The following is a 109539-nucleotide window of genomic DNA, read 5'->3' on the forward strand; positions in this document are numbered from 1 at the left end:
GGTTCCTTCACCGGCCTCCGCACAGCCTGCGGCATCGTGCAGGGCCTCTCTTTCGGCCTGGCCATGCCGGTCGTGCCGGTGGTAACGCTTGAGGCGATGGCTGAAGCATGCCGTTTTCAAACCGGCGCAAGCGATGTGCTGGCCTTGCTGGACGCCCGCATGCATGAAGTTTACTGGGCACAGTACCGGTATGAAAACGGAGAATGGACAACCGTTACCGAACCGCGTCTTACGGCAGCGTCCGGAGTGGCTCCAAAAGGAAATCCCGTTTTCTGCGGAAATGGCCTGGCGGCCTATGCCGGCGAACTGGAGGCGGTTGCCGGCAAATCGCGGCAATACCCGGCCATTTACCCGCATGCCGAAGCGGTGGCAAGGCTGGCCAAAGCGCGCTTTGCGCGTGGGGAAACGGTCAGCGCCTCGCAAATCCAGCCGCTTTACCTGCGCAACAAGGTCGCCCTGAAAACGGCGGAACGTCTGGCCCTGAAGGAAAAAACGGCATGAGCGCGGCAGAACGGACAGAAACAGGCCCTGTTTTCTCCGGCGAAGAGAGCGATGTCGAAATCTTCACCTTCGAGCCGATGCTCTTTAAGGATCTGCACGAAGTCTATTACATCGAGCAAAGCGTTTTTTCCTATCACTGGACTTATCCCAACTTCCAGAGTTCCGTTGCCGCAAACGATCAGGGCTGGGTACTGCGCAACGAGGCCGGAAAAATGCTCGGTTATTTCATCGCCATGGAAGCGGTCGATGAAATGCACCTGCTGAAAATCGCCGTGGCCGAAGCGTGGCAGGGGCAGGGATATGGCCGCATGCTGATGGAAAAAGCCATCGAAATCGCCCGCGAACAGGACATGCAATCCATGATTCTGGAAGTCCGTCCCACCAATGAACCGGCCGTCGCCCTGTACAAAAACACCGGGTTCAAAACCATCGGCGTCCGAAAAGGGTATTATGTCGATACCAAAGAAGACGCTCTTGTCATGAGGCTGGACTTATGAGCGAACTGGATGAAAAAACCCGCGAACGCTATCTGAAAGAGATGGGCATCACCATCTGGACATTGCGCGACGCCGCGCCTGCGGCCGACACCCTGTCCGTCACGCCGGATACGGCTATTGATACCCGTGCGCTTATGCCGCCGGAAGCGGAACCGGCGCGGAAACCGTCCCGGCCGGAAAAAACGCCGGCATCCGGCCCCGGCCTTCCGGAAGATTTCCCGGCCATGTTGCCGCCCGAAGCATTCGGGGACGATTTTCCGCCTCCGCCGGCATCCGGCACCGGTTTTCCCGCTTTCGACGTGGCGGATGCCGCCACCGCATCTGCGCTTTCTGCCGAAACGGCTGCCGGCCCCGACAGCTGGGAAAAACTGCTCGGTGAGATCGGCCATTGCGAACGTTGCCACCTCTGCAAGACCCGCAACAAGGTCGTGCCGGGTATAGGCGACCGGGAAGCGGACTGGCTTTTTATCGGGGAAGGCCCCGGTTTTCACGAAGACCGGCAGGGCGAACCGTTTGTGGGCCGTTCCGGCAAACTGCTGGATGCCATGATGGCCGCCATGCGGATGAAACGGGGAGAAAACGTCTATATCGCCAACATCGTCAAATGCCGCGCCAGCAACGAATCCGGCAAGGACCGCCAGCCGACGGAAGAAGAAGCCGCCATCTGCATGCCGTATCTGGAACGCCAGATCGACCTGATCCGGCCGAAAATCATGGTGGCGCTCGGCAAAACGGCAGCTGTCGCGCTGTTAAACACCGGAAGGGACGTTTCGCTGGGCTCGCTCAGAAACCGGGAACACTTTTTCCGGACGGGCGGCCGGAAAATCCCGCTTGTCGTCACCTACCATCCTTCTTATCTGCTGCGCACGCCCGGCGGAAAAAAACAGGCCTGGCAAGACCTGTGCCGGGCGCTGGACATTTACGATGAGGAAAAGAAAAGGGAAGAATAGGGGCGTTCAGTCCGCAGGCTGCGTGACGAATGCCAGCTTTTCAATACCGGCCTGCCGTACTGCCGCCATCACCCTGACGATGCGTTCGTAAGCGACCTGCCTGTCGCCGTAGAGCCGGATTTCCGGCTGCGGATCGGCTGCCGCCGCTTCCGCCAGCACCTTTTCCAGTTCCGTTTCGTCGATCCGGTTCCCGTTCCAGTAAAGCATCCCGTCTTCCGGGACGGAGAGGGCGACCGTTTCCGGGCGCGTGACGGTATCGGCCATCTGTGTCCGCGGCAGATCGACCCGCACCGACTGCGTCAGTACCGGCACCGTCAGAATGAAGATAACCAGCAGCACCAGCATGACGTCCACCAGCGGCGTCACGTTGATCTCGCTCATGACGTCTTCCTGATCGTTCAGTCCGCCCCCGAATGCCATGTCAGTCTCCTGTCATCCCGTCCATGCCGGAACCGGGAAACGATCCTGTCAGAAACCAGCCGTAAAGCTGCCGCGCGAAACGGTTCAACTGCCCGGCAAAGCGCCGGTTGATCCGGGTCAGGGCGTTATATCCCAAAACGGCGGGAATGGCGACCGCCAGACCCAGCGCCGTCATAATCAGCGATTCGCCGACCGGCCCGGCGATTTTGTCGATGGATGCCTGCCCGGAAACACCGATAGAAACAAGCGCATGATAAATGCCCCAGACCGTGCCGAAAAGCCCGATAAACGGGGCGGTTGCCCCGATGGAAGCCAGAGCGGACAGACCGTGCTGCATTTTCGCCATGCTCTCGTCGATGGATCCGCGCAGGTTTTCCGTCAGCCATTCGGCCATGCCCATCCGTTCACGCAGTTTTTCCGGGCCCTCGGTATAGTGTTTTGCCGCTATCAGACCGTCTCTGGCGAGCGCATGAAAAGGATTGTCTTCCGGCGCGGTCTCCAGCATTTCAAGCCCGGCAGAAAAGGTGGTGGCTTTCCAGAAAACCGCCATCCGTTTCGACAGGCCGTACAATTTCCAGGCGCGCCAGACGCGTGCGGCAATGATCGTCCAGGAAACGACGGACATGGCCAAAAGCAAAAGCGCCACACATCTGATCACCCAACCGCCCTGATTCCACAGGGCCAGTACGCCATAGGGATTGTTGTCCATTTACAAAACCTTGTTCATTTCATTCATCGTTCAGAGAAAACCGGATCGGTTGCACATACCGGAAAGCAACCGGCCGGCCGTCCTTTTTCGCCGGAACATAACGCCAGTGGCGAACGGTCTTCAATGCCGACTCGTCCAGCCGGGAAAAACCGCTGGAACGTTTCACTTTCACATCCGCGACATGGCCGTCCGCCCGAATGTAAACCGACAAAAGCACCAGGCCTTCCTCACCCATGCGCCGCGAAACAGCCGGGTAAGGCGGCTTCGGATTGCTGAAAAAACCGGCATCGGCATACGGCATTGCCGTTCCGCCTGAACCGTCAGCGTTTCCACTGCCGCCTCCCCTTTGTCCGCCTCCGTTTTCCACGGTTTTGCCGGCATTCCCCTTTACAGGCGAATGGCCAGCCGAACCCGGTTCAACGCGCTTTTCCCGGCCGTCATTGCCGGCACGGCCAAAAAGAGCTTTCTCCGTCCGTACCGCGCCGGAGGATTCTTCCGCCGGAACGGCAATGCCATCTGCCGAAGTGGCGCGGTCCTCACTGTCTGGCCGGATTTTCCTGCCCTCGCGCTTTCCCGAAACATCCTTTTTCATCCCGGACGGAAACGCCCCGGACGCGACGGCCGCTCCTTCCGGTCTCCTTATTTCCGGCCGCGTTCCTTCCCGTTTTTTTCCGTTTCCCGGCCGGTTACCGGCGCGTCCGCCCGACTCCCCATCGCCGGAAACGAGCACCCCCATGACAGGCGCGGCTATCGCCGGTTTTTCATCGCCTCCCGTCCACCCGATCCAGCCGATAAAAAACAGGTGGACAGCCAGCGCCAGCACGAGACAAATGCCGCTCTCCCGCGAGACCCGGAGCGTCGCCCATGGAGAAACGAACGGCTTGTCGGCTTTGTTCATGAAAAGGCAAAATCCTGTCGAAAAAGAAGCTTTCCAATAAGACACAGCGGCTATTGTAGCCGCGAACTTCCGCCAATCCTACCCATCCGGAAACCCGGCCGCCCGTTTGGATACCGGAGTTGTCGCCAAAACCGTTCCACAAAACAGGACAAGCGGGTGCGAACGCGACTTCCGGGCCTTGCCAGAGCAAGGCATGACAGAGTATAAAGACATTCTTTTTCTTTTTTCGACGACAGCAATGGCAAGCGAACGGAACACGACTGCCGCAAAAATGAATTCCCGGCTTTTTTTGCTGATCACCATGGGCATGATGTCGGCATTCGGGCCATTCGTCACCGACTTTTACCTTCCCGGACTGCCTGCGCTGGCCAGCTATTTCGGCACAACCACCTCATGGGTCCAGTTAAGTCTGACGTCCAGCATGCTGGGACTGGCGGGCGGCCAGTTGCTGATCGGCCCGGCCAGCGACAAATACGGACGAAAAGGGCCACTGCTCCTGTCGATGGCGCTCTTCATCGTCTCGACTGTCGCCTGTCTCTTTTCCTGGAATATCGAATCTTTCGTTTTTTTCCGGGTATTTCAGGGCATCGCCGGAGCGGGCGGCGTTGTCATTTCCAAATCCGTCGCCGCCGATCTCTATCAGGGCAAGGAACTGAACGACTTTTTTTCACTTCTGATGGTCATCAACGGACTGGCTCCGATCATCGCGCCCATCGTCGGCGGCTTTGTGATGAAATATACCGACTGGGAAGGCATTTTCCTTATCCTGCTTCTGGTCGGGATTGTCCTTTTTGCCGTCAGCTTCCGCTTTCGCGAATCCCTTCCGGCAGAGCGGCGGATTCCCGGCAGCGTGTTCAACTCTTTCGGAAAATTCGTCCCCATTCTCGGAAACGGCCGCTTCATGCATTACGTCTTTATCCAGACGTTTTCGATGGGCGTCTTTTTCACATATATCGCCTCGTCGCCCTTTCTGATTCAGGATCATTTTCATCTCGACGCCTTCGCCTACAGCCTCTGCTTTGCCGTCAACGCTTCCGGCATGATCGTGGGCAGCCGGATCACGCCAGGTTTTTCCAGCGTGTTTTCCGCGCTGAAAACCGGCGTTTTCGGACTGGGGCTGTCCAGTCTCGCTTTCGTGTCCGTTCTGGTAACCGACGGGGGATTTTACCTGCTGGAAGCGCTGCTCTTTGCGATGATGACGTTTCTCGGGATGATCCTGCCGACTTCCACCTCGCTGGCGCTAACGCTTGAACGGAAAAACGCCGGCGGCGCATCGGCCATCATCGGATTTTTCCTGTTTATCTTCGGCGCCATCGTCTCGCCAATGACCGGCTTCGGGTCCATGATCTTTTCCATCAGCGTCATGACGCTGGCGTGCTGTCTGCTGGCCTTGCTGTTTTTGTTCATTGCCGGGAAAAACCCCCGTCCGCCTGCCTGAAAAAACCGGAAATTTTCCAGTCCGTCCATAAGGGCCGATGCCCGTTTGGCCCGTCACGCCCGATCCCTTGCCGGCCGTTCAGTCCGGCGGCTGCTTTCTCTGTCCGGAATAATGCTGCAGTACCTGAAAGAGATGCGGCACGTCGATCGGTTTGGCCAGATAGGCATTCATGCCGGCTTCCAGCGATTTCTCGATATCTTCCTCGAAAGCGTTGGCCGACAGGCCGATAACCGGCACCGTTTTGGCGTCCGCTCTGGGCGAATGCCGGATAATCCGGGTCGCTTCCAGTCCGTTCATAACCGGCATTTGCACATCCATCAGAATGGCCAGATAACTGCCCGGCATGGCCAGCAGGAATTTCTCCACCGCTTCCTGGCCGTTTCCGGCCGTATCCACTTTCAGACGACGCGCCTGAAGCAGCGTCTGCGCGATCTCCCGGTTAATGTCGTTGTCTTCCACCAGCAACACCCGCCGGCCTGCCAGGGCGGCTTCCGGATCGGGAGTTGTTTCGGAAGCGCCCGTGTCGGTTACCGACAGCAGAAATTCATAGACCGTCGAGGGAAAAAGGGGTTTTTGCAGGAAATGGACAATACCGGCTTTTTGCGCTTCGGCACGGATTCCGCGGACATGGTAAGTCACCATTCCGACAGAGAGGCTGTCCGAATAACGGTTCCGCACGGTTTTCACCAGATCCGTCACTTTCCGGACAGGGGATTTCCAGCTCAACAGCAAGAGATCGAAGGCCTTGCCGTTCCGTCTGGCTTCTTCCAGCGCATCAAGCGCCGCCTCATCCGAAAAAACCGTTTCCGTTTCCACACCGAACCGCGCAAGCGCTTCGGCGGTATGGCCGTTTTCACCGGAGCGCTCATCGACCAGCAGGGCGCGATACCCGGCAAACCGGTCTTTCAGATCCGGCTGTTCCGGCAATGCCTCAACCGGATCGAGCCAGACCTGTGCGACAAAACGGCTGCCTTTCCCCGGTTCGCTTTCCACATCGACACGTCCGTTCATCAGCTGGACGTAACTGTGGACAATCGCCAGGCCAAGCCCGGAACCGCCCCGGTTTTCCCGGTGCCGCACGTCCTGCTCGAAAGGCAGAAATACCCTCTCGATCACATCCGGCTCCATGCCGATCCCGTTATCGCTTACCGTAAAGACGAGTTCGCATGTCCTCTTAATCCGCTGGCCTTCCTCGACTTGCAGTTCAACCCGTCCTCCGCTATCGGTAAACTTGATGGCGTTGGAGAGCAAATTGGAAACGATCTGTTTCAGTTTCAGGGCATCCCCGCTGTACAGTTCCCTGACGTTCTCCGCGATTTCCACGTGAAAACCGATACGTTTTTTTTGGGCCTGCGCATAAACCGCGCTGACAATATCGTCGATGAAAGCGACAAAACTGAATTCCCGTTTTTTGAGTTCCATCCTGCCGCTTTCGATCTTCGACATGTCCAGTATGTCATTAATAAGCGAGAGCAGGGAACCGGAAGAAAACTCGAGCTTGTTCAAACACTCCCTTATTTTCACGGGATCGTTCACGCAATCCCTGGCAATCGAGATCAGCCCGGTAATGGCATTCATCGGCGTGCGGATATCGTGGGACATGCGCGCCAGAAAATCGGATTTGACCTGATTGGCGCGCTCGGCCATTTCCAGCGCGTTGCGCAACATGGCTGTCCGTTCTTCCAGCTTTTTCTGCAAATCCCGCAATTCGGTAACGTCCGTGATATCGAGATAGATCACCAGATAGACCGGGTCATCCGCTATCCGGTCGATGCATTCCGCATTGAGCTGAAGCCAGGCGTCCTCTCCCTGCCGGTTTTTCTCCCGTATCACGAAACGGACCGGCTCGCCTTTCTGCATGAGCGGCATGTTCTCCGCGAAAGCTTCGCGGTTTTCAGGAATGTCCAGACGGTAAAGCGGGCAGGGCGAACCCTGTTCCGGGCGTTTCCCGAAAAACGCCACAAACCGTTCATTCGCCCCGATAAATTCAGGCATCCCGTTTTTCCTCATCCGGAACCGGGCAACAAACCCCGGCAGACTGTCGAAGGCGACCGTTCTTTCCTGTTGCGCCCTGACCAGATCGGTGATATCGGCAAAAACGCAGTAAATAACCTGTTTTCCCCCGACAAATTCATCGGTAAAGGTGCCGATGATCTTGATCCAGATATAAGCGCCGTCTTTCTGCGGCATCCGGCAGACGACCTCGTAGCGTTTTTCTCCCGCATCCCGCGCCGCCAGAATCCTGTCGCCGATCTGGCGCAACATTCCGGGATCGTCCCGGTAATGTTCGCTGACGCGATTGTGAAAACGGGTTTCGTACTCTTCCCGTGTGTAGCCCGTCCGCGAATAATAGTAATCGTTGCCCCAGAGAACGGTAAAATGCTCGTCCAGCAAATGCTTCGACACACTGACGTGCATGGCGCTCATCAGGGTGTTGTACTCGTAATCCAGTCTGTCGTACTGTTGCTTTAAAGGGGCTACAGACATGTGACACCTCGCTAAATCAAACGGGAAGACACCTTTCCTTCACCGCTTCCCGCTGGAGGAAATCGCCAGAACGGGAATCGGCTTCATCTGCATCGGCAGTTTTTATTAAAACAGGAAATCTTTCCTTCATGCAAGTCAATACCGGTATAAACCGGGCTGTCTCCGGTTTTTAATCCCGCTATTCACCCTGTTCGTTGTTTTTGGCAGAGACGCCGGATTTTCAGAAAAAACGGCCGAAACGCCTCCGGCCTGAAAAAATGCCCCTGTCCCGCCGCCCGGCTCGCCCTATAAAACCGGACAACACGCCGTTTTGCTGTCCGCCGGCATTCCGGCAGGCAGTCAGGCTGCCGTCGCGAAACCGGCACAGCGATCCTTTCCGTTGCAAGCGAAAAGCTGCTGCCGCCGGACAGAACAGACGGCATTTCCCGTTTTTTCCCGGAAAACGGCTTTCCGGATGGTTTAATGGCGTTTTTCTTCGCCGATCAGCGAAAGGGAATCCTTGATTTTCTGGTTACGCGCATGCCAGTGCATCACCAAAAGCATCATGCCCGACACGAAACTGCCGAAAATGACGATCACGGCATCGACCGAGAGATCGAATGAAACCAGCAGCGAATAAATGCCGAGCATCGACAGAATGGACAGATTCTCGTTGAAATTCTGCACGGCAATCGAATGGCCTGCCGAGAGGAGGACATGACCGCGATGCTGCAATAGGGCATTCATCGGCACAACGAAGAAACCGGCCAGCGCGCCCACCAGAACCAATAGCGGATAAGCCAGATAAACGGAATGAACCAGCGTCATGATCATGACGACAAGCCCCATCGCCACGCCCAGCGGCATGACCTTCAGGGACTGTTTGAGCTTCACGAATTTGGCGGCGGACACCGCGCCGATGGCGATTCCGACCGCGACAATCCCCTGAAGGAAAGCGGCCTTGTCCAGCGTCAGGCCCAGCGAATGCTGTGCCCACTTCAGCACGATAAACTGAAGCGTTGCGCCCGCTCCCCAGAAAAGGGTCGTGACCGCCAGGGAAATCTGGCCCAGCTTGTCGTGCCAGAGCGTCGTGAAACTGCGGTAGAAATTCCTGACCAGCAAGACCGGATTTTTGGGCTGTCTGGCATAACGCGCTCCCGTATCGGGAATGCGGAGATTGAAAAGCGCCGCCAGAATGTAAACCCCCATAATGACCACCAGCGCCGCCACGGCAGGCGAACCGGCAAAAGGCATATGATCCAGCAAAAAGGCGGAAACGTGTTTATTGATCAGCGCGCCGCCCAACACGGTGCCGAGAACGATCGAACTGACCGTCAGTCCCTCGATCCAGCCATTGGCGATCACGAGTTTTTCAGCCGGCAGCAATTCCGTCAGAATGCCGTATTTGGCCGGGGAATAGGCGGCGGCGCCCAGCCCGACGACCGCGTAGGCCAGCAAGGGGTGCACCCCGACGAAAATGAGGCTGCAACCGCAGAATTTGATCGTATTTGTGATGAACATGACCTTGCCTTTGGGCAGGGCGTCGGCAAAAGCGCCGACAAACGCGGCCAGCCCGACATACGACATCACGAAAAAAAGTCTCAGAAGAGGCGTCATCCACGGCGCGGCGTTCATTTGCGCCAGGAGGGCAATGGCAACGATCAGCAGGGCATTGTCGGCCAGCGAAGAAAAGAATTCCGCGGCCATGACGGAATAAAAGCCTCGATTCATGAGTGATATATCCGGTCAAACGTCGAAAGGGAAAAGTTTACTCCATCGAACCCCCTCCGGTCATTTTTTTTTGCTCCCGGCAAGGCTTTCCGGAAAGCGCCTGCCCCGTTTGCCGCCCGGCCGATTTCCCGGATGCGATTGCTTCGGGGCAGGCAAGGGAGGTAAGATGTATGCTTGTTATCGCCTTTTCCGGGCAACGGCCCGCAAAGACGGTTTTCCGCGCCAACCGCGGGTTTTCCTGACCCGATTTATCTCATGACCAGACCTTTAGTTGCCAGTATCGACATCGCTGCCATGCAGCACAACCTTTCCCTTGTCCGTTCCACGGTTCCCCGGGCGAAAATATGGGCCGTCGTCAAGGCCAACGCCTACGGACACGGACTCGAACGGTCCGTCCGGGCGTTTTCCGACGCCGACGGATTCGCCCTGATCGAAATCGAGGCAGCCATCCATCTTCGCGAAATCGGCTGGAAAAAACCGATATTGCTGCTCGAAGGGTTTTTCTATCCCCATGAACTGCCGACTCTGGCCCGTTACAATATCGCGTTTGCCGTGCATTGCGACGAACAGATCGACATGCTGGAAAAATCCCGTCTGGACATGCCGGTTGACGTTCATCTGAAAATGAACACCGGCATGAACCGGCTCGGTTTTTTGCCGTCGGAATACGGCAAGGCCCTTGAACGGTTGAAAAAAATCCCGAACGTCCGCGACATTTCCTACATGACGCATTTTGCGAATTCGGAAGCGAAAAAACATCCCCTGCTTTCAGTAAAAGAGCAGTTGCGGCGTTTCGACTCGGCCACGCAAGGCCTGAAAGGCGACCGCAACCTGTCCAATTCCGGCGCCATTTTGCTGCATCCGGAAATCCGTACCGACTGGGTACGCCCCGGCATCATGCTATACGGCGGCACGCCGGGAGGAAAAACGGCGGCGGAATACGGACTCGAACCCGCCATGACCCTAAGCAGCGAAATCATCCAGATCCAGCATATCAGGGAAGGCGACTCCATCGGATACGGCAGCATTTTCACGGCGAAAGGCCCGATGAAAACCGGCGTCGTCGCCTGCGGCTACGCGGACGGCTATCCCCGTATGGCTCCGGAAGGCACGCCGATCATGGTCGATGGCGTCAAAACCCGTCTGGTCGGACGCGTTTCGATGGACATGATCACTGTCGATCTGACCCCGGTTCCTGACGCGCATGTCGGCAGCAAGGTAACGCTCTGGGGAAAAGAGCTGCCTATCGACGAAGTCGCCGAAGCGGCGGGAACCGTCGGATACGAACTCATGTGCGCCCTGTCCCTGCGGCCGAGAATCGTGGAATGCTGGTAATCCTGTCCTGAGGAACAAACCTGTGGCGAAAGCGAAAATCCAGTACACCTGTACCGAATGCGGCGGCATCAGCAGCAAATGGGCCGGAAAATGTCCGGCCTGCGGCCAGTGGAACACACTGGTCGAGACACTTGTCGAATCCGCCCCGGCCAACCGTTTTTCCGGCAACCGGCAGGGCCTTGCCCAGACTGCGCCCGTCCTGTCGCTCTCGGACATTGACGCGATCGACGTTCCCCGTTTTCATTCGGGCATCGGCGAATTCGACCGGGTCCTGGGAGGAGGGCTCGTTCCCGGCGGCGTCGTGCTGATCGGCGGCGACCCGGGCATCGGCAAATCGACCTTGCTCCTGCAAGCCCTCGTCAATCTCGCCAGCTCGAAAAACGTGCTGTACGTCAGCGGCGAGGAATCCGGTTCGCAAGTCGCCCTGCGGGCGAAACGGCTTGGCCTCACGGCCGCAAATCTCCAGCTTCAGGCTGAAATCCAGCTCGAAAAAATTCTGGGCACGCTCTCGGAACACAAACCCGAAGTCGCCGTCATCGACTCTATCCAGACCCTGTATTCCGACGCCTTAACTTCCGCGCCGGGTTCCGTCGCGCAAGTCAGGGAATGCGCCGCCCAGCTGACCCGCTTTGCCAAGCAGTCGGGAACGACCATCATCATGGTCGGGCACGTGACCAAGGAAGGGGCGTTGGCCGGCCCGCGCGTGCTGGAACATATCGTCGATACCGTGCTTTACTTCGAGGGAGACACCCACTCCAGTTTCCGGCTGATCCGCGCCTTCAAGAACCGGTTCGGCGCGGTCAATGAACTGGGCGTTTTCGCGATGACGGAAAAAGGCCTGAAAGGCGTTTCCAACCCGTCGGCCCTGTTTTTGTCCCAGCATGAACGGCAAATCGCCGGTTCATGCGTCATGGCAACGCTGGAAGGCATGCGGCCGCTTCTGGTCGAAATACAGGCGCTGGTCGATACTTCGCCGACGCCCAATGCCCGCCGCCTTTCCGTCGGACTGGAACAGAACCGTCTCGCCATGCTATTGGCGGTCATGCACCGGCACGCCAATATCGCCGCCTACGATCAGGACGTTTTCATCAATGCCGTCGGCGGCGTCCGGATCAGCGAACCGGCCGCCGATCTGGCCGTGCTGTTGGCCATCCATTCCTCGCTGCGCAACAAGCCGCTGCCGCGCGGGCTGGTCGTCTTCGGCGAAGTCGGGCTGGCAGGAGAAATCCGGCCCGCGCCCAGAGGACAGGACCGTTTGCGCGAAGCCGTCAAACTGGGCTTTTCGATCGCCCTTATCCCGAAATCCAACGCTCCCAAACAGCCTTTCGAGGGCCTGACCGTGATCGGCGTCGAACGGATTGACGAAGCCTTCGACCGGATCCGGGAGCTGTAGGAAACGCGTACCCGGAAAATCCGGCCTTTCCGTAATTTGTTCGCGAAACGGCTATCGGCTTCCCGGAAACAGACCGGACAAGGGAAAGCCATTCCTCATCCGGCACGGGAAAAAGGCGGATTCAGGCAGGATTTTCAGGCTGGCCACGCAAAACCGCACGCGTCAAAAACGCCCGCTGGTGAAAATGGGCAGGGAATCAGGCCGGAAGATGCCGGGCGATGCGGCACAGGCTGTTTTCCCTTGCCTTGACCGGACTCCCGTCAGATCGCGGCGGCCCTGACATCGGCATAAAGATAACGGCTGACCAGAAGATAAGCTCCCCAGACCAGAATGCCTGTTACCACCCACGAGACCGGATAGACGACAAGCAGGGCGCTGAAAGAAGGGTAGAGCGGACAAACCAGATAAATCCACAAAAGACGCAGCAGACAGGTGCCGAATACCGTCAGAATCGTCGGCAATGTCGAACGGCCAAGCCCGCGCAGTGCCGAACCCGGAATTTCAAACGTGGCGGTAATGAACTGGAGCATCAAAAGCAGTTCCATCCGTTCGCTGGCAAACGCGGCCACCACCGGATCGGACGTAAAAAGCGAGATGAAAAACGCCTGTTGCCAGACAAAGAGGCACCCCATGACAGCCAGCGCCAGCGCCGACATGCCGAGCGTGAGCCGGAAAACACGGCGGCACCGTTCCATCTGGCGCGCCCCGTAGTTCTGTCCGATAAAGGTCACGGTCGCATTGCTGAAAGCCAGCACCACAAAATAGCTGTAGATTTCGAAATTCAGGGCAATGGCCGAACCGGCAACCGCGTCCGAACCGAACCGGTTGATCGCGGCCTGAATGAACAGGTTGGCGACCGAAAAAACCACGCCCTGCACGCCTGCCGGGACACCGATTCGCAAAATACGGGCCAGTTCCGGCCGGTGAATGCGCGCGTGCTTCAGATGCATCCGGTACGGATCGGCTTCGCGCCTCAGAATAAAGAGTATCATGGCGGCACTGACCACGAATGAAACAGCCGTGGCAATGGCCACTCCCGCCACACTCATATCGAAACCGATGACGAGAATCAGGTTCAGCACTGTATTGACGATACCGGAGACAATCAGGCAATACAGGGGCCGTTTGGTGTCGCCCATGCTGCGCAGAATGGCTGACCCGAAGTTATAGAAAATCATGAAAGGCATGCCCAGAAAAAATATCCGCAGATAGAGGACGGCCATGTCGAGAATGTTTTCCGGCGTATCGAGCAGAATCAGGACAGGCCGTGCGATGAGCATGCCCGCGATCAGGATCGCCAGACCGCAGACGATGGAGAGCACGCCAACGGTACTGATGGCGTCGCGAATGCCTTGCCGGTTTTTTTGGCCGATATAGTTGGCAATCAGCACATTGGCGCCAATGGAAATGCCGATAAACAGGTTGATCATCAGCCCGATAACCGGCCCGTTGGCGCCCACGGCGGCCAGCGCTTCGCTGCTGGAAAATTTGCCGACAACCGCGACGTCGATGGAATTGCACAGCTGCTGGAGCACGCTGCTCAAGGCCAGCGGCAAGGCAAAGAACAGGATCTTGTCGAACAGACTCCCTTCCAGCGGGTTGAGATGCCCGCCTTTTTTTCGGGATGGGTCAGTCTGTGTAGTCGTTTCTGTCATGGAGGGGATAACCCGGGCAAGTAAGCGCCGATGAATGGCGCGCACGCTATTCTAGATGAGCCGTGACCAATTGGACAGCGCACGGCAACAAACTGTTACCATTTCAGGGGTTGCCATTCATGGCAGTTTGGCTCGCCTGCCCGGCCGCGAGACAGGCCTGCCGCGTTCGCCTGACAGGATGGAATGCTTCAGACATCGGAACGCTTTCGTTGAAACAGAAAGGCTACCGGGGAGACAGGCAACAGGAAAATGTCCAGACAGACGCCGCTTTCCGGCAGGGAAAACCTTACCTCAACTCCCTGTCAAAGTGGCGATTTTGCCAAAATCCTGACGGCTTTCACGCCGCTGGAAACGGCCGATTCCAGCGTTCCCGGATACTCGCCGCTGACATAATCGCCTGCCAGAAGAAGACCGCGTTCGTCCAGAAGCGTACCCGGCCTGGCCAGACCGGCAAGACATTTGAACGTGGCTCTCTTTTCGGTAATCACACGCGACCAGAGGGGTGTTTCCAGTTCGGGGCGTCCGAAACTTTCCGCCAGCTGGCTTCCGATCCCGGCTGCCAGATCTTCTGTTCCGGTTTCGCCCACGGCGGACGAAACGCTGACCACGACAGCGAAAAGGCCGTCCTGCCCGTCGATAAAATGCCCCCGGTCGAAGACATACTGTCCCCATTGCCGCTTTTCCGGATAATCCAGCAAGGCGTAAAACGGCTGTTCGAGCCGGATAAAAGGGGGATATTGCAAATAGCAGGTCGTGACCGGTTCGAAGTCAAGCGCATCCAGCGCCGCCGTATCCGCCAGTCCGGACAACAGGGCGCCGGCAACGGGCGCGGAAGTCGCGACAATCACGGCGTCGTACCGTTTATCCGCCTTGCCGTCCAGTATCCAGTTTTTTCCGTCGAAAGCGATCTGGCGCACCGTCTGGCCCAGACGGATTTCACCGCCCTGCGCCGCGCAGTATTCAAGCGCTTTTTCGGGAAAAAGGGCGGAAAGATCGGTTTTCGGAATCAGCATGTCCGATGCAGCCCGCTTTTTTCCGAGACTGTCGCGCAAAACGGCCATGAACACGTTTGCGGAAGCTTCTTCAGGAGACGTATTCAGGGCGGCCAGACAAAGCGGACGCCAGAGCAGGGCATACAGTTTGGGCGTTTGCCGGAACTGTTCCAGCAGGCGAATCACCGGCCGGTCTTCCCCGATATCCCACCTGATCGCCCGGCACCTGGTGAAAAACCGGGCCAGCGCCAGCCGGTCTTCCGCGTCGAGTCCCGACGCTTTCAAAAGCCCTCCCGCCAGATGGAGGGGAGCGGGCCAGCGCGGCGTCACGAAGTCCATCGCTTTCGAGCAGGGCGGATAACGCATTTGCAGGGGCAGATTCAGAAAGACGGTACCGGGGTCGATTCCTATTTGACGCATCAGCCTCAGGGTTTCCCGGTAAGCGCCGAGAAGCATGTGCTGGCCGTTATCGGCCGCCATCCCTTCCAGAACCGTTTTCCGGGCACGGCCGCCGGGAATACGCGAGGCCTCGAAAAGGGTGACCCCGTAACCGGCCGATACGGCTTCCACCGCGGCGGCGCATCCTGCCCATCCCGCACCGATAACGGCAATTTCCTTATCCATTGAGCCAGGTTTTCCAGGCCAGCCAAAGCTTCCGGGATTTCGTCAGCGACACCCTTTCCGTCAGGACGGGGAAATCGCACCGTTCGATTTCACCCAGCAATTCCCGGTAAATCGTCGCCATCATGACGCCGGGCTTTTGCGCTTCCCGATCCGCTTCCGGCAACAGTGAAAACGCCTCCTCGTAAAGCCCTTGCGCCCGCGCTGCCTGAAATTGCATCAGTTTCCGGAAAGCCCCGGTATAACGCCGCTTGAAGAGATCGTCTTCCGTAACGCCGAACCGTTCCAGTTCGTCCTGCGGCAAATAGATTCTTCCCATACCGATATCTTCACCCACATCGCGGATGATATTCGTCAGCTGGAAAGCCAGTCCGAGTTTTTCCGCGTATTCCAGCGTATCCGCCTGGGTCACGCCGAAAATTTTCGCGGCTAAAATGCCGACAACGCCGGCTACATGCCAGCAATATTTTTCCAGTTCACCAAAACTCGCATAGCGTTTCCGGTCGAGATCCATCTCCATACCATCGACAATGGCACCCAGCTGGCTTTCCTCGATGGAAAACGCCTGAAGATGAGGCATCAGGGCCTGCGTAATCAGATGGTCAGGGTGGCCGGCATACATGTCGGCGATTTCCCGGCGCCAGCCGGCCAGTTTTCTCCGCGCCGATTCCGTATCCAGCGAACGGTCATCGACAATATCGTCCACCTCACGGCAAAAAGCGTACAGGGCCGTGATGGCTTTGCGGCGGACGGGCGGGAGGAACCGGAAACTGCCATAAAAACTGGAACCGCTTCCCGCCGCCTTGTGCTGGCAATACTGGTCTGGCAACATAAGTGCGGAATTGAAAAAGCAGAAACGCCATTATCCCGCAAAATGTCCGTCCGTCAAAACGGTTCCGGAAAACGGCCAGACGCTGTTCAATCCGTTTTCGGGCGCAAGACAGGCAAATCGCCCCCGTGCGTCCGCGGGACATGCGTGCAGTCCGCCCCCTTTTCGTGAGCCGCGCCGGACACCGGACAGGAAAGTGCATTCAAAATGCCGCAACTGGCGACGTCGCTGGCCTCGCGACAACTGCCCCGCAGCGTCCTGAGCTGTTTTTCCAGCTTTTTCAGATCCCGGATCCGCTCGGCGACGTGCCCGATATGCTCGTCCAGAAGCGCGTTGACCCTGTCGCAACTTTCTTCCGGCCTGTCCTTGAAATGCAGGAGAACGCGGATTTCATCCAGCGTCATGTCCAGCGAACGGCAGTGGCGGATGAAAAGCAGGCGTTCCACATGCACTTCCGTGTAAACCCGGTAATTGCTGCCCGTTCTTCCGATTTTCGGCAACAGTCCCGCTTTTTCGTAATAACGGATCGTCTCGACCGGCATGCCCGTCTTTTGCGCCAGTTCACCGATTTTCATGTCATGGCTCCTTTCCCCTGGCGTGACCGGAATTCCGGCCATTCCCAAATTATCCCGAAAAGTATTATATCCGCACTTGACTCTAAAGCGGCTACAGGGTTTTCAATAGAGGAAAACGGGAGAAAAACCATGACACACGACTCTTTCGACAAACGGGAACACCCTCATGCCGATGAGGGCGCCTCTCATGAACCGGCCGGCGAACGACACGCGCACGTTCACGCGTCTCATGCGCATTCCCATCACGATCACGGGCATGCCCATCATCGCCATTCCGATGGGAAAGAGGAGCACGACCATTCCCATACTCTTTCCCACACCCATGCGCATGGCGGATGCGGCGCCTCGTGCCCTCCCGGCTTTTTCGGAGCGGATATCCAGACGGCGCACCCGAAAGGACAGGCCGTTTTCTATATCGGCAGCATGGATTGCTCGGTCGAGGAAAACGATATCCGGAACATCCTGTCGAAAATAAAAGGCATCCGGAGCCTGAACTTCCAGCTTGCTTCCCGCACCCTGTCCATTGACGCCGACAGCGAAACGGTGGAAAAAAGCGTCGCCGCCATCAAAAAGGCCGGGTACCGGCCCGAACGCATCGTGACCGACGGCCCGGAAATCAGCGTTCCCAAAAAGGAAGAGCGGGTCTGGCATCTCTGGCTGGCCTTGACGATCGCCGGCTTCGTCGAAGTCCTGCATTTTTTCGCCGGCGACATTACCATCGTCAAAATCGGGGGAATGGCCCTGTCCGCCGTCGCCATCTGGCTGGCGGGCTTTTCCACTTACCGCAAGGGGCTGGCCGCGCTTCTGGAAAGGCGGCTCAACATCAATGCCCTGATGACGGTGGCTGTCACAGGCGCTTTCCTGATCGGCCAGTGGCCCGAGGCCGCGATGGTCATGGCGCTTTACGCGATCGCCGAAATGATCGAGGCCCGGTCAGTCGATCGCGCCCGAAACGCCATCCGCAACCTGCTTGACCTGACGCCGCCGACCGCCGAAATCCGGAATGAAAACGGGATATGGACGGCCATACCGGTCAAAAACGTCACGCTAAACACCCTTGTCAGAATCCGCCCCGGCGACCGCATTCCGCTGGACGGCGTCGTTTCCGGCGGGAGCGGGACAGTCGATCAGTCTCCCGTGACAGGCGAGAGCATTCCGGTTGACAAGAAACCCGGGGATTCCGTTTTTGCCGGCACGATCAACCAAACCGGCATACTCGAATTCCGGGTGACGGCGCTTTCCGGCGACACGGTCGTCGCCCGCATCATCAAGGCCGTTGAAGAAGCGCAGGAAACCAGCGCGCCGACCCAGCGTTTCGTGGACAAGTTCGCCGCCATCTATACACCACTGGTCTTTCTGTTTGCGCTTGGCGTGGCGCTTGTCACGCCATTCCTCTTTGGCTGGACATGGCTTGAAGCGCTCTACAAGGCGCTGGTGATGCTGGTTATCGCCTGTCCCTGCGCGCTGGTGATCGCCACACCGGTCACCGTCGTCAGCGGACTGGCGGCGGCGGCACGCCGCGGCATCCTGATGAAAGGAGGCGTCTATCTGGAAGAGGCGCGCACCCTCAAAGTCGTGGCGCTGGACAAGACCGGCACGGTCACCGAAGGCAAACCGCGACTTCTGGACGTACAAATCGTCGCATCCGGCTTGCCGGAAAACGACATACTCGACTGGGCGGCCAGTCTTGCCGACAGTTCCGGCCATCCCGTCTCAAAAGCGATTGCCGCCGGACTGCACCGCACGGCACGAGCTGTTGCCCATTTCACCGATCTGCCGGGCAGGGGAGTGAAAGGGACCGTCGAAGGCCAGGCGCTCGTCATGGGCAACCATCGCCTGATCGAGGAAAAGGGCCTGTGCCGGCCTGCCATTCATGCATTGCTGCTCGAACACGAAAGACAGGGCCATACCGTGACGGTACTCGCGTCCGACACTGAAGCGCTCGCCGTTTTCGCGGTCGCCGACACCATCAGGGAAACGTCCCGCGAAGCGCTGGCCGCGCTGAAAAAGAAAGGAATCGTCACCGTCATGCTGACCGGCGACAATGAAACGACCGCAAAAACGATTGCGGCCGAAGCGGGCATTGAAAACGTCCGCGGCAACCTCTTGCCCTCGGAAAAACTGGACGCCGTTCGCGAACTGCAAAGACGGTTCGGTGACACCGCCATGATCGGGGATGGCATCAATGACGCGCCCGCGCTGGCCCATGCCGATATCGGCATCGCCATGGGCGAGGCCGGCACCGACATTGCCGTGGAAGCGGCCGATGTGGTCATCATGAACGACGATCTGCGCCGGATTCCCCAGATGATCGAGTTGTCGGCCGGCACCTATTCGATTCTCTGGCAGAACATTGTGATCGCGCTGGGCATCAAGCTCGTTTTCTTCGCGCTGGCCCTGTTCGGATCGGCAACGATGTGGATGGCGGTTTTCGCCGACATGGGCGCCAGCCTGCTGGTGCTGCTAAACGGCTTGCGCGCCCTCAAAAAATAAGAATGCGGGACAGTCAAACCGGGTAAAATAGCGCGGGACGGCAGGGGAGCCAACGACTTTCAGTCCTGCCGGAAAACGCTATCCGGAACGAGTCCATGAATGAAACGCTTTTATATCTCCTGATCTTTCTCGCCACTGCCTGTCTTATCCTTTTGCTGATCCAGCTTTTCCGGCAGGCGCGGCAACCGGCTTCTTCCGTTTCGCTGGATGGGTGGCGGCAACAGCTGGAACAGGCCATGCAAGCCGTCGGCGAACGGACGGAACGGCAATTGCGCGAACAGGTGCTGATGAGCGCGCAGGGAACCCGGCAGGAGCTGACCGCGTCACTTGCCCAGTTCCAGCAAGGCGTCACCCAGCAGATGACAAACGTTTCAACCCTCCAGAACGGCCAGATACGCGCCTTTTCCGAACAGCTTGCCCGCTTGACGGCGGGAAACGCCGAACAGCTTGAAAAAATGCGGGAAAACATCGCCGCACAAGCCCTTTTCACCCGTCAGGAACAGTCGGACGCCATGAAACGCTTCGGCGACACGCTGCACCAGACCCTCACATCGCTGACGGAATCGAATGCGAAACGCATGACCGAAGTCCGGGCCGTTCTGGAAGAAAAAATACGCGAACTGCAAACCGACAATGCGGCAAAGCTGGAAGAGATGCGCAAAACGGTCGATGAAAAACTGCATGCCACGCTGGAACAGCGGCTGGGCGAATCGTTCCGGCTCGTTTCCGAACGGCTGGAAAAAGTGCATCAGGGACTGGGCGAAATGCACCAGCTGGCCATGGGAGTGGGCGACCTGAAAAGGGTGCTGACCAATGTGAAAACCCGCGGCACCTGGGGAGAAGTCCAGCTGGAAATGCTGCTCGAACAGCTCATGACGCCGAACCAGTACGCCAAAAACGTGGAAACGGTTCCGGGTTCCGGCGCGTTCGTCGAGTTCGCCATCAGGCTGCCCGGCAAACACGATGAATCCGCTCCCGTCTGGCTGCCGGTCGATGCCAAATTCCCGAAAGAACAGTACGAGCGTCTGATGGAAGCCTCCGAAGCCGCTGACGCCGACGGGGTAGCGCAGGCGGGGAGGGAACTGGAACGGGCTATCCGGCTTCAGGCCAAAACGATTGCCGACAAATACCTTTCGCCGCCGCATACGACCGATTTCGCCCTGCTGTTTTTACCGACAGAAGGGCTTTACGCCGAAGTCATGCGCCGTCCCGGCCTCTCCGACGAATTGCAGCGCACCTGCCGGATCAGCATCGCCGGGCCATCCACCCTGTCAGCGCTTTTGAACAGCCTGCAAATGGGATTCCGGACACTGGCGCTGGAAAAAAGATCGTCCGAAGTCTGGGAAATACTGGGCGCCGTCAAAACCGAATTCGCCAAGTTCGGATCGGTACTGGACGCGACCAAAAAAGTACTGGAACGCGCCGCGAAAAACATCGACGACGCCCAGATCCGGACCCGCCAGATGTCGCGCAAACTGAAGACTGTCGAAGCGCTGCCGGAAAACAGGGCGGAAGAATTGCTGGGCATCGAAGGACTTCCCGGCGACAGCAAACAGGCCGGCGAGCCAAGAGTCAAACCGGCCGAAGGACTGCCGTTGTCGCAATAAAAGAACAATTCCTGGAAACGGCCTCAAAAAAATCGTTTAAGCTCATGATTTTTATTTATTTTATCTGACACATTCGTCAGCATAAAAGAAATTGCCGTTTAGCAAAAAATAACAATACGTGAGATAATCTTTCCTGAAAGTAATTAAACGACCGTCTATAAGCTGCCGATTTCAAACGTACCGCACTTTTAATAATGACCCAGTTCAAGCAATGGATGCAGGACGCCCCGGTACGACCGGTACGGATTACCCTGATTTATTTCATTTTCGGTCTGTTGTGGATGCTGGCCTGCTGTTTCATCGGCATTAACACCGACTGGAAAAACGATGAATTGCTTTTTGTTCTTTTTGCGAACCGCTTTTTATACGCCGTTCTCTCGTCGCTGTTCCTTTACGTCTTGTTGCGGAAGATAAAAACCTTTCCCGCTATCGGAAAATGGAATTTGTCACCGAAAAAACTGGTCGTCGCCAATTTTCTTTTCTGTCTGTTCTGGATCGCTTTCATCCGTCTGTTCACTTATCTGGCGCTGGACGATTTCACGCTCCGTGCCCAGTTCATCTATGTTTCCGGCCTGCTTTTGATCGGCTGCTCTTCCGTTTTCCTGTTTCTGCTTTTAAGTTCGATCCAGAACCGGGCCGATGCGAACCGTCAGGACACGCCTTTCGTACTGCCCCGCAACGCTTACCGGATCATGCTGGCATTCGTGTGTCTTGCCCTGTCCATCCCCCTTATCAGCTTTCTTTTCATCGAACTTTTGACGCCAAAGATCGAAAAAAACGCTTTTTCGGAACTGGAAATGTCATCCGGCATCCGGGCAAAGCAACTGGAAGGCTGGCTTGACGAACGCGAGCATTCCACTTTCCTGACGCTGACCAGTCCCGGCTTCATTGACGATGTCAGAAAACTGCAAACCACCCGAAGTCCGGCAGCGAAAACCGCTATCCTCGCCAGGCTCGAATCCCTGAAAACAGCCCAGCAATACGACTCCCTGATCCTTTTCGATGCGCAACGCCATCCGCTCTTTTCAGTCGGCAAACCGGTCAACAGGTCTTATCTGAACAGGCAGATCGACAACGCGGCCGGCAAAACTTATGAAGAGCTGAACAAAAAAGACAAGAACCGGCGCGATTTCATCGTGCCACTCTATTTCATCAGCACCAGCGTTCCGCTTGGCTGGGTCTATGTCAAACTGGACGAACAGGCCTATCTGTCCGCCTACCTCGATCACTGGGCGAGAGATATCGCGAACAAGCGCATCCTTCTGATCGACCGGGAAGGGAACGATTTCATGCTTTACCGGACGGAACAGGACGAGTCCGGCAAGGTCGTTGTCAGATCGTACAACGCAACCGGCAATGTTCTGCCGCAGGCCATTGCAGCAGGCGAACGCCGCGTCAAGGGGCCGACACTGTATAAGGAGATCGCCCTGGCGGCCTGGCATCCGGTTGAGGGAATGGACTGGTATGCCGTTGTCAAGATCGACCGGAAAAACCTGATGGCCCCGGTGCGCAGTCTCGCGCTCTGGTTCAATCTGGCTTTCATCACCATCCTGATCATTTTCGGGATTGTCCTGCTGTTTATCTGGCATATGGTCCAGCGTTCCCAGCTCATCGCCTCCGATCTCCGGGAAAAACAGCTGCTGAACAATTTTTACACACTGCCCTTTATCGGAATGGGGATCCTTTCGGTTTCCCTGGACAAATGGATCCACTTCAACGACAAGCTGTGTGAAATTTTCGGTTACACACCGGAAGAATTCGGGAAAAAAGGATGGAACGAACTGTGCGACACGCCCTGTGCCGAAGAAAACCGGGGCATCGAATCGCTGAAACGGGGAGACATCGACGAATTCCGGGAGGAAAAAGCGTTCCGGCGCAAAAACGGCAGAAACGCCATCGCGGAAGTCCATTTCAGATGTGTCGCGAAAGACGACGGAGCCCCCGACTATCTGGTCGTGACTGTCGAAGACATCACCGAACGCAAGAAAGCGCAAACGGAAATCTATCGCCTAAGCCAGCTGTACGCGACGCTTTCCCACTGCAATCAGGCCATCGTCCATTCCAAAACGGAAAAGGAACTCTTCCAACAGATTTGTTACGGTATCGTGCACTACAGCGGGCGACGTTTCACCATGGCCTGGGTAGGGCTGATCGACGAAAACGCCGAAAAGGTCGATATGACTGTTTCATACGGCATACCGGAAGAACTTGCCGAACCTTTCCGCACCATGAGTATCGTTTCGCGATTCGACAACATCCGTGAAAACAGTCCGGCAGGTATTGCCATCCGTGAAAAACGAACCGTCTGGATACAGGACGTCTGGAAAGATCCGTTTCTGGCAAACTGGATCGAACTGTTCAATAAAATGGAAATCCGCTCCCTGGCCGCGTTTCCCCTGTATCAGGACGGAAAAACCATCGGCGTGCTGAAAGTGTATTCGCCGGAACCGGAATCCTACGACGCCCAGTCCAAAAACCTTCTGACGGAAATGACCAGCGACATCAATTTCGCGCTTGACAATTTCTTTCACGAAGCCCTCCGGAAACAGACGCAAAAAGAACTGGAAGAAAGCGAAAACAACTACCGGCGGCTTTATACCGAACGCATGCAGGCCGAAGAAGAAGTGCAGCGCCTGAACCGGCTGTATGCCGCGCTTTCCCAGTGCAACCAGTCCATCATACGCTGCAAAAACGAACGGGAACTGTTTACGCAAATCTGCGAGGACATTGTCGAATACGGCCAGATGAATCTGGTCTGGGTCGGGCTTGTCGATAAAAAGACACAGGATATCGTTCCGGTGGCGTCTGCCGGCGAACACCAGGATTACCTGAAAGGGCTCTATATCAATGTATTGCCCGATCACCCGGCCGGACAGGGACCGGCCGGTCAGGTCGTCCGTGAAAACAAGCCGATCTGGATGCAGGATTTCCTGCATGAACCGGCCATGAAGCACTGGCAGAAACACATCGAGCACTTCAAATGGCGTTCGTCAGCCATCCTGCCATTGCACAGAAACGGCAACGTCATCGGCGTCATGTTCTTTTATTCAAACGTTCTGAATGCCTTTACCGAGTCGTCGCAACGGCTTTTGCTCGAACTGGTGGAAGACATCGATTTCGCGCTGGAACACTTCGAAAAGGAAGAGCAGCTCCAGCTCTCGGCGCAGATATTCGCCCAGAGCAGCGAAGGAATCATGCTTCTTGACCCCAATTGCCATATCGTCATGGTCAACAGCGCCTTCACCCACATTACCGGTTACAGCGAGGAAGAAACACTGGGCCGCAATCCCAAAATGCTGGCTTCCGGCCAGCACGACCGGAACTTTTACGCCACGATGTGGGAAGCGATTGAAACGGAAGGGCGCTGGCAGGGCGAAGTGTGGAACCGGCGCAAGGACGGAAGCCTTTATCCGGAATGGTTGCTGATCCAGACCATGCGCGACTCCCGGGGCACTCTGACGCACTACATCGGAACCTTCACCGATCTGACCGAACGGAAGGAAACGGAAGAACGCGTCCAGTGGCTTGCCCATTTCGATCCCCTGACCGGCTTGCCCAACCGGACGCTTCTGCATATCCGGAGCAATCTGGCCATCAGTCTGGCACAACGCCGTCATGAACCGCTTGCCCTGATGTTCCTCGATCTGGACAACTTCAAAAACGTCAACGATTCGCTGGGCCACGGTGTAGGCGACGAACTGTTGAAACAGTTTTCGCAGCGGCTGGTGAACGCGGTCCGGGAACAGGACACGATTTCCCGGCTCGGCGGCGACGAATTCGTTCTGGTATTGCCCGGCACCGATACGGACGGAGCGGCCTATCTGGCAGAACGGCTTTTGAATATCGCGGCCCGGCAATACAACATCGAACGGCATGAAATCAACCTGACTGTTTCAATCGGTATCGCGATGTACCCCACAGACGGCACCGACTTCGATACCCTCTGGCGCAGCGCCGACGCCGCCATGTACCGCGCCAAACAGAGCGGCCGGAACGACTACTGCTTTTTCACCACTGAAATGCAGGCGCGTTCCGCCAGAACGCTTCAGATCGACAATGCGCTGAGAAGAGCGCTCGAACGAAATCAGTTCAGCCTTGTCTATCAGCCCCAACTCTCCTTAAACACCAACCGGATCGTCGGCTTCGAGGCGCTTATCCGGTGGACACATCCCCAGTTCGGCAACACGCCGCCGGACGAGTTCATCCCGATCGCCGAATCGAACGGCCAGATCATTCCGATCGGGGAATGGGTATTGAAAACCGCTGTCCGGCAATTGCGCCTCTGGCAGGACAACGGCCTGAAAGACGTGACGATATCCGTCAATCTCTCCGCCGTCCAGTTCCGCCATCCGCGCTTGCCCGAGCTTGTCATGGCCATTCTGGAAGAAGCGGGCGTTTCGCCGGAATGTCTCCAGCTCGAACTGACCGAAGGGGTAGCCATGGAAAATCCCCTGGCGGCCATTACCGTCATCGACGAACTGCGCAAGAAAGGCATCCGTATCTCGATCGACGACTTCGGAACGGGCTATTCCTCGCTGACCTACCTGAAACGGTTCAACGTTTACAGTCTCAAAATCGATCGCTCATTCGTTCAGGATTTGCCGAACGATACCGAAGACATGGCGATCGTCTCAGCCGTGATCTCACTGGCCGACAGTCTGGGCATGATAACGGTGGCCGAAGGTGTCGAAACGAAAGAGCAGCTCGAATTCCTGCGCTCCAGAGGCTGCACCGAAATCCAGGGGTATTATTTGTCCCGTCCGCTTCAGGCCGATGCTGTTTTTTCCTTTATTGAAGATGATCATATGAAAACGATTTCCTGATTTCCTATCGTTTTACTACGAAATGTCGCAGGAGAGCCACGAAACGTGGCTCTTTTTTTATGCAAATTTTTTATTTTTCCTTTTAAAAACATGCATTTATTTTGAATTTAAACTATTTTGCAAAAAAGTTTCCAACTGATGTGCAAAATTATAAATACATGTAATAATGTTTCCCCGTGGAAATATTGCCATTCTTTAAACAACATGCCGATCAGTTAACCAGAAAAATCCAGGGTTAGAAATGACAGACAAGATATTGAACACTTTACGGCTTGCAGAACAGTTCCGGCGGGGAAAACCGATGAGCATTGGCAAAACGGCACTGTTCTTTGCGGTCGGCACTTCCTTTTACATCCTGTGTACGATTTATTTTCTGTCTCTTCTTTCAGAAGAAATCCTGCTGAAATTCCATTTGTTCGGCATTGTCGGATTTGTTTTTGTGATTTTCAGCACGCTTTTACTTCACTTTCTGCTGGCAAAAAGCGAACTGGCCGGTTTCCTGTCCCATCGCCGGGCCATCGTTTTCACCTATCTGTTCCTGACATCGCTTTACTTTCTGGTAGCCGATATTTTCGTTTACCACAATCCCGAAAATTCCGGAACCCTGCTTGAATTCACCCTGAAGACAAACCTGGCGCTAGCCGGCATTTCAAGCTGTTTTCTCTATCTGTTTCTCTGGCATTTCGACGAATCCCGCTCTTTGAAAGCCGAAAAACCGAATTTGTGGCGCAAAACCGGCGATTACCGTCTCGCCGCGATTTTTCTGGGACTGCTGCTTATTATTCCCCTTATCAGTTTCGGGCTTCCCAAGCTGTACAGTTCGCATCTGGAAAAGGAAACGCTCGCCAATTTGCAGGCGAAAGTCCAGGCAAAAGCCCAACATATCGAAAGCTGGCTGAAGGAACAGCGGGAAATCGGGTCGGTTGTCCTAAGCAGTGCCTTTTTCCGGCAAAGTTTTGAAAAATGGCGTTTCGATAACAGTCTGATCGCAAAAATGGATGTGGTCGATTTTTTGAAAACCCTTAAGAACGCCCAGCAATACAAGAGCATCAAAATCATTGACCCGAAAGGAAACGAACTGCTTTCGCTCGGTGAAAACCTGAGGCTGGAAGAGGATAACCGGCTGGCCTTGCTGGAACTGATGAACCGCCCTCATGTCCGGAAGATCCGGCACAACATCTATTCGCAGGGCAAGTCGGGCTTTGAAATGGTCATCCCCTACATACTGACAGACCGGACGCAGGAAGCGATGGGCGCCGTACTGATCGCTTACGATCCCGAGGATTATTTTTCACAGCATTTCGACAGCTGGATTGCTTCCCATCCGGGAAGGGAAGTGGTTTTGCGCCGGCAAGTGGGCGACAAGGCCATCATGCTGACGATCAAATCTTCCGAAAACGGAAACAGTGCCGTTCACACCACCTTAAAAAACCATGAAATCGTCTCTCCGTTACCGGCCGGTTCCGATACAGGACACGGTATCGGCAACGACTACAATCAGACCAAGGTATTTGCGGCATGGAATAACATCGACGATACTGACTGGAAGCTCATCTTCAAATACGATTACAACAAGGCCATCCGTTCCATGCAGAATTCGGCTTTCGGGGTTGCCATCATTACCTTTTTTGCGGTTCTGGTCATCGGTCTTGCCCTGCTTCTGATATGGAAGATGCATCAGAAAACCCAAAATCTCGCCCGCAAGATCAGGAAAGACAAACTGCAGGACAATTTCTACACCATGCCGTTTATCGGCATGGCGATCCTGTCACCCCGGATGGATTGCTGGCTTCAATGCAACGACAAAATCTGCGACATTCTCGGCTACACAAAAGAAGAAATGACGCTCAAAAGCTGGCAGGACATTTGCTTCCGTCCCGATACGGAAGAAGAACGATCCCAGCTGATCGCCCTGAAAGAAGGCGTGTCGGAAGAAATCCACACCGAACGGGAACTCATCTGCAAAAACGGCGACGTCGTTCTTGTCGATATGCACGCCCGTTGCGTCAGGAACCGGGACAAGTCCCCGGACTATTTCGTTGTCACGTTCGAAGACATCACCCGGCAAAGGCAATCCGAACGGCAAGTGTCGAGACTGTCCCAGCTAAATACGATCCGGAGCCATTGCTCCTACGCGATAGCCCGCAGCAAAACCGAAATCGAACTGTTCGAAAACATCTGCCGGATCGTGGTACATCACAGCAATGTCAAAATGGCATGGATCGGCCTGATCGACGAACCGACAGGCATGGTCAAGACCGGCGCAAAATACGGCGATGGGGTGGCCTTTCTGGAAGAAATCGTCATTTCCGTCGATGAAAACCATCCAAATGGCCATGGAACCGTCGGAAGGGCGGTGCGTTCCGGAAAACCCTGCTGGAATCAGGATTTCCAGCAGGATCCGCTGTGCGCGCCCTGGCACAAGCGTTCCATCCGGAACCATGTCCAGTCTGTCGCTTCGCTGCCCTTGCACAAAAACGGGAAAATCACCGGTGTTTTCCTGCTCGCTTCGGAGCGTACCGATGCGTTCGATCCGTCTGTGCAGAATCTGTTGGTGGAAATCGCAAACGATATCGACTTTTCACTTGAGAACTTTCATCGGGAACACATCAGGAGCAAGGCGGAAAACGAATTGCGCAATCTGTATGTGGAAAGCAAAGTGGCCGAAGCAGAAATCCGGCGTTTGAACCAGCTCTACGCTATTCTGGGCTACTGCAATCAGGCCGTTGCCAGATGCTCGACGCAGGATGAACTGTTCCGGCAGATCTGCCGGATCGTCACGCAATACGGCGCCATGAAGGTAGCCTGGATCGGGCTGGTCAACGAAGAAAACAAGGTTTACCCTGTCGCATCCGAAGGCGCTTCTCCCGCTGCGATCATTCAGGCAATGGACGTGATCAGCCGTACCGACCTGACCATGACGCAGGGTATCATCCGAAAGGCGCTCAAGGAAGACAAGCCGGTCTGGGTGCAGGATTTCGACAGCGATCCGATCTGCGATATCCTTCGCAATTCCACCATCTGGAAAGACGTCACCAAAGAAAACCAGATTCATGCCATCGCCTGTCTGCCGCTTCACAAGAACGGAAAAACCATTGGCGTATTGAGCCTGAATGCCGCTGAAACCTACGCTTTCGACATCGCCGCCCAGAAATTGCTGAAAGAACTCGTCACCAGTATCGATTTCGCTCTGGACAATTTCGACAGAAAACAGCAGCTTCAGCTTTCCGCACAGATTTTCACGCAAAGTAACGAAGGCTTGATGCTGCTGGACAGTGCCTGCCACATCGTGATGGTGAACAAGGCGTTTACCACGATTACCGGTTACAGCGACACCGAGGCGCTGGGACACAATCCGCGCATTCTGTCCTCGGGACGACACGACCGGGATTTTTACGAAAACATGTGGAACCGGATCGACAAGCACGGTTCATGGCAGGGCGAAATCTGGAACAGACGCAAGGATGGCACTTTCTATCCCGAATGGCTGTCGATCCAGACCATGCGGGATTCATTCGGCAAGCTGACCCATTACATCGGACTTTTCGCCGACATGACCGAACGCAAAAAAACGGAAGAAAAAGTGCAGTGGCTTGCCCACTTCGATGCCCTGACAGGGCTGCCGAACCGCACATTGCTGCGAGACCGGAGCAATCTGGCGATCAGTCTGGCCCAGCGCCGCCACGAACCGCTCGCCCTGATGTTTCTCGATCTGGACGGCTTTAAAAACGTCAACGATTCACTGGGTCACAATACTGGCGACGAATTGCTGAAACAGTTTGCCTCCAGACTGAAGAGCGTCGTGCGCGAACAGGACACCGTCTCACGGCAGGGAGGCGATGAATTCGTTCTGGTTCTCCCGAATACCGATACCGGCGGCGCAACCAGCATTGCGGAAAAACTGCTGGCCATTGCGGCGGAACCCTATCACATCGAACCGCACGAACTGAACCTGACCGCTTCCATCGGCATCGCCATGTACCCCGCAGACGGAATTGATTTCGACACCCTCTCGTGCAGTGCCGACACGGCCATGTACCGGACAAAACAGGGCGGGCGGAACAATTACTGTTTTTTCACCACGGAAATGCAGGCCAGATCGGCACGCATGCTGGAACTCGACAGCGCCCTTCGCCGTGCCCTGGAACGTGAACAGTTCACCTTGCATTACCAGCCGATCATGTCGTTAAAACATCACATCATCGTCGGTTTCGAAGCGCTCTTGCGCTGGGAACATCCGCAACTGGGCCCCGTTTCTCCCGAAGAATTCATTCCTGTTGCCGAATCGAACGGCCAGATTATCCCGATCGGCGAATGGATTTTAAGATCGGTTATCAGCCAGCTGAGAAAATGGATCGATGCCGGGCACGAAGAAATCATGGTTTCGGTCAATCTCTCCGCTATCCAGTTCCGCGACAGAAGGCTATCCGATATGGTATCCACCCTCCTGAAAGAAGCGCAGGTCAGTCCGGACAGGCTGGTTCTGGAATTGACGGAAGGCGTTGCCATGGAAAAACCGGACGCCGCCATCGTGGTCGTGGACAGTCTCAAGGAACGCGGCGTCAAGGTTTCCGTTGACGATTTCGGAACGGGGTATTCTTCTTTGGCCTATCTCAAACGATTTTCCGCGCACAGTCTTAAAATCGACGGTTCGTTCATCCGGAACATTCCGGACGATACCGAAAACATGGCCATTGTCAGCGCAATCGTCTCGCTGGCCAAAAATCTCGGCATCAAAACGATTGCAGAAGGCGTCGAAACGGAGGAACATATCGCTTTCCTGACAGAAATCGGCTGCACGGCCATTCAGGGACATTATCTTTCCAGACCGATGACCGCCGACGCGGCCAGTGATTTCCTGAACGCCGCCCTGGCAAACCGGACAATGAAGTTTTCCTGAACGTGAGAGTGATGAGAAGGGTGGGGTATTGCTACGGCAATACCTTGCCCGGATTCATCAGATTGTCCGGATCGAACGCTTCCCTGATTTTCCGCATCATCCGGATTTCCACATCGCTTTTATACTCCGCATTCCGCTCGTGTTTCAGCGCGCCCAGACCGTGTTCGGCCGAAATGGCGCCCTGCATGCGGTCGACGCTGTCATAAACGATCCGGTTGACTTCATCCTGACGCATCAGAAAGGCATCGTCGGAAACGCCTTTTGGCGCCGCCACGTTGTAATGCAGGCTGCCGTCGCCCAGATGGCCGAACGTCACCGTGCGGCACCCCGGAAAATACTGCTGAAGCTGCCGGTCGGTCGTTTCGATAAACTCGGCGAACAGGGAAGTGGGGACGGCGATATCGTGCTTGATGTTCTTGCCTTCCTTTGCCTGCGCGGCAGAAATGTTTTCGCGCAGTGCCCACATCGAACGGGACTGGGAAACCGTTTGCGAGAGCGCCGCGTCGCAGATAACACCTTCCTCAATGGCATACTGGAGCAGCTTTTCAAACCGTTCTCCAAGCTGTCCTTCCGGTTCGGTGCCGGACAGTTCCAACAGCACATAATAGGGCCGCTCCAGCGGCAGGGGTGGCAAAAGATGCGGAAAATGCCGGACGACCAGTTCGAGGCTGTATCCGGACATCAGTTCAAACGTCGTCAGCGAACTGTCGGCGACCTTTTGCGCAATCGCCAGAAGCTGCAATGCATCGGCGGGCGAAGACAGGGCGACGAAAGCGGTCTGCCGTGTCGTTGGCCGCGGGAAAAGCTTCAGGACGGCAGCCGTGATAATGCCCAGCGTGCCTTCCGAACCGATGAACAGATCGCGCAAATCGTATCCGGTATTGTTTTTGCGGAGTTTGTAGAGCCCGTCCCAGACAGCGCCGTCAGCCATGACCACTTCCAGTCCCAGGCACAAGTCTCTGGCTGTCCCGTAACGCAACACCGCCGTTCCGCCGGCATTGGCCGCCAGATTGCCGCCGATAGTGCATGAACCCGAAGACGCCAGCGACAGCGGAAACATCCGGTCGGCTTCCAGCGCCGCGGAATGCACGTCGTCAAGAATGCATCCCGCCTCAACGGTCATGGTATTGTTTTTCACATCGATTTCGCGTATCCGTTTCATGCGCGCCAGTGACAAAACGACCGCTTTTCCCGAGGTATCCGGAACGCTTCCCAGGACGAGTCCGGTATTGCCCCCTTGTGGAACGACCGGAACCCTGTACTGTTTGCACAGCCTGACAAGATCGGCGACTTCCCGCGTATTGCCCGGCAAAACAACAGCAAGCGCTTTTCCCGCATACCGTTTCCGGTAATCGGTGACGTAGGAAGCCATTTTTTCAGGAACGCTGATAACATGGGCGTTTCCGACCCGTTTCCTGCAAAGTTCGATAAAAGAAGACTGTGCCATAAAAAGGATAATGAAATAGGTTTTCCGTCCGGCGCTGTTTTTCCGGGAAAAACAGCCGTTCCCGGCCACCGGCAGCCCTGTCGCGAAACCGGGTTTATCGCTCAAAATCAATATCGGACTGTCCGGCACATGATAAAACAATTTTTCCCGACTGCCTTCCCGGCCACGGTTTCATTTTAAAATGTTTTTATGGACAAACCGGACTTTATGTCAAACAGAGCCGAAACGGCCTCAAATCCGGCCGGCCTTTCCCGGAAAGACCGCGCGAAAGCCATTTTGCGCTATTGCGGCGAAAGACTGAAAGAAAACAATCTGACCGATGTTGCCGGCAACATCAGTTTTACCGTCATTTTGAGTCTGGTGCCGATGCTGGCCATCGTGCTGGCGGTTTTCACGACCTTTCCCGAATTCGGCACCTTGCAGGATACGCTGGAAACCTATTTTGCGCAGGGAATGATTCCCGACAACATCGCGCGCACCATTCTGAATTATCTGGGCGAATTCGCTTCCAATGCCGCCAATGTTTCCATTGTCGGCGGTCTGGCCCTGCTCTTTACGACCTTATCGACTATTTCCACGATCGAAAGCGCTTTCGACCGGATCTGGCACATCATGAATCCCAGACCGCTCTGGAAACGCGTTATCCTTTATATCGCCATCGCCGTACTGGCCCCCGTCTTGCTGGGAATATCCATTTACCTCACTTCGCATCTGGTTCTCTCCGAACACGGACTGATCGGCTGGCTTCCTTTCTTGAATGGCGTCTCGGCTCCCCTGATCGCCATTATCTGGACAGCCATTGCCTTCACCTTGCTGTACCGCATCCTGCCGAACCGGCTGGTTTTGTGGAAAGACGCGGCCGCCGGCGGCCTGTTTTCAGCCGTTTCCTTTGAAATCGCCATCCGGCTCTTCGCCTTTTTCATCGTCAATTTCAGTTCTTATGAACGGATTTATGGAGCGCTTGCGGCTTTTCCCATTTTCATGATGTGGCTCTACATCAGCTCGCTTATCATGTTATTGGGCGCCATGGTGGCCGCCTTGCTTCCGGAAATCCGGAACGGCCGCTGGAACGCGCCGCCTTCGCTTGGCAACCGTTTTTCGGATGCCATGAAAATCATCGGCGTGCTTTGCCGCCCCGGCGAAAACGGCAGCCGGACCGTCTCCCGTACTGATCTCGAATCGCAAACCCGTCTGAGCCTCGGTGAGGTGGAGTACTGCCTGACGACACTGCAAAGGCTGGGCTGGGCCACCACGCTAAAGCGTTCCCTGATCAGTACCGTTTCACTCCGAAAACGCGCTCCCCGTGAATGGAAATGGCTGGCAGACGCCACCAAAATCACGGTCGGCGACGTCTTCCGGCAATTCGTTTTCACGGGCGACAGCAACGATCCGCCCACCCTTGACGTGGACAAGGTGATCAGAGAAGGCCTGAACATGACGCTGGCGGACTATTTCGCCCCCTCCGGACCCGCATCGCCCGACACCCCTTGAAGGGACGAAAAGGACAATTGAACCGCTTCCGCATTTTTCCCGTTCAGAAAGAAAAACAGGGACGCCTTCCACAAGACAGGCCACCGGCGACCTAGCAGGCCGGACATTTTCCGGAGGCAAGCGTTTCTTTTTTGAAAAATGAACAGAAAAACGGATTCAGGAGTGATATCGTTATACTCCTGAAAACCGGTTCCGCAATGAAAAGAGAGTACTGGCGAAATCATGAGGACAGGAGAAAAAACCGAAAAGGCCGCAGAACAGATCGGCGCGTGGACGCCATTGCGCCATCCTGTCTTCCGCATGCTCTGGATTGCCATTCTCTTCGTCAATATCGCTTCCTGGATGCAGGATGTCGGGGCAGGGTGGCTGATGACCTCGCTTGCGCCGACTCCGGTCATGGTATCGCTCGTTCAGGCGGCGACCAGCACGCCGTTTTTCCTGCTCGCCATTCCGGCAGGCGCCATGGCCGATATCGTGGATCGCCGCCGTTATCTGATCGGAACGCAAGTCTGGATGGTTGCCTGCGCCGGGACGCTGGGCATCCTGACGCTTTCGGGCATGACCGGCTCTGTCCTGCTTTTGCTCTTCACCTTCTTTCTCGGCGTCGGCATTGCCATGATGATGCCGGCCTGGGGAGCGATCATTCCCGAACTGGTGCCGCGTGAAGAATTGCAATCCGCCGTCGCCCTAAACAGCATCGCCATCAACATCGCCCGTTCGGTAGGGCCTGCCATTGCCGGCATCATCGTGGCCTCTGCCGGTTCCGGAGCCGTTTTCATGGCCAACGCCTGCCTTTATTCCATCGTCCTGTTTCTGATCGCCCGCTGGAAACGGAATGTCCCGCAAAGCGCCTTGCCTTCCGAACACCTGTTCAGTGCCGTCAAAACCGGGCTGCGTTTCGCGCGGCATTCGCAGGCGCTTCGTGCCGTCATGGTGCGGGGATGCTGCTTCTTCATCTTTGCCAGCGCTTCCTGGGCGCTGATGCCGCTGATCGTCCGGCAGGAACTGAAAAGCGGGCCGGGCACCTATGGACTGCTATTGGCCTGTATCGGTATCGGAGCGATTACCGGCGCCACCCTGATGCCGCGTCTTATCCGCCGCGTTACCCGCGACACCATTATCCGGGGCGCCTCGGCATTGTACGGCATCGCCATGCTGGCGCTGGCGGCTTCCGACATTGTCGCGGCTGCCTGCGCCGCCATGCTCGTTATCGGCCTTTCCTGGATGATGACGGCGTCAGCGCTGATGACCGCCGCCCAGATTTCGCTTCCCGGCTGGGTAAGGGCGCGGGGACTGGCTTTTTTCTGGATCGTTTTCACCGGCGGCATGGCAGGCGGCAGCGTGATCTGGGGACAGGTTGCCGGTCTGCTCACCATTTCATGGGCACTGGCAATCGCCGCCATCTGTCTTTTCATCGGCATTGCCGTCTCATGGCGTTTTTACGTGGGCTTGCAGGACAAGGCCGACCTGACGCCGCTCTCTCCGGACTGGGCCGGCCCCGTTCCCCGCCATATCGGCATGGAAGAAGGGCCCATCATGGTGATCATCGAATACCGGATCCGCCCGGAAGATACCGATGCCTTTATCGAAGCCATGACCCGGCTCCGGGATATCCGGCAACGCAACGGGGCCACGCTATGGCATCTTTACAATGACATGACGCGTCCGGGAATCATGGTGGAATCCTTTACGATCGAAACCATGCTGGAAATGCTGCGCCAGCGGGAACGCATGACCGTCGCCGACCGCGAGGTGCGGGATCGGGCCCGCGCTTTTCACCGGGATGGCGCCCCGCCCAAAGTGACCCGGCTGCTCTCCGCCATCGGACACAAAAGGATTTTCGACTAGACCGGGAACCCGGCTCACCGGCCGGCGAGGGCATATCCGAAGATCAGCTCGTAGGTAACGGGCAAGCCGTTTTCATCACGCAGGGATTCGTAGCGTTCCTGCACCTTTTTCCAGGCCTGCCTGCCCATCAGGGCCCGGCGCTTTCGGGCAGCCTGCCCGGCGCCGATACCCCGGATCGATTCCAGTGCCGACCGTACGTCGGGATAATACATGACACGCCTTTCGGCAAGCAGGCGGATTCCGCCGAAACCGGCCTGATGCAGGCATTTTTCCAGCTCATCGGCCGGATGAAATTCGAGAACGCGTTTCGACTCGTCAATCCCGGAAAAGGCAAAACCGATTTCCGGCAGGGTTCCGGGAGCGAGTGTCGAAAAATACAGGACGCCGCCTTTTCGCAAAACCCGGTGCAATTCAGGAAAAACGGTTCCGGGGTCGCACCATTGCAGGGCCAGGCTGCTCCAGACGAAATCGAAGCAGTTGCTGGAAAAAGGCAGGTTCTCCAGATCGCCTGGTACGGCGTCAAACCCTTTTTGCCGCATGCGCCCGACCATGGCATCGGAGAGATCGCATCCGGTTAGGGAAGCGTCCGGCCAGAGGCACCTCAGGCACTCCGCGCCGAAACCGGTTCCGCAACCGCCATCCAGCAAGCTTTCCGGCACAAATCCGGCCGGCAGCCACTCCGGCAAAAGACACAGCATCTTCTCGCACACCTGCCGCTGGAAAACCGCCAGTGTGTCATAACAGGGAGCGGCCCGTCCGAAAGCCTCGCCGATTTTCGTTTTTTCCATCATCAGCCGTTTAGGAACTTTCCGATCAGTTGCGAACACTGCCGGGGATCCGACAAAAAAGGCGCATGGGCCACACCGGGCAACAGATGCAGCCTGGCGTCCGGCAAGGCCTTTGCCAGCCAGCCAGCCGCTCCGGACGGCATTAAGGGATCGGTTGCGCCGTGAACCAGCAGGGTTTTCTGCCGGATTTCCGGCACAATCGCCCGGAAATCGGCCGCGGCCAGAAAATCGAGACCGGCTTCCAGTACGACAGCAGGCGGGATTTCCAGCGAAGCCAGCTGCCGCACAATGGCGCGGGCATTCCTGTCCGGCCGGTTGAAAAGCGTGACGAACCGGCGCAGGGTCGTATCGGGCCCGGTTTGCACGCCTTTGCGGAACGCGTCTTCCGACAGGGACGACACGCATTGGTCCCAGTCCGGCCGTTCGGCAAAACAGGGGGTCGCGCCGAAAAGAACCAGCGCGGCAACCTTTTCCGGATAACGATGGGCGGCAGACAGGGCCATGATCGCGCCCATCGACCAGCCGCACAAAACAACAGGGCCGGAAACGTTTTCCATCATGGCATCGACCCAGACGGAAACGGGCTCGCCTTCCGGCAAAGGGGTTCCGGCATACCCCGGCAAGGGCATCGCGTCATAGCGCGTATCACCGGGCAACCGGCTTTTCAGTTCCCCGATCAGATCCGTCCATACCGCGGGCGACATGCCCCATCCATGCCAGAAAACCAGTTTCGTCATGGCATTTCCCTTAATGCGTCGATCAGTTTGGCAACCTGTTCCCCTGTATGGGAAGCCGACAGGGAAACGCGCAGACGTGCGCTGCCTTTCGGCACCGTCGGCGGCCGGATGGCCGGTACCCAGATGCCGCGCCTTTGCAGTTCGCCGGATACCTTCAGGACAGCCTCATTTTCCCCGACGATTACCGGCTGGATGGCGGTAAAGGAAGGCAGCAGTTTCCAGCGTGTATCCTTCAGGCCATCCTGCAATTGCGCGATCAGTTCCTGCAAATGACGCCTCCTGTCCTCGCCATTTCTGACCAGTTCAAGCGAGGCCAGAAGGGCGGACGCCACAACCGGACTGGTCGCTGTCGTAAAGATATACGAGCGGGAACGCTGCATCAGCCATTCGATCACGGTATCCTCCCCGGCAACGAACGCGCCTGACACGCCGGCCGCCTTTCCCAGCGTTCCGATATAGACCAGACGCGGATGAAAGGGGATTCCGCAATAATCGAGCGAACCGCGCCCTTCCTGCCCCAGTACACCGAAACCATGTGCATCATCCACGACCAGCCAGGCGTCGTACTGTTCCGCCAGTGAAAACAGCGTTTTCAGGGGTGCCAGATCGCCATCCATGCTGAATACGGCATCTGTTAAAATCAGCTTGCGCCTTGCCCCGCTTTGCGAGAGCATTTTTTCCAGCTGGGCCATATCGTTGTGCGCATAACGGCGATGATCTGCCCGCGACAGCTGCACGGCGTCGATTAGTGACGCGTGATTCAAGCGATCGGCGAAAACGGCATCGCCGCGTCCGACCAGCGTCGGCACCACGCCGATATTGGCCATATAGCCGGTACTGTAAAAAAGCGCCCGTTTGGCCCCGACAAAACCGGCCAGCGCCTTTTCCAGCGCGTCATGAGGCCCCATGTGGCCGTTGACCACATGCGAGCCTCCCGAACCGGTTCCCCACAGGCGCGCCGATTCACAGATTGCCTCCCTCAGGGCCGGATGGGACGCCAGTCCCAGATAGTCATTGCTGCAAAACGCCAGCACCCGTTTGCCGCCGATGACCGCATGCGTGCCACAGGCGGATTCAAGCGTTTTCCGCTGGCGCAAAAGATTGTCTTCCGACAGCGATTCAAGCTGCCGTGTCAGTTCTTCCCAGATCATTTCCGTTTTCCCGGTTCCCGTCCTGTTGCCGTTGTCCGGTCAGCGAATCACGCGTTCATGCAGGACAGGTGGCCCGTCATTATACAATTCAACGAGCGTCGATGCGCGGGTTCCGTAATCGGGCGACTCGATACAGACGGCCGAGAGCAATTTTTCCCATTCATGGGAAACGCCGGTACGGGGCAAAAGCCGGTCCGGCGCTTTCGTCGTGTCCGACAGCATTTCAAAGTACGCCTCTTCAGGGGCATTGATGCCCAGAAGGCAGGCGAACTGCGCGCGGGTACGGACGACCTTGGGCCAGGGATCGTTCAAAAGGGCATTGGAAAGGCCGTAAATGCCGGGCTTCAAGGGCAGGCCGTTTTGGGGATTCATCATGCCGAAGTTCGAATACCAGATGAGCGTCTCACTGTCTCCGACCAGCAGATTGAAACCGTTATAGTGATAGGATTCCCGTCTGATTTCGCGGATATATTCTTCAGGCGTCAGACTGGAGGCCAGATAGTCGCTGACCAGAAGACCGCGCGTCGGGGCGTTTTCTTTCATCAGATGCGGCATGCGCACATTGGTCAGGGCGGCAAAACGGCTGCCTTTCCTGCCTGCTTCATGCGCCACCCCCAGCCAGGTACCGCCGCCTTCCAGATCACGGCCGGCATAAATTTCCGGATGATCTTCCCAGTGATGGGCCGGCAGGGCAGGGCGGGCATAGAATTCGTCGCGGTTGGACGCGGCGATCAAGGGCGCACTCGGCATCACCTGCCATGCAAACACGATCAGACACATAGAAAAGAAAATCTCCCGGAAAAGCGGCCGACAAAAAAATTTCAGCCAGACGCTGAATTGCCGTCTATTTTAAAACAAAACGGAAATTCCGGTTTTGCCGGAGCCGGTTTTCCGGCGCCCTCATCCTTTCATCATTCCGTTTCCTGCCTCTGCGGGGTTTTCGAGTCGGCCAGATCGACCCAGCCTCCACCCAGCGACTTGTACACGTTCACGACCGAGGTCAGGGACGAGGCTTTCAATTGCGCCAGCGTCAGCTGGCGCGGAAACAGCGACTGGTCGGCCTGCAAAACGACGGAGTACGCCGAATACCCTTCGTCATACTGGAGTTTGGCGAGCCGTGAATAATCGCTTAACTGATTGACCAGCCGGATTTCGCGGTCAAGCTGTTCATTGACCCGCATGCGCATCGAAAGAGCGTTGTCCACGTCCGCGAAAGCCGACTGCACGGTCCCTTCGTACCGGGCCAGTGCCGCCCGCTGTTCGGCTTCCGCCTGTTTGACCTGCGAATAAATCGAGCCGCCCTGAAAGACCGGCATGGAAACCACCCCGGCAAAGCTCCAGGTTTTGGCATCGCCTTTCCAGAGATTCTTCAGCGATTCACTCGACGACCCGAACGCGCCCGTCAGGGAGATCGTCGGAAAATACATGGCCCGTGTCGCGCCGATCATCGCATTGGCCGAAACCAGATCCTGTTCGGCTTCAAGCACATCGGGGCGGCGCAAAAGCAGATTCGACGGCAGATCGGCAGGCACGACAGGCGGCTTCAACCGGTTCAGCGAAAGGCCGCGCATGACCGGGCCGGGATTTTTGCCCATGAGAATATTCAGGGCATTTTCCGTTTGCGTGATATTCTGCCGGATTTGCGGAATCTGGCTCTGGGCCGTTTCATACTGCGAAGCAGCCTGCGCAACGGTCATCCGGGAAGTCACGCCGTATTGGAACTGCAATTCGATGATGCGCAAGGATTCCGCATAATTGTCCGATGTGTTTTGCGCGATTTTCAGTTGCTCGTCCAGCGCCAGCAAGTTGATATACTGGGTCACGACGCTGGAAACGACCGAAAGCAGGGCGGCGCGGCGGGCCTGTTCGACCGATTTGGCATCCGCTTCGGCCGATTCCGTCAGACGCCGTATCCTTCCCCAGAGATCGATTTCCCAGGTCGCGCCCAGACTCGCTTCACGGGCGCTTTGCGGATTGGGAACGCCGATAACCGGTTCGGCGTCCCGCTCGGAGAGCCTTTCGCGTCCTGTCCGGGCATTCAGGCTGATCTGGGGAAAGAGATCGGAACGCGCCATCATGATCGCGGCCGCCGCTTTTTCCGCATTCGCCAGTGCCGCCCTCAAATCCCGGTTATTGACGATCGCTTCTTCCACCATGCCATTCAACACGGGATCGCCGAAATCTTCCCACCACCGGGAATCTATGGCCTGTTGCGAGGCGCTATCCGGCACAAAACGGTAGGTTTCCGGCACCGGCAAATCGGGACGGCGATAATCCGGCCCCATCATGCACCCGCTTAACGCCGCCGCGACGGCGCCCATCAGTCCGATCCATGCGGCTTTCATTGATCGCCTCCCTGCGGTTTGCCGTCTCCGGGTGTTACCTGATCCGGTGGAGGAAGTTCTTTCGGCGGAGGAGCCAGTTTTGGCACCTCTTTCGTATCGTGCCCGGCGAACCGGCTCCTGACTTTCCGGTCCCAACTGACGAAAAGATCGTAAAACAGCGGAACGAACAAAAGCGCCAGCGTCGAAACGCCGATCATGCCGCCGATAATCCCGGTACCGATCGAATGCCGGGAATTGGCTCCCGCGCCCATCGCGATCGCCAGCGGAATGACGCCGCCGATAAAGGCCAGCGACGTCATGATGATCGGCCGCAGCCGGATTTTGCCCGCCTGTACGGCGGCTTCGGCCAGTGTCGTCCCCGGTTTCTTCGCCAGCTCGACGGCAAATTCGACGATCAGGATCGCATTCTTGGCAGCCAGCCCGATCATGACCAGCAAACCGATCTGGAAATACACGTCGTTGTCCAGCCCGCGGGCCCAGGTAGCCAATAGCGAACCGATAATCCCGAACGGCACCGCCATCAGCACGACGGCCGGCAAGGACCAGCTTTCATACTGGGCCGCCAGAATCAGGAACACGAGAATGACCCCGAAAGCGAAGACGATCATTGAAGAAGTGCCCGACTTCTGTTCTTCGTAAGCTACCCCTGACCAGCCATAGGCGTAATCTTTCGGCATGGTTTCGGCCGCGATTTCTTCCATGACTTTCATCGCCTGTCCGGACGAATAGCCGGATGCGGCATTGCCGGTGATCTCGGCAGCGGGAAAGCCGTTGAAATGCGGAACCAGATCGGGGCCGGTTGTATATGACGTCGTCACGACCGAGGAAAGCGGCACCATCTGTCCCTGCGCATTGCGGGTATAAAGCCGCGTCACATCGGCCGGAGTCGCCCGGAACTCCGGCGCCGACTGCATGATGACATACCAGACCCGCGAGAACTGGTTGAACTGGCTGACAATGGAAGAACCGAACTGGGTTTCCAGCGTTCCCGAAATATCGTCCATGTCCAGCCCCAGAAGCCGGGCCTTGTCGCGATCGACCGTGATTCTCAACTGTTGCGACTGCGCCTGATATGTTGAATTGAGGCTCGTCAGTTCAGGCCGTTTTTTGGCTTTTGCCAGAATTTTGTCGAGCACGTCCTGCAACTGCTCCGGCGAATCCGTACCCGTGCTCTGGAGCCAGAATTCAAAACCGCCCGTGCTGCCCAGTCCCGGAATCGGAGGCGGCAGAATCGGCAGCACTTCCGCTTCCTGAATGACCCGTGTCCGTTCATACAGTTCCATCATGACCGTTCCGGCATTCTGCTCCTTGGCCGTCCTGATGTTCTTGTAACGTTCGTCAAACGGTTTCAGGGCCATGAAATAAGTACCCGACGAATTCTTGAAACCGTTGTCCAAAAGCGAAAAGCCCGAAATGCCCGCCCGGGTCTGCACGCCCGGAATTTTCTCGACAATGCCGGAGACCTTGTCCATCACGTCTTTCGTCCGTTCAAGGCTCGCCGCGTCCGGAAGAATCACCGCCATAATCAGGTATCCCTGATCTTCCTGCGGCACAAAGCTCGTTGGCAGACGCTCGAAAAGAATGAAAATCGCCGCCACCATGATCCCCAGAGAGGCCAGGGAAATCCAGTAGTGTTTGATGATGGAGGCCGACCAGTGGCCATAATGTTCGGTCAGGGTCGCGAATTTTTTATTGAACCAGGCGAAAGGCCCTTTCTGCGGAGGCGGCGTCTGTTTCAGCCAGCTCCCGCACAACGCCGGCGTCAGCGTCAGGGCGACAAAACCGGAAATCGTGACCGACACGGCAATCGTGATGGCGAACTGCTTGTAGAGCTGTCCGGTCGTGCCCGGCACGAACGCCGCCGGCACGAACACGCAAACGAGCACGAGAACCGTCGCGACAATCGGGCTGACCAGTTCGTTCATGGCCTGAATCGTCGCCTGTTTCCGATCGGCATTGCCCTGTGCGATATTGCGCTCGACGTTTTCCACCACGACAATGGCGTCGTCCACCACCAGCCCGATCGCCAATACCAGCCCGAACAGCGTCAGCATATTGATCGTGAAACCCAACACATACATACCGGCAAATGTGCCCAGAATGGCGACGAAAATCGCCGAGGAAGCGATAAGGGTCGCGCGGTATTTCTGAAGAAATATATAAATCACGCCGATCACGATGAAAATCGCGATAATCAGCGTCTTGATCACTTCCTGAATCGAGATGCGGACGAAATCCGTCGTATCGATGCCGATCACATAACGGATGCCATCGGGAAAACCGGCCTGCAATTTGTCCAGTTCGGCCCTGACCGCTTTCGACACATCCAGCGCGTTGGCGCCCGGTTGCTGGACAATCTGGATAAAGGTCGAGAACTGGCCGTTCATCTGCGTATCGACCAGATAGGACTGCTTGCCCATCGCGGCGCTTCCGATATCTTTTAACCGCACGATGGCGCTGCCGTCGTTACTGGCGCGGATGATCATGTTCTCGTAATCGGACGCATCCTGAAACGGCGACTGGGTAATCGCCGGATACGTCTGCTGCGTCCCCGGCGGAGCCGGTTCGCCGCCGATCTGGCCTGCGGAAAAGAGCCTGTTTTGCGAGGCGACCGCTTGGGAAACATCGGTGGTCGTCACCCGGAAAGACGCCATCTGGTCCGGGTTCAGCCAGATGCGCATGGCCTGATCGGCCGATCCCATAACAGAAGCCTGCCCCGCGCCCGGAACGCGCTTGATGGCGTCCAGCACATAAACATTCGCGTAATTGGCGACATAGTCTTCACTGTAACGGGCCGGATCGCCGTAAATCCCGATCATCATCAGCATCGAAGAGGATTGCTTGGCCACATCGACGCCGTTTTGCGTCACTTCGCCGGGCAATTGCGGCGTCGCCTGATTGACGCGGTTTTGCACCTGCACCTGCGCGATATCCGGATCGGTGTCGATATCGAAATAAACCGTCAATTCGAGCTGGCCTGACGAGGAAGAGGACGACGTCATGTACAGCATGTTGTCGATCCCGTTGATCTGGTTTTCAAGCGGCGCCGCGACCGAATCAGCCACCGTCTTGGCGTCCGCCCCCGGATATTGCGCTGTCACCGTGATCTGGACAGGGCTCATGTTCGGATACTGTTCGACCGGCAATTGCGTCATGGCAATCCCGCCGGCAAGGCAGATAATCAGCGAGACGACAATGGCGAAGATGGGGCGTTCAATGAAGAATTTGGAAAACATCGTTTACCCCTTCATTTCTGTCCGGACTGGCTGGCGGCCTTTTCCCGGGACGCGGCAATGGTGGCGGCATCCGCACTTTTTGAAACGGTTTCATCCCCGCCGGACGCGGGATCCGTTCCGCTGCCGTCCGGTACAGGAGCGCCGGAAGAGGGTGGAGAAGTTTCTTCCTGCTGTACCGTATTTCCGGTCACCTCGACAGCGGCGCCGGCCGACAGCGTCTGCACTCCATCGACAACCACCTGTTCACCACTCTGCAAGCCCTGGAGAATCGTCCAGTTACTGCCGGACTGTTCACCCACTGTCACTGGCCGGTATTGCGCCTTGCCGTCTTTGATCACCCAGACGAAATGGCCTTTCGACCCCTGCTGGACGGCTTTCTGCGGGACAGAAATCGCGTTCGGCCGCTCCGCACCGCTCATGCGCACGCGCACGAACTGGTTCGGCCGCAAGACGCCCGCCGGATTGTCCACACTGGCGCGCAACATATTGGTGCCCGTTGTCGGATCGTAATCCGGCGCCGAAAAAACGAGTTTCCCCTTGTGGGGGAAAACCGACCCGTCGGGCAAGACCACTTCAACAACATAATCGTTGTCGTCAGGCACTTTCAGTTCTCCCGCCTGAATCTGTTTTTGCATGTCCAGCAACTGGTTTTCCGACAGGCTGAAATTCACCCACATCGGCGACAACTGGTAAACCGTCGTCAGCCGGCTGTTTGTCGCATCCACATAGGTGCCTTCCGCGACAGACGCCGACCCCGCCAGACCGTCCACCGGCGACTTGATCGTTGTATAGGACAAATTCAGTTTCGCGGCGTCCAGTTGCGCCTTCGCCTGATGGACGGCAGCCTGCGTCGTCAGAAACTGTCCGCGTGCATTGTCCAGATCCTTTTTGGAAAGGGCATTCAACTGCACCAGCGGCTGGATACGGTCGAGATTGGATTTGGCGGTCGCATGCGCGGCCTTGCTGGAAGCAAGGGCCGCTTTCGCTTCATCGAGCTGGACCTGAAAGGGCCGGGGATCGATCTGGAAAAGCGTCTGTCCCTCTTTGACCATGCCGCCTTCCTGATAAAGCCGTTTCTGCAAGAAACCGTTCACTCTGGCATTGATATTCACCATACGCGAACTGGCTGTCTGCGCGACGTACTCCATCGTCACCGGCAGATTTTGCGCTTTCACCGTCATGGTCGTGACTTTCGGCGTTCCCGCCTGTGGCATCTCCTGTTTTTTTTCACAGCCGCCCAGAAACAGCAGGGAAGCCAGCCCGGCGACTGCGACGCCGGCCATGATTCCACGATTCATCACCCGATTCTCCATAACGGTTATCCATCCATTGAAAGGAAAAAGTGGCGCCTGCACCTTCCGGCAAGTCCCTGGCGTTTGAACAAGCATAGCTGAAAGATACGGAAGACTTTTTTACTTAAATCAGAGCCGTTGCCGATTCCGCTCGTTTACGTTGGCAATCGCGGCATTCGGTCAATAAACCGGAAGACAGTGGAAAAAACAGGAAAATCAAACGGGCCCTTTTCACTTCACGTAAAATAAAAGCCTTTGCCAAAACCGGCCGAAACCGGTTCACTGAAGGAGACAACAGACATGATCGCCAACGTTCTGACTATCGCCGGCACCGATCCGAGCGGCGGCGCCGGCATTTCCGCCGACCTGAAAACGTTTTCCGCGCTGGGCGTCTACGGCATGGCCGCGATTACGGCCGTTGTCGCGCAAAACACGATGGGCGTGCGCTCTTTCCAGCCGCTTGATCCCGCTTTTGTCGCCGATCAGATCGACGCCGTTTTCGACGATGTCACCGTTGCCGCCGTCAAGATCGGCATGGTCGCCACGGCCGGCATTGCCGAAGCCGTTGCCACCTGCCTTTCACGACATCCCGGCTGCCCTGTCGTGCTGGATCCCGTCATGGTAGCCAAAAGCGGCGATCTGCTTTTAAAACCCGACGCGATTGCCGCCATTCGCGACAAGCTGGTACCGCTTGCGGCCATCGTTACACCGAACCTTTCGGAAGCCGCCGTCCTGCTTGACAGTCAAACGCCCGATACAATCGAAGCCATGCAAGCCTTGCTTCCCGCCTTGCATGCGCTCGGCCCGGAATGGGTCATGCTAAAAGGCGGAAACCTGCCGGAATCCGCCTCGAAAGACAGCGTGGATTTTCTTTACGGGGAAGGGACGATCAGGAAACTGGCAGCGCCCCGCATCAAAACCGGGAACGTGCACGGAACGGGATGCACCCTGTCGGCTGCCATCGCCGCCTTCATGACAAGGTTGCCGGTGCCGGAAAGCGTGAAAAAAGCCAAGGATTATCTGACGAAAGCCCTGGCTGAATCAGACAGACTGGATGTCGGGCACGGTCATGGCCCCGTTCATCATTTTCACGCCGTATGGAAATGATTAAACAATACTATTCAATTACTTGCCAATCAAATCTCCTATTTTGGATTAACCTTTTTCAGGAAGTGGTTTCCACAGGAGAACCGGAAAGCGGCATCCACGACAGGGCAGGGCCGTCCGCCTTTGTGGCATGAACCGTGCCCGTCTCGCGGGCTTCGAGCCGGACGACCGCCAGACAATCGACCCGGTTTTCATCACGGCGGGCCGCCATGACAAGCGTGCCGCAAACCTCTCCCGCCGCATCGAAAAGATCGGCGCCTGACGCCATGTTCAGGTCGATGGCGGGTGATTTTCCTTCAGGCAGTTCCATATACGCATGAAACATCCGGCGCCTGACCGTTCCGCGGTACTGGCTGCGCGCGATGACTTCCTGTCCGGGATAACAGCCTTTTTTGAAAGAAAGGCCGCCAGTCTGTTCCAGATTGACCATTTGCGGGATAAACCTGTCCTGAACCGGCAGCGTGATCTGCGGCACGCCCGCTTCGATATCGCCCAGCGCCCAGCTGTTTTCATCGCACATGGCGAGTTCTGCCGAAAGCGCGCTTTCCACTTCCTGCAAGCGGGCAAGGGGAACGGTCAACAGATAACGCGGGGCACCGAAGGCATCGCCGACCCTGACCAACACTCCCATACCGTTTTCCACCTTGCCGAACGGTTCGGAAGGAAGGGTGGAAAACCATCGTGACAACACCGCACCCGCCCGTCTGCCGCCGACGCCGAGAATAGCCTGCTTGCCGCTCTCGTCGGCCAGTTTCACTTTTGCCCGGAGAACATACATCTGAAGGCGTTTCTGCAAGGCCGGGAGGATGTCACGAGGCAGCATCAGCCAGATCCTGCCTTCCGCTTTCCAGACATGAAAGAGCGCCAGCATGCGGCCCTGCGGTGTGCAATAAGCCGCAAGACGTGCCGAAGCGGCATCCAGATACAGGATATCGTTACTTAACTGCCCATGAATGAAGGAAACGGCATCGTCGCCTTCCAGAGCAAGCAGGCCGGTTTGCTTCAGCAACACGGCATAACCGGATTCAAGGATTTTTGGCGAACACGAACGGGGCAAAGCGATTGGATTCATGGTTTCGAATAAAACAGTTTTCGGATTGGTTCAAGTCGAGTATATTCTTTTTTTCCGTTTCCATGATGGCCTTTCTTAAACAGCCAGCGACCAACAGAATCTTTCATGATGCGCCCGACAAAGAAACACGTCCTCGTCGCGGCCGCCATAGTGGCGGCCATCGCCGTCATCCTCGTTGCCTCCTTCGTTTTCTGGATGCACGCTCCGGTTTTCAGCCGGGGAAAACCGGTATCGTTTGAAATTGCCGCTGGCGGAACGGCAAAAAACGTCATCCGGCAACTGGACGAACAGGATGTGCCCATCAACGGCGCCCTGTTCAGCCTGCTGGTTCGCCTTTCCGGCAACAGTGCCAGCCTGCGTTCCGGCCCCTATGAACTCCGCGCAGGCGAATCGCCGGCCCGGCTTCTGCAAAAAATCACCCGCGGCATTTTCGCGATGGAATCGCTGACCATTATCGAAGGCTGGAATTTCCGCCAGATGCGGCAGGCGATAGCGAAACACCCGGCGCTGAAACATGAAACCGCCGAATTGACAGACAGGGAACTGCTGAAAAAACTGGGCCTTCTCCAGCATGCCGGAGAAGGGCTTTTTTATCCCGATACCTATCTTTTCAGGAAAGGCACGCCGGACATGCAGATTTACCGGCTGGCCTACGAAGCCATGATATCGAGATTAAACGCGCTCTGGGAAAACCGCGATTTAGCGCTGCCTTACAAAAATCCCTATGAAGCCCTGATCATGGCGTCCATTATCGAGAAAGAAACCGGCCATCCGGACGACCGCAGCAAGGTATCCGGCGTTTTCATCAACCGGCTGAAAATCGGCATGAAATTGCAAACCGACCCCACCGTCATTTACGGAATGGGCAAAAAATATACGGGAAAAATCCGTCGAAGAGACTTGCAAGCCGATACACCTTACAATACCTATACCCGGTACGGCCTGCCGCCTACGCCGATAGCCTTGCCAGGGAATGAAGCGCTCAATGCCGCGTTCCATCCGGCCCAAACCGATGCGCTTTACTTCGTGGCTCGCGGAGACGGCAGCAGCCATTTTTCCCGCAATCTGGACGAACACAACAAGGCAGTCGATAAATACATACGATGAATCCAAGCAGACACCCCCCTTATCCCGGCCGTTTCATCACTTTCGAGGGCATCGACGGCGCGGGAAAATCCACCCATATCGACTATGTCACCGGACTCTTGAAGGCCAAAAACCGGCAGGTCGTTCTCACCCGCGAGCCGGGAGGCACCGGACTGGGGGAAAAACTGCGGGAAATATTGCTGCATGACAAAATGACGCCGGAAACGGAAGCCCTCCTGATGTTCGCGGCCAGACGCGAACATCTCGCCGACATCATCGAACCGGCCTTAAGACGCGGCGAGTGGGTCCTCTCCGACCGTTTTACCGACGCTTCCTTTGCCTATCAGGGAGGGGGAAGAGGACTCGCGCGCGAAAAACTGCGACAGCTCGAAACCTGGGTGCATCCCCATCTCCAGCCCGACCTGACTTTCCTGTTTGACGTGTCGCCCGACATCGCCCAGACCCGTCTGGAAGCTGCCCGTTCCCCGGACAAATTCGAGCGGGAAAAAGCGGATTTCTTCAACCGGGTACGCGGCGAGTATCTGCGGCGCGCAAAAGAGTTTCCCGAACGTTTCCGGATCATCGACAGTTCCCGGCCCATCGCGGCGATCCGCGAAACCCTGAAAACCCTGATCGGAAAACTGGACTGAACAAGGCGCCATTCATTAAAGTTTTTAATCATAAAAACCATGCAAACAGTTGAAAATACGGAAAATCCGGTTTATCCATGGCACACGGCCAACTGGCGGCATCTCGAGCGGATGAAATCGAAACTGCCCCACGCCTTGCTGTTTTACGGTCCGGCCGGAACCGGCGTGGAAACGTTTGCCGAAACATTTGCGAAAGCCATGCTGTGCGAAAACCGCCAGCCTGACGGGCACGCCTGCGGAGCGTGCCATTCCTGTCACTGGTTCAGCCAGTACGCTCATCCGGATTACCGGCAGATTCTGCCTGAAACGCTCGAAATCGCGCGCGGAATCAATCAGGCCGACAAACCGGTTTCCGACGATGAGCCGGCCGCGGGCAAAAGCTCGAAAGAACCGTCACGGAAAATCGGGATCGACAAAGTCCGGTCCCTGGCGGATTTCATCAATGTTTCGACCCACCGGGGCGGTTTGCGGATCGTTTTCGTTTATCCGGCCGAAGCCATGACGTCCGAATCGTCCAACGCGCTTTTGAAAATGCTGGAAGAGCCGCCGGCCAACACCCTGTTCATTCTGGCAACAAGCCACCTCGACGCGCTTTTGCCGACCATTGTCTCGCGCTGTTCCAAACTGGCGTTTCCGATGCCGGAAAAATCCGTTGCCGAAATCTGGCTGAAAGAGCAGGGGATCGACGATGCCGGAATCTGGCTTGCCGGACAGGGAGGCGCGCCGCTTGCCGCTCTGGCCGAAGCGCAAAACGGCAGCAGCGAAAACATGACGATGTTGCTGGACGAACTGGCTGCCCCCGGCGACTCCGGCCTTCTGAAAACCGCGGAAAAGCTCCAGAAAGTCCCGATGGCCGACCTGATCACCTGGCACCAGCGCTGGCTCTACGATCTGCTGGCCTTGCGTCTGACCGGAAAAGGGCGATACTACCCGGGCTACCGCCCCGCACAGGAAGCGCTGGCGAACCGGGCCGACATTCCCCGCCTGCTGGATTTGCTCAAAAAAGTCAACGAACGCAAAAAAACAGCCGACCATCCTCTGGTGCCCCGGCTCGCCCTGGAAGACATGCTCCTGGACTACCGGAAAATATTTGCACCCTGAGCGCCGAAATTCTGTACAATACCGCCCTCCGGTAAAATCAATCTGGCCTTTCTTTTATATGTACGTCGATTCACACTGTCACATCCATTTGCGGGAACTGGCAAAACGTCAGGATGAAGTATTGCGCAACATGGCCGCCAATCAGGTCAGCCATGCGCTGTGCGTCACCATCAGTCTGGCCGATTTTCCCGCTGCGCTGGCACTGGCGGAAAGAATCGACACCATCCATTCAACCGTCGGCGTCCATCCCAATCCCGACCCGAAGGACGTGGGAGAACTGGACATGGAAAAACTGGTCGAGCTGGCCAGCCATCCCAAAGTCGTCGCCATCGGTGAAACCGGACTGGACTATTATCGCGTCAAACCGCGCCAGAAATGGCAAATGGACCGTTTCCGCACCCAGATCCGCGCTTCCCGCGCCTGCGGAAAACCGCTGGTCATCCATACCCGGCAGGCCGCGGAAGACACCATCAAAATCCTGCAGGAAGAGGGCGCAGGACTGGACAAGGGCGGCTTCGGCGGCGTCATGCACTGCTTTTCCGAAACAATGCCGATCGCCAGAGCCGCACTGGACATGGGCTTTTATATCTCCTTTTCCGGCGTACTGACCTATCCGGCTTCCAAAGACCTGAGATCGATCGCACGACTCATCCCGCTTGACCGGATTCTCATCGAAACCGATTCCCCCTGGCTCTCGCCTCAGGCTTTCCGCGGCAAAACCAATGAACCGGCCTATGTCGTGGAAGTGGCGAAGCAGCTTGCCATGGTCAAGGGCATGCCGGTTTCCCGCATTGCCCGGCACACTTCCGAAAATTATTTCAGGCTTTTCGGCATTGCGGATAATACGCATTCTTCCTGACAAAAAATCCTGTCAAAAAACGCCTTTTTAAAAAATAATCGGCCATTTCACTCCGGATTCAGGTTTTTTTTAACTATTGTTAAGAAAAAACTATGACTTTTAAAAAAAAGGGGAGTAGAATTGTTTTCAACGTGAGCACCAACGGTACTGAAAACCAGAATGGCCGATGTAGAAGAGGTGCATTTCTCTCACTAACTAACAGAATTTGTAAGGAACATATCATGAAAAACTCCGCCATGGCATTGAGAGCCCTGTTTATCGTTATAGCCGGTGTTGTTGTTACCACGCTCTTTATTCAGGCAGTTTAATCAGCTCCAGGCCTGGGGAGATTGCGTTACGCAATCTCCCTTGTTGTATCTACCCATCAAAAATCCTCATAAAAACATTCCATTACCCTCGTTTTTTAGAAAATCTCTCAAGAAACCTCCCCTTGCGGAATAATTGATCCGTTCATCCGCCAGTCCGTGAATTATTACCGTGAATATATATGTAAAAATAAGCATATGTATTCATTTTTTATATGTGAAAAAATAAGCACATATAAATCAAAAAAGAGCCTGTCTCAATGGGATAATGTCTTTAAAATCCCGGAAAAAATATTAATGACCGGTTCGATTAATAAAAAACAGGCTTTCCTTCAATTATTGACCTGAAAAAACCAATATTTACCAACAGTCAATATTCACCCGAAACCAGTTTAATAAAAACAGCGAAAAGCAGATATTCAAAAATACAAGGGCGCTGAAAAAAGAGGCGTGACCGTAATCCTGCCGCACGATTTACATGTAAATACAAAAAACTTTCCTAAGGAAAAAGAGCCAAAGTTTCCGGGGCGGCCTGCCCGGGAAAAATCCTTCCTTCCGCCGTATGACGTCGTTTCCCGACACCATCTTGTGAGAGGGGAACCGCCGCAGTCCGGAAGGGTCAAACGTGGAAACCGTCCATTCTGCCGCACCCGCCATTCTCCGGATACCGGTCTTTGCCTCCGGCTTTCGTTGCGTGAATGATGCACTCCTCTTCACAGCGGCAGAATTTGCCGGATAATACGCTACCTGCCGCATTTTCCCTGACGCCACCATGACAAAGCCCTTTCCGTTCCAGAAAACCGTCTGCCGGTTCCTTTTTTTCTTTATGGCCGTGCTGGCCGCGCTTCCATCAGCCAAAGCGGGTTCATTTGACGACTGGTTCATTGCCGTCAAGAACGATCAGGCGGGAAAAGTGAAAGAGCTGCTGAAAAAAGGGTTCGATCCCAACGCCATCGAACCGAAGAGGGGAGACACCGGCCTGATTCTCGCCATGCGGGAAAACTCGATGGACGTCATGGCGGTTCTGCTTTCCGACAAGAGAACGAAAATTGACACGGAAGCTTTCAATGGCGACAACGCCCTGATGATCGCGTGCTACAACGCCAATGAAAAAGCGGTGAAGACGCTTCTGGACAAAGGGGCAAAGGTCAACAAGAACGGCTGGGCGCCGCTTCATTATGCCGCCGCCAGCGGCAACAACCAAATCGTCCGGATGCTGCTGGAAAAGGATGCCTTCATCGACGCCGTATCGCCCAATGCAACGACCCCCATCATGATGGCGGCACGAAACGGCCATATCTATACCGTCAAACTGCTGCACGACAATGGCGCTGACCTCACCCTGAAAAACCAGCGCGGTTATTCAGCCATCGACTTCGCCAACGAAAACAAAAACACCGATATCGCCAAAGGCCTGGAATACCGCCTCAAAAAAGAAGCCGATCTGGAAAAACGGAAAAACGTCCTGCCGCAGTTTCCCTTCTGATCACGTCCCGGACAGAATGCGTTTTCTGGCGGGCGTCAGCACAGTCGGCATGGCTTTCGGGAAAGTGGTCGGAAAATCGGAATTGTAATGCAGGCCCCGGCTTTCTTTGCGCGAAAGGGCGCTTTCGACGATCATTGAGGCCACATCCACCAGATTCCGCAATTCCAGCAGATTGTGGCTGACGATGAAGTTGGCGTAATACTCGTCGATTTCCTCCCGCAACAGATGGATCCGGCGCTGTGCCCGTTCCAGACGTTTCGTCGTCCGGACAATGCCGACATAGTTCCACATGAACCGGCGCAACTCGTCCCAGTTGTGGGAAATGACAACATCCTCGTTGGCATTGGAAACGCGGCTTTCGTCCCATTCCGGCAAAACGGGGGAGAGCTCCCGCGGCTGGCTGGCGATGTATTCCGCCGCCGTTTTCCCGATAACCAGGCATTCCAGCAGGGAATTGCTGGCCAGCCGGTTCGCGCCATGCAAACCGGTACAGGCCGTCTCGCCGACGGCATAGAGATTTTTGATATCGGTTCTGCCTTTGGTATCGGTCACGACCCCGCCGCAGGTGAAATGGGTGGCGGGCACGATGGGAATCGGCTCTTTGGTGATATCAATGCCGAATTCGAGACAGCGGGCGTAAATCGTCGGGAAATGTTCCTTCAGAAACTGCGGATCCTGGTGGCTGATATCCAGATGGACATAATCCAGACCGCGTTTTTTCATTTCAAAGTCGATTGATCTCGCCACGATATCGCGCGGCGCCAGTTCCGCCCTCGGATCGTGTTCCGGCATGAACCGTTTGCCGGCATCCGCCCCGGCATCCGGCGGCAGTTTCAGAAGGCCGCCTTCCCCCCGCACCGATTCGGAAATCAGGAAGGATTTGGCATAGGGGTGGTAAAGGCAGGTCGGATGGAACTGCACGAATTCCATATTCGATACGCGGCAACCGGCACGCCATGCCATCGCTACCCCGTCACCTGTAGACGTATCCGGATTGGTGGTATAAAGATAAACCTTGCCGGCGCCACCGGTTGCCAGAACGGTATGGCGCGCGGCAAAGGTATGGACTTTTTCCTCTTCCTCGTTCAAAACGTAGAGGCCATAACATTCAACCGGCCGCTTGTCTTCATAAAGCTTTTCGGACGTAATCAGATCGACGGCGAAATGGTTTTCGAAAAGATGGATATTCGGACTGTTCCGGATGATTTTTTCCAGCGTCTGCTGGACGACATGCCCGGTGGCGTCGGCCGCGTGAATGATGCGCCGCTCGCTGTGACCGCCCTCGCGTGTCAGATGGTAACCCGTCTGGGTGGACTTGTCCGTGGAAAAGGGGACTCCCTGATTGATCAGCCAGTTGATGGCTTCCCCGCCGTGTTCGACGATAAACCGGGTAGCGACTTCGTCACACAGCCCCGCGCCGGCGGTCAGGGTGTCTTCAACATGTTTTTCGATACTGTCCAGTACCGGATCCAGTACAGCGGCAATGCCGCCCTGGGCGAAATTGCTGGCGCTTTCCCACAATGTCCGCTTGCAGATCAGCGCGATTTTGAACGTCCTGGGAAGACGCAAGGCAACGGACAGGCCTGCCAGCCCGCTGCCGACAATAACGACATCGAAATTCATGACTTTTCTTACCGGAATAAATTGTTTTCAAAGCAAACACTATATTCCATTGAACGCGATTCGTCATGTATTTTGACGCTCTGCAAAAAAGTGGGGAAACGGACTTTTCCCATGCAGCGACCATCTGCCTGTCAGGGGAAAAACGCGGTTTCCGTCAGGACGATCGTCTTCCCGTCAACAAGCCGAAAAGCAGGACGACGACCGCGGCAATCAGCAGCAAATGGACAAACCCGCCAAACAGATGCGTTGTCAGTAACCCGATAATCCACAAAATGAAAAGTATGACCGCGATAGTGTAGAGCATGGACTTCTCCCGGAAACGGTTGGCGGCGGCACAACAATCGGCCGCCTGCATGGTCTATTTACGACCGTTTCCGGCAAAAGCAGTTCCGGTAACCATTTGGTAAAAGTAAAATGAAGGGAAAACACGATGAAAATCGCAAGCCAAAATGGCCGCCGATTGCGCGGGTACCTTTCCGGAAAATCCGGATTTCCGGAGTTTTCCTGCCGGAAAAAGCGGCGTGGCGTTTCCGGTCACGAGCCATCGCTTGCGGCATTAACCTGACTGAAAGGAACTGTGATGAAAAAACTGGGATTTATCGGGATGGGAAACATGGCGTCCGCCATACTGCTGGGCGCTGTCAGGTCAGGTTTTTTAAAAGGGGAAGAATCCATCGCCTACGACTTAAACGGTTTCAAGCTGGACGACCTGAACAAGAAATGCGGGATGGCCAAAGCCGCTTCGGCAGCCGAAGCGATCGACAACAGTGAGATCGTTTTGCTGGCTGTGAAACCGAAAATCGTGGAAAGCGTCCTGAACGAAAACCGCGACAGGCTGAAAAACAAGACCCTGCTGTCGGTGGCCGCCGGCTGGCAATACAGCCGCCTGCGCCGTTTTCTGGACAACTCCACCCATATTTGCGCCATCATGCCGAACACACCGGCCATGGTGGGCGAGGGCATGACGATTATCGAATCCACAAACGACCTGTCCCCGAAAGAACTGATTTTCACCCGCAAACTGTTCAGTGCACTGGGAGAAGTGGAAGAACTTTCCAGCGACCTGATGGGCATTGGGGGCACCTTGTCCGGTTGCGGCCCCGCATGGGTTTTCATGATGATCGAGGCGCTGGCCGACGGCGCGGTCTATTACGGCTTGCCGCGAGACATCGCTTACAAGCTGGCCAGCCAGACGGTTCTCGGTTCCGGAAAAATGGCAAGAGACACCAAAACGCATCCCGGCAAACTGAAAGACGACGTCTGCTCGCCGGGCGGCATTACCATTCGCGGCGTGAAAGCGCTTGAGGCAGGCGGATTGCGGATTGCAATGATGAATGCCATGGAAGCCGCATACAAAAAACCCGACTGATTGCCGGAACGGTAAAAGAATGGCCAAAACCCTTTTGGCCATTCCCCCGGATTTTCCTGCGCCTGCGCTCAGAAAGTCTGCACGCATTCCACAACAGACGATGGCGTCGTCCCCGGTTTTGCCGAAGAAACGATACCGTTCCGACAATCTGAACAATCAAGGATAAACGAATGGCCTGCTCATTAGGAAATATTTCCACGCTCTTGAAACTTCGTCCGTTCTTCAGACCTCGTATTCTTCCTGTTCTTTTTATCTTCTGGACCCTGCCTGTCCTGGCAAATTCCGCCATTTTCCAACCTGCGGATGAGTCAGTAGAACCGGTTCGGGAGGATGCTCATTCTGTCTGTGTTGTAAAATGGGCAACACGGCAAGGAAACAGTCCGGCAGAAAACCGTGAATTGCTGTCATGGTGTCAAAAAGCGGCTGAACACGGAAAAGCAGCTGCCCAGAATATCCTGGGCAATATTTACTTAAAGGGCATAGGTACCCCCAAAGATTCCCGTAAAGCCGTCTTCTGGTATAAAAAAGCGGCCGATCAGGGATATGCATGGGCACAAACCATGCTCGGCAATGCCTTTTACGATGGAGACGGAATCGAAAAAGACTTTCACAAGGCCATTTTATGGTGGAACAAAGCCGCCCTTCAAAACGACGTCCTGGCGTACTATAATCTCGGTCTTGCTTATCGCTATGGAAAAGGCGTCGAAAAAAACCCGCATACCGCCTTTTTCTGGTGGGAAAAAGCAGCCGCACAGGATTACGCCTTGGCCCAGAATACCCTGGGATATGCCTATGAGAAAGGCATCGGAACCGAAAAAAATCCGGAAAAGGCGCTATTTTGGTGGAAAAAAGCCGCTGCACAAAACGATGCGGCAGCCCAATATAATCTGGGACGTGCTTACTTTTACGGCAGAGGAACCGAAAAAAACCCGGAAGAAGCTGTATTCTGGTTGCGTAAAGCGGCCGATCAGGAACAACCTTCAGCACAGGAATTGCTGGGTTTGGCCTATGAAAGGGGTGAGGGCATTGGAAAAGATCCGGACAAAGCCGTTTACTGGTACGAAAAAGCGTCGCTTAACGGCAGCGTAGCAGCCCAAACAAAACTTGGCCTGACTTACCTGACTGATAACCGTAGTCCTGAAAACGATCAAAAAGGCATTTCATGGTTGAAAAAAGCCGCAAGACAAGGAGAAGCAAATGCCCAGGCAACTCTCGGTCTGGCTTATCTTTCCGGTCGCGGCGTTCCCCAAAACCGCTTTTATGCCTGTGCGATTTCTTGCCATGCCGCCAGCAAAACCCCGATAGCCGCCGCATTGTGCAACGAATTGAAACACAAAATGACGCCCGAAGAAATCAGGCGTACCCGGCTCATTCAGGTGAAACCGCTTTTTGACTGAAAGTGGGCCCGCCATCGATACACGATAAACCTTCACTCAGACCGAACGGAAAAAACGCTTATTCCAAACCTTCCGCGTGTTCGACAATGAGCTGGACAGACGTTTTGCCATTGTATTCGTTGGCGTCCAGCCGGTAGGCCAGCCTGACACGCCGGGGCAAAAGCTCGGTACTGCCGAACCGGATAGCCGTATAGTAACGGTCGTTTTTTTGCAGTTGCAGTCTTGAATGCCGGTCTTTCAGGATACGCTGGTTGATTACCGTGAACTCGTCGCAGAAAAGCGGGGGTGGAAAACCGTGGCCCCATACCTGCGTTTCCAGCAATTCGATGAAATCCAGACTGAAACAGTCGTCGTCAAGGGAACCGTCCGTTTCGATCTGGCGCTCTAGCTGCGTCTGCGTCAGCCACTCACGCGCGACTGCCTCGAACGCTTCGGAAAAAGCGTCGAATCCGCCGGATCGCAAGGTCAGGCCGGCCGCCATCGCATGGCCGCCAAACTGGACGATCAGGCCGGGATGCCGCTTGGCGATCAGATCCAGGGCATCGCGCAAATGGAATTCCGGAATGGATCGTCCCGATCCGCGGATTTCCCCATCCTTGCCGGTGGCAAAGGCCATTGTCGGCCGGAAATGCTTCTCCTTGATGCGGGAAGCCAGAATGCCGATAATGCCCTGATGCCAGTCTTCCGACAGCACGCAGAGGGTGGCCCGGTTCTCCGGATGGACTTTGGCGATTTTCTCCCGCGCCTCGATGCGCATATCCGCCTCGATTTCCCGCCGCTCGATATTGATCCGGTTCAGTTCTTCCGCCATCTGAAAAGCACGGGATTCATCATCGGTCAAAAGGCATTCAATGCCCAGCCCCATGTCCGACAGACGGCCCGCGGCGTTCAGTCGGGGACCGACGGCAAAACCCAGATCGAAAGACGACGCTTTCCGGAAATCCCGTCCGGAAACGCGGAAGAGGGCGGCTACACCGGCCTGCATGACGCCCGAACGGATACGGCGCAGGCCCTGCGCCACCAGAATCCGGTTATTCGCATCCAGCCTGACCACATCGGCAAATGTCCCCAGCGCGACCAGATCGAGCAAATGGTCAAGCCGGGGTTGCGTTTTTTCATCGAACACCTTCCGTCGCCGCATTTCGGCTCTCAGGGCCAGCAATACATAAAACATGACGCCGACGCCAGCCAGACTTTTGCTGGGAAACGTGCAGTCCGGCTGATTGGGATTGACGACAATGCAGTTTTTCGGCAATTCGTCACCCGGCAAATGATGGTCTGTTACCAGCACGTCCATTTGCAGCTCAACCGCCCGCCCGATGCCTTCCAGACTGGCAATACCGTTATCGACCGTGACCAGCACGTCGGTTGCATGCTGTTTTTTCGCTTCGTCCACAATGGCCGGCGTCAGTCCGTAACCGTTGTCGAACCGGTTCGGAACCATATAATCAGCCTGTGCGCCCAGCAGTTTCAGGCCACGCAAGGCCAGGGCGCAGGCCGTTGCCCCGTCACAGTCGTAATCCGCAACGACCGTGATCTTCCTGCCAAGAGCAATGGCATCCGCCAGAAAAGAAGCGGCCCGGTCAATATGAAGCAGACGCCCCGGAGGAATCAGGCCGGAAAGCCCGGTGGACAATTCGGCAGGGTCGGAAATGCCGCGCGCGGCAAAAATCCGGGCGAGAACGGGATGGACTCCTGTACGGCACAAATCCTGAAAAGCTTTGGCGGGGAAAGAACGGACGACGATTCGGGTCATGACTGCAAAATTTCATTCGGGCGGATACGGGAATGAAGAAGGAACGGCCAGACCCATACCGCAAAGACCGTATTCTCGCACTATTTCGTGCTCCCGTGAAACTTTTCAGCCAGGGTTTTGTCATTGCCATCCTGGATCAGGGCGTTTGTCCGGGCGCAGGCGGCCCGGTTTTCGCAACAGCCCTGCGATAAAGCAAGCCGATTGCCGATCCGTGTGTGACGACACACCGAATATATGGCAAACTGTGCCATCTCGATGGGGGAATCACGTTGAAAATTTTTTCCAATCTGCCGTTTGAATGGCTTGTCGGACTGCGTTATCTCCGTTCCGGCAAACGCAGCGGCCGCAACCGGTTCATTTCATTCATTTCGCTGATATCCATGACGGGCATCGCACTGGGCGTCGCTGCCCTGATTATTGTCATGTCCGTCATGAACGGCTTCCAGAAAGAAGTCCGCGACCGGATGCTGTCGGTCTTGCCGCATATCGAAGTCCAGGATATTTACGGATCGCTTCCCGACTGGCGGAAAACAGCCGAAACCGCCAGGCAGAACCCGGAAGTGACCGGCACCGCACCCTATGTCATCGGTCAGGCGCTGGTCACCCGCAACGACACGATGCGTGGCGTCATCGTGCGCGGCATCGAACCGAAAGAAGAACCCAACGTCTCCGAAATCGCCCGCCAGTTCATTGCCGGCAAACTGGGCGATCTGCAACCGGACTCCTTCAACATCGCCATCGGCAAGGAACTGGCCCGCATGCTGCGCATCGGCCCCGGCGACAAACTGACGGTCGTCATTCCGCAAGGGCAGGTCACGCCTGCCGGCGTATTGCCGCGCCTGAAACAGTTCACGGTCTCCGGCATATTCGAGGCCGGTCATTTTGAATTCGATTCCACGCTCGCGTTCGTCAACATGGAAGACGCCATGCGCATGTTCAGGACAAACGCACCAACCGGATTGCGCATTCAAATCAAGGACATGCAGGAAGCTCCTCAGGTAGCGCATGAAATCGGTCTCCTGCTTTCCGACGACGACGTCATCGTGCGCGACTGGTCGAAACAGAACCGCAACTGGTTCGCGGCCGTCCAGACCGAAAAGAAAATGATGTTCATCATCCTCATGCTGATCATTGCGGTTGCCACCTTCAATCTGGTCTCGACACTCGTCATGACCGTCACCGAAAAACAGGCCGATATCGCCATATTGCGCACGCTCGGCGCCTCGCCCCGTTCGATCATGAAAATTTTCATGATACAGGGAGCGCTGGCCGGCATCTTCGGAACGCTGATCGGGCTGGGATTCGGCATGCTGGTGGCCGTCAACATCGACGTCATCGTCCCCTTCATCGAACGGCTTTTCGGTTTCCAGTTCCTGCCGAAAGACATTTACCTGATCAGTTCCCTGCCGTCCGATCTGCGTCTGACGGATGTGCTGGTCATCGGCGGCGCATCCATCGTCCTGTCTTTCCTGGCGACCCTTTATCCCAGCTGGAGCGCCGCCAAGGTCAACCCCGCGGAGGCACTGCGTTATGAATGAAACCGTTTTGGCGTGCGAAGGACTGTGCAAAACGTTCCGGCAGGGAAACTATACCGTCAACGTGTTAAACGACATCCGCTTTGAAGTCAGGGCGGGAGAGCGTATTGCCATTGTCGGCGCGTCCGGTTCCGGCAAATCGACGCTCCTGCATTTGCTGGGCGGACTCGATACGCCCACCGCCGGGTCCGTCACGCTTGGCGGCCGGAATCTCGCCAATCTGAACGAAACGCGGCGCGGCGAATTGCGCAACCGGGCGCTGGGCTTCGTTTACCAGTTCCACCATCTGTTGCCCGAATTTTCGGCGCTGGACAACGTCGCCATGCCGCTGATGATCCGCCGGGAAAACCGCGCGGCGGCACAGCAAGCGGCCCGTGCGATCCTTTCGCGCGTCGGGCTCGACAACCGCGTCATCCACGTGCCGGGTGAACTTTCCGGCGGCGAACGGCAACGCGTCGCGCTGGCACGCGCGCTCGTCACCCATCCAGCCTGCGTGCTGGCAGATGAACCGACCGGCAATCTGGACCGGCCGACGGCACAGCAGATATTCGACCTGATGCTGGAACTCTCGACCACCCTGAAAATCGCTTTCGTCATCGTCACGCATGATAGCGATCTGGCCGGACGCTGCGACAAAATTTACCGCATGTCGGAAAAAGGCCTGCAAAAATTATCCGGATAAGTTAAATTAGACTGGGATTTTTTATTGGCGACACTTCCAGCCATGTGGATTGATACGCATTGCCATCTTGATGCCTCCGAATTTGCGGGACGGGAACGGCAAATCGCCAGCGACGCCGGGAAACTGGGCATCGCTCACCTGGTCGTTCCCTCCGTCGATCGCGCCAGTTTCGGCCGGGTCGCGACGCTGGCGCATGCCTGCACCAACTGTTCCTATGCACTCGGCATCCATCCCATGTACGTGCCGCACAGCACCGAAGACGATCTGGCCGCCCTTGAAAACGCCCTTGCCGAAGGAATGTCCGATCCCCGTCTTGTCGCCATCGGTGAAATCGGACTCGACTTTTATGTTCCCGAACTGGCGGAATCGCCCCTGCGCGAAAAACAGGAACATTTTCTGGTCGAACAGCTGAAAATGGCGAAAAAACATGAATTGCCCGTTTTGCTGCATACCCGGCGTTCGGTCGATACGGTCATGAAACACCTGAGACAGCAGGGCATCCGCAAGGGAATCGCCCATGCGTTCAGCGGCAGTTTCCAGCAGGCCGATGCATTCATCAATCAGGGTTTCAAAATCAGTTTCTGCGGAACCTGCACCTATGAACGGGCCCGGCAATTGCGCAAACTGGCCGCAGAACTGCCCATCGGCACGATCGTCGTCGAGACCGATGCGCCCGATCTGCCGCCGGTCTGGAAAAACCGGAAGGAAAACAGCCCGCTGGAACTGCCGCGCATCGGTGAGGCCATTGCTGCCTTGCGCGGCATTTCACCCGATGAACTGGCTGAACGTACCTGCCGCAATGCCGCAGAAGCCATCCCGCGGCTGGCTCCATTATTGACGAAAGGATAAATGCAAAGTGCGATTGTCGGCTTCATCCTCGGCATAGCATGGCTCCAGCGACAATCCACACTTCCCAATAAACCCTTTCTTTTCGGCCTTGGCGTTCTTGCCGTCCTTCTTTTTTCCCTGTCGTTTCTGCCGGCCCTGATCCGGCGTTATCCTCTGGCAAATCCTGTGTTGAGGCTGGCGGCCGGAACCGCTTTCGGCATCTTCTGGTCATCGCTGCTTGCCCTTCACACACTGGCCCAAAACCTGCCGGAACCCCTGGAAAACAAAAATCTGGTCGTGACCGGAACGGTGTCCAGTCTGCCGCAAGCCGACGATGGAGGCGTCCGTTTCCAATTCCGCACCGAAAAGGCGGTTTATCAGAACCGGCGCGTCCTCATTCCCGACAACATCCTGCTTTCATGGAAGGACAGTCATGCCGCTTTCATCGGAAAAAGGGCAAGGAATGTGCTGCCCGGCCAGAAATGGCAATTCAATGTGCGCCTGAAGCGACCGCATGGCCCCGCCAATCCCGACGGCTTCGATTACGAACTCTGGCTCTTTGAACAGGGCATCCGCGCCACCGGTCACGTCAACACCGACGTCCGGTTGCCTGACCCAAACGAACTGGTCGATACTTTCGTATTCACGCCGATGAACGCGATCAACGCGATCCGCCAGAAACTTCGGGAACGGATTTACCGTGCCTTGCCGGATGGCGAATACGCCGGCGTCATCGTCGCACTGGTAATCGGCGAGCAAAAAGCCATTTCCCGTTCGGACTGGGAAATCTTCAACCGGACCGGCATTTCCCACCTCGTTGCCATTTCCGGCCTTCACATCACCCTAGTGTCCGGCCTTTTCGCCGGACTGGTCAGCGCACTCTGGCGACGTTCCTTTTTCACGAAAAAGCAATTGCCCCTTCTGCTTCCTGCCCAGAAAGCCGCCGCTATCGCGGGTGTGGGCATGGCGCTCCTCTATGTCGCGCTGGCCGGTTTCGGCATTCCGGCCAGAAGAACGCTTTGCATGATCGTCATCGTTGCCCTGGCATTGTGGACAGGCCGCCTGACCCGTTTTTCCCATGTCCTTCTGGCAGCGGCCGGCGTCGTTCTGCTTTTTGACCCCCTTGCCCTGATGAAACCGGGTTTCTGGCTCTCGTTTGTTGCAGTCGGAACCATCCTGTATGCGACGGCAGACAGAACCCGCCGCTTGCCTGAAAAAGACAGCCGTTTCAGCCGGTTGCGCCATATCCTCGGTTCAGCCGCCCGCACCCAGTGGGCCGTCACCATCGGTCTCGTTCCCCTGACCATGCTGTTTTTCGGCCGCGTTTCCCTGATCGGGCCGCTTGCGAACGCCCTTGCCATTCCTGTGGTCTCCCTGTTCGTCACGCCACTGGCCCTGCTCGGCAGCGTCCTGCCGTCACCGTTAATCAACCTTGTTCTGACGGTCGTTCATTTTGCCATTCAAACCCTTGCAGATATTCTCGAATGGCTCGGTTTTCTGCCATTTGCCGTCTGGTCCGCACCGGTTCCGTCTTTTTACCTCATCATTTTCGCTCTGGCGGGAACGCTCTGGATGCTGGCGCCGAAAGGCTGGCCGTTCCGGGGGCTGGGCCTGCTTTGCTGGCTGCCGCTTTTCCTTTCCGCGCCGGCCCATCCCGGTTACGGCGAAGCGTGGATTACCGTACTGGACGTAGGGCAGGGAAGCGCCGTTCTGGTCGAAACGCAAAAACACCGGCTCCTGTTCGATACCGGCCCGCGCTGGTCGGCCAATGCCAGTGCGGCTGAAAGCGTCATTTATCCCTATCTGAAATCCCGGGGAACAGACCGGCTGGACACGATCGTGGTTTCCCACGGAGACAACGATCATTCCGGCGGCCTGCTCGCGTTGACAGGAAAACTGCCGGTTGACGAAGTCCTGTCCTCCATGCCGCCGGATTCCCTTCTGGTCAGGATTCTTCCCGTCCACCGGCCCTGTCTGGCCGGGCAACAGTGGGAATGGGAAGGCATCCGTTTCGAGATGCTGTATCCGGCAAGCGACGACTATCTGGACGACAATCATAAAACCAACAACCTGAGCTGTGTCCTCAAAGTGGCCACGCCAAAATACGCGATGCTTCTGACAGGCGATATCGAAAGCGGCGAGGAACGCGAATTGGTCAACCGCTATCCGGACAAACTGAAAGCCGACATTCTTCTTGCTCCGCATCACGGCAGCCAAACCTCATCGACATGGCCGTTCCTGTTTTCCGTCAAACCACGCTTCGCCGTCTTCCAGACCGGCTACCTCAACCGTTACGGCCATCCGGCAAAACGGGCTGTCGACCGTTATGGCCTGCTGGATATCCGGACTTACCGGACAGACCGGGATGGCGCGATTGTTTTTGAAATGGGCAATACGCTTGAATCCGGAAGTTGTCGCGAACGCCAGACACGTTATTGGAAAACCCGCTGAAACGGCGAAAAAATTTCCCGGATTGAACATTTCACCTCTTTGAAATCCAACGCTCATGAAAAAAAGCAAACTAACTCCTAACGGCCGTCTTCCTTGACACCCTGATCGGGGAAGGGGAGGGATAGAAGCAGCCGAAATCCCCGCCAACGGCATTTCGCAATCCTCCGGAACCGAAAATTACATCGCTTCCTCTGACGCGACCATCACCGCAACGGGCGGTGATGAAGCCATCCTGATCAACAAGGGCGCCACAGCCACCATAACGATTGATGAAGGAAAAGGCACCCTTACCATCGACAAATCGGGTTCATGGTCTCCGATTCAAATCAACAATAACCCTTATAACACCGCCCGGAACAATCTTACCGTCAACGGAAATCTTATCGTCAACTCGAACAGCATGGCTTATGATTCCGGTGGCGACATTACCGGAATTGGCGACGCCAATCTGGTCGTGACGGGAGACCTGACCGTCCGGAGCACGTATGGCGGAAAATACGCGCTCAGCGGAGCCAACCTGTTTTTCGAAGGCGGTTCAGTCCGCGTGGACGGAAACACGGATCTGAGTGCAAAAGCCATCAATTCGGGAACAGCCGGATATACCGGCTTTCTCGCCGGCATTTATGCCAATCAGGGCAATTCTTCCCGTCCATTCACGGAAATGACGTTCGGCAAGGATGCGAGCAGCACCTTCCACCTCCACGACATTCATCTGACCTCGACACAACAGCAGGCCGAGGCATACGGCATCAGGACGCACACAGCAAGCACGACAGGCTTTGCACCGGCCCATCAGTCCCATATCATCATCAACAGCAAGGCCATCATTGAAAACATCAAGGCCGTTTCACCGGACAGTGATTTTGCTTACGCTGCCGGGGTGGAAGCCTCGGAATCCGCGCATGTCGAATTCAAATCGGACCTGACGGTCAGAAACATCGCGGCTGTCAATGGCAACGATGTGTCTGGCCTGACTTCGGGAACAAGCGGTTCCGATGCCGAAGCCTATTCTCTGATCGCGCTTCGTGGGGGACAAATCGATGTCAATGCCGCCCGAAATGCCGCTTATACCGTCCAGATCTAAGGCGACATGGTGTCTGTCGATAAAGATGGCTCCCTCGAATCCCGGATCAACGCCAGTTTCATGAATGAACAGTCTTATTTCAAGGGACTGACAAACGATCCTTATGGGGTAGGAACCGGAAAAATCGACCTGACTTTCGCCAATCAGGCGTACTGGATCGTTCCGGAGGATAATGCGCTCCGCGGTACGCTCACCCTCCGGAACGGACGGGTCTATGTCGGCGGCACGCCCGACATGTTTTCTTCGACAACCCACAATAAAAGCGCGGTACTGGACAATGCCAGAACATTGACCCTCGACAATCTGGCCGGCTCCGGCGGTATATTTTACCTGCGTGCCGACATTGCCAGCGACAATGCCGACCGGATTGTCGTCAAAAACGGGGAGGGCAACCATTCCCTGATGGTCCGAAGCACAGGCGCCGAGCCGTCCGCGGCGAGAATGAACACCTATCTTGCGAGCCTTAAAAACGGGTCGGCCAACTTTACACTGGCAAACAGGGACGGAAAAGTCGACGCGGGCACATTCCAGTACATCTTAAAGAACGAAAACACCGGTTCCGGAAAAGGCTGGTATCTTGCACAGGATGACGGTTCGGATACCCCGCCGCCCATTGTTCCGGACGCTCCGTATACCCCGCCGCCATCCACTGTCCCGGAAGCCAGGCCACGTCTGACGCCTGCGGCTGAAACGGCACTCAGTCTTTCAAACAGCCATATCCGGATGAGATCGGTTCAGGCAAATAACATGCCTGTCCGTCTCCGTGACCTGCGCCAGCATGCCCTGTCAAACAGAAGTGCCCAGGGAAGCGAAACATCGGGTTCAGCCACTGCGGCTTCACCCCGCTCCGGCATTGCCAGTCTGGCCTTGAATGGCTGGGCTGATTCTTTCGGTCAAACAGGCCGTTTCAAGAGTTTCGAGGGAAGCCGGTATGATCAGGACGTTTACGGACTCGCGCTGGGAGCCGACAAACAGTTCAGGGAAAAAAACGCTGTCTGGTTTCTGGGCGCCAGAGGGCAATATACAAAAGCCGACCAGAAACTGAACGACCACGTCGGACGGGGAGACGGCAATTCCAAAGGACTGGCGCTTTACGGAATCTGGATTCATGAGTCGGGATGGTACGCCAATGCCATACTTTCCGCCGATCATTACCGCCAGCATCTTGAAGCGTATCAGACCGACGGAACGTCTGCACGCGGTCATTACGGTGTCTGGGGATACGGCGCGAATCTCGAAGTCGGAAAACACATTCCGCTCGCGAATCGCTTTTTTCTGGAACCGCAAGTCATTCTCGACTATTACCGGGTCAATGGCGTTTCCTACACGCTTGACAACGATCTCGACATCGATGCCGACGCGGTCAATTATCTGTCCGGAAAAGCCGGCCTGAGAGTAGGGCAAAACTGGAAAACCGGCGAACGCCAGTATCTGGAATATTTCCTGAAAGGGGGAATCAGCCACGAATTCGATTCCAAACAGCGTATGGTGACAAACAATACCTATGTATTCAGCGACGATTTCAAAGGGAACCGTCTGTTTTACGGTATGGAAGTTTCCGGCAGCCTGAACAAATACGTTCGCCTGTATGGACAGATCGAAAGAGAAAAAGGAGACGATTTCGATACGGACTGGACGTTCAATGCCGGATTGAGACTGTCGTTCTGACGCTTTTGCACCGGTTTTCCCAAAAACCTGGCCAGCAACAAAAGACACGGAAAAGGACTTTTCAAAAACCCTGTCCTTTGCTGGCTACGCTTTTCTTTTATCAGCAAAAACAAATATTTAAAATGATAAAGTGATAATTTTCCTTAAATAAACGCTTTGCTTGCCCTCTCCTAAATTCCAGCCTGTTTTCCGCCATCCGGAAAGGAACCGGTCAAGGCAGTTTTCCCGTTTTCTTCCCGGCCACAATAACGTATTCCACGGCCTTTTTTTACGTTATAATTTGGATTTCCTGCTACGTGCCCTGAGCACCTTCTGCAATGACCAAGTTTGTATTTGTCACGGGCGGTGTCGTTTCGTCCCTCGGTAAGGGGATTGCCGCCGCTTCACTTGCCGCCATCCTCGAATCGCGCGGCCTCAAAGTTACCATGATCAAGCTGGACCCGTATATCAACGTGGACCCCGGCACAATGAGCCCTTTCCAGCACGGCGAAGTGTTCGTCACCGACGACGGGGCGGAAACCGACCTTGATCTGGGCCATTACGAACGTTTCATTTCCACCCGGATGCACAAGGTGAACAATTTCACCACCGGGCAAATTTACGAATCCGTCATCCGCAAGGAGCGGCGTGGCGAATATCTCGGCAAAACCGTTCAGGTCATCCCGCATATCACGAACGAAATCCAGAATTTCATCCATCGCGGCGCCAAAGGCTACGACGTCGCGCTGGTTGAAATCGGCGGCACCGTCGGCGATATCGAATCGCTGCCGTTTCTGGAAGCGGCCCGCCAGCTGAGCCTCCGCGCCGAAAAGAACTCGACCGTTTTCATCCACCTGACACTGGTGCCATACATCGCTTCCGCCGGTGAACTGAAAACGAAGCCGACCCAGCACAGCGTCCAGAAACTGCGCGAAATCGGCATCTATCCGGATGCGCTGCTCTGCCGTGCTGACCGGCCGATCCCGGAAGACGAACGCGCCAAAATTTCCCTGTTTTCCAATGTCCGGGAAGACGCCGTGATCTCGGTCTGGGATGTGGACACCATCTACAAGATTCCGCAAATGCTCCATGATCAGGGGCTGGACGCCATCGTTTGCGACAAACTGGGCATCAACCCGCCGCCGGCCGACCTTTCCATGTGGAGCAATCTGGTTCATGCCCTCGAACACCCTGAAAAGGAAGTCTCGATCTGCATGGTCGGAAAATACGTCGATCTGACCGAATCCTACAAATCCCTGATCGAAGCGATCCGGCACGCCGGCATCCATACCGGCTGCAAGGTCAATATCGACTTTCTCGATTCCGAGGAAATCGAATCGAAGGGTACGGACCACCTGTCCAGATACGACGCCATTCTCGTTCCCGGCGGCTTCGGCAAACGGGGAGTGGAGGGCAAGATCGCTACTGCCCAATATGCCCGCGAACACAAGGTGCCTTATCTTGGCATCTGTCTTGGCATGCAGGTCGCGCTGATTGAATTCGCCCGGCACGTTGCCGGCATGTCCCGCGCCAACTCGACCGAATTCGACCCGGATACCGATCAGCCGGTCGTCGCCCTGATTACCGAATGGCAAAACCGCAGCGGACAGGTCGAACAGCGGGATGAAAATTCCGATCTGGGAGGCACCATGCGGCTGGGCGCGCAAACCTGCGCCGTCGAACCCGGCACGCTGGCGGCCGAAATCTACGGCAATGTCGTGACCGAACGCCATCGCCACCGTTACGAAGCCAACAACCTGTATCTTGACCGCCTGAAAGAAGCGGGCCTGATCGTTTCGGCCATGACACCCACTGAAAAATTGTGCGAAATCATGGAACTGCCGAAAACCGGCAAACAGGCCCATCCCTGGTTTGTCGGCGTGCAGTATCATCCGGAATTCAAATCCACCCCGCGTGACGGCCACCCCCTGTTTACCGCCTTCATCAAGGCGGCGATCGCCAGCAAGGAAGCAAAAGGAAACAAGGCATGAAACTTTGCGGTTTTGAAATCGGGCTCAACCAGCCTTTCTTCCTGATTGCCGGCCCCTGCGTTATCGAATCGCGCCAGCTGGCGATCGACACGGCCGGCGCCCTGAAAGAAATGACCGCCGAACTGGGTATTCCCTTCATTTACAAATCGTCCTACGACAAGGCCAACCGTTCTTCTTCTGCCTCCTTCCGGGGTCTCGGCATGGAAAAGGGACTCGACATTCTGGCCGATGTCAAAAAACAGTTCAACGTCCCGGTTCTGACCGATGTGCACGCCGAAGACGAAATCGAAGCTGTTGCGCAAGTCGTCGATGTCCTTCAGACTCCGGCGTTTCTGTGCCGCCAGACCGATTTCATCCAGGCTTGCGCCCGTTCCGGAAAACCCGTCAACATCAAGAAGGGGCAGTTCCTGGCGCCGGACGATATGGGCAACGTCGTCAGAAAAGCGAAAGAAGCGGCAAGGGAAGCCGGACTTTCCGAAGACCGTTTCACCGTTTGCGAGCGGGGCGCGTCTTTCGGTTACAACAATCTGGTTTCCGACATGCGGTCGCTTTCCATCATGCGCAAAACAGGTTGTCCTGTCGTGTTTGACGCGACCCATTCAGTCCAGCTGCCGGGCGGGCTGGGCGACGCTTCCGGCGGGCAACGCGAGTTCGTTCCTGTCTTGGCGCGGGCTGCCGTAGCCGTTGGCGTGGCCGGACTTTTCATGGAAACGCATCCGAACCCGGCCGAAGCCAAATCCGACGGCCCCAACGCGGTACCGCTGGATCGCATGAAAGCACTGCTGACGCAACTTGCCACACTGGACAAAGTCGTCAAGCAGGGTAATATGTCGAATTTCGATTTTTAACCTCACAGACAATCAGCTTGGGAGAAATTTATGAGCGCAATCGTTGACCTCATCGGACGCGAAATTCTCGATTCCCGTGGTAATCCGACCGTCGAATGCGACGTGCTTCTGGAATCCGGAGTGATGGGGCGTGCCGCCGTTCCTTCCGGAGCCTCCACCGGATCGCGCGAAGCGATCGAACTGCGTGACGGCGACGCCAGCCGTTACAACGGCAAAGGCGTATTGAAAGCCATTGAACACATCAATACCGAAATCGCCGAAGCGATCATCGGGCTGGACGCCAGCGAACAGGCTTTTCTGGACCGCACCCTGATCGATCTGGACGGTACCGAAAACAAGAGCCGTCTGGGCGCCAATGCCATGCTGGCCGTTTCCATGGCTGTCGCAAAAGCCGCGGCGGAAGAAGCGGGATTGCCCCTGTACCGCTATTTTGGCGGTTCGGGCATCATGCAATTGCCCGTTCCGATGATGAACATCATCAATGGGGGCGCCCATGCCGACAACAACCTGAACATTCAGGAATTCATGGTCATTCCGGTCGGCGTCCGCACTTTCTCGGCAGCGGTGCAATGCGGCGCGGAAATTTTCCACACCCTGAAAAAAATCCTGCAGGAAAAAGGCCTGACCACCTCGGTCGGCGACGAAGGCGGTTTCGCGCCCTCGGTTGCCCACCATGAAGAAGCGATCCAGCTGATCATCACCGCCATCGAAAAAGCCGGCTATGTGCCTGGAACCGAAGTCTGCATCGGTCTGGACTGCGCCGCCAGCGAATTCTACCGGGACGGCAAGTACCATCTGAGCGGCGAAGGGCTTGTTCTCTCGGCAGAGGAATTCACCCATCTGCTGGAAACCTGGTGTGACAAGTATCCCATTCTCTCCATTGAAGACGCGATGGCGGAAGACGACTGGGAAGGCTGGGCCTATCTGACGGAAAAACTGGGCAAGCGCGTCCAGCTGGTCGGCGACGATCTGTTTGTCACCAACACCCAGATCCTGCGTGAAGGCATCCAGAAAGGCATCGCCAACTCCATCCTGATCAAGATCAACCAGATCGGCACCCTGACCGAAACCTTCGCAGCCATCGAAATGGCCAAACGCGCCGGTTACACGGCCGTCGTGTCCCACCGTTCCGGTGAAACCGAGGATTCGACCATTGCCGATATTGCCGTCGGCACCAATGCCCTGCAAATCAAGACCGGATCGCTCTCGCGTTCCGACCGGATCGCGAAATACAATCAGTTGCTCCGTATCGAGGAAGATCTGGGCGAAGTCGCCAGCTATCCAGGCAGAAGCGCATTTTACAATCTCAAATAAATGCTGACAGGAAAAGGCCGGTAAAATCGAAAGAAATTACCGGCCTGATTTTTAACTTCCTGCCGATCTTGTCAGGATCATGGAATCCACGATGCGTCCGATCACCATCACGCTGGCAGTTTTGCTGATCATCATCCAATATCCCCTCTGGCTGGGAAAAGGAGGGTGGATGCGCGTATGGGAACTGCACCGGCAGCTGGAAGCCGTGCAGGCGAAAAACGAAGAGCAGAAAGCGAAAAACGCCAAACTCGCCTCTGAAGTGCAGAACCTGAAAGAGGGTACCGAAGCCATCGAGGAACGGGCACGCAGTGAACTTTCCATGATCAAAAAAGGGGAAATATTCATCCAGTTGGTAGATAATCCGAAAACCGATAAAAAAACGACAGGCGAGGCGGAAAAACCGACCGAAAAAGAATAAGAATGCGCCGTTTTCAGAGGGAATGTTTTATAATTACCGGATCAGATCAATGCGGGAAAAAGTTTGATATTTTTCATTTGAAACTGGAAAAGATTTGACAGAACTGCCCGGATTGATTATAATTTTTTTCTCAATTCCTCGATAGCTCAGTCGGTAGAGCGACGGACTGTTAATCCGCAGGTCCCTGGTTCGAGCCCAGGTCGAGGAGCCAGAATTCAAAGGGTTACGTGAATTGCGTAACCCTTTTACTTTTTTAGACAGCGTCTAAAATAATCCGATATTTCCGCTTTTAAAGACCCCTGCCTCAGGCGCTCCCTTTTTCTCAAGGTTCCAGCCTGACTCGGTGTCTTCGTACATGCCAGTGGCTTTTCACATTTACCTTCGTTGTGCGAATCGATTCGTGCCTGCAATGCACCTGAACCTGCTCTGCAAGATTGCCTGTCAATCTCCTATCAGTTGCACGCTTTCCCTTGAGACCATAAAAGCCAAAAGAGAAAATGCCCGCTTTCCTGATATACCGGTACACTCTTGGTTGAAAGCCTGGTATTCATGTAAGGCTTTCCATCTTGTGCCTGTAAAGCCTTAAAAAACATTATTGACATGCTTATCCATAAGCTGGAACTGGATTTCCAGAACAAACTTAAAAATAGTGGTCAAAATATCCTGTTTAAGTGAGCGCATCTTCTTCGCGAGTCATTTCTCTGGATCCGGCTATTGATTTTTGATTATTTCCGAAAACAGTGATTTTGAAGCTATGCCCACCTGACTAATGTTTTATTTTAAGGCGAAGCATCAACGAAGCAACCATCCTCATACTTTGAACATTCAGCTTTCTCAATATGTTTTCCCGGTGTTTTCTGACAGTTTTTGAACTTATACTCATAGAATAAGCGATACCCTGACTGTCAAAACCCTGCATGATTAAATCAAGAATCTGATTTTCCCTGTGTGTGAGAACAGGATGAGAAAAAACTTCCCCGGGGTGAAAGCAGGAAAATTTAACCATTAACTCAATTGCATTTCTGGTCTTGTTTTTACTGCACAAGTTTCTTAAATGGCGGCTGACTGTGTATCTGCTGATATAGAGCTTTTCACCAATTTCTTTTATCTTCCAGCCCACATTGAAGACATTCCACGATTTGTTTTTCTCGCCTAGTAACATGCCATTTCTTCATTTTTCATTCCTGTTTTGGAATACAGATTTTTTTACTAGACCTAATTTATCCATACTTTCTAACAAGCCCGGCAAGTAATATTATCATAAAGAAATACATAATTTGGCGTATTTAAACCCGTCCTGATCCGTGTAAACATTCAAAAGGCAAGCTCATTCTTGCATGCAAAAATCAAGCGAAAAAGTTTCTGAATGATTCATTGCGCCATCGTTTTAACTTTAACTATCGATCGGGGAAATATGAAGACAAGGAAAACGGGATATCTAATGGGGCTGGCTCTGGGCATAAGCGTTGCGTTAACAGGTCATGCGCAGAATAAGGAAATCGACAAATACATTCATGACTTACAGTACGACTCCCGAAAACTGCTCAGCGTTCGTGAAGACGGCAGCAAAGAGACCTTACCTGCCAGAGAATCCGGCCCTCACAACGTTATTATCTGTACAAACAAGAAGAAAGGACTCACCAAGAGTTTTGATGAGGTGACCATTCTTAATCCCAGCGCAGGAGTGATTTATCCAGGCGCACTCGTTCATGCAGACCGCCATCTGGCAGAAGGCAAACCAACCGCAATAAGCCTGCCGCGAGCCACATCCACAATCAGTGTCGATTTGCCCGGATTGGCAGATGACTGCGCCCGGCAAATTCCGAACATGAATTATTCTTCTTACCAGAAGGCATTAAATGAGATTCTGGAATTATGGAATAAAAATCCATCATCTCAAGGCTACGTGAACGCAGCGCGCAGCTCACTAAATATTGAAAAGGCTGATTCAAATTCTCAACTCGCTCTGAGTTTGGGTTTCAGCGCAAAGTGGGTGGATAACAAAATTTCAGCCAATCTTGCAGTTGACCACAGTAATAAATCAGCCAGTACCGTTGCATTGTTCCGTCAGGTCTTTTATACCGTTACGACGGATTTGCCAACATTTCCTTCTACCGTGTTTGCACCGGAAGTCACGCTGACAGATATAAAAGATCAGGGGCTAAACGCCAGCTCACCTCCTGGCTATGTCAAAAGTGTGGATTATGGAAGACTGATTTTTGTACGAATGGATACCCACTCGGTCAAAAACAGGGCGGATCTCAAAGGTGCACTTAATTATGTGACAGGTTCTGATACCACTATTGATGCAAACCTGAAAGCACGATATCAATCGATCATCAACAACTCCACTTTCACTGTTCTGACAATTGGAGGAAACGCAGACGTAGCGTCAAGAATGTTCAAGCCCAATCAAATTGATCAATTGAATAAAGTGATCAAGGAAAATTCGGTATACAGCCGGCAAAACCCTGGATACCCGATTTCTTATACGGTGTCATTCCTGAAAGACAATGAGATCGCAACAGTCCAGTCCCAAACCGATTTTGTTGAAACCAATTGCGTTGAATATCCCAACGGATATATCAAGCTGAAACATTCGGGAGCATACGTCGCAAAATTCAAAGTGGACTGGCAAGAAAAGGACGCCAGCGGAAATCCGGTCAGTAAATCCTGGGAATCCGGAAACAAAACAGCAGGGTGGACCCAGACGCTTAATTTTCCTGGTGACGCAACCGGTATCAAAATCCAGGGCTGGGCAAAAACCGGACTGGCGTGGGATCCATGGGGTGAAATCATCAATAAAGTTGAAAACGGCCCAACGAATCAATGCTACAGGGCCAAAGGCACGACTTTAAAGCGCAGCTGGGATAACGATTGCTAAACCCGCTCTTTGATGAAACTGACGATCTTAAAAGGAGAAAAGCATGAAATTATTGAGAATTGTTTATATTATGGTTCTGATGGCATTTTGCTGTCATGTCCACGCAAAAAACGTGACGCAAACAGGAGCCTGTACTATATCGGACAAAGCAAACACGAATGCCGCTTGCTCGAAATTTGTGGGTTATTACGCTCAAGGTGCTGTGCGCGGTAGTCAAAGCGACCGGCATAAAACATGCTCTGCTGCAAAAGAAATAGCAAGAGAAAGATTATTTAGCAATGTTAATAAAGAATGTCGCCAATATGTAGACTGCGGTCGCCCGTGTGTAGAATCTGAATAAGCAATGTATAGAAGAGCAGCGCTATAGGCGCTGCTCTTCTTCAAAATAGAATATGAATTCATTCAACAGATTTTTCACTCCCACGGCAATCGGCCTGATGAGCGGAAGGCCGTCCCCCCTGTCATCAGTCCGATAGCCAGAAAAGCACCTGGCGTGCTATCCCAAAGAACCGTGTTCCCTGGCTCAGAACAAAGTGACCCTACTCTTGAAGTCGGATGTTTTTTCCTTACGCTGCCCGTCTAATAAAAGAGAGAAAAAGAGCAAAATTCATTAGACAGTCGCTTTTAAAAGTCAGGTTTAATACAGGTTTACGAGACGAACGAGTACTGGACTCATAATCCGCAGGTCCCTGGTTCGAGCCCAGGTCAAGGAGCCGGAATGATCAGGAGGTTGCATGAATTTGCGAGCCCCTTTTGTTTTTAAACTTCCTGCACCATTTTTCCGACTGTTTTCTCAGCAACAGTTAAGAATCACCGAAGCGGAAAAAGCAATAGGCGGCTTCCGGAAATCGCCCTGGAACAGTTCGTCCGGTTTCAGCTCAAAAAGCCGGAATTTGAAAGGGGCCACTCCAAAATGGAGCCTCGTTCTTTTTCAACCCATAGCAAAGCGATATCCGGCGTCCTGCCAGATTGTGCGGGATTCAGAAACCGGAACAACCTGTTCCGGTTCTTCCCGCCATCCAATCCTTCTCAGAAGGGAATGTCGTCATCCAGATCGTCCAGAACCGGCTGACGCCTGTCCTGTCCACGTGCCGTATCTTTCCGTTCCGTGCGGGAAGAAGGCCTGGCATTTCCCCAATCGTCCGGAACCTCGCCCGCACCCTGACGGCTGCCCAGCATCTGCATGGTATCGGCAACGATTTCGGTCGCGTAACGGTCGATGCCTTCCTTGTCCGTGTATTTCCGCGTTCTGAGGCGCCCCTCGATATAGACCTGCGATCCCTTTTTCAGATACTGGCCGGCAATCTCGGCGAGCCTGCCGAAAAACGAAACACGATGCCATTCCGTCGCTTCCTTCTGTTCCCCCGTCGCCTTGTCTTTCCAGCGGTCGGTCGTGGCAACCGCAATGCCCGTAACCTGTTCGCCACCGGGCAAATAACGGTTTTCCGGATCGCGGCCCAGATTGCCGACGAGAATGACTTTATTGACTGATGCCATTTTTCAGATTCCTTTCAATTATTCACAGAGCCAGCTTACCGGATGACCAGTTTCTTCCCGTCATCCAGTTTTGCGCCCGGTATGGATTCGCCCCGCTTCAGCGCTTCGGATATCGCTTTTTTATCAATAACGGGAGAGGGCGGTTTTGAATCGGCAAGCCGATAAAAACCATCCGGGATCAACTCCCTGTTTTCAATGATGACCGCAGGAACTTTTCCCATGATCTGGACAGTAAAATGACGGCCGGAAATCATGGGCCGGTTTACCCGGCGCATCGCGGCCATCATGTACCCGTCAAGCCGCCCGATCTGCCGTTCGGTACGTTCTATGGCTTCCTGCATTTCCCTGAGCGCTTCCTTGCGGGCCGCCAGTAGCGCTCCGAGGTCTTTTCGGGCATAAGCGCAGGCCAGGATCTTGTTATCGAAATCCAGCGCCTCACCTTCCAGCGTATCGGCAACGGTCTGGTCGTCGTTGCCGTTTTCAATGAGTTTTTGCCGAAGCGCTTCCAGCTCGGCAGCCAGCTGGTAAAGAGAAGTCATAAGCCGTCTTCTCCTTTTTCGCACTCTTCTTCCGTTTCCGCATTCCTGCGTTCCGCGGCTTGCTGTTTCAGCCTTTCGAGTTTTTTCTCCCGATACTCGCAAATAGACGCTTTCGCTTCGTCAAACAGCGAGGCGGGAAGCGAGGAAATCTGGTCGATTTCATACTTCTGGCAGAATTTCCTTACACTCAGTCCGGCTTCCGTCAACAGCTTCAGCAACTCGTCGCGCTGGGAAACCGAAATCGTCTGAAGCGTCTCTTCCCCTTCTTCCAGCCATTCCAGAAGTTGCGTTCCCTGTTCGCGGGTAATCGTGAAATACTGCCCGTCGAACAAGCGGGTACGGTCTTTGGACGTGGACGCCACATGCTGGGTATCAATATCGAACATGACCGTAAATTCATACTCCATGCCGTCACGCTGCACCGGGGACATGCCGACTTTCTTGATCACGGTTTTTCCGTTATCGTTTTTGTCCTGCACGTATTCCTGCTTTGAGCGCATCGTCGCAATGATGTGACAGGGACTGGTCAGCATCGCCTCGACAAGGCCGTTATGCTCGGGCGTGACCGTTCTCCAGGCGGCATAACTGTTCATGCCGGGTTTTCCGGAATCGGCGATTTTGCCCTGTTTGTCCAGCAAACCGCCTTCGCCCGCCCAGGCGTGCGACAGACTGTCGATAATGATCACGTCGTATCCGGCGTCTTCAAATGCCTTGATGGCGTCCCGGTACTTTTTGACCGTGTAAGGGGCGTCGATATTGATGATGTCGTAGTCGCCCAGATCGGCATACAAGTCGCCGGAACCGTGTTCGGTATCGATCATGCCGACTTTCCCGCCGAGACCAAAAGCCAGCAAAAGGGCGGAATAGGTTTTGCCCGATCCGCTGGGGCCTGCCATGCCAAGGCGCAGCTTCGCTTTCTTGCGGACGGCTTTCCTGATTTGCAAATTCATTACCTTCTCCTAAAAAGGGTTCAGGACATCCGACTGGTGTCGGTAAAGGATGGGTATCCCGCAAAACGCGGGGGTTTTGTCGCATTGCCGGGATTGCGGCCGGGATGGCGCGACAGCCAGGGGCTCTGAAAGAGCAACAGGGTGAAAACAATCTGAAACCGTCCATTTCCGAAATACCGGACAGGAAAACCCGAAAAGAACAGGGGACGGTACAGCGCCAGCAGGAGGCTTACGCTCCTAACGGTTTTTTCTTTATGAAAACCTCAAACCAGATCCGCCGCCAGCCGGACAGAAAAAGAGCCGGAGAAACGCCGGATTGTCCGTTTTGCGGCCGGAAGAAACCGCCAGGAACCTCCAGTCCCGTTTAAAGGGAAAACGGGAAACCGTATTCAAAAAGTGTCACATCGAACGGTCTGTCAGGTGATCGGATAACCGGCAAAGGATATCCGGAATAAACAAAAAAGAACTCGCCAAAGCCGGGCCCTCAAGACGGGGATCAGCGGCAGGCCGGTACCCATCCATAAAAACGGAAGGGCTTTCCTACCCCGGCTCCGTGCTGTTTTCTTTCACGAAAAAACCGGAATTTGTCCGGCGTACCGGCCGGCTACTCTGGCCTTTTTCGCCTTCGAAAGAAAGATTCCAAACAGCTTGGCGACACCTGGCTATTATAGCCGATTTCTGTTTTTCTGTCTTTGGAGAGCCGATTTCAAAAAGAGAGGAATCTTTTAATAATCAATTATTTAACTCATCAATTCATCGAACGGAAAAGGGCGGCTGGGCACTTTGTTTAACGGCCCGCGAAACAGGAAACCGCTCCCTGGAAAACACGGTCGCCTCAAAAGGATTCCGCCTGAAAAGGAGAGTCGGACGGCTATTTCCGTTTCCTCGAAAACAGCGTTTTTTCCGAAAAAAAACCTTTCCGATCTCAGTATATAATATAGGAATTCGACGCAACGCATGACAGGGAATAGTCCTGTTCCACCTTAACGAACCAAAGGATGAAAATGAAAGAATCAATTGAAATGTACGTCGTGGAAGGTCACGAGGCTTGCGAGCTGGCCTGCCGGTTTCTGGAATCGAAGGGCATACCTTTCAAGAAGATTGTCGTCGGGGTCGATATGAATCTGGCGGTCGAAATGTGGGCCCGTTCCGGGTGCCATACTTTGCCGCAGATTTTCATCGGTTACGATCATGTCGGCGGTCTTCCCGATTTGCTGGATATGGCGGAAAGCGGCGAGCTGGAAAGAAGGGTAAAAGCGGACTGATCCATGCCTTCTGCCGTCTTCCATGAATCCGGCAAAAGCGTGTGGCACGCTCGCTTGAGCGGGCAGGAAATTTCACCAAAAGGGTAACGGCATCGTTACCCTTTTTGTGTTACCGGACACCGCTTTCAAAGACCGGCAGCGCGTTGCCCGGACAACTTCGCTGATCCCGCTCAAGATTTCCTGCCTGTATCCTGGACAAGAGCCGTTACAGAGGCTGAAAAAATGTTTATTATTCCGGTGACAGCCTGTATGTCTGTGAGAAAATAGCGCTCTTCGGTCAGACGCTATCAAACGCTGTTCTCTTATCCTTGATTGACAAACAGAAAACCCCATGAAATTCGTTTCCATTGCTCTACCTGTCCTGCTGGTTGTCGCTATCGGACTGGCAGGGTGCGATAAAAGCGGAAAACCGGCCGAAACAACTGTCAGTCCGGCTGCCATGAATTCCCCCGAACTCGAAGACGCGTCTTCCGTCAAACTCGACCTTTACACACAAGCCTATTACCTGCTGATGAACAGCCCGGACAGTTTGCGCCCCTCTTACGATTCATTTCACCGGGTCAGAAAAGCGAAAATCGCCGACGACATCCGTTTTTCGCCTTCAGGCGGTCTCGAAAACGGACTGGAACTCTTCAAAAAAGGGTTGGCCATTCACGACGGCAACATGCCTGATCTCGATGAAGCCGTCCGGGACGCCCTGATGGCGGGCAGCAAACTGCAAAAGGATGAACACGCACTGGAACCCTACTTCCAGAAGCAGGAATACCGGGAAGACCGGCTGGCCAAGGCCAAGGCTTTCTATCCTTCCATACAGGCCGACTACGAAGTCATGTTCGCCCATCTGGAAAAAATCGAAGCGCTTCTTTTCAAATACAGAAAAGTGCAATCCGAAAAACGGATGGCCGGGTTCCGTGAAAAAAACAACTGGCTGGGATATTACACGGAAGAAAGCCTCCAGAATGCCCAGGATCTGCTGGCCCTGTTCAGCGAATCGGACGATGCGATCAAAAATGCCGACCTTTATTCCAGAGGCAACGACATTCTGGCCCGACTGGAATCGTCGCTGGCCTCCCAGCGCAAGGCTTTTGAGGAAGCGCGCGCCAACGGCACCAGGCATATCCGGGATTATCCTGCCGTCAACCGCATTCTGACCAGCTTCATCGGAAGTTATCGCGATCTGCGGCAACACAAGACCATTGGCGATCTGAGCGCCATGTACAAAAAATATAACGACGCCATCATTACCTACAAACGGGCCTCCCGCTTTTCCGAATAAACCGGGCAGGCCGTTCGCTTTGCCCGAAACCGGAAAGAGGGAAGGGCAGACAGGCCTGTCTGCCTGCCCAGTCTGGTAAAAACCGGACATTTCCGTTATCTTTGACCTGTTCCCGTCAAAGAAAAACAACATGAAATTCCAGGTTCTTTTCCGGCTCCTCGTTCTCGCGGTTTTCCCGGTTTTTCTGTCCGGCTGCTACTACGCCATCCCTACCATTGTCGAAGCGGTCAACCAGAACCGCATCCAGAACGAATCGGAAGGGGCCATACTCGAATCCAACACCGGCGCCCTGAAGCTGATCGCCCAAAACGATACCCTCGCCACCGATAAAATGAACGCGTACATTCAGGGGTATAACAGCATCATGGTCGGTTCCTGGAGCCTTTGGCCGTCTTACCATACCTTCATCAACCATACTTTGAAGTCCAAACCGGCCGACACCATTCCCTTTCCCGTCGTCAACGATCTGGAAAAGGGGATCGCGTTCATGAAAAAAGGGCTGGCTTGCGATCAGGCTACAATACCCGGACTGGATGAGGCGATCACCGAGAGCGTCGCAGCCGCAGAGAAACTCAGGCGCGATGAACAAACCAGCCTCCCGTACTTCCAAAACCAGATATACCGCCGTGACAATATGGCAGGCGCCCGCCAGGTCTTCCCGATTTTGCAGGAAGACTACGAAAAACTCATTGCCGCCATGAACCGGACAGGAAAGCTGCTGGCCGATATGCAGAAAACGGAAACGGAAAGACGCATGGCCGCTTACCGGGCGCAAAAAAGCATGATCGGCTACCACACGGAAAAAAGCCTGCTTCATGCCCAGGAACTGATCGCGCTCTTTAACCGGCCCGAAAACAGCGTTTCCAGACCGGAGAACTATATTGAAGGCGACAGGCTGATTGCCGAAATGGAAAAGGCGCTGCAAACCCAGCGAAAAATACTGGACGACGTTTATCCGCTACGGGACAGAAGCGGCGGGCTGGACGCGATCAACGACAGCCTGACCGAAATGAGCGAATGCTACCGGAAGATGAAAAAGAAAAAAACCGCCCGCTCATTCAATCGCATGATGAAACGGTATAGCGACGCTATCGGGAATTACAACCGTTCGCTCAAATTCACCCGGCCATTGTAGGCGTTTTCAAACCGGCTATGGGAGAAAAGGCCCGCCAGACGAGACAAAGCGGCTCAATTGCCGCCTGCCGAAGCGGTCCCCCGGAACAGAACGTCTTCCGGTTCCTTTTATTCCGTTATCATAACGCTTTCATCATTCATATTTTTTCCGGCTATTCCGGACAACTCCCTGCAAAACAAGGAAAGGATTCCATGACGACACCCTTTGACGCGTTCATCGACTGGTTCGGCAAGTTGCCGCTGAAATACCGGCAGGATCTGGCCTCCGAAGTCGCCAGTCTTCTTCCGGGCATTGAGGTCAATCCCTATCACCGCAAATTTCTCGACGATTTCTCAGGGCAACTGGACAGGATCCGGAAAAAAGGGCACCGGGAAGAATACGGACTGCTCCTTTGCATCAGGGCCGTCATCGACAGAATCGTCGAATCGAAAAACCGGGAAAACGAAGGATGGGAAAAAGAAAAGGAAGCGCTTGACGAGCTGGCAAAAATAACCGGCAGCTGTTCCATTGCCGTCCAGGCCTCTGAAAAAGCCATGCAATACAGCGAATGGAAAGCCATCGGTGAAAAATGGAACGAACTGGTCGATCAATCCCTGACGCAAGACGCCATTGAGCGGTGGCACCATTCGGTTTCTCCTGCCGCTCACATCGTCTGAAGGCTTTACCGTCCCGCTGAACTCCCTGTCCGCGCACCGGGCAGGGAAGAACCCGGTTCTTCCGGCACCCGGCCCCTCAACCGGAGAGGCTGTTTGCCGCTCATCCCGGGCTAGGGACTGTCTGTACAGGCCCGGCATACACGAAACGATATACTATTCCCGCCATCTGCCAGACGCACGTCCTCTCCGGGTCGCAAAAACAGGCAAAACCTCTTTGCAGACAACTCCCCGGAAAAATCCTTTCATAAACACAGCCACAAGAACCGTCCGGTGAAACGAAAAGCGGGTTGCCCCGCATCAGGGGCAAGCATGATTCTTCATACAAAAATAGATAATGATAATTGTTCTCATTTAAAGAATTTGAGACTATAATTCCCATCAGCCTGCGCGCGCAAGCAACCTGTTCTTTAACAATTCATTTTCAGGATTCATCTACAATGAATAAAAAACTTATTGCTTTGGCGGCGATGGGGCTCGCTGGTTTCGCGCATGCGCAAACCCATGTAAGCCTCTACGGAACGGTGGATACCGGTCTGGTCAAGGAAACGGGCAGCGATTTGCGCATGGATGAAAATGCGGCTAACGTGCTCGGTTTTTCGGGAACGGAAGAGCTGGGAAGCGGCATGAAAGCCACTTTCCAGCTCGAAAGACAGTTCCAGCTGTACGACGGGACAAACAAGGCTACCTACAGTCTGGACGATTCCATTTCAAGCGCGTTAGGCAACAGGGGCACTGTTGACTGGACAGGTGCTGCCAACGTCGGTCTGGAAAGTCCATGGGGATGGGTACGTTTGGGCCGTGTCAACGAAATGTCTGTGGAATATTATACCGAGATTGATCCCTTCCTGCAGGGCTCGACCGGCGCAGCGCTTTCGACTTACAATCTGCTGCGCTCGGAACAGCTTTCCAGTACGATCCGTTACGACAGCCCGGAATGGGCCGGCTTTACATTCGGCCTGACCTATACACTGGGCGCCGACACTCATGACAAGCCTGCCGGCATCGACAACGATATTTACAACGACGGCTATGCCGCATCGCTGCGCTTCGATAACGGCCCGGTCTTTTTGACGGCCAACTTCAACCGTCAGGCCGATTCCGGCAAATCCTTTGTCTGGAATCTGGGCGGCGCATACCGTCTCGGCAACGCGCGGATCTCGCTGGGCTATCAGAAAAGCCAGCTGAAAAACCTGTCGTCGATCCTGACTGACGACGGCGCCAGCCCCCCTGGCGTCGATCTGGCCGGCGATCCCGGCACACCGGTCAATCAGGAAGAATGGCTGCTTGGTTTCCAGTACGCCATCGGTGCGGGTACCATCAATGCCTCGTATAACCGGGCATCCCTCGACAAAACCGCGCGTGACGGCAACGTCAACAAGTATGCACTCGGTTATACCTGCGATCTTTCCAAACGGACACAGCTTTACGGAGTCGTATCCTACACAGATAGCGATAACGAGTACGTGGGAAGCCTCTACAACAACAACGGTGCCGCCAGAGATTCGGTAACCGGAGTTCAACTCGGCATCACCCACACCTTCTGATTTCTTACAAAAACAGAAGCGTGAAAAGGGAGTGCATTTATACGCACTCCCTTTTTTTATGTCCATCCCGCATTTTTTCCTGCCGGGCGACGCCATTCCGTTAGGGACGATTCCATCAATCTGTTAAGATATTCCTGTTGCCGCCACGGGAGCGAAACATGGAATGCACCATAGAACTTTTCGAACGGGGCCAGTGGAAACCCTGTTGCCTTGTCGAAACGGAAACGCCTGAAGCGGGGCCGGTTTCGCCTGCGACCTTGACTTATCTGCCTTCTTATCTGGAAGAGGGCGCTTTGCCGGTATCGCTTCACTATCCGCTGCGTACCGAACCTTTCCGCCTTTCCTGCTGGCCTTCTTTTCTGCTTGACCTGATACCACAGGGAGAAGGGCGGGAATATCTTCTGTATGAATACCAGTTGCCGGATGAACAGGCCATGAACTGGCCCATGATGCTTCTGGGCGCCATCAACCCGGTTGGCAATCTCCGTATCCGGGAAGCGTTTGAATCCTGGCGCAAGCGGATGGCGCATAAAGCTCCCGTCTGGATCACCCGCGGCTTTACCCGGAAAGAAATTCTGGAACGCAGCGAAGATTTCGTCGAATACCTTGAAGAACACGGAATGCTGTCGGCCGGAACGGCTTCCCTTCAGGGAAGGACGCCGAAATTTCTGATGACGCAAGGCAAAAACGGCCTGTGGTATGCCGACGCCGCACTGCCTGACGACGAGGCAGCCCGTCATTTTCTGGTCAAACTCTCGCCGGGACGCAATCTGGCAGACTGGAAAATCCTGGAAAACGAGGCGGCCTATCTACAGGTCGCCAAGGAAATGGGCCTGTTCGTTGCAGACCTGCCGATATGGCAAAGCGACATGCTGTTCATGCCCCGCTTCGATCGCGCCCTTGCGGAAAAAGGCATTCTCCGATATCCGCAGGAAAGTCTTGTATCGCTCTGTAAAATTTTCGATGAAACCCGAATGCCGTCCCAAAACGACGTTCTGAAAACGCTGCGCCAGTACACAAGCGACCCTGCCGAAACCACGCTGGAATATCTGAAGCGCGACATGATGAATGTGGCGCTCGGCAATACCGAAAACCATCCCGGCAATACAGCAGTCCAGTCCGTTAGCGGCAAAGTCCGTCTGACGCCCCTGTTCGATTTCACCCCGGCCCATCTGTCCACCGACAATATCGAGCGCTCGCTGGAATGGCTTGACGAACGGGGAAATATCCTTGACAACTGGGGGGAAATTATCGGCAGGCTCGACGTTCCGGCTGAAGAGCATCTGGCGATCCGGAAAGAAATGGCGCGTTTCGGTGAAAAACTGGCGACACTGGCAGATCTGATGAAAAAAGCAGGCGTGGATGACGATATCATCGAAGCCCGTTATTACAGCATAGCCAACCTTCGCGCCCAGTTGAAAGACTGATCCGCTTTCACAAACGGTAACGCGTCTTCGGACAGGCACCTGCAACAGGCTGCCGGATCGTCCGGCGTTTCCGGACAAGAAGGCAGGCCATGCAAAAGAAGCATATCGGCAATCCGGACTGTGGCCTATCCAGACAGCGATCCAGTGCGTGCCTTTTTCTAGCCCGGCATACCCGCCTCATTGCCTTTGCCTGCCATGTTTTCGGGAAAAATCACGGTTTCCGGTTCCGTTTCCAGTCCCTGTCCCGGCAGTCGCGCAATCCGCCTGATTCTCGTGTCCATACCCTGACTGACATGCTGCCCGAAAAAAAAGCCAGAATTGCCCGGCAAGGCCGCCATTGCGCCCGGACCGTCTGCCTCGCCCCGCAAGCGAATTCCCCTGACCGTCCATCCTTCGCGCGAACACCCGGAAACCGGGGCTATGGCGCGATAACCGGCGCAAAACGGTTTTCCGCCGCCAGCCCGCACAATACGGCCTCATGCCCATCCTGTTCCCTTGCCGAACCGTCACGGGAATTTCGAAGAAAAAACCGGAAAGCGTCAATCCCAATGCCGCCGGAAGAGCGGCCGGTTCTGAACACGGTAGCCTGCAAGGCCAGATACGCTGGACTATAAAAAAACCGTCAGACCAGACCTTCAAACGGAACGACTTCAACCCATTCACCGGTTTTGACTTTTCCGCTTTCTTCCGGCAATACGACAATACAGTTGGCCTCGGCCATCGAGCGCAAAATGCCCGAACCCTGTTCACCTGTCGTCCTGACAGTCAAGGTGCCGTCGGCATTCTGGCTGATCACGCCGCGCTGGAATTCCGTTCTGCCTTCCCGTTTTGAAAAATTGGTCGCGGCCTGCGCCCTGACCGGCAAAAGTGGCGAAGGGAGGGCTCCCATCATATGCAAAAGGGCATCCCTGACGAAAAAATAAAAGGAAACCATCACAGCCACCGGGTTGCCGGGCAAACCGAACAGAACGGCGCTATCCCCCCCGGAACGAATCCTGCCGAAAGCCATCGGCCGTCCCGGCCGCATCCGGATAGACCAGAAAGCGATATCGCCCATGTTCGCCATAACCTCTTTGGTGTAATCCGCAACCCCCACCGATACGCCGCCCGACGTGACGACCGCGTCGGCACTTGCGCAAGCCGTTTTCAGGGCCTTTTCCAGTTCAGCGGGATCGTCGCCGACAATGCCCATATCCAGCACATCGCAACCGAGCCGCTCCATTAATCCCGTCAGAATCGCCCGGTTGCTGTCATAAATCGCCCCGTTTTCCAGTGCGGCGCCAACCGGGCGCAATTCGTCGCCTGTCGAAAAAAGGGCGACCCTGACTTTCCGGCGGACGGAAACTTCCGGCATGCCAATGGATGCCAGAAGCCCGAGATGGGCCGGCCGCAAAACGGTTCCTTCTGAAAGCGCGACCGCTCCTTCATCCAGATTTTCGCCCGCCATGCGGATATTGTCGCCTGCCGCTACAGCCAGCGCCGGAACGGTTACATGCGTTTCATCGACCGTTTCAACGTTTTCCTGCTGGACAACCGTGTCACAGTTTCCGGGAACGACGGCTCCGGTCATGATCCGGATACACTCGCCGGGCTGGACATGCCCGGCGTACGGATGCCCGGCATAGGCATATCCGGCAATTTTCAGAACCAGCGGCTTCGACAGATCCGCTCCCTGCGAAGAAAAGGCAAATCCGTCCATCGCGGCATTGTCGAAAGCCGGGACGGAAACCGGCGAAACCACATCCCGTGCCAGCACACGTCCCAGTGCATGGCGCAAGCCCACTTTTTCGGTACCGCTGACACGCGAAACGAAACTGGCTATCAGATCGTGAGCCAGTTTCACCGACAGGGAATCCGGATTGTAAGAAGGCAGGCTGCCAGTCAGGCCGGACAGGGGGGAATCGGAAGCACTCATGAATTCATTATTCCTTTTCGTTGCCAGGTATGTCCTGAAGTTTTTCCAGCTCTTTAAGGGTATTGACGTTTTCAAAAGCCTGGGGCTCGTCGAAACACACCCTCGCCACTTTCAGGGTAGCGTACCATTCGTCGATTTTGTGTCCCCCATTTGCCAGAAACTTTTCCAGATGCGGCCCCAGCGACGCTTTCATCAGGCAGAAAACCGGCTGAACCTGGCAATACTCGTCGATTTTGGAAACGGCAACAGCCAGATCGGCTTCTTTTTCCTCCAGAAAACGATGCAGATCTTCGACCAGACGGCGCGACAAAAAAGGCGTATCGCAAGGCGCCGTCACCAGATACCGGGTTCGGCAATGACGCAATCCTGTCATAAATCCCGAAAGCGGGCCGGAATAGGCGGGCGGTTCATCGGCATAAACGGGATAGCCGAACGCCGAATAGGCTTCAAGATTCCGGTTGGCGCTGATTATCAGCGTACTGACCTGCGGTCTCAACCGATTAATGACGTGTTCCACCATCGGTTTGCCGTTCAAAAGCTGCAAGCCCTTGTCGGCCGCCCCCATTCTCTCTCCGCGGCCACCCGCCAGAACAACGCCGGTCACATCGTCATACAGGCACATGTCGGGAATATCGGTCAATCCCGAAAGCATCCAGACCATTCTTATCCTCCAATATAGGACATTTCGATTTTCCGGCCGGCGGCAGCGGCCGCATGGCCGCGCAATTCGGAATACCGGTTATCCCGGCGCCGCCAGTGCCAGGCCAAAGCCGAAACAATTTCCTCGTCGGACCAGCCATCCCTCAGCATAAACCGCACATCGTGCCCGTCCGTTGCGAAAAGGCATTTGTACAGTTTGCCTTCTGTCGAAAGACGGAACCGCGTACAGTCGCGGCAAAAGGCCTGCGTGACGCTCGCAATCACGCCGATTTCACCGCTGCCGTCACGATAGCGCCATCGCCGTGCCGTTTCGCCGCGATAATGCGGTTCCAGCGCTTCCAGCGGCATTTCAGCGTCAATGGTTCGGACAATTTCCTGCGCAGGGACGATTTTCCGGGCTGCCCAGTCATGACTGGAACCGGCATCCATGTATTCGATGAACCGGACAATAACCGGCGTGTTCCGGAAATGCCGGGCAAGCGGCAACACCTGATTTCCGTTCATGCCCCGCTGGACAACCGTATTGACCTTGACCGGAGAAAAACCGGCCGAAAGCGCGGTTTCAATACCGTCCAGCACATCGGCGACCCGGAAACCGACATCGTTCATTTTCCGGAAAACGGGATCGTCCAAGGCGTCCAGCGAAACGGTAATGCGCCGCAAGCCGGCATCGAAGAGAGACTGTGCCTTTTTCGCCAGCATCGAACCGTTTGTCGTCAGCGTCAGATCGACACGCCGGCCATCCGGCGTTTTCAGCCCGGCCAGCTGGGCGACCAGCTTCTCAACATGCTTGCGCAAGAGTGGTTCGCCGCCGGTCAGGCGGATTTTTTCCACACCCAACGAAACGAAAAGACGCGCTATCCGGGCGATTTCCTCAAAAGACAACATGTCCGCATGAGGAATGAAACGGAAATCCTTGCCGAAGACCTGTTTCGGCATGCAGTACACACACCGGAAATTGCAGCGATCCGTAACGGAAATGCGCAAATCCCTCAAAGGACGCCCGAGTTTGTCCAGCAGCGCACTGTCCGCATCCGGGAAGGCGGAAAAGGGGCGGCTTATCCGTTTCGTTTCATTTTCGAAATCAATCGGGAAAATCGGGTGCGTCATGGGCAAAAACGGTCAGGAAAACAGGGTAAATAATAAAGATACCACGAACCGGGAAGGGTTTCATGGAAAGAAAGAGCTGCCCGAAAAGAAGAAACGCCCGCCCGACGATACCCGAGCGCCAGATCATGCGTTCTCTTTGAAAACAGCGTCAACCCCCTCCGGTCAGTCCGGTTTAACCGCCTGACCCTGTTCATACCGCCTTATTGGCTGGCACGGGCGCCCGATCCCGGTAACGGATTTTGTCGGATATCAGTACACAAAAACCGCTTTTGCCCTATCTTGAGGGAAGATTTGGAAAAATCCCTTTCTCATTCATTTTTTAACTCTCCGGAAAATTATGGCTACCAAACCTACTGTTATCCTCGTTCATGGCGCATGGTCCGATGCCTTTCACTGGGAAAATGTCATACTTGGCCTTTATGGCAAAGGCTACAAGGTACGTGCCGTTGAAAACTCGCTAAAGTCGATAGAAGACGACACCGACAATCTGATCCGCCTCATCGGCGCCCATCAGGAACCGGTCATACTGGTCGGCCACGATTACGGCGGCGCCATCATTACCCGTGCGGGCAATGAAGACAATGTCGTAGGCCTGGTTTACTGTGCGGCCTATTCACTGGATGAAAGCGAAACGATCAACGATGTGCTGGCCTATCGCGACCCTTCACCAAGCGCCGCGAATTTCGTCAACCAGATGGATTACATCTGGATCAAATATGACAAATTCAGGGAAAGCTACTGTCAGGATGTGCCGGAAGACAAGGCTTACGTCATGAGCGTCACCCAAAAGCCGATCTATTCCAAAGTCCTGAACGATCCATCGGGTGAAGCTGCCTGGAAAAACCTGCCGAGCTGGTACCAGATCTCGTCCAAAGACCGGATCGTGCCGCCGGAAACCCAGAAATGGCTGGCAGACCGCCTTGAAGCCAAAAAAGTGATTACCCTGAATTCCAGCCATGCCTCCATCATTTCCCACGCCGGCGAGATTGTCGGTCTGATAGACGAAGCGGCCCAATCGCTCGGCTGACCGGCTTTTACAGGCAGAAAAGCGGTTTGACAACGCTCTTTTCCGGATTCCGGAAAAGAGCGTTTCCTCGCATCGTCCAAAAGCGCTCCTCTATCCCGAAACGGCGCTGCCAAGACACGTGTTCGACACGTATAAAACATGTCTTTAAGAAGCGTCAAGAACTTGCCTTCCGCTCGGGGCTAGCATTTTTCCAGGCATTTTGGACGAACCCGTTCAGGCTGCTGAACCGGAAGCCGGTTTGAAAACCTGGCCAGGATTGCCGCTTGTCAGAAGGAACCGTACATGATTTATATCCGAAAATCACAGGAAAGGGGCTATGCCGATCAGGGCTGGCTGAAAACCTTTCACACTTTTTCATTTGCCCGGTATTACGATCCGCGTTTTACGGGATTTCATTCCCTGCGCGTCATCAATGAAGATCGTGTTGCCGTCGGAAAGGGATTTGGACTGCATCCGCACAACGACATGGAAATCATTTCCTATGTCGTCTCGGGCGCGCTGGAACACAAGGACAGCATGGGCAGCCATGAAATCATGAAAGCCGGCGAAGTGCAGCGCATCAGTGCAGGGAAGGGCGTATTGCACAGTGAATACAACGGTTCTCCCGATGAAGAAGTCCATTTCCTGCAAATCTGGATTCTGCCGGATGAAAAACATGTCCGTCCGGAATACACACAGGCTTCTTTCAGCGATATCGAACACGATCGTCTCGTTCTGATCGCCAGCAAAACGGCCCGCGACAACTCCATTTCCATTCATCAGGACGCCGACGTCTATGTCGCCAGGCTGAAAAGCGGCAAGGCCATCGAACATCCTGTCGCGCCCGGCAGAGGAGTCTGGATACAAATTATCGAAGGCGAACTTTCCATTAACGGAAAAAAAACCGTCGTCAACGGAGACGGCGCGGCAATTGAAGATATCGCCCATTTGACCCTGACCGCCAGCAAAAACACCCACTTTCTGCTTTTCGACATGCAGTAAGCCAGTGCCATCTGAAGAAAACTCGCATCTTCCGTACATTTCTTTGCGGCATCCATAAAAAACCGCGTCTGGACGCGGTTTTTTTATGGCAGGGTGGAAATCCGGACTGCTTCCCGGTTTACTCCTTGCGGGTATCCACCTGAATCAGCGGCCCCTCATCCACGACAACCGGCGCTCTCCGTCTGCGGACAGGCCGCCTGACCGGTTCCACTTCAGGCTGGCTTCCACTTTCCTGAACTTTCTTCAGCTTTTCAGGATCGGTAGAGGCCATCGTCAGGCCGGCTTCCGCAAGAATCCGATCCAGCTCGGCAGCCGGATCGGGAGCCGCTTCGGCAACAGAAGGTTCAACAGAAACCGTTTCCACTTCGATGAGCTTTTCGGAATAGAAGTGCACTTTCGTCGAATCGTCCACTTCCACTGTTTCCACTGCCGGTTCCACATCCGTTTCTCCGGCAAGCCCTACTTCTTCCGGTTTCGCTTCTTCCGCCAGCTGTTCCGTTACGGCAGGCTGTTCCGTTTCCGCCGTTTTTATCTCTTCAACGTTTGACTCGCTAACGGATTCTTCCTGTTTTTCCACTTCTTCGGGAACGCCCGGTTCTGTCGGAATCCCTGCCGCGCTGTCTTTTTCCATTTCCTCCACAGCCGTCGCGTCGGCTACTTCAGCCTCCGCATTCGAACCGGCAGCGGAAGAAGCTGTACTGCGGCGGCGTCTCGGATGGGAACGGCGGCCTTCACGACGTGCAGGAACGGCATTCTCTTCTCCGGCCTCAACCGCTTCCCCAGCCGGTTTAACCGCGTCCGTTTCTTCAGCCGTTTCTTTGGCAACCGATTCGACAACCGGTTCAACCGCAGGCACTTCCGCTTCGGCCGGGGACGCGGACGCCTCCATTTCGGCCTGTTCGACAGCAACCTCGGCATTCACATCGCGACGGCTCCGGCCACGTCCGCCACGACGGCGACGGCGGCGGGTTTCCTCGTCTGTACCGGCCGCGCGTTCCGGATCCGGCATTTCCGTCACCCCTTCAGTTTCGGCGGAAACGATCTGGACCGCTTCCGTTACCGGAACCAGCGCGGTCACTTCCGGTCTGGCGGCAACAGTCGTTACAGGCGCTTCCTGCTTTATGCTGTCTTCTTCGCTTTTTGCCGGCCGGCGATCTTCCCGCTGGCGTTCGCCTTTTTCTCCACGCGTTCTGCGCTGACGAGTGTTTTTGGGCGAGGCAGCAACAGTCTCTTCCTGTTCCGCGGAGGAAACGGCAGGCTGGACACTCTTGCTTCTGTCTTCACGGGGCTCGCCACGACGCCCCCGATTGCGGGAACGCTCGCCATTTTTGCCCTTGCGGACGTTTTTGGCCGGCTGTTTTTCAACCGGTTCTTCCTGAACCGCTTCCGTTTTGCCGATGCCGAAAAAGCCCAGCAAACGATCGAAAAATCCTTTTTCCGCTTCTGCCGGGGCTAGCGAGTGATCCACCACAGGAGCCGGCATGCCTTCCGGAATGTTCTTGACCACGGCTTCCTGAGACGGTCTGGCCGGTTCTTTCTGCCGTTTGGAAAAACTCATGTCGATATCGGACTGTTCCGCAAGCTTGTAACTCAGTTGCGGTTCTTCCAGCCGGGGATCGTCGTGTTTGATCCGTTCCAGCTTGTAATGGGGCGTTTCCAGATACTTGTTCGGGATAAGAACGATTTCGACCTTGTGCCGCGCCTCGATCTTCATGATCTCGCCACGCTTCTCGTTCAGAAGGAAAGCCGCGACATCGACCGGAATCTGGACATGGATAACGGCCGAACTTTCCTTCATGGATTCTTCCTCGATAATGCGGAGAACCTGCAATGCGGACGACTCCGTATCGCGGATATGGCCGGTTCCGTTACATCTCGGACAGGTGATATGGCTGCCTTCAGAGAGGGAAGGGCGCAAACGCTGGCGCGAGAGTTCCATAAGACCGAAACGCGTGATCTTGTCCATCTGGACGCGCGCGCGGTCGTAATGCAGCGCCTCTTTCAGGCGCGTCTCGATTTCCCGCCGGTTTTTCGGCGATTCCATATCGATAAAGTCGATCACGATCAGGCCGCCCAGATCGCGCAGACGCAACTGGCGCGCGACTTCCTCGGCCGCTTCGCAATTCGTGGTAAAGGCCGTCGTTTCGATATCCGTTCCCCGTGTGGAACGGGCCGAATTGACGTCGATAGCCACCAGCGCTTCGGTATGGTCGATCACGATGGAGCCGCCAGAAGGCAGCGAAACGACGCGCGAATAAGCCGATTCGATCTGGTGTTCGATCTGGAAACGCGAGAAAAGCGGCACGCCGTCGCGATACCGTTTGACGCGGTTGGCCATATCCGGCATGACGTAACTCATGAACTGGCGCGCCTGCTCGTAAATCTCATCCGTGTCAATCAGGATTTCGCCAATATCCGGCTGGAAATAATCGCGGATGGCCCGAATGACCAGTGACGATTCATGATAGATCAGAAATGCGCCCGGCGCGGAAGACCCGGCGCTCTCAATGGCGTTCCACAGTTGCAGCAGATAATTCAGATCCCACTGGAGTTCCTCGACCGTCCGTCCGATACCGGCGGTACGGGCAATGATCGACATGCCCGGCGGCACGTCCAGCTTGTCCATCGTTTCGCGCAATTCCTGCCGTTCTTCTCCCTCGACACGACGGGAAACGCCGCCTCCGCGCGGATTGTTCGGCATCAGAACCAGATAGCGGCCAGCCAGCGAAATGAAAGTGGTCAGGGCGGCGCCCTTGTTTCCGCGTTCTTCTTTCTCAACCTGGACCATGACTTCCTGACCTTCGGAGAGGGCATCCTTGATCGTGGCGCTTCTGACATCCACCCCATCCCTGAAAAGGGAACGGGCAACTTCCTTGAAAGGCAGAAAACCGTGTCTGTCCTCGCCATAATTGACGAAACAGGCTTCAAGAGAAGGTTCAATACGGGTGATGACCGCCTTGTAAATATTGGATTTGTGCAACTCCCGGGCATTCGATTCGATATCGATATCGATCAGTTTCTGCCCGTCGACAATCGCAACGCGCAATTCTTCCTGCTGCGTTGCATTGAACAACATACGCTTCATAAATACACTCCCTGGCTTAAGCCAGCTATTTTTTAGCCGGAACGCCTAAAAGGCGTTCCCGCAAATCAATCGGGTGTACGCATGGAGGAGAGGACTGGACAGGAAACAGTCACCGCGGCGGCAAAGACGACACAGGTCGTCCGGCCCGTCCGGTGAACGGGGATGGGTCTGATCAATTTCAAGGTTAGCGATTACGCCTGCAATATGCATTTCATTCAGTCAACAAACAACCGGCACAATGAAAACGGCAAATCAAAGCCAAACGACATCAAAATTTTTCGGTTTGAACACATCACAAAACAAGCAGCGAACCGTTTCTGCTTGTTTCTCGAATCCTTTTTATCCAGACGCAAAATCCACATTCGGGTGTCTTGTCCGGTTGACGCTGCGGCGCAACCTGGATTGGCACGGGAATGGCGCGTACACATCTTTTCCATTGAATTTGTTTCAAACAGGGCCAATGGAAGCCGCAACTGTGTAGAATGATTATTTTTATTGTACACAGACAGCCGCAACAAATTGCCGGCCGATGCAGGATTATAGCGATAAATGAATCCGACTCCTAGAGGCAAAGTCAGTAAAAACCTTAAAAAACAGGTCGATACTGGTGATAATTCACAAATGAGGCAGGTCAGGCTCATTACGGCGACCGAAAATGAAGACGGTCAGCGCATCGACAATTACCTGTTCAGGACATTCAAGGGAGTGCCCAAAAGCCATGTTTACCGGATATTGCGTTCGGGCGAAATCCGCGTCAACAAAAAACGGGTCGATCAGACTTACCGGATCCGTACCGGCGACATTATCCGCATTCCGCCAGTCAAAACGGCAGAGCAAAAAGAAAAACACATTCCGCCAGCCGGTTTCGATATCCTGTATGAAGACGACAGCGTTCTCGTTATCAACAAACCGGCCGGCGTTGCCGTTCATGGCGGCTCCGGCGTATCCTACGGCGTTATCGAACAATTGCGCGCGATGCGGCCCGGCGCGAAATTCCTGGAACTGGTTCACCGGCTGGACAAGGAGACATCCGGCATTCTGGTTCTCGCGAAAAAGCGGTCGGCCCTGACCCGGCTGCACGAACAGATCCGTGACGGTTCCGTCGACAAGCGCTATCAGGCCCTTGTGCACGGCGACTGGAAAAACCCCCGGCAGCATGTCAGGCTGCCTCTGCTGAAATACCATACGGCCGAAGGAGAGCGGCGGGTGCGTGTCGATGAAAGCGGACAGGCTTCCCACACGATTTTCAACGTGCTGAAACATTATCCCGATTTCACCCTGCTGGAAGCGGAACTGAAAACCGGCAGAACCCATCAGATCCGCGTCCATCTGGCCTCTTCGGGATTTGTCATTGCCGGCGACGACAAATACGGCGACTTCGAGCTGAACCGGCAACTGCAAAAAGGCAAGAAAGGGGAAGACGCGTTAAAACGGATGTTCCTGCACGCTTATAAAATCACATTCATTCATCCGGAAACCGGAAAACCCCTGACGATTTCAGCTCCCTTGCCCGACGAGTGCATCGGCTACCTGAAAACCCTGGAGTCCGGAAACAGCAAGGACATGCCATAAAATTACGGTAAAATTCGCCTTTAAACCCTTTCGACTGATGCGAAGCCGGCAACAAAGCAGCCGGCATCCGCCAAACAAACCCCTGAATATGTCAAAACAGCAATTCAATCTGATCGTTTTCGACTGGGACGGCACCCTGATGGACAGTACAGCCGCTATCGTCAAAAGCCTTCAGGATTCCGCCGTCGATCTGGGACTGCCCGAACCGGACAGGAAACAGGCCGCCCATGTCATTGGTCTGGGCTTAAAGGAAGCGCTGGAAACCGTCCTGCCTGATCTTGATCCGGGGCTGTATCCGAAACTGGTTGACCGGTATCGTCTCCATTTTCTGGAAAACAGCCGTAAAACCACTCTTTTCGAGGGTGTGCGAGAAATGCTGGACGACCTGAAAAGCCAGAATTACCTGCTGGCTGTGGCAACAGGCAAAAGCCGGGCAGGGTTAAACCGCGCCATGGACGAAGCTGGCCTGCGCGCTTATTTCGACGCCAGCCGCACGGCCGACGAAACCTGGTCGAAACCCCATCCCGCCATGCTGCTGGAACTGACCGAACAACTCGGCGAACCCATGAAACGCACCGTTATGATTGGCGATACAACACACGATCTGCAGATGGCGAACAATGCCGGAGCTGCCGGAATCGCCGTACAATACGGTGCGCATTCCCCGGCAGAACTTCAGTTGCTGCATCCGCTGTATTCCGCCGGTTCGGTGGGGGATTTGCACCGGTGGCTGAACGAAAACGCATAAACCCAACTTGGTGAAACGGATCTGTCATGAGTGAAAACAACTGGGAACGGGACGTTCTCGAAAAACTGATGTTCCAAACCCTGAAAGAACAGCGCGCACGCCGCCGCTGGGGAATATTTTTCAAACTGGTAACCCTCTTTCTGATAATCTTCCTCATCGTTTCGGTCAGGAACTTTTCCTTTTCCGAAGGAGAAGGCGCGCCCGTCCAGCCCCATACCGCCGTAATCGAAATCCGGGGAACCATCGAAGCGACAGGAAACGCTTCGGCGTCGAACATCATCAAGGCGCTCGACAGGGCCTATAAAGAACCGATGGCGACCGGGGTTATCCTCAAAATCAACAGTCCGGGCGGCAGTCCCGTACAGGCCGGCATGATCTACGATGAAATCCGCCGCCTGCGCAATACCTATCCCGACAAACCGCTTTACGTCGTCGTCGAGGAACTGTGCGCTTCGGGCGGTTACTACATTGCTGCCGCGGCAGACAAAATCTATGTGGACAAGGCCAGCATCGTCGGCTCGATCGGCGTCATGATCAACGGATTCGGCGTAACCGGCCTGATGGATAAACTGGGCATCGAGCGCCGCCTGCTGACAGCCGGCGAATACAAGGGGTTCCTCGACCCGTTCAGCCCCCAGACACCGCAACAGATCCAGTATGCCCAGTCCATGCTGAACCAGATCCACCAGCAATTTATTGAAGTCGTCCGCGAAGGACGCGGTAACCGCCTGAAGGAAAACCGGGAAATATACAGCGGTCTGGTCTTTCTGGGGCCTGAAGCGATCAAACTGGGACTGGCCGACGACTTGGGCACCGTTGAAAGCGTTGCGCGCGACGTGATCAAATCTCCTGAAACCGTCGATTACACCGAACAGGAAAAACTGTCTGATCGCGTCCTGAAGAAATTCGGCGCATCAGTCGGTTATGGCGCGGCAAAAGCCGGATTCGACTGGAATCCGCTTCCCCTGCGCTGATTTTCAAAAGAATGCCCGGCAAAACGGCAAAGAGCTGACCACGGACATTTAGCAAATCCGCCATTCCCTGTTACTATTGGGAAAATCGGCGCAAAAAAGCGCCTGATGGATGGCGATAGCGACTTTTACGTTTTACGGAGGCTGTAGCGTGTCAACAAACCCTTTTTCGCGAACCCTTTTCGGCATGGCGGCGGCGCTCTTTGTCCTGTGTCCGGCGGCTGCCGATAATACCGATTCTTCCGCAAAAGCCAAAAGCGAACTCTCGCCAAGGCAGCAACAGCATATCCGCAGCGCTTTTGCCAAACTGTCTTCTCCCGGAGAACGCAAAATGGCGATGAAATGGAGTGACGCCAAAAAAGTTGCCGAAACCATGTGCCGTCCTGCGGCCCTCAATTATTTCCAAAAGCAGTACACGGGCGCAGACCGCGTGTTTCTTGGCACCGGAGAAAGCGGCAGCCTGAAACTTGAAGGAAACAGGCAGCTCACCGGAACGGGACAGGTCAGGGAAGGAAACAACTGGCATTATTTCACTTTCGACTGCCAGCTGAATCCGGCAACAGGCTATGCCGTATCCTTCACGGCGCACATTACGAAAACGGAAAGTTACATCCGGCAATCCCTGTAAAAGGGAATGCCCTGGGAGCGGAATATCATGCGCAAACACGATATTGCCAGCATTTTGTTCATCACCTGCACGCTGACGCTGTCAGCCGGACTGGCAACGGCCGGAACGGGCGATCGGCCACTAAACCCTGCCGACGTTCCTTCCGAATACCGCAAGGACAGCGCCGTAATCGACGTCAACCTGCTGCGCAAGCGTCTCATGGAAACGCCGCGGCAAATCAACACCTGGATCGACAGTACATACGGGTTCCAGTTCGTCTATCCATCGCACCTCAAACCGGCCAGACAGTTCGAACCCGCTTATCTCGACAACGGAAGCTGGAGCTGGTTTGGCGAAAAAGAAAAGGGAACACCGCTGGTTTCCCTGGCCTTGCCGGGCACCCCCCAGAAAACGACCGCGGCAGAAATCCGGATCGGCGTCAGCGACGATCCCCAAACCGTCCGGGAATGCCGGAGCCTTCCCGCCACGGCAAAGGCGGGAAGTCTCAAAACGGTGAGGCATGGCGATACAATTTACACTGTTTTCAGCGGGAGCGATGCCGCCATGAGCAAGTCGATTTCCGTTCAGGCATACCGCACCGTCCATCAAAACCGGTGTTATTCCATGGAACTGATGGTTTCCGGCACGAATCCCGATGTGATGGATCCGCCGGATTATGCCGCCATGAAACCCGACGAAGCGATGACCCGCCTGACAAGCCTCTGGCGGCAGATGAATTTCCAGTGGCTGCCCTGACGTTTTCTTTCTCACCTGAAAAATGACCGCACTATCCGTCTTTCTTCTCTCCGGCCTTGTTCTGGCAGCCGTTTTCTATTTTTACATCCGTTACAAAAACACGCGGAAAGCGGAACATCACCGCAAACAGGCTGAGCCGCAGATCAGGCAGCTTCTGGAAACCGTCGATCTCGACAAGGCCGACAAGCTGATGATTGTCGCCCATCCCGACGACGAAACGATCTGGGGTGGCGCCCATCTTTATCGTGACAGGGGGCGCTATCTCGTCGTCTGCGTCACAGCTGGAACGGACGCGGAAAGAGACGAAGAACTTCACAAGGCCATGACCATTTGCGAGGCCCAATACCTGAAACTCGGCTTTCCCGATCTCAACGCTCAGCAGCAACAGGACCGCTGGAAAAACATTGAAGACGACATCAGCGCAACGCTTGCCCTCATCATGAGCGCGAAAAAGTGGGAATGGATTGTGACCCATAACCCGCGGGGCGAATACGGGCACCGCCATCACCGCAAAATCAGCCGTTTTGTCACATCGGGTTTCAAAAAACTGATCCATAAAGACAAGCTGTTTTATTTCGGCATCTATTACAAACGGCGTTATCCTGAAAAACTCAAACGTCACACTCCCTTACCGCCCGACCTTGCCAGTGTCAAACTCGAGCGCATGTTGCCCGCTTATGCCAGCCAGATCGGTCCGAGAAAATCCCACGAGCACATGTTCCTCTACGAAGACTGGATCCCCTATAATAAGTGGAACGGTTTCATCACTTTGTTACGAAGCAGAAACATCCTTCCCTGAAAGAAAACATGGCGGTTCATTTCCTGCTAGCGGCAAAAATACTTCTGACAGCAAGGCATTTCACCAAAAAACATCGCTTAAAGAAACACTGCCGCGACCTGCTGGCCGGTATCGACCTGAACCGTGCGAAAAACCTGATGATCGTTACCCGTCCCGGCGAAGAAGCCTTATGGGGAGGAGGGCACCTTCTCGGGGAAGACTATCTGGTCGTCTGCATGACCGGCGGCGCGCATCCCGAAACCGTTGCGGAAATGGACAGGGCGCTTTCCGCCAGCCATTCCCAGTCGATGAAATTCGCTTTTCGCGAAAAGAACCTGCGGGGCAAAAGCAGCCACTGGTATTTTGCCCGCAGCGATATCAAAATCGTGCTGAAAATGCTGTTGACCGTCAAAGAGTGGCATAAAATCGTGACGCATAACCCCGATGGGGAATACGGAAACCGGCAAAACAAACTGCTTTCCGCCATCGTCACCCGGGAATTCAACAAAACCGTCCGGAAAAAATCCCCCAGCAACGACAATCTTTTTTATTTCGGCAGGTATTGCCGGCCGGCGGAAACCGGAAAAATGGAAGGACTGACCCCGCTTTCCGAAACGGCAGTGGCGACAAAAACGGAAATGCTTGCCGCTTACCAAACACGATCCTCGCCGCAAGCGGATTTCGGACACATGCTGCCCTACGAAAACTGGGTGAAATATACCGACTGGACATAAGCGCCGGCACAAAATCCAGTCCCGGCCATTTCGTCAGGCAATGGCCAGAAGAGGTATCTCTCCTTCCAAAAAAGACGGCGCCCGTTCCATGCCGCCGCCCAACTTATACACAAAACATATAAAATCAAAATAAAAAAAGTATTTTTTATATAGATAACAAAGCGCTACACTTTCCGCAAGGAAGTTCACTTCCCCTTATTGTCTGAAAAACGCGGAAAGGGCTATCATGAACACCGTCATTTCATTCATCCGGAACTGGACACTGCCGCTTGCCATTTTGATCGGCGCCATCGGTTTCCCGATATGGAAACACTTCAGTTTTCTGGTGCCCGGTTTCATCTTTGTCATGCTGCTTTTGACGTTTTGCAAAATCCCGCTGGCCGATCTCAAATTCACCTCGTTCCATGTCTGGCTCGTCGGGCTCCAGATCGCCGGCAGCGTAGCGCTCTATTTCGTTCTCAGGCCGTTTAACGTCCCGGTTGCCGAAACCGCCATGGTCTGCATCATGACGCCAACCGGCACGGCAGCGGCCGTCATCACCAAAAAACTCGGAGGCAATGCCGCCGTCCTGACCAGTTACATGATTCTTTCCAACCTGGCGACAGCCATTGCGGCGCCGCTGCTTTTTCCCCTTGTTCACCCGATGAGCGGCGGAATCGGCTTCTGGGAAACCTTTTTCATCATTTCACAAAAAGTCTTTCCCTTACTGATACTGCCGTTTCTGCTGGCGCTGTTTCTAAGACGGTTTCTGCCGAAAGCGGGCTCGCTGCTGGCAAAGTGGCAGGAAGCCGCCTTTTATCTGTGGGGAATAACGCTTATGATCGTGATCGCCCGGACAGTCAATACACTGGTGAACGAACCGTCTGACAAAATAATGGCAATCTGGCTCGCGGTTTCTTCCTTCCTTGTCTGTTGCCTCCTCTTTACGGCAGGCAAATGGCTGGGCACCCTTTATGGAAAGCGGATCACCGGCGGCCAGGCGCTCGGCCAGAAAAACGCCATTCTCGCAGCCTGGCTCTCGCAAACCTATCTCACCCCCATTGTCGCGGTGGGAGCCAGCGCCTATATCGTCTGGCAAAATCTTTTCAATGCCTGGCAACTCTGGATGGAAAGAAAACGCGCCGAAAAAGTGTCGTTAGAGGAAACCATCAAAAAGACAACGACCTGATCGCCTGTAACAGGACACAACCCGGCTTCCGTATCCGGCACCCCACACTCCGTTGGATTTTTGCATGCTCCTGAACGCTTTTTCGTCGTCAGAAAACTCATCCGGGGGTATGATTCAGGCCTGTCCCGCGTTATTTGAAACGGCCGAATCCATGAATGGGGAATTGTCGCCTCCACAACAACCTGACCTTTTCGGAGAATCCGGAACCGAATTGCCTGTTACCGGCAAGGCAGAGGACTGGCAATCGCTCAGAAAGCGGCTGAAAAGGCTTCTTGCCAAAACCGACGACTTCCGGATTCTGGAGCGCATCCCGGTCAGCAAATCCGGACTTGCCTTGCCTTACCGTTTTCAGGAAGCGGCAGGCGACGAAATCCCCATCGTTTTTCTCGATACCGAAACCACCGGACTGTCTTCGGAAACAGACGTCATTATCGAACTCGGACTGGTCAGGGCCTCATTTTCCCCCTCGAAAAAAAAGCTCGTCAGCCTTGACGCCATTCTGAGCGCCTATGAAGACCCCGGCAAACCGCTTTCGCCTTTCATTACGGAACTGACCGGCATTACGGACGAAAAGGTCAGGGGGCAACGCATTGACGAAAAGACAGTCGCCGGTTTTCTGGAAAACGCCGCCCTGATCGTCGCCCACAATGCCGCTTTCGACCGGCCGTTTTTCGAAAAGCGTTTCAAAGGATTCGACGACAGGAAATGGGCCTGCTCGCTTGCCGGCATTAACTGGAATTCGCTGGGATTCAAAAACCTGAAACTGGAAGAACTCTTGCTCAAGTCAGGCTACTTCTACGAAGCGCACAGGGCCTCGCTCGACTGTCTGGCGCTGGCATGGCTGTTCCACGTGCAAAACCGGGCGTTTGCCGATCTGCTTTATCAGGCGGAAAAGAAAACGGTCACCGTCCGGGCTTTTGGCGCGCCTTTCGAGGTCAGGGACAGCCTGAAAACCCGCGGATACCGCTGGCATGACGGCACAACCGGCCCCAACCGGCACTGGTGGAAAGAAATTCCCGAAGAAGAATTGGCCGCCGAGAAAAATTTTCTGGACGAATTGTACCCCCACGCTTCCGACCGGGCCGGTTTTTCTCTGAAAACAGCCGCTGAACGTTTCAAAAACCGCTGATCTTCAGGCTGCCAGCCCCTGCTTTTTCAGCCAGTTTCCGATTTCCCGGTCGGCCTGATCCCGCTTTTCACCCTGTATGGCGAGGCCGGGCAATACCCTGGCGTCCGGACAGGATTGCCGGATATACCGTTCACTCATGCCCAGTCCGCTGCCCTCATGCGTACAGAACGGCGCAATGGTTTTTCCCGAAAAGTCATAAGATTCCAGAAAAGTCAGCACCGGCATCGGCATCACTCCCCACCAGATCGGGTAGCCGAGGTAAATGACGTCATAGTCCGCAAAATCCTTCACCGTATCCGTCAATTCCGGCCGGGCATTTTTTCCCAGTTCCTCTTTCGCCAGTTCAACCGTTTCGTGATAGTCCGCAGGGTAGGGCTTGACCGGTTCGATACGGAACAGGCCGCCACCGGTCAACGTCCGGATTTTTTCCGCCACAACCTGCGTGTTTCCCTCCGGCAGATCGACAATATTGCCGCCCTTGTAGTTGCTGCCGGAACGTGAATAATAGGCAATCAGATTTTTTGCCATGTTGCGCCTCCATCATCAAAAGCGTGAACCGTCCAGAAATGCGACTGATATCACTATAGCTTTCCGCAAAAGAAAAGGGCAGTGCTGAAAATACCTGATTCTTGCCCGATTCTCTCACTCACATAGCGTGAAAAACCGTTTGCCGGCCCTTGACCGGTACGACTTCTCACGAGAACCGGCCTGCATTCTGTCACGGCAACGCAAGCGGTGGATTGTTCTGGCGTAACAAGAAGAAAAGACGTTTATGAACGCCAAAGCGTCTTCAGCACATTCAGGGAAGACAGGAGAATGCCGCCGATAATCAGCGCGCCGCCGGCAAGCTGGGAAAACGAAACGGTTTCATGCAAAAAAACGACCGCTTCCAGACTGCTGAACAGGGGAATACTGTAATACACGATCCCGGCACGGGCCGCCCCGATACACTCAACCGAACGGTTCCACAACAGATAACCGATCAGGGTCGGAACAAGCGCGATATACAGCATGATCAGAAGCGTCGTCATATCCGGCAAACGGTATCCGGGTTTCACGGCTTCGGCCATCATGAAAGGAGAGAGCGCCAAGAGACTGTAAGCCAGCATGGCTGTCATGAAAACGTTCTGCGGCATCGCCGACGGCCGCCGCCGCACCAGAATGCTGTATATGGCGAAGAACGAAGCGGCCAGGAGCATCCAGAAATCGCCCACCGTCAGCGAAAGCCCCGCAATACGCCGGAAATCTCCCTGCAACACCAGTACCAGAACGCCGACAACGGCCACTCCCAATCCGCCCCACTGGGCCGGCGAAAGCCGTTCACCCAGAAAAAATCCGGCAAAAAGCGCCATGAAAACCGGCGCCGTCGCGGCAATCAGCGACATATTGGTCGCATCGGTCGTATGACCGGCCTCAAACATCAAAATGCTGTACAGCGAAAAACCCAGCACACCGGCCGGAACCATCCACTTTGCGTTTTTTTTCACCAGCGGCCAATGTTTCCGGACAGCCGCCATACCGAAGGGCAGCATACAGGAAAACGTGAACAGCCAGCGCCAGAACGCCAGTTCGACCGGAGAAAGGGCAACCGGCAACACCCGAACCAGCGGAAAAACCGTACTCCACAGTACTGTGGCCGACAAAGCCAGCAAGTAACCCCGTAAAACCGACGCGGAAGGATTCATCGAAAAAACAGCCTGTCTGAAAAGCACATGTTACCGCAATCCGGCCAACTGCACGAAAAAACCCGTTCTCTCCCGATTTCCGGCATTTTTTCTGCCCGGGTATTCAGACAATCCCTTCAAACCTTGCTCGAAAACAAAACCGGTTTTCACAAAAAAAGCAAAATGCTCCTTGTCCATCGCGTGAAACAGGCCCTTTTATGAAACGGTTTGCCCGATACTGTGTTCTTATCTTGCTGACTTCCATCATTCCTGCCGCATTCGTTCATGCAGACACGCCTTTCGAACCGGAAAGCCGTCTGATACGCACCGTCATTTTCAGCCGTCACGGCGTGCGCTCGCCCACCCAGACCCCCGCGACACTGAAGCAATGGGCCAACAAGCCCTGGCCGGTATGGCCGGTCAAGCCCGGCGAACTGACCCAACGGGGCAAGGCGCTCGTCAAGGCACAATGGACAGCCTTGAAACCCGGCCTCGTCAGGCAGGGACTGATTCCGGCAAACGGCTGTCCGGCGCCGGAACAGTACTCGCTTATTGCCGACGAAGACCAGCGGACCCGCGAAACGGCAATCGCCATTTTCGACGGACTCGCGCCGGGCTGCGAAATCCGGCCTCAATACGGAACCCGTTACGACAGTCTTTTTCATCCCGATCTGGCTTCCTACCGTGCGATGAATCATCAGGAAGCGCTGGAAGAGGTACAGATGCGCCTTGACAATCTGGACAAGGATCCAGCCATCATTGCCGCCCTGAACCGCTTGCAGGACATCACAGGCTGTTGCGGAAAACGGCCTGGCCTGCGCGAAGCGGGGAAAAACCGCGCGACCTTGCAGGAATTGCCCACGCGGATGAAAATCGACCCGGAAAAACCGAAACTGGACATTTCCGGGAAATGGCCCATCGCGTCCAGTCTGGCCGAAATCATGCTGCTGGAATACGGCCAGTGGCCCGACAGGAACGCGGGCTGGGGCGAAGTGGATGAAACCGTATTGCGACAGATCGTCCCGCTGCATGACCGCGTATTCGACGCGACGCACCGCGCGCCTTTGCTGGCGAAAGCCGGCGGCCAATATCTGGTGAAAAACATTCACGATACCCTGCTGTCGGAACAGTCGCAACCGCTGTCCATTCTGGTCGGGCATGATACCGATATCGCCTACGTGGGCGGACTGCTCGGCATCAACTGGACAGTAGAAGGGCAGGGAACCAATCCCATCCCGCCGGGCAGTTTCATGAGCTTCGAACTCTGGCAGAAAACAGACGGAAACCGGGAAATCCGCATCCATTTCCACGCGCCTTCGTTCACTTCGCTGCACGCCAAACCGGCGCCGGTCGTCATCCCGACAAAAGTGCCGGTCGATCAATCCGTTTACCGCCCTGAAGCGTTCTCCCGTCTTGTTGAAACCGTAACCGGCTTGTAAAAAGACTATTTCCGCACCGGCAAAAACGGCGGTTTGGCAGAACCGCCTGCCTATCTGCCGGATAGCCGGGATTTCCTATCGGAGCTTCAACTCGGTTGTCCGTTTGATCTGCTGAAGGGAAATCTCGGTCTTGACGCTTTGCACACCACGAATGCGCGTCAAATGCCGGATCTGGAAATTCCGGTACTCATCCAGATCGGAAGTCACAATCCTTAAAAGAAAATCGCAATCTCCCGCCATCAGGTAGCATTCGACCACCTGTGGCAGGGCATTGACCTCGGAAATGAAATGATCGACGGTATCCGTGTCCTGTCCCGTCAGCCAGACTCTCACATACAGCGTCAGCCCCATGCCGACCTTGACCGGATTGACCAGCGCAACATAGCGTTCGATCACACCCGATTCTTCCAGTTGCCGGACGCGGCGAAGGCACGGTGAAGGGGAGAGCCCGATTTTCCGGGCCAGATCGATATTTTGCAAACGGCCATCCTTTTGCAGGCATTCCAGAATACGGCGATCGGTAGCGTCAACAGTCATTTGGCATACTCTTCCAATTTATGGCAATAAACTTTATTTTAATTTCAAAAATAAAATTTCTATAGCAATAACTGGAACCAAACTTCAACTACTCCGCGATAAAATGGAAAAATCGACCCTGTAAAAAACCTCCGCTATTCCGGGATTTTTCCGAGCCGGCCGGCTGTTGGCGGACAGCTCGGAGACACATTCAGAACAGGTAATTGAAGACCAGATTTCCGGCTACGCCTTCTCTCTGTCCCACATAACCCCTTACCGCTGCGTCTATTCTCCATGCACTGTCGGCTTCGGGACTGAAACGGATTCCGATTTCTCCTATGCCGCTGTCTCCCTTGAGACTGTTTTCTTCCAGCCGGTATTCATAAACGCTTCCCCGTGCGGTTCCACTGTATTCATGTTCCCATGCCAGGCCTATGTAAGGAGTGTACTGTCTGTTTTCCGTGAAGCTCAGTTTTGCGCCCACTTTCGTTCGGTGACTGTCTATATCGTCGAACTGGAACAGATCGCCTCCTATGTCCGCATCAAAGCCTTCCAGCCGGGTCCACTGGTAATCGGCAAACAGATCAAGCTGGCTGGCATTGGTCAGGTTCCACTGGTATCCGATTCCCAAGCCGGCTCCGTAATAGGTGGCCTCTTTGTCGTATCCGGTTTTCTGGCCCTTGCCATCCAGAATGTGGCTGTCGAAGTCGGTTGTGGTCCGTCCGGCTTTGGCGTTGAGTTGGGCATACGCTCCTTTTAAAGGGCCTTCTTTTTGCTGGTAACGGCCTATGGCTCCCAGGCCGTAGTAACGGGTATCTCCACTTCCGCTTGTAGAGGGATTGTTTCCTGTGATGTCTCCCCATCCTGCTTCGATATAAACGCTCGCGGTAAGGTCACGGTTTGGGGCATTGTCCAGTTTGCCTGTCGCTCCGATGAGCCAGTAAGTTCCGGAGGCGTCGGCATGGCTTTTCTTGCCGGTATCATATCGCAGATCGCTTCCGCTGATGGCCCCATAAAGACGGGTACCGCGGGCGCTGGAGGTATCCATGATCCGTTTTACGCCTTCTGTCAGGGCAAAGTCGGTTCCCTCGTTCAAAAAACCAAGGGTCGCCAGCCGCCCGCTGTTGAAAACGCTGACTTCGGGGTTGACGCTGACGCTTTTCACGGTGGCAACGAGGTCTGTGTCGGTATTGCTCAGATCAAAATCGTATTTCAGGCTGACACCTTGCTGGCCTCTCAGGCTGTTTTGACTGTATGACCCTGTCAGTTGTCCTGCATTTTTGTGGATCAGCGTCACACGATCTCCGGCTTGCAGGACAGGGCTTCCTCCTGCCGCTACGCCGACTCCGACGGTGCTTCCTTCCAGATCCGTATTTTCACTCGCTGTCAGGGTCAGGACGGTTTCTCCAGCCTGTATTCCGGAAGGCAGGACAAAACGGTAATTTTCAAAACGACTGACATTTTTCGCGGTCAGACCTGTTCTCCGGATATCCAGGGTATTCCTGCTTCCTCCGTTATTGCTGCCGTACAGGCTCCCGCCGATGGCCAGATTGCCGTTTACCGGGGCGATAACAATGGTATTGTCGTTGACGGTTCCGCTATTGCTGTACCCGGCATAAACGTCTCCGACCTGTCCGTTTTCAAGTACGACCAGATTACCGCTGACAGAACCTGTACTGTCGCTATAACCTCCATACGTGCCACCGTTGAGGGTTCCGCCCTTTACGGAAACAATATTGCCGCTGGCCGTTCCAGTGGCAGTACGGCCACCAGCCGTATTGGTAACCGTACCGCCGATTATCTGGACGGTATTTCCACTGACTGTTCCATTGCCCTTTCCCTCTCCACCGGTAAGGATGTCAACCTTCCCGGACCGGAGAAAAACCTTGTTGTCACTGACATTTCCGGTTCCTGCGCCACCTGTGACGGCATTGGCTACCGGATTTCCGCCTGCATTATCAATAGTGACATCGTTGGCGTTCACCGTTTCGCCCGATTCACCATAAGCGCCATATACGTCCGCGACCGTACCGTTCCGGAGAATCACATGATTGTTGTTGACAACAGCCGTCCCGTCGCCGTTTCTGGCCAGTGCACCATACAGGATCGCCGTAACAGTGCCTCCGGTTACTGTCACCTTGTTGTTGCCAAGTACCCCCGTCTCGGTCATCCCACCCGCTACATCGGTTCCGCCAACTGTTGCCCCGTCACCGATAGTCACTTCGTTTCCGGTTACAGATCCATTGCCATAACCACCATATACGGCGCCTGTTACCACGCCCCCTTCAAGATTTACCTTATTGTTTGCGAGAACGCCACCGGACGCAAATCTGTCATATCCGCCATATATGGTCTGCGCGACATTCCCGGCAATGACGGTTACACTGTTGTCTGAAGGGGACCCGTTTGCCTCTGAGCTGGCGCCGCCCGCTACCATTCCTGCCGAATTGTCAAGGTTTCCGCCCTCGATGACGACATGATTGTCATGCGCCACTATCCCACGCCCTCCATAAACGTTTCCGCTGACGGTTCCCCCGGATATGGACACGCTATTGCTGTATGCACCATCCCGGTATGTGTACCCCCCCGCCAGCGTGGTTCCTGAAGAGACTGTCGCATTGTCCTGTATGAATACCTTGTTGTTCGTTACTCTGTCACCATGACCGCCGTACAGACTGTAACCGTGGCTCTCGGCATTATCCCTGAGGTAAACCGTGTTATTGCTGGCGCCAGAATCGCCGTCCCCGCCCGCCAGTGTCCCCGATGAAATTGCATTCTCGCCAAGTATCACGGTATTGTTGTCGGCATATTCGCCCCGTCCGCCCTGGATTTGGCCGCCGACACTGTCCCCGGACATGATGACCGTATTGCCATTGGCCTCTCCACCGAATGCCATGCCACCTATAACAGTCGGGTCTATAGTGTAATTGGGATCTCTGAAATCCTTCGTCACATTGACAGTATTGTTATTGGCGACATTGTTCTCGCTGACCAGTGACAGCCGTGCGCCGTAAATGCCCAGGCTCACTGTCCCGCCATTGACGGTCACGGTATTGTTGAAGAGCTGTCCTGTGTTTGCAGCTCCTCCTTGGACAGTTGCGAGTGGATTGCCGGGAGTATCATTGACGGTAACGGTATTGTCCGATGTACTGTCCTGAGGATACAGGTTTTCTCCGTCAAACCTGACATCGTTGTAACCCGGATAAATGATGTCTTCCGCTACAGCCGGTAACGACACCAGAAACGGAAAAACGAAAATGGACAAAATCAGATTGGGCCGAAAGCGTGTTCCTGATAATGTCGCGGCAGAAGCCGAACCGTGTTTCGTTGTCCCCACAGTCAATGGAGGTAATGATGATATGTCCATTTGATGTCCCATTCCCAGGTAGTTGGCGCACATTCCGTTCCACTGATGTCTCTTAATACCCATTAATGAACATTTCACCAGCGTTCCGGTTCTCGGTATATGAGTGCTAAGTCTATCAAATTTCAGCAAAAAACAAAATAACGAACTGGGCAGTTTAACTCCCCGGGTATCGGGGTAAATGAAAACCAATGAGATAAACAGGAAAAATAAATATCTAAATCAAATGATTAAATAACTATTAATGTTCATTAATGGGTAAAACAGGCGGTATTACCCTTTTGTTTGCCTCTGGCCACGCTGTTCTTTTTTAACAGTGGCTGGTGGGGGATATCCTGACCCGACGGTATTTTCTTATCACGACC

At 55.0% G+C, this 109539-nt stretch carries 86 protein-coding genes and 1 tRNA gene (1 of these 87 only partly in view); 53 read left to right on the forward strand and 34 right to left on the reverse strand.

Annotated elements, in window-relative coordinates; genetic code table 11:
• The 3 genes in view from tsaB to OFAG_RS08920 are tightly spaced (each overlapping or abutting the next) and all read left to right on the forward strand, a layout consistent with a single transcriptional unit that may run on beyond the window.
• Positions 1-501: the 3' portion of a tRNA (adenosine(37)-N6)-threonylcarbamoyltransferase complex dimerization subunit type 1 TsaB gene (gene tsaB, locus OFAG_RS08910; RefSeq protein ID WP_005876586.1), read on the forward strand. The gene continues 198 nt to the left of window position 1, outside the view; the window shows 501 of its 699 coding nt (coding positions 199-699); its start codon lies off the left edge, out of view; its stop codon occupies positions 499-501.
• Entirely contained in the window at positions 498-998 is a 501-nt protein-coding gene (gene rimI / locus OFAG_RS08915) for a ribosomal protein S18-alanine N-acetyltransferase (RefSeq protein WP_051347024.1), read from the forward strand. Before tsaB ends, rimI begins: the two co-directional genes overlap by 4 nt.
• On the forward strand, positions 995-1948 hold the full coding sequence (locus OFAG_RS08920; RefSeq protein WP_005876585.1) for a uracil-DNA glycosylase: 954 nt from the start codon (positions 995-997) through the stop codon (positions 1946-1948). Before rimI ends, OFAG_RS08920 begins: the two co-directional genes overlap by 4 nt.
• A gap of 6 nt (positions 1949-1954) precedes the next feature.
• Here OFAG_RS08920 and OFAG_RS08925 read toward each other — a convergent pair whose 3' ends face one another.
• From OFAG_RS08925 to OFAG_RS14360, 3 genes are read right to left on the reverse strand one after another with little or no spacing between them, the layout of a single operon-like run.
• Positions 1955-2368 (reverse strand): ExbD/TolR family protein, encoded by a 414-nt coding sequence (locus OFAG_RS08925; protein WP_005876584.1) that lies wholly within the window; start codon positions 2366-2368, stop codon positions 1955-1957.
• Position 2369: 1 nt separating this feature from the next.
• Entirely contained in the window at positions 2370-3077 is a 708-nt protein-coding gene (locus tag OFAG_RS08930) for a MotA/TolQ/ExbB proton channel family protein (protein ID WP_005876583.1), read from the reverse strand.
• A gap of 19 nt (positions 3078-3096) precedes the next feature.
• Complete coding sequence (locus OFAG_RS14360) at positions 3097-3975, reverse strand: energy transducer TonB (protein ID WP_020995167.1); 879 nt, start codon at positions 3973-3975, stop codon at positions 3097-3099.
• Between the two features lie 106 nt (positions 3976-4081).
• On the opposite strand from OFAG_RS14360, the gene OFAG_RS08940 reads away from it, so the two are divergent.
• Positions 4082-5413, forward strand: coding sequence for a multidrug effflux MFS transporter (locus OFAG_RS08940; protein ID WP_231371688.1), 1332 nt, complete (start codon positions 4082-4084; stop codon positions 5411-5413).
• 78 nt (positions 5414-5491) lie between these two features.
• Here OFAG_RS08940 and OFAG_RS08945 read toward each other — a convergent pair whose 3' ends face one another.
• Both OFAG_RS08945 and lplT read right to left on the reverse strand, forming a co-directional pair.
• Positions 5492-7900, reverse strand: coding sequence for a PAS domain-containing hybrid sensor histidine kinase/response regulator (locus tag OFAG_RS08945; protein ID WP_020995168.1), 2409 nt, complete (start codon positions 7898-7900; stop codon positions 5492-5494).
• Positions 7901-8359: 459 nt separating this feature from the next.
• Positions 8360-9610 carry a lysophospholipid transporter LplT gene (lplT, locus tag OFAG_RS08955; protein ID WP_005876576.1) on the reverse strand — a complete coding sequence of 417 codons (1251 nt, stop codon included), beginning with the start codon at positions 9608-9610 and terminating at the stop codon, positions 8360-8362.
• Positions 9611-9865: 255 nt separating this feature from the next.
• Here lplT and alr point away from each other — a divergent pair, with 255 nt between their 5' ends.
• Together alr and radA are read left to right on the forward strand one after the other, a co-directional pair.
• Positions 9866-10945 carry an alanine racemase gene (gene alr / locus OFAG_RS08965; RefSeq protein ID WP_005876574.1) on the forward strand — a complete coding sequence of 360 codons (1080 nt, stop codon included), beginning with the start codon at positions 9866-9868 and terminating at the stop codon, positions 10943-10945.
• Positions 10946-10967: 22 nt separating this feature from the next.
• Positions 10968-12338 carry a DNA repair protein RadA gene (gene radA / locus OFAG_RS08970; RefSeq protein ID WP_005876572.1) on the forward strand — a complete coding sequence of 457 codons (1371 nt, stop codon included), beginning with the start codon at positions 10968-10970 and terminating at the stop codon, positions 12336-12338.
• Positions 12339-12598: 260 nt separating this feature from the next.
• Here radA and OFAG_RS08980 read toward each other — a convergent pair whose 3' ends face one another.
• The 4 genes from OFAG_RS08980 to cadR form a co-directional block, all read right to left on the reverse strand.
• Positions 12599-13993, reverse strand: a complete 1395-nt coding sequence (locus tag OFAG_RS08980) for an MATE family efflux transporter (RefSeq protein ID WP_005876569.1) — start codon at positions 13991-13993, stop codon at positions 12599-12601.
• 302 nt (positions 13994-14295) lie between these two features.
• Positions 14296-15609 (reverse strand): hydroxysqualene dehydroxylase HpnE, encoded by a 1314-nt coding sequence (hpnE, locus tag OFAG_RS08985; protein WP_005876567.1) that lies wholly within the window; start codon positions 15607-15609, stop codon positions 14296-14298.
• Positions 15602-16438, reverse strand: coding sequence for a presqualene diphosphate synthase HpnD (hpnD, locus tag OFAG_RS08990; protein ID WP_005876565.1), 837 nt, complete (start codon positions 16436-16438; stop codon positions 15602-15604). The genes hpnE and hpnD overlap by 8 nt, the downstream gene beginning before the upstream one ends.
• Before the next feature lie 86 nt (positions 16439-16524).
• Positions 16525-17010, reverse strand: coding sequence for a Cd(II)/Pb(II)-responsive transcriptional regulator (gene cadR / locus OFAG_RS08995; protein WP_005876563.1), 486 nt, complete (start codon positions 17008-17010; stop codon positions 16525-16527).
• A gap of 129 nt (positions 17011-17139) precedes the next feature.
• Between cadR and OFAG_RS09000 the strand changes: the two genes are divergently transcribed.
• From OFAG_RS09000 to OFAG_RS09015, 4 genes are all read left to right on the forward strand, one after another.
• A complete protein-coding gene (locus OFAG_RS09000) occupies positions 17140-19503 on the forward strand; it encodes a heavy metal translocating P-type ATPase (protein ID WP_005876561.1) in 2364 nt (787 codons plus the stop codon).
• Between the two features lie 95 nt (positions 19504-19598).
• Positions 19599-21110, forward strand: a complete 1512-nt coding sequence (locus tag OFAG_RS09005) for a DNA recombination protein RmuC (protein WP_005876559.1) — start codon at positions 19599-19601, stop codon at positions 21108-21110.
• A 194-nt stretch (positions 21111-21304) separates the two neighbouring features.
• Positions 21305-25933, forward strand: a complete 4629-nt coding sequence (locus tag OFAG_RS09010; RefSeq protein ID WP_020995169.1) for an EAL domain-containing protein — start codon at positions 21305-21307, stop codon at positions 25931-25933.
• 301 nt (positions 25934-26234) lie between these two features.
• A complete protein-coding gene (locus OFAG_RS09015) occupies positions 26235-30833 on the forward strand; it encodes an EAL domain-containing protein (protein ID WP_231371689.1) in 4599 nt (1532 codons plus the stop codon).
• A 31-nt stretch (positions 30834-30864) separates the two neighbouring features.
• Here the strand turns inward: OFAG_RS09015 and OFAG_RS09020 are convergent, their stop codons facing one another.
• Positions 30865-32280, reverse strand: a complete 1416-nt coding sequence (locus OFAG_RS09020; RefSeq protein WP_040721280.1) for an FAD-binding oxidoreductase — start codon at positions 32278-32280, stop codon at positions 30865-30867.
• A gap of 207 nt (positions 32281-32487) precedes the next feature.
• Between OFAG_RS09020 and OFAG_RS09025 the strand changes: the two genes are divergently transcribed.
• Both OFAG_RS09025 and OFAG_RS09035 read left to right on the forward strand, forming a co-directional pair.
• Positions 32488-33771, forward strand: coding sequence for a YihY/virulence factor BrkB family protein (locus OFAG_RS09025; RefSeq protein WP_231371690.1), 1284 nt, complete (start codon positions 32488-32490; stop codon positions 33769-33771).
• 222 nt (positions 33772-33993) lie between these two features.
• A complete protein-coding gene (locus OFAG_RS09035) occupies positions 33994-35619 on the forward strand; it encodes an MFS transporter (RefSeq protein WP_005876550.1) in 1626 nt (541 codons plus the stop codon).
• A gap of 14 nt (positions 35620-35633) precedes the next feature.
• Here the strand turns inward: OFAG_RS09035 and bioC are convergent, their stop codons facing one another.
• The 7 genes from bioC to OFAG_RS09070 form a co-directional block, all read right to left on the reverse strand.
• Positions 35634-36410: a malonyl-ACP O-methyltransferase BioC gene (gene bioC / locus OFAG_RS09040; RefSeq protein ID WP_051347025.1), complete on the reverse strand. Its 777-nt coding sequence runs from the start codon at positions 36408-36410 to the stop codon at positions 35634-35636.
• The gene (locus OFAG_RS09045; protein ID WP_040720115.1) at positions 36410-37144 is read right to left on the reverse strand and encodes an alpha/beta fold hydrolase; all 735 of its coding nucleotides are present in this window, start codon (positions 37142-37144) and stop codon (positions 36410-36412) included. Before OFAG_RS09045 ends, bioC begins: the two co-directional genes overlap by 1 nt.
• Positions 37141-38295 carry an 8-amino-7-oxononanoate synthase gene (gene bioF / locus OFAG_RS09050; RefSeq protein ID WP_005876546.1) on the reverse strand — a complete coding sequence of 385 codons (1155 nt, stop codon included), beginning with the start codon at positions 38293-38295 and terminating at the stop codon, positions 37141-37143. Before bioF ends, OFAG_RS09045 begins: the two co-directional genes overlap by 4 nt.
• 39 nt (positions 38296-38334) lie before the next feature.
• A complete protein-coding gene (locus tag OFAG_RS09055) occupies positions 38335-39075 on the reverse strand; it encodes an NRDE family protein (RefSeq protein ID WP_005876544.1) in 741 nt (246 codons plus the stop codon).
• A 131-nt stretch (positions 39076-39206) separates the two neighbouring features.
• Positions 39207-40640, reverse strand: a complete 1434-nt coding sequence (locus OFAG_RS09060) for an efflux transporter outer membrane subunit (RefSeq protein ID WP_005876542.1) — start codon at positions 40638-40640, stop codon at positions 39207-39209.
• Positions 40637-43876, reverse strand: a complete 3240-nt coding sequence (locus tag OFAG_RS09065) for an efflux RND transporter permease subunit (protein ID WP_005876541.1) — start codon at positions 43874-43876, stop codon at positions 40637-40639. The genes OFAG_RS09060 and OFAG_RS09065 overlap by 4 nt, the downstream gene beginning before the upstream one ends.
• 11 nt (positions 43877-43887) lie before the next feature.
• Positions 43888-45174, reverse strand: coding sequence for an efflux RND transporter periplasmic adaptor subunit (locus OFAG_RS09070; protein ID WP_020995172.1), 1287 nt, complete (start codon positions 45172-45174; stop codon positions 43888-43890).
• Between the two features lie 294 nt (positions 45175-45468).
• Here OFAG_RS09070 and thiD point away from each other — a divergent pair, with 294 nt between their 5' ends.
• A complete protein-coding gene (thiD, locus tag OFAG_RS09075) occupies positions 45469-46275 on the forward strand; it encodes a bifunctional hydroxymethylpyrimidine kinase/phosphomethylpyrimidine kinase (RefSeq protein WP_020995173.1) in 807 nt (268 codons plus the stop codon).
• A 58-nt stretch (positions 46276-46333) separates the two neighbouring features.
• Here the strand turns inward: thiD and ygfZ are convergent, their stop codons facing one another.
• Entirely contained in the window at positions 46334-47347 is a 1014-nt protein-coding gene (ygfZ, locus tag OFAG_RS09080; protein WP_005876536.1) for a CAF17-like 4Fe-4S cluster assembly/insertion protein YgfZ, read from the reverse strand.
• 105 nt (positions 47348-47452) lie between these two features.
• Here ygfZ and mltG point away from each other — a divergent pair, with 105 nt between their 5' ends.
• The 5 genes from mltG to OFAG_RS09115 all read left to right on the forward strand — a co-directional run bounded on the left by mltG (position 47453) and on the right by OFAG_RS09115 (position 52834).
• A complete protein-coding gene (gene mltG, locus OFAG_RS09085) occupies positions 47453-48454 on the forward strand; it encodes an endolytic transglycosylase MltG (protein ID WP_005876534.1) in 1002 nt (333 codons plus the stop codon).
• The gene (gene tmk / locus OFAG_RS09090) at positions 48451-49083 is read left to right on the forward strand and encodes a dTMP kinase (RefSeq protein WP_005876533.1); all 633 of its coding nucleotides are present in this window, start codon (positions 48451-48453) and stop codon (positions 49081-49083) included. Before mltG ends, tmk begins: the two co-directional genes overlap by 4 nt.
• Before the next feature lie 39 nt (positions 49084-49122).
• Positions 49123-50184, forward strand: a complete 1062-nt coding sequence (gene holB, locus OFAG_RS09095) for a DNA polymerase III subunit delta' (protein WP_005876532.1) — start codon at positions 49123-49125, stop codon at positions 50182-50184.
• A gap of 58 nt (positions 50185-50242) precedes the next feature.
• Complete coding sequence (locus OFAG_RS09100) at positions 50243-51043, forward strand: TatD family hydrolase (protein WP_005876531.1); 801 nt, start codon at positions 50243-50245, stop codon at positions 51041-51043.
• Between the two features lie 1077 nt (positions 51044-52120).
• A complete protein-coding gene (locus tag OFAG_RS09115) occupies positions 52121-52834 on the forward strand; it encodes an ankyrin repeat domain-containing protein (RefSeq protein WP_005876530.1) in 714 nt (237 codons plus the stop codon).
• Here OFAG_RS09115 and nadB read toward each other — a convergent pair whose 3' ends face one another.
• Positions 52835-54457, reverse strand: coding sequence for an L-aspartate oxidase (gene nadB / locus OFAG_RS09120; protein WP_005876529.1), 1623 nt, complete (start codon positions 54455-54457; stop codon positions 52835-52837).
• 154 nt (positions 54458-54611) lie between these two features.
• A complete protein-coding gene (locus tag OFAG_RS09125) occupies positions 54612-54761 on the reverse strand; it encodes a lmo0937 family membrane protein (protein WP_020995174.1) in 150 nt (49 codons plus the stop codon).
• Positions 54762-55037: 276 nt separating this feature from the next.
• On the opposite strand from OFAG_RS09125, the gene proC reads away from it, so the two are divergent.
• Positions 55038-55826 (forward strand): pyrroline-5-carboxylate reductase, encoded by a 789-nt coding sequence (gene proC, locus OFAG_RS09135; protein WP_020995175.1) that lies wholly within the window; start codon positions 55038-55040, stop codon positions 55824-55826.
• 398 nt (positions 55827-56224) lie between these two features.
• On the forward strand, positions 56225-57223 hold the full coding sequence (locus OFAG_RS09140; RefSeq protein WP_187138743.1) for an SEL1-like repeat protein: 999 nt from the start codon (positions 56225-56227) through the stop codon (positions 57221-57223).
• 58 nt (positions 57224-57281) lie between these two features.
• Here the strand turns inward: OFAG_RS09140 and recJ are convergent, their stop codons facing one another.
• Positions 57282-58979 (reverse strand): single-stranded-DNA-specific exonuclease RecJ, encoded by a 1698-nt coding sequence (recJ, locus tag OFAG_RS09145; protein ID WP_005876524.1) that lies wholly within the window; start codon positions 58977-58979, stop codon positions 57282-57284.
• A gap of 269 nt (positions 58980-59248) precedes the next feature.
• Between recJ and OFAG_RS09150 the strand changes: the two genes are divergently transcribed.
• The 11 genes from OFAG_RS09150 (at position 59249) to OFAG_RS09200 (ending at position 71988) form a co-directional block, all read left to right on the forward strand.
• Positions 59249-60517 (forward strand): lipoprotein-releasing ABC transporter permease subunit, encoded by a 1269-nt coding sequence (locus tag OFAG_RS09150; protein WP_005876523.1) that lies wholly within the window; start codon positions 59249-59251, stop codon positions 60515-60517.
• Complete coding sequence (gene lolD, locus OFAG_RS09155; protein WP_005876522.1) at positions 60510-61196, forward strand: lipoprotein-releasing ABC transporter ATP-binding protein LolD; 687 nt, start codon at positions 60510-60512, stop codon at positions 61194-61196. Before OFAG_RS09150 ends, lolD begins: the two co-directional genes overlap by 8 nt.
• A gap of 42 nt (positions 61197-61238) precedes the next feature.
• Positions 61239-62045 carry a TatD family hydrolase gene (locus tag OFAG_RS09160; protein ID WP_005876521.1) on the forward strand — a complete coding sequence of 269 codons (807 nt, stop codon included), beginning with the start codon at positions 61239-61241 and terminating at the stop codon, positions 62043-62045.
• Positions 62046-64475 (forward strand): DNA internalization-related competence protein ComEC/Rec2, encoded by a 2430-nt coding sequence (locus OFAG_RS09165; protein ID WP_005876520.1) that lies wholly within the window; start codon positions 62046-62048, stop codon positions 64473-64475.
• Positions 64476-64875: 400 nt separating this feature from the next.
• Entirely contained in the window at positions 64876-65559 is a 684-nt protein-coding gene (locus tag OFAG_RS09170) for a hypothetical protein (protein ID WP_005876519.1), read from the forward strand.
• A gap of 6 nt (positions 65560-65565) precedes the next feature.
• Entirely contained in the window at positions 65566-67227 is a 1662-nt protein-coding gene (locus OFAG_RS09175; protein WP_005876518.1) for an autotransporter outer membrane beta-barrel domain-containing protein, read from the forward strand.
• A 317-nt stretch (positions 67228-67544) separates the two neighbouring features.
• Positions 67545-69197: a CTP synthase gene (locus OFAG_RS09180; RefSeq protein ID WP_005876517.1), complete on the forward strand. Its 1653-nt coding sequence runs from the start codon at positions 67545-67547 to the stop codon at positions 69195-69197.
• A complete protein-coding gene (kdsA, locus tag OFAG_RS09185; protein ID WP_005876516.1) occupies positions 69194-70045 on the forward strand; it encodes a 3-deoxy-8-phosphooctulonate synthase in 852 nt (283 codons plus the stop codon). The genes OFAG_RS09180 and kdsA overlap by 4 nt, the downstream gene beginning before the upstream one ends.
• A gap of 30 nt (positions 70046-70075) precedes the next feature.
• Positions 70076-71359, forward strand: a complete 1284-nt coding sequence (gene eno / locus OFAG_RS09190) for a phosphopyruvate hydratase (protein WP_005876515.1) — start codon at positions 70076-70078, stop codon at positions 71357-71359.
• Positions 71360-71450: 91 nt separating this feature from the next.
• On the forward strand, positions 71451-71777 hold the full coding sequence (gene ftsB / locus OFAG_RS09195; protein ID WP_020995178.1) for a cell division protein FtsB: 327 nt from the start codon (positions 71451-71453) through the stop codon (positions 71775-71777).
• A 135-nt stretch (positions 71778-71912) separates the two neighbouring features.
• Positions 71913-71988 (forward strand) — tRNA-Asn (locus OFAG_RS09200).
• A gap of 555 nt (positions 71989-72543) precedes the next feature.
• On the opposite strand, the gene OFAG_RS09205 is transcribed toward OFAG_RS09200, so the two are convergent.
• Positions 72544-72939: a helix-turn-helix transcriptional regulator gene (locus tag OFAG_RS09205; RefSeq protein WP_020995179.1), complete on the reverse strand. Its 396-nt coding sequence runs from the start codon at positions 72937-72939 to the stop codon at positions 72544-72546.
• 279 nt (positions 72940-73218) lie between these two features.
• Here OFAG_RS09205 and OFAG_RS09210 point away from each other — a divergent pair, with 279 nt between their 5' ends.
• Together OFAG_RS09210 and OFAG_RS13930 are read left to right on the forward strand one after the other, a co-directional pair.
• Positions 73219-74661 carry a thiol-activated cytolysin family protein gene (locus OFAG_RS09210; RefSeq protein WP_020995180.1) on the forward strand — a complete coding sequence of 481 codons (1443 nt, stop codon included), beginning with the start codon at positions 73219-73221 and terminating at the stop codon, positions 74659-74661.
• A gap of 43 nt (positions 74662-74704) precedes the next feature.
• Positions 74705-75001, forward strand: coding sequence for a hypothetical protein (locus OFAG_RS13930; RefSeq protein WP_020995181.1), 297 nt, complete (start codon positions 74705-74707; stop codon positions 74999-75001).
• Between the two features lie 689 nt (positions 75002-75690).
• Here OFAG_RS13930 and ssb read toward each other — a convergent pair.
• The 3 genes from ssb to OFAG_RS09225 are packed head-to-tail and all read right to left on the reverse strand — an operon-like array spanning position 75691 to position 77647.
• Positions 75691-76158, reverse strand: coding sequence for a single-stranded DNA-binding protein (gene ssb / locus OFAG_RS09215; RefSeq protein WP_005876509.1), 468 nt, complete (start codon positions 76156-76158; stop codon positions 75691-75693).
• A 35-nt stretch (positions 76159-76193) separates the two neighbouring features.
• Positions 76194-76697, reverse strand: a complete 504-nt coding sequence (locus tag OFAG_RS09220) for a siphovirus Gp157 family protein (RefSeq protein WP_005876507.1) — start codon at positions 76695-76697, stop codon at positions 76194-76196.
• Positions 76694-77647: an ATP-binding protein gene (locus tag OFAG_RS09225; protein WP_005876505.1), complete on the reverse strand. Its 954-nt coding sequence runs from the start codon at positions 77645-77647 to the stop codon at positions 76694-76696. The genes OFAG_RS09220 and OFAG_RS09225 overlap by 4 nt, the downstream gene beginning before the upstream one ends.
• A 104-nt stretch (positions 77648-77751) precedes the next feature.
• Here OFAG_RS09225 and OFAG_RS09230 point away from each other — a divergent pair, with 104 nt between their 5' ends.
• The 7 genes from OFAG_RS09230 to OFAG_RS09265 all read left to right on the forward strand — a co-directional run bounded on the left by OFAG_RS09230 (position 77752) and on the right by OFAG_RS09265 (position 84950).
• Entirely contained in the window at positions 77752-78015 is a 264-nt protein-coding gene (locus OFAG_RS09230; protein ID WP_020995182.1) for a hypothetical protein, read from the forward strand.
• Positions 78016-78651: 636 nt separating this feature from the next.
• Positions 78652-78912 carry a glutaredoxin domain-containing protein gene (locus OFAG_RS09240; RefSeq protein WP_020995183.1) on the forward strand — a complete coding sequence of 87 codons (261 nt, stop codon included), beginning with the start codon at positions 78652-78654 and terminating at the stop codon, positions 78910-78912.
• Positions 78913-79243: 331 nt separating this feature from the next.
• Positions 79244-80188 carry a DUF3829 domain-containing protein gene (locus tag OFAG_RS09245; protein ID WP_005876501.1) on the forward strand — a complete coding sequence of 315 codons (945 nt, stop codon included), beginning with the start codon at positions 79244-79246 and terminating at the stop codon, positions 80186-80188.
• Between the two features lie 130 nt (positions 80189-80318).
• Positions 80319-81323, forward strand: a complete 1005-nt coding sequence (locus OFAG_RS09250; protein WP_005876499.1) for a DUF3829 domain-containing protein — start codon at positions 80319-80321, stop codon at positions 81321-81323.
• A 191-nt stretch (positions 81324-81514) separates the two neighbouring features.
• Positions 81515-81979: a hypothetical protein gene (locus tag OFAG_RS09255; RefSeq protein ID WP_147617643.1), complete on the forward strand. Its 465-nt coding sequence runs from the start codon at positions 81515-81517 to the stop codon at positions 81977-81979.
• A gap of 437 nt (positions 81980-82416) precedes the next feature.
• The gene (locus OFAG_RS09260; RefSeq protein ID WP_005876496.1) at positions 82417-83523 is read left to right on the forward strand and encodes a porin; all 1107 of its coding nucleotides are present in this window, start codon (positions 82417-82419) and stop codon (positions 83521-83523) included.
• Positions 83524-83681: 158 nt separating this feature from the next.
• Positions 83682-84950 carry a HipA domain-containing protein gene (locus tag OFAG_RS09265; protein ID WP_005876494.1) on the forward strand — a complete coding sequence of 423 codons (1269 nt, stop codon included), beginning with the start codon at positions 83682-83684 and terminating at the stop codon, positions 84948-84950.
• A 158-nt stretch (positions 84951-85108) separates the two neighbouring features.
• On the opposite strand, the gene OFAG_RS13935 is transcribed toward OFAG_RS09265, so the two are convergent.
• The 4 genes from OFAG_RS13935 to moaA form a co-directional block, all read right to left on the reverse strand.
• A complete protein-coding gene (locus OFAG_RS13935) occupies positions 85109-85417 on the reverse strand; it encodes a hypothetical protein (protein ID WP_147617642.1) in 309 nt (102 codons plus the stop codon).
• 155 nt (positions 85418-85572) lie between these two features.
• Positions 85573-86865: a molybdopterin molybdotransferase MoeA gene (moeA, locus tag OFAG_RS09275; protein ID WP_020995185.1), complete on the reverse strand. Its 1293-nt coding sequence runs from the start codon at positions 86863-86865 to the stop codon at positions 85573-85575.
• Between the two features lie 7 nt (positions 86866-86872).
• Positions 86873-87487 carry a molybdenum cofactor guanylyltransferase MobA gene (gene mobA, locus OFAG_RS09280; protein WP_040721299.1) on the reverse strand — a complete coding sequence of 205 codons (615 nt, stop codon included), beginning with the start codon at positions 87485-87487 and terminating at the stop codon, positions 86873-86875.
• A 41-nt stretch (positions 87488-87528) separates the two neighbouring features.
• Positions 87529-88635 (reverse strand): GTP 3',8-cyclase MoaA, encoded by a 1107-nt coding sequence (gene moaA / locus OFAG_RS09285; protein ID WP_020995186.1) that lies wholly within the window; start codon positions 88633-88635, stop codon positions 87529-87531.
• On the opposite strand from moaA, the gene OFAG_RS14195 reads away from it, so the two are divergent.
• The 3 genes from OFAG_RS14195 to OFAG_RS09300 all read left to right on the forward strand — a co-directional run bounded on the left by OFAG_RS14195 (position 88634) and on the right by OFAG_RS09300 (position 90643).
• Positions 88634-88819, forward strand: a complete 186-nt coding sequence (locus tag OFAG_RS14195; protein ID WP_040720134.1) for a hypothetical protein — start codon at positions 88634-88636, stop codon at positions 88817-88819. The genes moaA and OFAG_RS14195 overlap by 2 nt on opposite strands.
• A 153-nt stretch (positions 88820-88972) precedes the next feature.
• A complete protein-coding gene (locus tag OFAG_RS09295; RefSeq protein ID WP_005876484.1) occupies positions 88973-89662 on the forward strand; it encodes an alpha/beta hydrolase in 690 nt (229 codons plus the stop codon).
• A 282-nt stretch (positions 89663-89944) separates the two neighbouring features.
• Positions 89945-90643 carry a pirin family protein gene (locus tag OFAG_RS09300; protein WP_005876482.1) on the forward strand — a complete coding sequence of 233 codons (699 nt, stop codon included), beginning with the start codon at positions 89945-89947 and terminating at the stop codon, positions 90641-90643.
• Between the two features lie 118 nt (positions 90644-90761).
• On the opposite strand, the gene OFAG_RS09305 is transcribed toward OFAG_RS09300, so the two are convergent.
• Positions 90762-93728 (reverse strand): Rne/Rng family ribonuclease, encoded by a 2967-nt coding sequence (locus tag OFAG_RS09305; RefSeq protein ID WP_005876480.1) that lies wholly within the window; start codon positions 93726-93728, stop codon positions 90762-90764.
• A 549-nt stretch (positions 93729-94277) separates the two neighbouring features.
• On the opposite strand from OFAG_RS09305, the gene OFAG_RS09315 reads away from it, so the two are divergent.
• The 9 genes from OFAG_RS09315 to OFAG_RS09355 all read left to right on the forward strand — a co-directional run bounded on the left by OFAG_RS09315 (position 94278) and on the right by OFAG_RS09355 (position 102191).
• Complete coding sequence (locus OFAG_RS09315; RefSeq protein WP_005876478.1) at positions 94278-95300, forward strand: RluA family pseudouridine synthase; 1023 nt, start codon at positions 94278-94280, stop codon at positions 95298-95300.
• An 88-nt stretch (positions 95301-95388) separates the two neighbouring features.
• The gene (locus tag OFAG_RS09320) at positions 95389-96048 is read left to right on the forward strand and encodes an HAD-IA family hydrolase (RefSeq protein ID WP_005876476.1); all 660 of its coding nucleotides are present in this window, start codon (positions 95389-95391) and stop codon (positions 96046-96048) included.
• 26 nt (positions 96049-96074) lie between these two features.
• Positions 96075-97022, forward strand: coding sequence for a signal peptide peptidase SppA (gene sppA / locus OFAG_RS09325; RefSeq protein WP_005876473.1), 948 nt, complete (start codon positions 96075-96077; stop codon positions 97020-97022).
• Between the two features lie 148 nt (positions 97023-97170).
• On the forward strand, positions 97171-97647 hold the full coding sequence (locus OFAG_RS09330; protein WP_020995188.1) for a hypothetical protein: 477 nt from the start codon (positions 97171-97173) through the stop codon (positions 97645-97647).
• 27 nt (positions 97648-97674) lie between these two features.
• Complete coding sequence (locus OFAG_RS09335) at positions 97675-98382, forward strand: hypothetical protein (protein WP_020995189.1); 708 nt, start codon at positions 97675-97677, stop codon at positions 98380-98382.
• A 22-nt stretch (positions 98383-98404) separates the two neighbouring features.
• On the forward strand, positions 98405-99181 hold the full coding sequence (locus tag OFAG_RS09340) for a PIG-L deacetylase family protein (protein WP_005876466.1): 777 nt from the start codon (positions 98405-98407) through the stop codon (positions 99179-99181).
• 8 nt (positions 99182-99189) lie between these two features.
• On the forward strand, positions 99190-99894 hold the full coding sequence (locus OFAG_RS09345) for a hypothetical protein (protein ID WP_005876465.1): 705 nt from the start codon (positions 99190-99192) through the stop codon (positions 99892-99894).
• A gap of 226 nt (positions 99895-100120) precedes the next feature.
• Positions 100121-101062, forward strand: a complete 942-nt coding sequence (locus tag OFAG_RS09350) for a hypothetical protein (RefSeq protein ID WP_005876463.1) — start codon at positions 100121-100123, stop codon at positions 101060-101062.
• Between the two features lie 151 nt (positions 101063-101213).
• The gene (locus OFAG_RS09355; protein WP_040721304.1) at positions 101214-102191 is read left to right on the forward strand and encodes a 3'-5' exonuclease; all 978 of its coding nucleotides are present in this window, start codon (positions 101214-101216) and stop codon (positions 102189-102191) included.
• Between the two features lie 3 nt (positions 102192-102194).
• Here the strand turns inward: OFAG_RS09355 and OFAG_RS09360 are convergent, their stop codons facing one another.
• Both OFAG_RS09360 and OFAG_RS09365 read right to left on the reverse strand, forming a co-directional pair.
• Positions 102195-102719: a flavodoxin gene (locus OFAG_RS09360; protein ID WP_005876459.1), complete on the reverse strand. Its 525-nt coding sequence runs from the start codon at positions 102717-102719 to the stop codon at positions 102195-102197.
• Between the two features lie 242 nt (positions 102720-102961).
• On the reverse strand, positions 102962-103876 hold the full coding sequence (locus OFAG_RS09365; RefSeq protein ID WP_005876457.1) for a DMT family transporter: 915 nt from the start codon (positions 103874-103876) through the stop codon (positions 102962-102964).
• 197 nt (positions 103877-104073) lie between these two features.
• Between OFAG_RS09365 and OFAG_RS09370 the strand changes: the two genes are divergently transcribed.
• On the forward strand, positions 104074-105294 hold the full coding sequence (locus tag OFAG_RS09370; protein WP_005876454.1) for a histidine-type phosphatase: 1221 nt from the start codon (positions 104074-104076) through the stop codon (positions 105292-105294).
• Positions 105295-105369: 75 nt separating this feature from the next.
• On the opposite strand, the gene OFAG_RS09375 is transcribed toward OFAG_RS09370, so the two are convergent.
• The gene (locus tag OFAG_RS09375) at positions 105370-105831 is read right to left on the reverse strand and encodes an Lrp/AsnC family transcriptional regulator (RefSeq protein WP_005876452.1); all 462 of its coding nucleotides are present in this window, start codon (positions 105829-105831) and stop codon (positions 105370-105372) included.
• Between the two features lie 190 nt (positions 105832-106021).
• The gene (locus OFAG_RS09380) at positions 106022-109240 is read right to left on the reverse strand and encodes an autotransporter domain-containing protein (protein ID WP_155979200.1); all 3219 of its coding nucleotides are present in this window, start codon (positions 109238-109240) and stop codon (positions 106022-106024) included.
• Between the last annotated feature and the right edge of the window lie 299 nt (positions 109241-109539).

Origin of the sequence: Oxalobacter paraformigenes, from assembly GCF_000158475.2 — a bacterium.
Taxonomy (GTDB): domain Bacteria; phylum Pseudomonadota; class Gammaproteobacteria; order Burkholderiales; family Burkholderiaceae_D; genus Oxalobacter; species Oxalobacter paraformigenes.

What these genes read in the sequence shown, in the direction of transcription:
- OFAG_RS09225 (WP_005876505.1), bottom strand. Translation starts at nt 77,647, where the DNA reads ATGAATTTGCAAATCAGGAAAGCCGTCCGCAAGAAAGCGAAGCTGCGC.
- OFAG_RS09055 (WP_005876544.1), bottom strand. Translation starts at nt 39,075, where the DNA reads ATGTGTCTGATCGTGTTTGCATGGCAGGTGATGCCGAGTGCGCCCTTG.
- OFAG_RS08925 (WP_005876584.1), bottom strand. Translation starts at nt 2,368, where the DNA reads ATGGCATTCGGGGGCGGACTGAACGATCAGGAAGACGTCATGAGCGAG.
- OFAG_RS09370 (WP_005876454.1), top strand. Translation starts at nt 104,074, where the DNA reads ATGAAACGGTTTGCCCGATACTGTGTTCTTATCTTGCTGACTTCCATC.
- recJ (WP_005876524.1), bottom strand. Translation starts at nt 58,979, where the DNA reads ATGACCCGAATCGTCGTCCGTTCTTTCCCCGCCAAAGCTTTTCAGGAT.
- moaA (WP_020995186.1), bottom strand. Translation starts at nt 88,635, where the DNA reads ATGACGCACCCGATTTTCCCGATTGATTTCGAAAATGAAACGAAACGG.
- OFAG_RS09360 (WP_005876459.1), bottom strand. Translation starts at nt 102,719, where the DNA reads ATGGCAAAAAATCTGATTGCCTATTATTCACGTTCCGGCAGCAACTAC.
- OFAG_RS09180 (WP_005876517.1), top strand. Translation starts at nt 67,545, where the DNA reads ATGACCAAGTTTGTATTTGTCACGGGCGGTGTCGTTTCGTCCCTCGGT.
- OFAG_RS09015 (WP_231371689.1), top strand. Translation starts at nt 26,235, where the DNA reads ATGAGCATTGGCAAAACGGCACTGTTCTTTGCGGTCGGCACTTCCTTT.
- eno (WP_005876515.1), top strand. Translation starts at nt 70,076, where the DNA reads ATGAGCGCAATCGTTGACCTCATCGGACGCGAAATTCTCGATTCCCGT.
- OFAG_RS09175 (WP_005876518.1), top strand. Translation starts at nt 65,566, where the DNA reads ATGGTGTCTGTCGATAAAGATGGCTCCCTCGAATCCCGGATCAACGCC.
- OFAG_RS09345 (WP_005876465.1), top strand. Translation starts at nt 99,190, where the DNA reads ATGGCGGTTCATTTCCTGCTAGCGGCAAAAATACTTCTGACAGCAAGG.
- mobA (WP_040721299.1), bottom strand. Translation starts at nt 87,487, where the DNA reads ATGTGCCTGTATGACGATGTGACCGGCGTTGTTCTGGCGGGTGGCCGC.
- moeA (WP_020995185.1), bottom strand. Translation starts at nt 86,865, where the DNA reads ATGAGTGCTTCCGATTCCCCCCTGTCCGGCCTGACTGGCAGCCTGCCT.
- OFAG_RS09060 (WP_005876542.1), bottom strand. Translation starts at nt 40,640, where the DNA reads ATGAAAGCCGCATGGATCGGACTGATGGGCGCCGTCGCGGCGGCGTTA.
- OFAG_RS09300 (WP_005876482.1), top strand. Translation starts at nt 89,945, where the DNA reads ATGATTTATATCCGAAAATCACAGGAAAGGGGCTATGCCGATCAGGGC.
- OFAG_RS09255 (WP_147617643.1), top strand. Translation starts at nt 81,515, where the DNA reads ATGACGACACCCTTTGACGCGTTCATCGACTGGTTCGGCAAGTTGCCG.
- ssb (WP_005876509.1), bottom strand. Translation starts at nt 76,158, where the DNA reads ATGGCATCAGTCAATAAAGTCATTCTCGTCGGCAATCTGGGCCGCGAT.
- OFAG_RS09070 (WP_020995172.1), bottom strand. Translation starts at nt 45,174, where the DNA reads ATGAATCGTGGAATCATGGCCGGCGTCGCAGTCGCCGGGCTGGCTTCC.
- OFAG_RS09005 (WP_005876559.1), top strand. Translation starts at nt 19,599, where the DNA reads ATGAATGAAACGCTTTTATATCTCCTGATCTTTCTCGCCACTGCCTGT.
- OFAG_RS09125 (WP_020995174.1), bottom strand. Translation starts at nt 54,761, where the DNA reads ATGCTCTACACTATCGCGGTCATACTTTTCATTTTGTGGATTATCGGG.
- lolD (WP_005876522.1), top strand. Translation starts at nt 60,510, where the DNA reads ATGAATGAAACCGTTTTGGCGTGCGAAGGACTGTGCAAAACGTTCCGG.
- OFAG_RS09245 (WP_005876501.1), top strand. Translation starts at nt 79,244, where the DNA reads ATGAAATTCGTTTCCATTGCTCTACCTGTCCTGCTGGTTGTCGCTATC.
- OFAG_RS09265 (WP_005876494.1), top strand. Translation starts at nt 83,682, where the DNA reads ATGGAATGCACCATAGAACTTTTCGAACGGGGCCAGTGGAAACCCTGT.
- OFAG_RS09305 (WP_005876480.1), bottom strand. Translation starts at nt 93,728, where the DNA reads ATGAAGCGTATGTTGTTCAATGCAACGCAGCAGGAAGAATTGCGCGTT.
- lplT (WP_005876576.1), bottom strand. Translation starts at nt 9,610, where the DNA reads ATGAATCGAGGCTTTTATTCCGTCATGGCCGCGGAATTCTTTTCTTCG.
- OFAG_RS09375 (WP_005876452.1), bottom strand. Translation starts at nt 105,831, where the DNA reads ATGACTGTTGACGCTACCGATCGCCGTATTCTGGAATGCCTGCAAAAG.
- OFAG_RS09210 (WP_020995180.1), top strand. Translation starts at nt 73,219, where the DNA reads ATGGGGCTGGCTCTGGGCATAAGCGTTGCGTTAACAGGTCATGCGCAG.
- OFAG_RS09295 (WP_005876484.1), top strand. Translation starts at nt 88,973, where the DNA reads ATGGCTACCAAACCTACTGTTATCCTCGTTCATGGCGCATGGTCCGAT.
- OFAG_RS09035 (WP_005876550.1), top strand. Translation starts at nt 33,994, where the DNA reads ATGAGGACAGGAGAAAAAACCGAAAAGGCCGCAGAACAGATCGGCGCG.
- OFAG_RS09250 (WP_005876499.1), top strand. Translation starts at nt 80,319, where the DNA reads ATGAAATTCCAGGTTCTTTTCCGGCTCCTCGTTCTCGCGGTTTTCCCG.
- OFAG_RS09380 (WP_155979200.1), bottom strand. Translation starts at nt 109,240, where the DNA reads ATGGGTATTAAGAGACATCAGTGGAACGGAATGTGCGCCAACTACCTG.
- tmk (WP_005876533.1), top strand. Translation starts at nt 48,451, where the DNA reads ATGAATCCAAGCAGACACCCCCCTTATCCCGGCCGTTTCATCACTTTC.
- OFAG_RS08920 (WP_005876585.1), top strand. Translation starts at nt 995, where the DNA reads ATGAGCGAACTGGATGAAAAAACCCGCGAACGCTATCTGAAAGAGATG.
- OFAG_RS08945 (WP_020995168.1), bottom strand. Translation starts at nt 7,900, where the DNA reads ATGTCTGTAGCCCCTTTAAAGCAACAGTACGACAGACTGGATTACGAG.
- cadR (WP_005876563.1), bottom strand. Translation starts at nt 17,010, where the DNA reads ATGAAAATCGGTGAACTGGCGCAAAAGACGGGCATGCCGGTCGAGACG.
- ftsB (WP_020995178.1), top strand. Translation starts at nt 71,451, where the DNA reads ATGCGTCCGATCACCATCACGCTGGCAGTTTTGCTGATCATCATCCAA.
- mltG (WP_005876534.1), top strand. Translation starts at nt 47,453, where the DNA reads ATGATGCGCCCGACAAAGAAACACGTCCTCGTCGCGGCCGCCATAGTG.
- OFAG_RS09100 (WP_005876531.1), top strand. Translation starts at nt 50,243, where the DNA reads ATGTACGTCGATTCACACTGTCACATCCATTTGCGGGAACTGGCAAAA.
- ygfZ (WP_005876536.1), bottom strand. Translation starts at nt 47,347, where the DNA reads ATGAATCCAATCGCTTTGCCCCGTTCGTGTTCGCCAAAAATCCTTGAA.
- OFAG_RS09000 (WP_005876561.1), top strand. Translation starts at nt 17,140, where the DNA reads ATGACACACGACTCTTTCGACAAACGGGAACACCCTCATGCCGATGAG.
- OFAG_RS09010 (WP_020995169.1), top strand. Translation starts at nt 21,305, where the DNA reads ATGACCCAGTTCAAGCAATGGATGCAGGACGCCCCGGTACGACCGGTA.
- OFAG_RS13930 (WP_020995181.1), top strand. Translation starts at nt 74,705, where the DNA reads ATGAAATTATTGAGAATTGTTTATATTATGGTTCTGATGGCATTTTGC.
- OFAG_RS14195 (WP_040720134.1), top strand. Translation starts at nt 88,634, where the DNA reads ATGGGCAAAAACGGTCAGGAAAACAGGGTAAATAATAAAGATACCACG.
- bioF (WP_005876546.1), bottom strand. Translation starts at nt 38,295, where the DNA reads ATGATCTGGGAAGAACTGACACGGCAGCTTGAATCGCTGTCGGAAGAC.
- sppA (WP_005876473.1), top strand. Translation starts at nt 96,075, where the DNA reads ATGAGTGAAAACAACTGGGAACGGGACGTTCTCGAAAAACTGATGTTC.
- OFAG_RS09065 (WP_005876541.1), bottom strand. Translation starts at nt 43,876, where the DNA reads ATGTTTTCCAAATTCTTCATTGAACGCCCCATCTTCGCCATTGTCGTC.
- holB (WP_005876532.1), top strand. Translation starts at nt 49,123, where the DNA reads ATGCAAACAGTTGAAAATACGGAAAATCCGGTTTATCCATGGCACACG.
- OFAG_RS09365 (WP_005876457.1), bottom strand. Translation starts at nt 103,876, where the DNA reads ATGAATCCTTCCGCGTCGGTTTTACGGGGTTACTTGCTGGCTTTGTCG.
- OFAG_RS09160 (WP_005876521.1), top strand. Translation starts at nt 61,239, where the DNA reads ATGTGGATTGATACGCATTGCCATCTTGATGCCTCCGAATTTGCGGGA.
- OFAG_RS09335 (WP_020995189.1), top strand. Translation starts at nt 97,675, where the DNA reads ATGCGCAAACACGATATTGCCAGCATTTTGTTCATCACCTGCACGCTG.
- kdsA (WP_005876516.1), top strand. Translation starts at nt 69,194, where the DNA reads ATGAAACTTTGCGGTTTTGAAATCGGGCTCAACCAGCCTTTCTTCCTG.
- OFAG_RS09260 (WP_005876496.1), top strand. Translation starts at nt 82,417, where the DNA reads ATGAATAAAAAACTTATTGCTTTGGCGGCGATGGGGCTCGCTGGTTTC.
- OFAG_RS09355 (WP_040721304.1), top strand. Translation starts at nt 101,214, where the DNA reads ATGAATGGGGAATTGTCGCCTCCACAACAACCTGACCTTTTCGGAGAA.
- OFAG_RS09220 (WP_005876507.1), bottom strand. Translation starts at nt 76,697, where the DNA reads ATGACTTCTCTTTACCAGCTGGCTGCCGAGCTGGAAGCGCTTCGGCAA.
- proC (WP_020995175.1), top strand. Translation starts at nt 55,038, where the DNA reads ATGAAAAAACTGGGATTTATCGGGATGGGAAACATGGCGTCCGCCATA.
- OFAG_RS09025 (WP_231371690.1), top strand. Translation starts at nt 32,488, where the DNA reads ATGTCAAACAGAGCCGAAACGGCCTCAAATCCGGCCGGCCTTTCCCGG.
- OFAG_RS09165 (WP_005876520.1), top strand. Translation starts at nt 62,046, where the DNA reads ATGCAAAGTGCGATTGTCGGCTTCATCCTCGGCATAGCATGGCTCCAG.
- OFAG_RS08930 (WP_005876583.1), bottom strand. Translation starts at nt 3,077, where the DNA reads ATGGACAACAATCCCTATGGCGTACTGGCCCTGTGGAATCAGGGCGGT.
- OFAG_RS09170 (WP_005876519.1), top strand. Translation starts at nt 64,876, where the DNA reads ATGGCTTATGATTCCGGTGGCGACATTACCGGAATTGGCGACGCCAAT.
- OFAG_RS09340 (WP_005876466.1), top strand. Translation starts at nt 98,405, where the DNA reads ATGACCGCACTATCCGTCTTTCTTCTCTCCGGCCTTGTTCTGGCAGCC.
- OFAG_RS09045 (WP_040720115.1), bottom strand. Translation starts at nt 37,144, where the DNA reads ATGACGAAACTGGTTTTCTGGCATGGATGGGGCATGTCGCCCGCGGTA.
- thiD (WP_020995173.1), top strand. Translation starts at nt 45,469, where the DNA reads ATGATCGCCAACGTTCTGACTATCGCCGGCACCGATCCGAGCGGCGGC.
- OFAG_RS09350 (WP_005876463.1), top strand. Translation starts at nt 100,121, where the DNA reads ATGAACACCGTCATTTCATTCATCCGGAACTGGACACTGCCGCTTGCC.
- OFAG_RS09320 (WP_005876476.1), top strand. Translation starts at nt 95,389, where the DNA reads ATGTCAAAACAGCAATTCAATCTGATCGTTTTCGACTGGGACGGCACC.
- OFAG_RS09205 (WP_020995179.1), bottom strand. Translation starts at nt 72,939, where the DNA reads ATGTTACTAGGCGAGAAAAACAAATCGTGGAATGTCTTCAATGTGGGC.
- hpnE (WP_005876567.1), bottom strand. Translation starts at nt 15,609, where the DNA reads ATGGATAAGGAAATTGCCGTTATCGGTGCGGGATGGGCAGGATGCGCC.
- bioC (WP_051347025.1), bottom strand. Translation starts at nt 36,410, where the DNA reads ATGATGGAAAAAACGAAAATCGGCGAGGCTTTCGGACGGGCCGCTCCC.
- alr (WP_005876574.1), top strand. Translation starts at nt 9,866, where the DNA reads ATGACCAGACCTTTAGTTGCCAGTATCGACATCGCTGCCATGCAGCAC.
- OFAG_RS09240 (WP_020995183.1), top strand. Translation starts at nt 78,652, where the DNA reads ATGAAAGAATCAATTGAAATGTACGTCGTGGAAGGTCACGAGGCTTGC.
- OFAG_RS14360 (WP_020995167.1), bottom strand. Translation starts at nt 3,975, where the DNA reads ATGAACAAAGCCGACAAGCCGTTCGTTTCTCCATGGGCGACGCTCCGG.
- OFAG_RS09020 (WP_040721280.1), bottom strand. Translation starts at nt 32,280, where the DNA reads ATGGCACAGTCTTCTTTTATCGAACTTTGCAGGAAACGGGTCGGAAAC.
- OFAG_RS08980 (WP_005876569.1), bottom strand. Translation starts at nt 13,993, where the DNA reads ATGACAGAAACGACTACACAGACTGACCCATCCCGAAAAAAAGGCGGG.
- OFAG_RS09115 (WP_005876530.1), top strand. Translation starts at nt 52,121, where the DNA reads ATGACAAAGCCCTTTCCGTTCCAGAAAACCGTCTGCCGGTTCCTTTTT.
- hpnD (WP_005876565.1), bottom strand. Translation starts at nt 16,438, where the DNA reads ATGTTGCCAGACCAGTATTGCCAGCACAAGGCGGCGGGAAGCGGTTCC.
- rimI (WP_051347024.1), top strand. Translation starts at nt 498, where the DNA reads ATGAGCGCGGCAGAACGGACAGAAACAGGCCCTGTTTTCTCCGGCGAA.
- OFAG_RS09230 (WP_020995182.1), top strand. Translation starts at nt 77,752, where the DNA reads ATGGCGCGACAGCCAGGGGCTCTGAAAGAGCAACAGGGTGAAAACAAT.
- nadB (WP_005876529.1), bottom strand. Translation starts at nt 54,457, where the DNA reads ATGAATTTCGATGTCGTTATTGTCGGCAGCGGGCTGGCAGGCCTGTCC.
- OFAG_RS09315 (WP_005876478.1), top strand. Translation starts at nt 94,278, where the DNA reads ATGAATCCGACTCCTAGAGGCAAAGTCAGTAAAAACCTTAAAAAACAG.